Source organism: Gemella taiwanensis, from assembly GCF_054054385.1.
Genome location: NZ_JBSMTL010000001.1, coordinates 230685 through 346027, shown reverse-complemented (window position 1 = coordinate 346027; position 115343 = coordinate 230685). Strand labels below are relative to the sequence as shown.

Genomic DNA, 115343 nt, shown 5'->3' with positions numbered 1-115343 from the left:
AATCATTAAATCTTCGTTTCCTGCGATTGATTTAACCGCTACAATCTTACCTGTTTTCTTAGTAACTTTCGCTACTTTAACACCTTTTCCTCCACGGTTAATTACATTGAATTCCGTAGATTTAGAAATTTTACCAATACCATTTTCTGTTACTGTTAAAATTTTCTTAGACTCATCAACAACTTCCATACCTACTACATAGTCATCTGGAGAAAGTGTAATACCTTTAACACCACGACTTACACGTCCCATTGTACGGACTTTTTCAGCATTAATTCTAATTGCTTGTCCATTTGCTGTAACAATCATAATATCTTGATCATCAGTAATTCTTTGAACATCAATTAGTGAGTCGTCTTCATCAAGTTTAAGAGCAATCTTACCTTTCTTAAGGATACTTGCGTAATCTCCTAATTTAGATTTCTTAATGATACCATATTTAGTTGAGAAGATTAAGCTTGTTCCTTCTTCTTGAAGATCAGATATTGCAATAATAGAGTTTACTTTCTCTTCTTTTTCAATTTCTAATAAGTTAATGATAGGTATTCCTTTAGATTGTCTACTCATTTGGTTAATTTCATAACCTTTAAGAGTATAAACCTTACCTTTATCTGTAAAGAATAGAATATGATCGTGAGTTGAACAACTTAGCATATAAGCTACATTATCCTCATCGTTTGTAGTCATACCATTTACTCCGCGTCCACCACGACCTTGAGATTTATAAGTACTTGCAGCAAGACGTTTAATGTATTGGTTATGGGATAGAGTAATTATAATTTGTTCTTTTTCGATTAAATCTTCATTTTCGATTTGATCTACTTGTCCTTCGATAATTACACTACGACGTTTATCTCCGAATTTTTCTTTAACTTCTAATAATTCATCTTTAACTATTTGAATTACACGTTCTGGTTTAGCTAGAATATCTTCTAAATCAGCGATAAGTTCCATAAGTTTACTGTACTCTTCTTCAATCTTATCGCGTTCTAAACCTGTAAGTCTTTGAAGACGCATATCTAGGATAGCTTGAGCTTGAATTTCAGTTAATCCGAATTGATCTATTAAGCCAGCTTTTGCTTCTTCAGCAGTTTGTGATCCACGAATTAAGCTAATAATTCTATCTATATTGTCTAAAGCAATTCTTAAACCTTCTAATATGTGAGCACGCGCCTGAGCTTTTTTAAGATCGAATTTAGTTCTTCTAACTACTACTTCTTTTTGGTGTTCTAGATAGTAGTAAAGTACTTCTTTAAGATTTAATAACTTAGGTACTCCATTTACAAGAGCAATCATATTAACACCAAATGAACTTTGTAATGGCGTTAATTTGTATAAATTATTTAAAATTACGTTACTATTAACATCACGACGTAATTCTATTACAATTCTTATACCTTTTAGGTTACTTTCATCACGAAGGTCTGTAACACCTTCTATTTTTTTATCACGAGCTAATTCAGCAATTTTTTCTACTAATTTAGCTTTGTTTACTTGGTAAGGAATTTCTGTAATAACAATTCTTTCTTTACCATTTTTCATTTGTTCAATTTCAGTTTTACCACGCATTATTACAGAACCACGTCCTGTTGTGTAGGCTTTAACTATTCCACTACGACCTAATAAGAATGATCCTGTTGGGAAGTCTGGTCCTTTTATCTTAGACATAAGTTCAGCAATAGTTATTTCAGAGTTATCTGCTAATGCGATTACTCCATCGATAACTTCCCCTAAGTTGTGTGGCGGAATGTTAGTCGCCATACCAACTGCAATACCACTACTTCCGTTAACTAATAAGTTAGGTATTCTTGCTGGTAATACTTTTGGTTCTTGTTTAGTACCATCATAGTTATCTTGCATATCAACTGTATCTTTGTTGATATCACGAAGTAACTCAGAAGCAATCTTACTCATTCTTGCTTCTGTATAACGCATCGCAGCAGCTCCATCTCCATCGATAGAACCAAAGTTCCCTTGTCCATCTACTAAAGGATATCTACTGTTGAAATCTTGCGCTAAACGTACAATTGTACCGTATGTTGCAGAGTCACCATGTGGGTGATACTTCGCCATTACTTCCCCTACAACGAAGGCACTTTTTTTGTAAGGTTTATCATATGTTAACCCTAAGTCATTAAAAGCATAAAGTATTCTTCTATGAACTGGTTTTAACCCGTCACGTACGTCCGGTAAGGCACGTGATACAATAACACTCATTGAATAATCTAAGAATGAATTTTCAATTTCAGTCGTTATGTTTCTTAAGGTAATATTATTTTTATTATCTTCCATGTTCTATCCTTTCTTTCTAAATGTCTAAGTTTATAACATTTAGAGCATTATCTTCGATGAATTTACGTCTTGGTTCTACTTTTTCACCCATTAACGTATCAAATGCTGCATCCGCTCTTTGAGCATCATCAATACTTACTTGATACATTAAACGATGTTCTGGATCCATTGTAGTATCCCATAGTTCTTCTGCATTCATCTCTCCAAGACCTTTGTATCGTTGAACAGTGTACTTTTTATCTCCAGCATGTTCTTCAATATTTTGTTTAAGCTCTTCTTCTGTATGACAGTAGAATTCTTTTTTACCTACTTTTAGACCGTATAGAGGCGGTCTAGCGATATATACATATCCTGCATCGATAAGTTCTCTCATATATCTGAAGAAGAATGTTAATAATAATGTTCTAATGTGACTTCCATCGACATCGGCATCAGTCATGATAACAATTTTATGATAACGAAGTTTATCAATATTTAATGTTTCTCCAATTCCCATACCAATAGCTGTAATTAATGAACGTACTTCGTCATTAGCTAATACTTTATCTATTCTTACTTTCTCTACGTTCAGAATTTTACCTTTTAATGGTAAAATGGCTTGGAATTTACTATTACGTCCAAGTTTTGCACTTCCTCCCGCAGAGTCCCCTTCGACTAGGAATAGTTCACATTCAGCTGCATCTTTACTCGAACAGTCAGCTAGTTTCCCAGGAAGGTTTGTAAATTCTAAAGCATTTTTACGACGTGTAGATTCACGAGCTTTTTTAGCTGCAATTCTAGCACGTGATGCTTGAAGTCCTTTTTCAACTATTATTTTTGCTATTTTTGGATTTTCTAGTAAGAATCTATCTAATTCTTCAGAGAATAACTTATTAGTAATTGTACTCATCTCTGAGTTACCTAGTTTAGTTTTTGTTTGTCCTTCGAACTGTGGATTTGGGTGTTTAATTGAGATAATCGCAACAAGTCCTTCACGAACGTCATCACCTGTTAATGACTCTTTGTCTTTAATAAGTTTATTCTTTTTACCATACGAGTTGATGATTCTTGTAAGTGCTGTTTTAAATCCACTTTCGTGAGTTCCACCCTCATGTGTATTAATGTTATTAGCATAACTTAATACATTGCTAGAATATCCTGTGTTATATTGCATTGAGATTTCAACTTCTTTTCCATCCATCTCACCATGCACATAAATTGCTTCGTGTAAAGCATCTTTATTTTCATTTAACATTTCTACATATTCTAATAATCCACCTTCATAGTAGAAAGTCTCTTCTTTTTCTTGTCCTTCTCTTTCATCTTTAAGTATAATTGTTATACCTTTATTTAAGAAAGCAAGTTCTCTAATACGTGTTCTTAAAATATCGTATTCATATACTGTTGTTTCTTGGAAAATTTCTGGATCTGCTTTAAAACGAATAGTCGTTCCAGTTCTATCAGTATTTCCTACTACTGTAATTCCTTGAACTACATCTCCTCGTTCAAACTTCATTGTATGGATTTTCCCATCACGATGAACTGAAGCTTCTAGATTCGTAGATAAAGCATTTACTACACTGGCACCTACCCCGTGAAGACCACCTGATACTTTATATCCGCCTCCACCGAATTTACCTCCGGCGTGAAGTACTGTAAGAATTACTTCAAGCGCTGGTTTTCCAGTTTGTTCTTGAATATCTACTGGAATACCACGTCCATTATCTTCTACTCTTATCCAATTTCCTTTTTCAATTGCAACTGTTATTGTGTCACAATATCCGGCTAAGGCTTCATCTATAGAGTTATCTACAATTTCCCAAACAAGGTGGTGTAGACCTTTACTAGATGTAGAACCGATATACATACCTGGTCTTACCCTAACGGCTTCAAGTCCTTCAAGAACCTGAATCTGATCGGCATTATATTCTTGTATTTGTTTTTTTTCTACCATGATTTTTCCTTTCATTTTAGTAAATTTATAAAATAAATTTTCTAGATTAATTCACTAATATTTCCATTTTCTATTTTGAAAACTTTAGCTTTTTTTAATAAATCTTCTTTAATATCTGATATCGAAGGTGTTGTAATGAATGTTTGTACATTTTCATTAATTGCATCTAATAATTTTAGTTGTCTATTTTTATCTAATTCACTTAGTACATCATCTAAAAGTAAAACTGGATAAGTACCTGTTTTCGATTTTAGATAATTTATCTCAGCTAATTTAAGTGATAATACGATGCTTCGTTGTTGTCCTTGTGATGCATACATTTTTGCATCAAGATCATTTATATAGAATTCAAGGTCATCTTGATGCGGTCCTATTTTAGTACTACCGCGCATTATATCATCAAAGAATTTTTTCATCATAACTTTAGTTAAATTCTCTTCAGTAAATCCTTCATCTGTTATATCAGCTATATTTAAGGATTCTAGAACTGAACTTTTGTATCTGATTTTTAGTGATTCTTGACCATTAGATATATTCATCATATTTTTATAGGTCAATTCTGAAATATCTTGAACAAACGATACTCTTTCTTTTGTTATATATATAGCCACTTTAGCTAATTGAGAAGTAAGCGTCTCTAAATACGCAAGAGACATCTCATCCTTTGGATTTTTCTTCATATCTTTTAAATAAGAATTTCTCTGTTTTAATAAATGTTGGTACATTAAATAATACTTATGATAAATACGTGAGAACTGATAAAATTCTCTGTTTATAAACTCTCTTCTGAGTGACGGAGATCCTTTTACTAATTGTAAATCTTCTGGAGAAAATAATACTACATTAAGCTCTCCTACAAAATCTGTTAGTTTACTTTTCTTTACTCCTGCAATTTTAGCACTTTTTCCTTTATTACTTATACCTAACATAATATCGAGATTTTTGTCATTTTTATTAACTACACATGACATCGCAGTGGCAGTTTCGCCAAACATTATGCATTCACTATCACTTTTTGTTCGGTAACTACGTCCAAGCGCTAAACAAAAAATAGATTCTATAATATTAGTTTTTCCATTCGCATTGTTTCCTACTAAAACATTAAGCGAGGGATGTACATCTATATTCATTGATAAATAATTTCGAAAGTACAGTAATTTTAAACTCTTAATTCTCATTAATAATTATGAATTCATTTCCTTCTAATTTAATAATATCGTTTGAATATAACTTTTTCCCTCGTCTATTTTCTAGTTCTCCGTTTAACTCAACTTCTACATCTTGTAAAAAGTACTTAGCCTCTCCTCCAGAACCTATGAAACCTTCTAACTTTAAAAATTGTGCTAACGTGATATATTCACTATTAATAAAAACTTCTTTCATTTTACACCTCCTAAGTATTTAAAAATGAAACTCTATGTATATAAATATATTTTATATACTTTAATTATACCAAATTTCTACGTTTTTTTCAACAATACTCCATTTATTTTATTATTATGTAATTCAAAAATAACTATATATATCAGCTATTCTCACAGTTTAGAAACTATAATAGTTCACATAAATAACATCATAAAAATTTATGAATATAAATTACTATTTTTTGAAAGTTATTATAAAATAAATAGTATTTTAATACAAAAGTTTATTTTTCTTAATGAATATATTGAAATCGTTTTTCTTTCATATTTATTACCTATATTGTATAATAAAAGTGAAAAGTATATTAAATTTCTGAAATAAAGGAGGATTATTTTATGTATAGTAAAGAGAAATTAGAAAAAATACTAAATGAAAAAGTATTTTCTATCGAAGAAACAAGCTATGGAATTACAAATAATAATTATATTGTTACTACTGATAAAAATAAATACTTCTATAGAACATCGAAAGATTCAACAAAAATAGTTAATAAAGAAAATGAAAAAGAGGCACTAAAGTTATTATCGAATGAACCCTATTTTTTAAAACCAGTCTATATTAATAACGATAATTTAATAACTGTGTTTCAACCAAATCCTAAAACTTTTATTTCACAAAGAAGTTTATCAAATATTGTAAGAATAGGAAAGCTTTTAAAAGAGTTTCATTCAAATAAATTTCAAGCTGAAAATACTTTTGATCCAATTGATCAATTCAATACATATTTCAATCAAATTGACGAAGTTCCACATGTCTTAGATAAATATATGTATATAATTGATGAATTTAAAAAAGTATATAAAGCTGATAGACTATGCCATAACGATTTAGTAGAAGGTAATTTCCTATTCTCTAAAGATGCTTTATACTTAATCGATTTTGAATATGCTGGATATAATGATTACTACTTTGATATTGCAAGTTTCATCTCTGAAAATGATTTAAGCTATGAAGAAACAATAACGTTCTTAAAATCATATTTTACTGATGAAGAATGTAATTATAATAAATTAAAAGTCTTCTTAAATTTTTGTGATTTACTTTGGTATACATGGGCTACACTGTTATATGAAAAAAGAAATGAAGAAATATATAATGAAATAGCTAAAGATAAGCTTCATAGATTAAAGAATCCAAGAAAAATAGTCTACTAACTAATAAATATGACAAAAACTCAAGATAAGAATTATTTTCTTAACTTGAGTTTCATTATATCTTAAATTTATCCTAAGAAAAAAGGTTACTTACAAAATTATGTAAGTAACCTTTTAATTAATTTTTATTATTTAGCTAAAGCTGCTTTAGCTTGTTCACAAATACTTGCGAATCCAGCTGCGTCGTGGATAGCGATTTCTGATAACATTTTTCTGTTAATATCGATTCCAGCAACTTTAAGTCCGTTCATTAGACGGCTGTAAGATAATCCGTTTAATCTTGCAGCTGCATTAATACGAACGATCCATAATCTTCTGAAGTTACGTTTTGTTTGACGACGGTCTCTGAAAGCATACATTCCTGATTTCATTACTTGTTGCTTAGCAACTTTGAATAATGTATGTTTTGAACCAAAATATCCTTTAGCTAGTTTTAAAACTTTTTTACGGCGACGACGAGTCACAGTTCCACCTTTAACACGTGGCATATCTAATTCCTCCTTATGTATAACTTAAATAAGTATTTACGCTATAATTAATCTTCTTTAATATTATTTAACTAATAAAGTTCTAATACGTTTGTAATCACCACGAGATACTAATGAAGCTTTACGTAAGTGACGTTTTTGTTTAGTAGTTTTTCTTGAAAACCAGTGAGAAGTATAAGCACGGCTACGTTTTAATTTACCGCTAGCTGTTTTTTTCACACGTTTTGCTAAACCACGGTGAGATTTCATTTTTGGCATTATCAAATTCCTCCTATATTAAACCTTTATTTCTCTTTTTTTGGTGCTAGAACTAAGAACATACTGCGACCTTCCATTTTAGGTTTTTGTTCGACAGTAGCTATATCGCTAGCTTCGTTAGAAAAGTTTTCTAAAACTTTCTGTCCAATTTCTTTGTGGGTGATTGCTCTCCCTTTAAAACGAATAGAAACTTTAACTTTGTCTTCTTTTGCTAAGAATTTACGTGCATTTTTCAACTTAGTTTCAAAATCGTGCTTTTCAATTGTTGGAGATAATCTTATCTCTTTTGTTGTTACGATTTTTTGTTTCTTACGTGCTTCTTTTTCTTTCTTCTGCTGTTCAAATTTGAACTTACCGTAGTTCATAATTTTTGCAACTGGTGTTTTAGCATTTGGAGCTACTAGAACAACATCTAGGTTCATACGCTCTGCAATTTGCATAGCTTCTGCCTTAGTTTTAACTCCTAATTGTTCTCCATTTTGGCTAATTAAAAGAAACTCTTTCGCTTTAATACCTTCATTTACTTGTGCAGTATCTTTACTAATGATCAGCACCTCCTATTTATAAATTCATTAAATACTAAAAGCATTAAAAAAAAACTGAGTGCAAAACACCCAGCATAAAATTCTACATTTCATCTACATTAACCTGTACAATCAAAATTGGCAGGTGAGAAACGGGTGCTTCTACTTTTGTATTCAACATTATTTATTTTACATATTTTTTCTAGATTTGTCAATAGGAATATAATATTTTTTTTTATATTCCTATTAACTTTTATCTATTTTTTATTAAATAGAACCTAATTCTTCGTGTAATTCTTCTTCAATTGGTCTACTTAATTCATTATTAACTTCAGTTTCTAATGATTTTTCTGCTTTAATATCAACATCATTGTATCTTGGCATTCCTGTTCCTGCTGGAATTAGCTTACCAATAATAACGTTCTCTTTAAGTCCCATAAGTTTATCAACTTTTCCTTTAACAGCTGCATCTGTAAGAACACGAGTTGTTTCTTGGAATGAGGCTGCAGATAAGAAACTTTCTGTTTCTAATGAAGCTTTAGTGATACCTAGGATAACAGGTTTAGCTGTCGCCATGTTACCTCTTGCTTCAAGAATTTTTTTGTTTTCATCTGTAAATTTGTGAATATCAACTAATGAACCTGGAAGTAAATCAGTATCTCCAGCATTGATTACACGTACTTTTCTTAACATTTGACGTACCATAACCTCAACGTGTTTATCACTGATTTCTACCCCTTGCATACGGTAAACTTTTTGTACCTCAGTTAATAGATAGCTTTGAACAGCTTCTAACCCTGCAATTGATAGCAATTCTTTTGGTTCAATAGAACCTTCTGTTAAAGCTTGACCACGTTTAACTTTGTCATCTTCTTTAACTAACATACGGCTTGCACCATAGTCTTGATATTCTCTTTCTTCACCGATTTCACTTAATACGTAAATTCTACGTACGTGGTTATTATCGATTTCTACTTTTGTAACTGTTCCATCAACTTCTGAGATTAATGCCTTACCTTTAGGATTACGTGCTTCAAATAACTCTTGAATACGAGGTAAACCTTGTGTGATATCGGCACCGGCAACCCCACCTGTGTGGAACGTACGCATTGTAAGCTGTGTACCAGGTTCTCCGATAGATTGAGCGGCAATTGTACCAACTGCTTCCCCAACTTCTACTTTTTCACCTGTTGCTAAGTTTTTACCGTAACATTTCTCACAAACACCGTGACGTGAGTTACATGTAAATGCTGATCTAATAACAACACTTTCGATTCCAGCTGCTTCAATTTCTTTAGCTGTATCTAATGTAATTAATTGACCATCTTCAACGATAACTTTTCCAGTCTCTGGGTGAACAACAGTTTCTTTACTGTATCTACCTTCAAGACGTTCTTGTAAGCTTTCGATTTCATCTGTTCCATTTTTAAGTGCTGCAACTCTTAATCCACGAGATGTACCACAGTCGTTTTCGCGAACGATAACATCTTGTGCAACGTCAACAAGACGACGAGTTAAGTAACCTGAATCGGCTGTTTTAAGGGCTGTATCGGCAAGACCTTTACGCGCACCGTGAGAGGAAATGAAGAACTCTAATACTGTTAATCCTTCTTTAAATGATGAACGTACTGGCATCTCCATAATACGTCCTGATGGAGAAGCCATCAGACCACGCATTCCGGCTAACTGAGTAAAGTTTGACGCGTTACCACGGGCTCCAGAGTCACTCATCATATAAATTGGGTTAGTAGCTGGAAGAGAGTCCATAAGTTGATCTTGGATAATATCTTTTGCTTTTGCCCATTGAGCAATAACGTTTTGATATCTTTCTTCTTCTGTTAATAGACCACGTCTATATAATGTTGTAATCTTATCAACATTAGCTTGTGAGTCTGCTAAGATTTCATATTTGTTAGGTAGGACGAATACGTCACTTACCCCAACTGTAATACCAGCTCTTGAAGAGTATTTGAATCCTAAGTCTTTCATTCTGTCTAACATCATAGATGTTTCTGTGATGTGGAATCTATTGAAGATTTCAGAAATGATTTTTGATAAGAATCCTTTTTTAAATGGTGTCGCTGGTTCTTGTTCAGCTATATAAGCTTTTAATCCACCTTCTGTTAAGTCAGATGGTGCTACGAAATATTTATCAGGAGTCGCTGTTTCTAAGTTTTCCTTAGTAGGTTCATTTAAGAATGGGAATCCTTCTGGTAATATATCGTTGAAAATTACTTTACCAATTGTAGTAACAAGTAATTTTTTGTTTTGTTCTTCTGTAAACGTTGGGTTTTCAAAAGATTTAGCTGCAATACCTACACGAGTGTGAAGGTGAATATATCCATTTTGGTATGCAATTCTTGCTTCATCAGCATCTTTGAAAATCATACCTTCCCCTACTGCTCCAGGTCTTTCTAGTGTTAGGTAGTAGTTACCTAATACCATATCCTGAGACGGTGTAACTACTGGTTTACCATCTTTAGGGTTAAGGATGTTTTGTGCAGCTAACATTAGCATACGTGCTTCTGCTTGAGCTTCTTTTGATAAAGGAACGTGAACGGCCATTTGGTCACCATCGAAGTCGGCGTTAAATGCTGTTGTTACAAGAGGGTGAAGTCGAATAGCACGTCCTTCAACTAAGATTGGTTCGAATGCTTGGATACCAAGTCTGTGAAGAGTCGGGGCACGGTTAAGTAATACTGGGTGCTCACGAATAATATCTTCTAAGATATCCCAAACATGATCTTCCATTCTTTCGATTTGGTTTTTAGCATTTTTAATGTTATTAGCTAATTCACGTTTAACTAATTCACGCATAACAAATGGTTTGAATAATTCAAGAGCCATTTCTTTAGGTAATCCACATTGGTACATTTTTAGGTTTGGACCAACTACGATTACTGAACGTCCAGAATAGTCAACACGTTTACCTAATAAGTTTTGACGGAAACGACCGTGTTTACCTTTTAACATATTAGATAATGATTTTAATGTTCTGTTACCTGGACCTGTTACAGGACGGCCACGACGTCCGTTATCGATTAATGCATCAACTGCTTCTTGTAACATACGTTTTTCGTTTTGTACGATTAGCCCTGGTGCTTTAAGTTCGATAAGCTTTTTCAGACGGTTGTTACGGTTAATTACACGTCTGTATAAATCGTTTAAGTCACTTGTTGCAAAACGTCCACCATCTAATTGAACCATTGGTCTTAATTCTGGTGGGATAACTGGTAATACAGTCATAATCATCCATTCTGGTTTATTTCCAGAGTGTTTAAACGCTTCGAATACTTCAACACGTTTGATAATTTTTACAACTTTTTGACCTGATTTATAGTTACTTTCACTTAATTCTTTAAGTTCATTTTTAAGGTCTTTAAGTTCTTTTTCAATGTCTAACTCAGCTAAAAGGTCACGAATAGCTTCAGCACCCATTTTAGCTACGAAAGAATTTGCTCCAAATGTGCTACGTGCTTCACGTACTTCACGTTCAGAAACGATTTGTTTTTTCATGAAGTCAGTTTCACCTGGATCGATAACAATATAAGAAGCAAAGTAAATTACTTCTTCTAATTGTCTTGGACTAAGGTCAAGTAGAAGACCCATTCTACTTGGAATACCTTTGAAATACCAAATGTGGCTGACTGGGGCAGCTAATTCTAAGTGCCCCATTCTTTCACGACGAACTTTAGCTAAAGTTACATCAACTCCACATTTATCACATTTTATGTTTTTATATCTTACTCGTTTGTACTTTCCACAAGCACATTCCCAGTCTTTAGTTGGACCAAAGATTCTTTCACAGAATAGTCCATCATTTTCTGGTTTTAAAGTTCTATAGTTAATAGTTTCAGGTTTTTTAACCTCTCCATAAGACCAACTTCTGATTTTTTCAGGAGAAGCTAAACTAATTTTCATATATGCAAAATTATTTACGTCTATCAAGGAGCATACCTCCTTTATTTTTTTGTATAAATGCCTTGAATAGTTCTTTGTGATTGATTGTCAAATTTTTATTATTCTTCATCTGTATCGTCTTCTACATCTTCATACTCATCTGTATCTGACATTAAAAGACTTGCTAAAGCTTGATATCCTGAAGTTTCTTCTTCAGCTTCTTCTTCTACATCTTCATATTCATCTGTATCAGATAGAAGTAAGTTTGCTAAACCTTGATATCCTTCTTCAGTACTTTGTTCAGAAGCTTCTTTTGTTTCTTTAGCTTCTTCTGAATTTTCTTCGTTGTGATCATGGTTATGTGATTCGTGGAAGTCAATTGTATCTCCTAAATCGATATCACCCATATCTACTTCGTTATCTTCATTATCCATTACTCTAAAGTCCATACCTAAAGCTTGAAGTTCTTTCATAAGCACTCGGAATGATTCAGGTACACCTGGACGTGGAATGTTTTCACCTTTAACGATAGCTTCGTAAGTTTTAACACGACCATTAGTATCATCTGATTTGTATGTCAAGATTTCTTGAAGAGTATATGCAGCACCATAAGCTTCAAGTGCCCATACCTCCATCTCACCAAATCTTTGTCCACCGAACTGAGCTTTACCTCCAAGTGGTTGTTGAGTTACTAATGAGTATGGTCCAATTGAACGTGCATGAAGTTTATCATCAACCATGTGTGCAAGTTTAATCATATACATTACCCCTACAGATACACGGCTATCGAATGGTTCACCTGTACGTCCATCATAAAGAACTGTTTTAGCATCTTTAGCCATTCCAGCCTCAGCAACTGTAGACCAAACATCTTCATCAGTAGCTCCATCGAATACTGGTGTAGCAACGTGGATTCCTAATTGTTTAGCAGCCATACCTAAGTGTAGCTCTAATACTTGTCCGATGTTCATACGAGATGGAACCCCAAGTGGGTTTAACATTACGTCAACTGGTGTACCGTCTGGTAGGTAAGGCATATCTTCTTCTGGTAAGATATTTGAGATAACCCCTTTATTACCGTGACGACCGGCCATTTTATCCCCTACGCGGATTTTACGTTTTTGTACGATGAATACACGTACAAGTTCATTTACACCGTTAGGTAATTCTGCACCATCTTCACGTTTAAAGATTTTAACATCAGCAACTACTCCATCTGCACCGTGAGGTACACGTAATGATGTATCACGTACTTCTTTAGATTTAGCTCCAAAGATAGCATATAATAATTTTTCTTCTGGAGTTTGTTCAGTTAATCCTTTCGGTGTAACTTTACCTACTAAGATATCTCCATCTTTAACTTCAGCCCCGATTCTAATAATTCCTCGTGCATCTAAGTTTCTAAGTGCATTTTCACCTACGTTAGGAATTTCACGAGTAATTTCTTCAGGCCCTAGTTTAGTATCACGAGCATCAGTTTCGTATTCTTCTACGTGAATAGAAGTATAAACATCATCTTTTACAAGACGCTCACTCATGATAACAGCATCCTCATAGTTATAACCATCCCAGTTAACGAATGCTACTACAAGGTTTTTACCTAAAGCTAACTCTCCTTTATCCATTGATGGACCATCCGCAAGGATATCTTTAGGTTCTACTCTATCTCCAACTTTAACGATTGGTTTTTGGTTATAAGCTGTAGAGTGGTTAGAACGTACGAATTTATGAATTACATATGTATCTAAGTCACCTTTAATCTCTTTACCTTCTAGAGTTTCAATTCGACGTACTTTAATTTTCGCTCCGTCTACGTATTCTACGATACCTGGATATTTAGCGATAACAGCCGCTCCTGAGTCACGTGCTGCAAGGTGCTCCATACCAGTACCAACGAATGGCGCTTCTGTAATCATTAGAGGTACTGCTTGACGTTGCATGTTCGCTCCCATAAGTGCACGGTTAGAGTCGTCATTCTCTAAGAACGGAATACATGCAGTGGCAGCAGATACTACTTGCTTAGGTGATACGTCCATGAAGTTCATCATTTCACGAGGTTTAACTGTATTATCTCCTCTAAAACGACATACTACTTCATCATCAACGAAGTAACCTTTTTCATCAACATTCGCAGTTGATTGCGCTACTACGTATTTATCTTCTTGATCAGCAGTTAAGTATTGTACATTTTCAGTTACGTATGGACGTCCTTCCGCATCAAACTCAACTTTTCTGTATGGAGTCATAATGAATCCAAACTCATTTATACGGGCAAATGATGAAAGTGAGTTAATAAGACCGATGTTTGGTCCCTCTGGTGTTTCAATCGGACACATACGACCATAGTGTGAATAGTGAACGTCACGAACTTCCATCCCTGCACGTTCTCTTGTTAAACCACCAGGTCCAAGTGCAGATAAACGACGTTTGTGAGTAAGCTCACTTAGTGGGTTTACTTGGTCCATGAATTGTGAAAGTTGTGAACTTCCGAAGAACTCTTTAATAATTGCTGTAACTGGTCTTACGTTAATAAGTTGTTGTGGCGTGATTTCATTAGTATCTTGGATACTCATACGTTCACGTACAACACGCTCCATACGAGAAATACCTACACGAATTTGGTTTTGTAATAATTCACCAATACAACGTAGACGACGGTTACCAAGGTGGTCAATATCATCTACACGACCGATTAATTCAAATTCAAATCCATCGTTATTTCTACGGTTTTTAATTAATAATAGGTAGTAGTTAATACTTGCTACGATATCAGCAATTGTTAATGTAAGAACATCTTTATTAGGTGCTCCATTACCAATTACGTGTAATACTTGATCATCAGTTAATTCATCGATATCGAAGTCATTACCTACTTTAACTTGATTTACAACTTTGAATAATTGTAATTTAAGGCTATCACTTCCATCAAGACTTTCATTCATATCGAATTCAACTACGTTAGCTGTAGTTCCTAATTCTTCATAAATTCCATCAATGATTTCTCGTGTTAACTTAGTACCTTTTTCTACTAAGATTTCTCCTGTTTCTGTATCAACGATTGGCTCAACTAAAATTTGATTTTCTAGGCGTTCACCAACGTGAAGTTTGTTATTTAATTTGTAACGTCCTACTTTAGCTAGGTCATATCTTCTTGGATCGAAGAATCTTCCGTGTAAAGTAGCTTTAGCAGTTTCTACGTTAGCTGGTTCACCAGGACGTAATTTATCATAAATTACTTTTAACGCAGTTCCTGTGTCTAAGTTTTCATCTTTTTCTAATGTATTTAATAGTTCTGCATCTTCACCGAATAATTTAATAATTGATTCATCAGATTCAAAACCTAACGCTCTAATAAGCGTTGTTAAAGGAATTTTTCTAGTTCTATCGATACGAGCGTAAACTAATCCTTTAATATCTTTTTCAAATTCCAACCAAGCTCCTCTGTTAGGAATAACAGTTGTTTTATAGGCATTTGGGATATTTTTAACTTTAAGTTTGTCATCTTCTGTAAAATATACAGAAGGCGAACGTACTAATTGAGATACAATTACACGCTCTGCACCATTGATAATAAACGTTCCAGTTTCAGTCATCAACGGTAATTCACCCATAAATACTTCTTGTTCTTTAATTTCGTCACGTTCTTTATTGATTAAACGTACGCGCACTCTTAAAGGTGCTGAATATGTAGCATCTCGTTCTTTAGATTCATCTACATCATACTTAGGTGTTCCTAATTTATAGTCGATAAATTCTAAACTTAATTTATCATTATTACCTTCAATTGGTGATACATCTTTAAAAACATCTTTTAGACCAGTTTCTAAAAATTTATCATAAGATAACGTTTGAATTTCAATTAAGTCCGGTAAATCAATTACCTCTGATATTCTAGCATAGCTACGTCTTTGTCTGTGCTTACCAAATTTAACTTTTTGCAACTGTGTCACCTCTCAGCTTTTCTCTTAAAAACTAAAAAGAAAATATATACATTTTCTCTTACTTACTTATATAATTTAGGTAATTCCATCTAAAAGAAAATAGAATTACTTGCAATATATCATTTTATCATAGTCATAGCAAGTTGTCAATTATTTTACGGCTTTCAGTATATAGTAACCTTTATTTTTAGTAACTACTTCTACCATAGAAAAAGTCTCTTCTAATAATTTTTTACAACTAGCCATTCCTTGTTTTTTTTGTATAACCACCCAAAGCTCCCCCGAAGCATTTAGATGTTCATAACTATCTGTCATTATTTTATGTACGATTTTTTTCCCAGCTCTTATCGGTGGGTTTGTTAATACTATATCAAAGTTCCCTTCGACATTATCAAAGGAACTACTTTCTAGTACTTCTACTTCATTATTTATGTTATTAAGTTCAATATTTTTTTTAGATAGTTCTAAAACTCTATTATTTACATCTACCATAGTAAACTTAAACGTCGGATATTTTTTTGCTAAAAATATAGATATGACTCCATAACCACATCCAATATCAGCAACTTTAGCATTTTCCTTTTCTGTACTAAAACTTTCTAACATTGTTTTAGTTCCAAAATCAACACTTTCTTTTGAAAATACCCCGTTATCTGTATAGAACTTCAAATTCTCATTTGCTATTGTTGAGTTAATAATTTTTTCACGACTTTCTGTTGTCGGATTATTTGTATAATAATGTTCCATAATAAAGACACCTCTTAAAATGAAAGAAAATAGTATATCCCACAGTTAGACACTTGAGATATACTATTTTTGTTATTATCATCGTATCAAATATTCTCAAATAGAATATTATTGTTTATTTACATCTATCTTTTTATCTACTTAGATTAGAAATTATTTAACTTCTACAGTTGCTCCAACTTCTTCTAATTTAGCTTTGATTTCTTCAGCTTCTTCTTTAGAAACTCCTTCTTTAAGTGTTGCTGGCGCACCATCAACTTTTTCTTTAGCTTCTTTTAGTCCGTCTCCAGTGATTTCACGAACAACTTTGATTACTTTAATTTTTGAGTCTCCAGCGTTAGCTAAAACTACGTCAAATTCAGTTTTTTCTTCAGCAGCTCCAGCAGCAGCTCCACCAACTACAGCTACAGGTGCAGCAGCAGTTACTCCGAATTCTTCTTCAATTGCTTTTACTAAGTCGTTTAATTCTAAAACTGACATTTCTTTGATAGCGTCTAAAATTTGTTCTTTAGTCATTATAAATTTCCTCCGATTTTTAAATTATATATTTTTAATATTGTTGTTTATTAAGCTTCTTGTTCAGCTTTTTGGTCTGCAACAGCTTTAACAGCTAAAGCAGTATTGCGCATTGGCGCTGTTAATACAGATAGTAACATTGAAAGTAATCCTTCGCGACTTGGTAATGTAGCGATAGCTTTAATTTCAGCTTGATCTGCAACTTTTCCTTCTATAACACCAGCTTTTAGTTCTAAGTTTTCGTGTTCTTTAGCGAAATCGTTTAAAACTCTAGCAGGAGCTACAGCATCGTCTGTTGAGAAAGCAAAAGCATTTGGTCCAGTTAGAACTTCGTCTAATCCTTCAATTCCTGCTTGCTCCATCGCACGACGAACTAATGAGTTTTTATAAACTTTAAAAGTTAAACCTTCGTTACGCATGTTGTTACGTAATTCTGTTACTTCCGCAACGTTTAATCCACGGTAGTCAGCGATAACAACTGAAGAACTTGCTTTAATTTCTTCTGCGATTTGATTTACTAACTCTTGTTTTCTCTCAATAGCTTTTGACATTGAACTTCCTCCTAAGTAGATTTATCAATTTCAGTACCATTAAAAAAACCTTCTTGCATGCGAGAACATACAAAAAGGCACATAAGTTTCTTTTCGAATTTTGTCCTCGGTAGGTTAATTAAGGATTTCTCCCCCTACTGTCTACGGTACATTTTCAACTGACTTAGTTATTTTAATATATATAGTTTTATTTGTCAATAGTTTTTTTAATTTTTTTTTTTTGAAAAACTCTTTTTAGCATTTTTTTATGTTCTTATTTATTTAATCTGTCACTGCAGTACTTTTCTATTGCTTTAGATGTATACTCTGCTACACCTTCACCAAACTTATCTATATTTTTTTTAAACTCTGGATTATGAACATATCCTTTTCCTATATAAGAAAAAACTTCTATACTACAATCAAAAGCATATTCATTCATATTATTATATAAATCTTCTACCTTAGATTGTACTTCTTTCTCTGCTACATCTACATTTTCATCTTTGAATTTCGCCATTGAACGAAATACTTCATTAAATTCCTCGGTTACTATTTCCTCTCTTCCACTTTGACGCTTTTTAGATTCTTCAATTGTATCTTTACCATATTTTTCTACTGCTTGATTTTCATACTTATTTAAATCCTCTTTTTTAAATCCATTAAATTTTTCTTCTATTGTCATTGTTTGTTCTCCTTTATAATTTCTAATCGTTTTTTCTATATTATGTAAAATCACTTCAAACTTTTCTTTTTCTCTTAAAATTAATTCACGTTGTTGTTCAAGTATTTTTAAATTATCAAAATCACCTTCCAATAATTCTCTTATATCATTTAACTTAAACTTAAGAAATCTATAAAACAATATTTTTTGTAATTTCTCTAAATTTTCCTCAGAATAATCTCTATAACCATTATCTAACTTTTGAGGAATTAGTAAACCAATTTCATCATAATATTGTAATGTTCTTGCACTTACTCCAGTAATTTTCACAACTTCATTTATCCTCATAATCATTCCTCTATAATTTATAATATTTCACTAGTGATATTCTTATTATATACTATAACGTTACGTGAGAGTCAATAATTTATAATAAAAAAATCGCTAGGAGTTTTCCTAACGATTCTATATAAATATTATTCGAATACTTTTTTTAGATCAATCGCTTTGTTTAATGCTTCAGTAATAACAATACCGATAACCATAACGATTACTTGTGATAATAGAAGTGATCCGTAGATAGCTGTAAATGCACCAAACTCGAATGGTACTCTAGCTGAATTATCACCACTAAAAATAGTAATTTCATATGCAATAATTGGCATACAAATAACTAGGTATAAAATAATATTAATGATGTGTCTAGCAATTCTATTTTTTACAAATTTAAAAACAAAAATACTGATTGCTAAAGCTAATCCTGTTCCTAAAGTTCCAAAGAACACATCTACTATACCAAGTGGACTAAAGATATTAGCAATTGCCACTCCTAAAGTAATTGGAAACCAATATTTTTTACTAAACACTACTAATTGTGAAAGTGATTCACTTATACGAAATTGGATAGCACCGTATGAGAATGGTGCGATAGCTAATGTTAATACAACATAAATAGCTGCGATTAACGCTTGAATAGTTAAAACTTTAACTGTATTATTTCTCATTATATCTCCTTATCTTGTTCAAGAGAAAATAAAAAAGTACTGATTTGAGAAACCAGTACTTCAGGTTTTTTTTATAGATGGATCTCTCAAACATCTTTTATTATAATAAAGTCAGAAGACAAATAACCTTACCTATGTAAAATTAAATATCAACGTCATATATACTAACATAAATTATAGTCATTAGTCAACCAAAATATAAAAAATTCTAAAAAATAACTTATAGCAAAAAAAGTATAAAAATATCTTGCATTTACAATTTTAATATGTTAAAATGAGGTAGTTGTATCTAACAACACTTAATTCATTGTAATTAAGAATATTAATTAATATTTCTTAGTAATAAAAATAAGGACCAGGAGGTGAATCGAATGCCAAACATTAAATCATCAGTATTAAGCGTAAGAAAAGATGCTAAAACAAACGCTGCTAACACAGCTAAAAAATCTGAAATGCGTACAGCTATTAAAAAAGCTAAAGTAGCTAAATCTGAAGGTGCTGCTAACGCTGCAGAGTTAGTAAACCTTGCTTACAAAAAAATCGATAAAGCTGCTAAAACTAATTTAATCCACAAAAACGCAGCTGCTAGATATAAATCAAACCTAGCTAAATAATTTAAAGACTACTCAGACTTCTGAGTAGTTTTTTTTATTTCCTCAAAAAAAGAAGAATATAGACATGTTGTCTACATCCTTCTTTAAAATTAATACTATCTATTACAATTTTTTATGATTCTTTCAACAGCTTCTTGTATATTTTCTGGACTAGTAGCAAGATTAATCCTTACATAACTATTATACCCTTTTCCAAACCAATGTCCAAAGTCAATTGCTAGTCCACATTCATCTTGAATGAATTGTTTCGTGCTTTTTCCATTTAAAACATTCTCAAGGTTTAAAAATACTAAATATGTTCCTTCCAATGGATAAACTTTAATTTCTGGTACTTTTTGAGCTAATGTATCATGAATTAAATTATAATTGTGTAAAATTGTCGCTTTTAATCCTTCTACCCAATCTTTTCCATCTCTATAACCAGCTTCAAGAGCTATTTGTCCTAATAAACTTGGCTCCGCTCCTAAATTTTCTTTACTAAATTTATCAAATTGTTCACGAACATTACTATCCGGTATTAAAAGTGTCGCATGTACTAGTGAAGCAAGGTTAAAAGTTTTTGATCCTGAATTAGCTACTATTAAACGATTGTTATATCTACCACCTTCTAATGCTAATGCTGAAATTTGTTTATGGTTTCCATATGTGAAATCTTGGTGGATTTCATCAGATAATACAAGAACATCGTGTTTTTCGCAAATTTCAAATACTCTTTTCTGCTCTTCGAACGTCCACACTCTTCCGACTGGATTATGAGGTGAACAATGAATATATAATTTAACATCATTTTCTCGAATCTCTTTTTCGAAAGTTTCAAAATCTATCTTGAATTTACCGTCTTCTTCTAGTAATGGAGATTCCACTAACTTTCTACCACTATTTCTTATAGAATTAGCAAAAGGATAGTATACTGGTGGCATTATAATAACTGCATCTTCTTTTCTAGTATACGCTTTAATCACCCATAATATAGCTTGAACTATACCAGGAGCAAATCTTATCCATTGTTTATCTACTTCGAAATCGTATTTTTCTTTATGCCAGTTTTTATATTCATAATAGTAACTTTCTGGTAATTTAGTATAACCAAACACTCCATGAGCAACACGTTTACTCAACGCTTCTCTAATACTTTCGGGAGTTTTGAATTCCATATCAGCTACCCATAAAGCTAGTAATTCAGGATCACCAAATCGTTCTTCCAAAGCATCCCATTTTAAACTATTTGTATTTCTTCTTTCAACATAGTATTTTTTTACAAATTCTTCTACTATAGTCATTTTTTCTCCCCCCTATGCTTCTAATGCTCTTAGAAAATCTTCAACTAAATCTTCAGCATCTTCTACACCTACAGAAATTCTTAGTAAATCTGGAGTAAGTCCATAAGATAAACGTAGTTCTTCTGGTATATCAAAATGAGTTTGAGTAGTAGGATAAGTTACTAATGTTTCCACACCACCTAAACTTTCAGCAAAAGTAGCAACTCTTAATGAACGTAAAAATTTATCAATTTTAGTAGCATCATTTAATTTGAAACTTAGCATAGCTCCTTTTTTAGGATATAATACTTCTTTCACTTCAGGATGTTTCGCTAATTCTTCTGCTAATATTTTAGCATTTTTTTCTTGTTGATTAAAACGAAGTGGTAATGTTTTTAAACTTCTAACAAATAACCAGCTATCGAATGCCGATAAGACTGCTCCAGTCGTATTAGAAATCCACGCTAATCTTTCTCCAATTTGTTCATCATTTGTAATAGCAGCACCAGCAAGTATATCGTTGTGACCTGTTAAATATTTAGTTGCTGAATGAACTACAATATCAGCCCCCAAAGCTAATGGTTTTTGTCTTAATGGTGTTAATAATGTATTGTCGACTATTAACAACGCATTTTTTGATTTAGAAATCTGTGCAACCTTCTCTATATCAACTTCCTGCATTAATGGATTAGTTGGTGTTTCTATAAATACTGCTTTAGTATTATCTGTGATTTTATCTTCAAGATCTTTTTCATCTGTAAAATAAATAAATTTTTGTGCACCTTTACGTTCTAACTCATCAAAATATCTAAAACTTCCTCCATATAAGTCTCTAGACACTAAGAATTCACTATTTAAATCAAATAGTTCAAAAACTAGTTGAATAGCACTCATCCCTGAACTAGTCGCTATCGCACGACACCCTTCTTCAAGTTCACATAAACCTTCTTCTAAAATTGTACGAGTTGGATTTTTAGTTCTCGTATAATCATATCCTGTACTTTCTCCTAATCCAGGGTGAGCATAAGCTGTCGATAAATATATCGGTGTCACTATTGCTCCAGTCACCTTATCTTTTCTGTTTCCTAATTGAGCTAATTTAGTTTCTATTTTCTTCATTAAACAATACCTCATTTTATTTTTCTATTTTAACATTATTATTATATCACTATATCAAATTATAATAAATAAATTTATCTGAATTTTTTGTTTTTTTCGAAATATTTTTTTATTAATCACCAATCAATTATCTGAATAAAAAATAAATGATTATCTGAACTTGTTTCAAATAACCATTTATTATGTAAATTTAGATATCGATAAACCATTTAAAAAATTTAAAATATTCAGGGTAACTAGTACTCCAAGAATTTATTTTTATTTTAATTCATCTATCAATTTATTAATATAAAGATCTAATATTATGTATTTATCCATATATGAAGATTTCAATAATTTATCATAATCAGCTGATAATATTAATGTTTTTATAATTTTATCGACACTATAATTTCTGATCCCTTGTGCTGCTAACTGCACTCTATACGGATGGACAGCTAACTCCTTCGCTATGTCTTTTTGTGAATAATGTTCATTTAGAAGTACTTTCACCTTATAATACATTCTTAATTGACCGCTAATTAAAGATAGCAAGAATATTGGTTCTTCTTTTTTTAATACTAATGAATTATATACAACTCTCAATTTAGCATAATTCTTCCCAAACAATTCATTGGTTAAGCTAAAAACATCATATTCTAAACTTCTAGTTGCTAATAATTCTATATCATCTCGAGTTATTATCTTCTTCTCATCACAATATAAAAGTAGTTTTTCCAATTCTTTTTTTATATTTGCAAAATCCAAACGAGTGTAATTCACTAGAAATTCCGCATCTACTTTAGAAATTTTCATATCATGCACTGCCACTGTTTTCACGATGTACTCTGAAATCTCCTTCTCATTAAAGTTAGAAAATTCTTTAACTTCTCCCGCTTCTTTAATCTTCTTTATTATTTTCTTTCTACTATCAATCTTATCCGGTATTTTTAAAATTAGCACAACCTCTTCATTAATATTCTCTAAATAATTCATCAATGCATCAACGTTATGTTCTACTTTAATTTTTTTAGGTTTCGCTAATAAGAAATTACAATTTTCGGCAACAACAACTTTTTCATTCCCAAATAATCCACTACTTCTACATTCATAGACTAATGTTTCTATTGTATTTTCATGCATATTAATTTTTACATAATTAAATTCATCTAGTTCTTTAAGATATTTTTTCGCTAAACTTTTCTCGTAATCATTAATAGCTTCAAAATTTTCTCCATATATCACATAGATATTTTTCATCAATCATCTACCTCAATCTCAAATTCTCTATACTGATTTTTCACCTTTACTTTTTTATCATAATAATAAACAGAAGTATTACCCAATTTCATCTCAGTTCCATTATTCAAAACGATATAATCTGTTTTCTTATATTGAGTTATATCTTTTAATTCTAATAATTTTCTATTCACACTATCTACTACAACAATCTTATTTACTAAGCCATCTGTTAATAAATTTGTCACATATTCACTTTTATTTTTCTTGGCTGAAGTAAGTAGTAAGTAATTGAATCTATCCTTACCTTCATAGTTCAAGAGTGAATCATATTCATTCATTATATCATAATCTCTATCTTTTTTTCTGTAATCTGTATAAAAATTTTTCATATTACTTGATGTATTTATTATCATATTATTTCTATTTTCTCTAATATAATAAACATTCTCTTTTCCTATTTTTAGCTCCTCTATATAATTTCTAGGAATATAACTTGTAATAAGTAATATTATAGTGACTGTCATAACTCCAGTTGCAGCTCTTAAATATTTAGATCTATTTAATTCTACCATAATATATACAATTACTATAAAAATAACAATTATTACAAATATACTTTGCTTTCCAATTCTTAACGGTTTTACATATAAGAATACTTCTTGAAGTTTATCGAAAATAGTAAAGGTAAAATTCAATAACGGTTTACACAAAATATTGAATATAGGAATACTTATTAAAAATATAATATAACTTATTAATACTAACAGGAACAATACTATACTGAATATTGGAACTAAAACTATATTACTTAGTACAGAAATATAAACTATAGTATAAAAATTATAAAGTAATATCGGCACACTTGCCAATGTAGAAATAATACTAATCCTCAAAGACATATGTAGTTTATTTCTAGAAGTTTTAATATAACTTTCTGACATCAATAAACTAAATGTTATAAAAAAGGATAATTGAAAACCAATATTAAAAGCATATAACGGATTGTAGAATAATAAGATTAAAAATGTAAGAAGTAAACTATCCAATTTATCAATACTTTTTATTCTGAAAATTATATATAATATAATCATAAAACCCGCTCTAAGAACAGATGCACTAACCCCACTTAATAGCATATATAACGGAATTATAATTAAGATTATTTTTTCGATATGATCAACACTCACTTTAAGTTTCAATAAAATAAAATATATTAGTGATATAAGTACCCCAATATGTAAGCCAGAAATTGCTAATAAATGACTAGTACCTAGGTTTTTAAAAGAATTAATTTCATCTCTCAACAAATATCCTTTATCACCAAATATCAAAGCTTGAAAATATCCACTTTTATCAAAGATAAGATCTCTATCTATCTTCAAACTCATTCTATTCCTAAAAGTTGTGAATTTAAAAAGTAGCGAATTTACATTCTTAACCTCAGTTATTTCATTAATAGAAACTTTTTTAAAGATTCCTCTGTTTTCATTATACTTTTTATAATCAAAAGAATAAAAATTAGTTTTACTTGGAACATCTTCAATATTGGCAACTACAGATAATTTTCCGCCCCAAAATTTTTCTTTAAAAAAACTCTTCTCTTTTTCACTCTTAATTTTATAATTAATTAGTACATGCTCTCCTCCAATACGCCCAATTCCCGACATATAATCCCCATTAACACTGAATCTGTCAGAAATCACTAGTTCTAGATTATTATTTTCAACATTATTTAAATGAGAAATATTAGTTTTTTGTTCATATGCTCCCCGAATAAAAAAAGCTAAGAAGACTATTAAACAAATAATAGTTTCCCTAGCATTAAGATTTTTATTTTTCCAAGTTATTAGTAGAAAAATAACAATACATAGCATAGATATCATTAAATCGTAATTTAATAATATCGCCCCTAATGCTAGTAAAGAAAGTTGTAAGTAAATCATTACTATTTATCTAGTAACCTTTCTACTACATTATTTACGTCGTAATCTATTTTTCTTACGACAACTCCTGATTTTTCTAATAACTCTCGAGCATATTCATTATTTCTATAGTCATTTGCATAGCAAATTTCCTTTATCCCTGCTTGAATGATAGATTTTGTACAATTCAAACATGGAAAGTGTGTAACATAAATTGTTGCACCTTCAGTTCCAACACCAAATTTAGAACATTGTAAAATAGCATTTATTTCGGCATGAATCGTTCTAACACAATGCCCTTCCACTACTTTGCAACCAACATCTATACAATGTTCATCACCTTTAATTGAACCATTATAACCACCTGAAACTATTCGTTTATCTTTAACTATTGTCGCTCCAACAGATAACCTACTGCAAGTCGATCTAAGAGAAAGCAGGTGACTTTGAGCCATAAAGTACTCATCCCAACTAATTCTTTGCATAACTATACCTCTATTTTATCTTTAATTTTCTCAAAAGTAGCTTTTCCTATTCCTTTTACTTTTGTTATATCTTCTTTCTTTTTGAAATCCCCATTTTTTTCTCTATATGAAATAATTGCTTCAGCTTTAGTCTTTCCAACTCCTGAAATTTTCATAAGTTGTTCTTTATTGGCAGTATTTATGTTAATCACATCTCCACTAGATGAACTAGTAACACCATCGGATATTTGTTTTGGTTTTTCACCGTGTTTAAGAACATAAATAACCATCTGATCTTTAACTTTTTGACTTAAATTTAAAGTAGAAGTATCGGCATCTTCTAATAAACCACCAGCTTCTTCAATTAAATCTTTTACCCTTTTATCCTTCGTTGTTTCAAATACTCCAGGGTGTTTAACCGCACCTTTTACATCAACAAAAATTTTGGAATCTTGTTCTTCTTTTTTGTCATCCTTACTTACTTCTGAATTTTGAGAATTAGAAAAGGTTACATCATTATAATCCTCTGTTTTATCATGGTTAAAATACAAAAGTCCTCCAATTATAACAAGTAAACTACAGAGTAATGCCAAAACAATCGTCTTAACATTTTGTTTAAAAAATAAAACAACGTCTTCTTTATTAATTTTCATATTTCTCCCCCCCTAGTACTAATATTATATCATTAAATTTATTATAATAATACTGAAAACTTAACCTTCTTATTATTTATAATTTATGCTATACTAAGGTAAAAATAAACATTATCATACAATAGATAGGAGAGTTACTATGGCTAACGAAATGAATTTATTAAATTGGACATTCTTCAGAGAAGTTGCTATTCCACAAGATATTGCAAACTTATTGATAAACGGCGAACAACCAGTTGCTGCATTTGCAACAATAAGAGATGTTGCAGTATTTACAGATAAAAGACTTATTGTAAAAGATGCCCAAGGATTAACAGGGAAAAAAGTAGAAATCTATTCTCTACCGTACTCTTCTATATTAATGTGGTCAACTGAAAATGCAGGTAAAATCTTCGACCTAAATGCTGAAGTAGAACTTTGGACTAAAGTTGGAAAAATAAAAATTAATCTAAAAAAAGATATCGATATTCGAAGATTTGATACTTTACTCGCTCAATATATACTATAATTTTACTACTTAGAATTAAATAACTAAAAATTCTAAAAGTTAGAGATTTCCTCTAACTTTTAGGATTTTATTAATTATTAAAGTTGAAGTTTTTTTCCGTCTTTATATACTTCGTCAATAATTGCTCCACCTAAACATACATCACCATCATAGAAAACAACCGCTTGTCCTGGAGTAACAGCACGCACTGGCTCTTTATAAACAACTTTTACTTTGTTATCTTCTAATACTTCTACTTCAACTTCAGTATCTGGTTGACGATATCTGAATTTTGCAGTACATGTAAATTTATTAGGTTGTGGATTTTTCGTTGTGAATGATAGTGAACTTGCTAGTAAGCTATCTGAATATAGTTTTTCATTGTGGAATCCTTGGCAAACATACAGTACATTATTTTCAAGGTCTTTACCACATGCAAACCATGCTTCACCTTCAGTATCTTTAGTTCCACCAATACCTAATCCATGACGTTGACCGATTGTATAGTGCATTAAACCGATGTGTTCTCCACGGATATTACCATCTAAGTCAACCATTTTGCCACCTTGAGCTGGTAGGTATTGAGATAAAAATTCTCTAAAGTTTTTCTCACCGATAAAACAAATACCCGTTGAGTCTTTTTTCTTCGCTGTAGCAAGACCCGCTTCTTCAGCAATTTTACGAACATCTTTTTTCTCAAGTTCTCCTACAGGGAATAAAATATTTTTAATTTGGTGTTGTTTTAATTGAGATAAGAAGTAAGTTTGATCTTTATTATTATCAACACCACGTAACATTAAACGTTCTCCATCCACATCTTTTACTCGTGCATAATGTCCAGTCGCCACGTAGTCTGCACCTAAGTCTTCAGCATATTCTAAGAAAACTTTAAATTTAATTTCTTTATTACACATAATATCTGGATTTGGTGTACGACCTTTTTTATATTCATCTAAGAAGTAAGTAAATACTTTATCCCAGTATTCTTTTTCAAAGTTAATAGAGTAATAAGGAATATCTAATTGTTCACATACTTTAATTACATCTTCGTAATCTTTTTCTGCAAGACAAACTCCTCTATCATCTTTTTCTTCCCAGTTTTTCATAAAAACACCGATAACATCATAACCTTGTTGTTTCAAAAGATATGCTGTTACAGATGAATCTACTCCACCACTCATTCCAACTACTACTTTTTTGTTGCTATTCATTATTAGTTCCTTTCTTTTATTCTTTTCTCTAAAGTTACAATCTTTTCAATAACTTCATCAATTAATTCTCTGCTAGTATCAAATCCTACACTAATTCTAACAGAATGTGCAGCACGTTCAATATCATACATTTCTGTAATTATACGACTTCCTTTAATGTTCCCTGAACTACAAGCTGATCCACCAGAAATATAAATGTCACGAGCATCTAGATACGTAATAAGTCGTTGTGCTTCAATATTTTTAAAGTATATATTCAATATATTCGGCAATGAATTCTCTATAGATCCGTTTACTTCAAATTCAACTCCATTTTTTTCAAGTTCTGAAATAAAGTAGTTCTTCAGTTCTCTAAGAGCTGGAATTGAATTTAATGTCTCTGACAAACAGTCCTTAAGAACTAATATACCTAATAAATCGGTCGTCCCGGAACGAAGACCATTTTCCTGACCTCCACCTAATAATAATGGTTCAACGTCTCCATCTTTTGCATATAAAAATCCAAAGTTATTAAGTGAACCTAATTTATGCGCTGACGCAGAGGCAAAATCCAATCCTAATTCTTTCACATTAATTTCAACTTTTCCTAATGCTTGAACAATATCACTATGTAATAGTATATTTTTATCTACAATAAGTTCTGAAACCTCTTTTATAGGATTTAATACCCCTGTTTCATTATTTGCTAACATAATTGAAATTAACACCGTCTTGGAATTAATCTTATCTTTTAATTCCTCTAGTGATATAGCACCACTTTTATCTACTGATAATTCATGAACCTTAAATCCAAATCTTTCAAGTCTCTTAGCACTAGCTTTAACAGATGGATGTTCTATAGATGAAATTATTATTTCTCCTGTTTCAAATCTAGTTAATACATGATTAAATACTGTATTATTACTTTCAGTACCCCCAGAATTAAAAATTATTTCATTACTACTTGCATTTAGAGTTTTAGCTATTTTCTCGCGGCCTTCACGAGCTAGCCTATCATTTTTCTTTCCTAGAGTATGGCTACTACTTGGATTAGCATAGATTTCTTTTAGTATATTCATATTCTTTTCTATAATATCAAAATGTTTCCTTGATGTTGCTGCGTAATCTAAATAAATATTCGCCATATCATCGCCTCCTAATATTAATCATATTATATTTTAACATAAATAATGGTCAAATAAAATCAAAACCACTTTGTAATATAAATTTATTAGTTATAAAAATTATCACTCCCTTTCTTATCAATATAGAAAGGGAGTAGTATTAATTTTATTTAGTTATTTCTCTAAGTTTACTTATGACTATTATTAAGATTGCTAATACTCCTGAAACATACAACAATATATTTTGTTCCTCTAAAATAGGAGTATTAATCACTCGTGGTTGAGTGTATGCTAAATAACAAAACGTCATTGGATAAAATAGAAGTTTTGCAGATCTTGTATCATTAATTTTCTCTAATACTCTAACACTACTTACAATCAGAACAGTTATCAGAATATACATCCAATCAATTGGTAGTTTTCTGAAAAAGTAGGCAGGTATAATACAAATAAAACTTATGAAAGCTATTATTTTAAAGATTATTATGTATACTTTATACATAAAATCCGCAGAATTTTTTAATTTGAATAAACCATTAACAATAATTAAAATTAAAATATAAGTACTTATAGTAAGTTTAATTTCATTACTAATATTGTAGTTAGATCCTTGTGTAATAAATGTTGAAATATTCATATATATGTACATTATTATAATCGGAATATATGTCCAAACATACGCTAGGAATTTACTATTTTCAAAATATGGTACTTCCCATTCCCAGATGTACTGTCTATCAATTACTTCAAGAACAAGGGCATTTAAAAATGTTCCTGCTATTAAATTAAAAAGAACCTCTTCAAAATTTCCACGAGCTAACATTAACATTATAAAATTAACAATTACAAACAATCCGACTCCCAAGAAACCTGCAAAATATATCACCATCATTGCTGGTGAATTTTTAGAAGCACTCTGCCCGTATTTATTAAGATATTCTGTATTTTCTACTACTAAATAATTATATATATTTGAAATATTTGAATTATCTTGTTTATTTTTTAATATACCAGCCAACAAAGATCTTACAGGGAAAAATTCAATTTTTGTAAAATCTATATTACATATTTCTGTCCAAAAATCATCATTCATTTCTGAATCCTTAGAAACTATTTTTGACAGTTCTCTCATACTTTTTAAATCATTAACGTTATCTTTCAACTTATCAACTAAAAGTAATGCTTGTCTACGACTTTCTTCTAGTTTTTCTTCACTAATTCTATTCACTCTTAAACTCTCCTATTCCTTAATAGTTATTTAAAAAAATAATTTTCAACATCTTCTAACATTTTTAATCCTAACTCCTCAAATTCTTTATCTTTAACACGTTTGGTATAGTTTAAAATACCTAATGCCGAGATAAAAATCATGCAGTACTCTAGTTCCTCAGAAAGCACTTCCTCATTTGAATGTTCATAATAATGTTTTAAAAAAAGCTCTTTTTTTAATTTATCATTATCTAAATCTTGATAAAAATATTTAATGAAATCTAAATAATAACTAGCATATTTAACTCTTTCGAAATCTATTAATACTAAATTATCATCTTTTCTCATAATATTTCTAAGACCAAAATCTCCATGAATTAAAACTAATGTTTTTTCATACTCTTCATCTAATTTACTAATATTTTTTAGAAACTTAGAATGAAACTCACTTATTTTAGTATACTCTTTTCTATCAGCTAATCTATATACATTTTTTTCTAGAACTTTTTCCAATGAAATTTCTTTGTCATTTTCAATTGAGAGCCAATTTCCTCTATGAAAATCAGATATTAGCTCTGCTATTTTTATTATATCTTCATCATTTATGCTTTCCTTATTTAGTGGGGTAAAGTCTTCATATTTCAATACTAGTGCAAAATACTCAGGAAAATTTAGTAAAAAATTACTTTTATTTCTTAAAAACTTATACTCTGGTCTATATTTCAATGGATCTTTAAAAATTTTAACGAATACTCGTTGTCCTAATCTTTTAGAAAATCCTATAAAATGCTTATTTTCAGAAATATGATTTATTTGTTGCAAATTAGTATCTAATAATTCTTCAAGTTGTCTTTTCATAATTACACCAAAACAGTTATAAAAAGGGAGTGACTCAAAAATCATGCTTTTGAAAAAATCAATTTTGTCGAGTCAGTTCCCTTCTAATGTTTATCCTCTAACTTCTTCTAAATCTAATGTTGACTTCGCATTTAGCGTTAATGGATTTGCAAATATATTATTTTTATAATAATAATATCCCGCCGCTCCCATCATCGCCGCATTATCACTACAATAACTCATTTTTGGAATAAGTACTTCTACCCCTAATTGTTGTTCTAGCTCTATGACTTGCTTACGAAGTTCGCTATTACCTGCAACCCCACCTGCTAAAATCAACTGTTTAACACCTAGATTCGCAATAGCTTTTTTAGTTTTTGCGATTAAAACTTCTACTACCGCCGTTTGGAAACTGCAAGCTAAATCTTCAGGTACAATCTCTTCACCACGTTGTTTTGCATTATGTACAAAATTAATCACCGCTGATTTCATACCTGAAAAACTAAAATTATAATCATCACTATCAATCATTGCACGCGGGAATTTATACTTATCTTCACCCAACTTGGCTAGTTTGTCTACTTTAGGACCACCAGGATACTCAAGGTTTAACTGTCTCGCGACCTTATCGTACGCTTCACCTACAGCATCATCGTGAGTAGAACCGATTATTTCAAAATCAAGTTCATCTTTTAAATAAACTAGTTCTGTATGTCCCCCACTTACAACAAGAGCTAATGATGGATAAACTATATCATTGTCTATATTACTAGCATAAATATGTCCTGCAATATGATGTGCACCTATTAATGGTTTATCTAAAGCATAACTTAATGTTTTCGCAACATTAACACCAACTAGTAATGAACCTATCAATCCAGGTCCTTGTGTTACACAAATTGCGTCTACATCACTCAGAGCAGTTTGCGCTTCTTCCAAAGCTTCTTCAACTATTTGCATTACTACTTCTATATGTTGTCTACTTGCTATTTCAGGAACAACTCCTCCAAATTGCTTATGAGTTTCAATTTGACTACTTACGATATTCGAAAGCACTTCTTTTCCATTTTTAACTACCGCTACACTTGTCTCATCACAACTTGTTTCTATAGCTAAGATAGTTACATTATCTAAATTTTTAAATTCTTTCATTACTAAAATCCCTTACCATTACAAAAGCATTTTCGCCATTGTTTTTGTAATAATTTTTTCTCATATCAACTGTTGTGAAGCCAGATTTTTCATAAACAGTTATCGCAGGCATGTTACTTACACGAACTTCAACGATCGCTTTTTTTACACCTTTTAATTTTAAAAGTTGCATTACATAAGTGAAGAAAATTTGTCCTAATTTTTTATTTTGATGCGGTTTATCAACAACTATCTTATTAACCTGATATTCATCAGCAACAAGCCAACCACCACAGAATCCAATGATTTCACCATCATTAAATAATCCGTAATACTCTGCGTTCTCATGTTCCAGCTCAGACTTAAACATTTCTTTTGTCCATGCATCTTCAAAATTATCTACATCTATTCTCGATAATACATCTAAATCATTAACATCAACTTTATTTATTTTTATCATTTTCAAGTTCCCTTTCTGCTTCAGTTTTTCTTAAGTATTGTGGTTTCATATTATAACAATCCACATCTTCTAATGAATCATAAATTTTTAAAACATTAGCTGCACGAACCATATCATTATTTTTTGAACCTTCTAAAAGAAGATCATTTAACTTTTCTATATCTTTACTAATATAGACAAATTCATCACTTTGAGATGATAAAAAGTTATTAATTTCTTCAAGAGAGTAGTATCCTTCTTTCAGTATCTCTACTAATTTTCCTTCTTCATTTTTATATACAGCTCCAAAAACATTACCACGACGAGCATCGATAAATGGAACTAATAATTTGTTACTATCAAACTCTAATAAAGCCTGTAATTTTAAAGAAGATACTTTCTTCAAATTAATCTTCAGTGTGTAAGCTAAAGTCTTACAAACAGCTGCGACTACACGAATTGCTGTATACGATCCTGGTCCTTCACTTGATATAATTTCAGTTAAATCCGTTTTTTTCTTATCCGCTTCTTTTAAACAATTATCGATTTCTTCTAAAATTACTGCTGATAAATTATTACTACATACAATGTTTTTTTCTGCCAATACTGTTTCATTATCAAAGCATGCTATTGAACATACTCCATTAGAAGCCTCTACTATTAAACTTACCAATTTTCACGAATCCTTTCTTCAATTTTTTTATATTCACCACTAGAAATAATTTCAACTTCTCTGTAATCTTCTACTAAGCGAATATTGAAAATTAATCTTTCATTTGGTAAGAATTCTTCAATAAATTTTCCCCATTCAATAATACTAACATTATCTTCAAAGAAAATATCTTCAAATCCTAAGTCCTCATCACTATCCTCTAAACGATAAGCATCAATATGATATAATTTTCCATTAGGATACTTATACTCTTTCATTATATTAAAAGTTGGTGAATTAACTACACTTCTTACTCCTAAATATTCTGCTAAATATTTCGTAAATGTTGTTTTACCTGCGGCTAGATCACCATTTAATAAAAGTACTAATCTACCTTTTATACCTTCACTAACAATTTTCGCTAAACGTTTAGTATCTTCTAAATCTCTTATAACTATTTTTAACATTGTTAAACCTTCTAAATTTTTAATTTATTTACCATCTACTATAATACCATATTTACCAGTATATTCCAACAACTAACAGCGTAATTAGTAACGTAAAAAAATGGGAGTGACTCATAAAACGTGATTTCTTTGAAATCAATTTTGTAGAGTCACTCCCACACAGTTTATTAGATATCTAAAAAGCTTTTGCAAAGCGAATTTAGATATCAATAAACCACTGCGTCTATGAGTTTTCATGTAAACTATTTTTAAAATCTAGTACTTTTGAGTAAGCACTGTTATTATTACTCATTTAATCTGTTGTTAAATTAAATATTATTTTACTACTCTTACTCTTGAAGTTCTTTCAATTGGTGCAACTTCTTGTAATTTTTCACCAAATGGCATTTGAGCACGTAGTACTAAGTTAGCTGGAATATCCCATTCTGCAGCAACTTTTTCATCAATTACTGGGTTATAGTGTTGAATGTTAGCTCCAACTCCAGCTTCTGCTAATGCATTCCAAACTGCAAATGATGCAATCCCTGTTGATTGTTCTGACCAAATTGGGAAGTTATCAGCATATGATGGGAATTGTTCTTGAAGACCTTTCACTACATCGTGATCTTCGAAGAATAAAATTGTTCCGTAAGCTGCTGCGAAACTTTCAATTTTACCTTTTGTAGCTGCTTTAGCTTCTTCATTTGGTAAGAATTTTTCTAATTCTCCAAAAGTAATATCCCAAAGTTTTTGGTGATTTTCTCCTAATAATACTACAGCGTGTGCAGTTTGTGAGTTAAAAGCACTTGGTGAATGCTTAACCGCATTATCAATAATTTCTAATGCTTCTTGTTCTGAAATTGGTAAGTTCTTACCTAACGCATATACACTTCTTCTATTTTGATATAAATTTTTTGCTTCTGTCATTATTATGTCCTCCATTTTTTAGCTATTGCTAAACTTTATTATTTGTTTTATAATTGTTATATATATTATTATAATATTTACCAAAAAAATAACAAGTACGTTTTTTTATAATAGTAAGTATCTTTATAGATAGAATTGTATAATATCAACGGAATTTTAAGGAGATTTTTTTATGGAACAACAAGAACCTTTTGGAAAATGCCCTTTTTTTACAACTCAAAAAATATTATCTGGAAAATGGACAATCCTTATTCTTCATCTTCTAGAAGATAAAAGTGTTAGATTTAATGAGTTACAAAGATCACTAGGGACAATTACCCAAGCTACATTAACAAAACAATTAAAGCAATTAGAACAAGATGGATTAATAAACCGTAAAGTTTATGCTCAAATTCCACCTAAAGTTGAATACAGTCTGACAGATATTGGAAAAAAATTCCAATCAGTACTTAATGAATTAGAAATCTGGGGAAATGACTACATTAATTACTTAAAAGAAAATAGAGAAGCAGTATAATACTATGGATAAACTAAATGAAATCAAATCAAAACTTCATTTTCTTTCAAGTGAACAATTAGATATTATTCATAGACTTATTTCTTCTTGGAATATTAAGGACAATAAAATTCAAACAGATGAAAATCTAGTTAAGAAAGTTTACGAAAGTACAATATCGCCTATAGAAGATCCACTAAAGAATTATTCAAAAGAAGAACTCTTAGAAGAGTATGGAGTATTATTTTACAATCAACAAGACGCTGTTGATTCTAATTTCGGAGAAGTTTCTATTGAATATAATTATGATAATGGTGATGAAATAACCCCACAATCTATTAATAAGGCTATTCAAACTAAGGAATTTAATATTGAAGAATATGCCAATAATGATATTAAGATAGATAATTTGATTTCTAAGTCTTCTGATACTGTTTTAAAGACTACCTCTTCAAACACTGAACTTGATGATTTCGATCCTTTATTTCCAGATACTGATTTCGATTCATTAACTGGTCTAAACAAAAGTAAATACGATGATTTAGACTTTTCAGCTTTAATATCGAAGAAACCTAAATAAAATAATTCTTTATACAGTTATATTTCTAAGAACACATCGCTTCCAATTTATTTAATAATATATTATTACAAAAAGATATCAACAGCTCTATATAGCCCTTGATATCTTTTCTGTTTACTTTAAGATTTTATTTTCTAAATAATTACAATATTTCATCTCTATATTCTGAACATATAAATTTGGTGCTTTATTTTTTAATTTTCTAGCTTCTTCAATTAGGATCATAGCTTTTTCATCATCAAATTTTATTCCCCATTCATAAGTCGCGAGTATATTCTTTGTCTGTGGATTTTTTTGTTTAAGTCGAACTTTCAAACTTTTATCATTCATTAGTTCTTCCAATAATTCATCTTCAGGATTTACCAAGCTTATTAATTTCACTAACAATGCCATTAGTTCTACTTTATAAACCGGTAACAAATCCTCTCTTTCAATATATAATTTTCTTGATTCGTTATATAAAGCCTCAAACTCAAAGAAATATTCTAAACCATCTAATTTTATAAATTCTAATGAGTCAGTTAGATAATTTGTATTAGTTATTTCTAATGAATTTATTTTCTCCACTACTTCTGTTTTTTCTATTAATAAATTCTTACCAATACTTTGATAATATACGTATTCTAATTGTAAGTATAGAACAAATCTAGTAGTTTCATCTTTACTAGCGTGGTAGAACGTCATACCATCATTAAATCCCATCGGAATCAGGTTTAGAAAAGCTAATGTAAATCCTATTAAAGCAAATAATAATGTATAATAACTTGGTAGGATTAGCCAAGAAACAATAGAAAATACAATATTAAATATTACACCACCTAGAAGATATAATTTATACTTAAACTTTCCTTCAACATATTCAGGTGCTCTCATCAGACACTGACCACCAGTACCTGGTAATCTTTCATATCTAATTTTAAGTTTTCCATTTTCATCTTTTATTATTTTGAAATCAAATACTCTAAAACTTATAAATTTATATCCCGATAGCAATCCAAAAACTAAATGCCCCGCTTCATGAACTATAACTTGTAAAATAAAAGCTATTACTCCTGCTATTAATAACAATATTATATTTGGAGCACCAACTCTTGAAAGTGAGTCTCCAGCAATCTTACCGACAGAATATCCTATTATAGCCCCAACAATCATAATTCCTAAAATTTGTAAAAGACCACTAATAAATTTATTTTTCACAAATAATCCTCCTATTCATATTTTTCGTGAATATAATTCATCATATCACTGATGTTTTCAATATTTTCATCTACCAATATATACATCCATTCTCCCATAGCTGTTGCAAAAACCGCTGGCACTCTATCTACTAAGCGAATTTCTTTTGAGTATTTATTATAAATATCCTCATTCGTATACTTATATATATATTTATCTCGTCTTGACAGAGCTATTCCATTATAATTATTTTGGACTTTCTTCGGTTCATTTCCTACGACAACATCCGCATACATTTCAAACAAATCACACTCATATGTATGATTATATAAATCTATTGTATATCCTCCAGCTATACGATTATTATATTCTAAAGCAATATAATCGTTACTAGGTAATTTGAAAAATTCGATATGGAAGAACCTTTCCTTCATTCCAAATTCTTTAACAATTTTTCTTCCATATTCTTTTAGTTTAGGATCAATTTCTTTTGGAATAATATTTCCATAATCTAGGCTATCGTTCAATAAATCTAATGTAGGTTTTGTGTAATAGAAACTAGTTTCAAAAACAACTTTTCCTTTAGAGTCAATTAGTCCATCATACGTACAAAGAATCCCATTGTCTACATAACTTTCAATAAAGTATACAACTTCTTGAGTCCATTGTTTTTTAAAGTTTTCTACATCTTTTTTTGATAAAAGTTTATAAGTATTATTTGCTCCTACTCCATTATCTGGTTTAGCAATTACTGGTAATTTTATCTCTTTAATTGCTTTTTCAAGTTCTCTAATATTTTTTACAGCACGCCCCTTAGCAACTGGAACATTAGCTTTTATAAATCTTTCTTTCATTTTCGATTTATATTTTGTAAAATCTAGTTTTTTCGGTTTCACACCAGTTATATTAAACTGTTCTCTAATTATTGAATCTAAAAATAACCAATGCTCATTATTAGACTCCACTCTATCTATAACTCCATGTTTATAGATTAAAAATGCTACTCCTCTTAAAACTTCCCCATAGTTTTCTAAATCATTTACTTTATAATATTCAGTTAAAGCATCTTTTAAAACACTAGAAAGACTATCGTAACTCTCACTCCCTATTCCTAATACTTTAACTCCTTTTTCTACTAACTTTCTTGCAAAATTTTCCTGTGAACTTGGAAAATTTGGTGATACTAATAAATAATTCATAACAGTCCCTTCCTTCCTAATATTATTCATTAGTTTATCATAAAGTTCACTAAATTTCCAATAAAAACATAAAAAAAATATGAACCACTTTCTAAATGTTCGGAAAATGATTCATATTATATTCTATTCTTTTACATTTACTGTTAAATTCTGTAGATAAGTCTTAAATGTCGAGTTAACCTCTTCACTTAATCCTTTTGTCGCATTTAAGTCTACAGTAATTTCTACTTTCTCGTTATATGTTTGCGTCATAATAATATTACTTAATACACAAATATTAGAAACTAAACCACAAAATTCCACTTCTTTATAGTCACTACGTGAGATATAATGTGCTAAATCGATACTACCAAAAGATGTTTTATTAAATACTCTTTTCGCATAACTTTCATAATTAGCAACATCTCCATATAAATTATGACCTTCACTATCAATAATACAATGCTCAATTGGTAAATATTTACCTTCACGAGTTGAAAGATAGTTTGTGTAATGAGTATCTTTAGTAAATATTACATCTTGTCCAGCTTTTAAATATTCATCAATTTTATTAGCAATGACTTTATCTAATTGATCAGCAGTTTCAAACCCTAATGCACCATCAACAAAATCTTTTTGATAATCAACAACTACAAGTAATTTCTCAGATGTATCATGTTTTAAAGTTACTCTTAGATATAGTAAAAATGCTACAAATGCTAAAAATCCTAAGCAATAAAATATAATATCAGATTTTAATTTAGGGTGTGCTCTTTCATCTAATACTACAAATTTAATTAGTACCGCAGCCTCTACAATAAGCAGTACCACTAGATATTTAAATCGTTTTTTAAAGAAGATCGCAAAATCTTTTGCACCTAATTTTTTAAAGATTAAGTAGATAAACAACGCAGCTATACCAATAATGAACAACATTGTTCCATATTTATGTAATAATTTAAATGCATGTGGAGCACTTGGTCCTAATACATATCCTAAAGTAATAAATACTACTACCCAGAAAATCCCTCCGATTGTTGAATATAGATGGAATCTTTTGGCATCAATTCGTGAAATACCTGAGAAATATCCAAGTATATGTCTAACTCCTGGTAAGAAGTATGCAATTACTATTACTATGTTGCCGAATTTATTGAAAAATTCAGCCGCTTTCGTCATTCTATACGGCGTCAGTCCAATATATGAACCATATTTATCAACTGCTCTAGTTCCCAATCTTCTACCAACTTCATAAGAAAATTGCATCCCTATTACAGTTCCTAACGCACTTGCAATAATCATCCCTATATAACTACCATGATTATTATATGCCATTATTCCAGCTACAACCATCATAGTTTCACCTGGTAAAGGTAAAGCTGCAAATTCTAAAATAAGTGACACAAATAATATTAAATATACATGTTCAGCTAATAGTTTAAATAACATATCCATATATAAACTATTCTCCTTTTTATTTATTTTCTAATAAATTATATCATATTTTACTTTTAGTTAAAAGCTAAAAAGATAAATTCTATATGATATAAATAATATTGAAAATTATCTTATCATATAAAACTTACAACTAGTTTAAATAATATGTCCTATAATTCTAATAAAACAACTTTTATAAAAAACTAGAGTCATACTTAAAGTAAAACTCTAGCTCTTATTTATATTATTTTCTTTCTTCAATAACTCTTACTAAGTCTTTGATTTTTACAATGTTTTCTGCATCTTCATCTGAAAATTCAAAACCATATTTTTCTTCAATATCCATTACTACATCTGCAACATCAATTGAATCAGCATCTAGATCTTCGTTTAATCTTGATTCTAATGTAATTTTATCTGCATCAACTTTAATATATTTAGTAATAATTTCTTTTACTTCTTCGAAAATTGCCATTGCTTTTATTCTCCTTTTTCCATCGTTTCTATCATTATATCATAAAGTTTTGTTTTGTGTATTTGTTTTGCTTGTTGAACTGCATAATATAATGCATTTTCATCAGATGAACCATGAACTTTTATACTTGGTTTCTTAATCCCTAGTAGGAATGCTCCACCATATTCACTATAATCAAATTTCTTTTTAAATTTTGTAATTCCACTTTTTACAAGTAATGCTGAAATTTTAGTTTTAATGTTTTCCATAAAGATTCCTTTAATCATAGAACCTAATGTACTAGCAACACCTTCTATAGTTTTTAATAACACATTTCCTGCAAAACCATCAGAAATAACTATATCATATTTATGCTCAAGAATCTCTCTAGCTTCAATATTTCCTTTGAAGTTATTAATATCTTCTTTAAGTAACTTATGAGCTTCTTTATATACTTTGTTTCCTTTTGATTCTTCAACACCCACATTTAGTAATGCTACAGATGGTGTTTCTATATTATAAATATATTTCATATATAATTGACCTAGTTTAGCATAATTTACTAAATCATCAGGTTTAGCTTCTACATTAGCTCCTAAATCTGTAAGTAAAAACTTATGTTCGCTTTTTGTAGGTAATAGTGACGCTAATCCTGGTTTCGAAATTCCCTCTATGCGACCTAACATAAATAGTGAACTCGCCATGAAAGCTCCAGTACTTCCACCAGAAATTGCTACGTCAATAACATCATTATTCAAATCAGATAACATTCTGATCATTGAGGCATCTTTTTTCTTTCTGTGAACACGTGCTGCATCATCAGACATTAACACCTCTTCAGTACAAACATTCTTAATAATATTTTCTGTTTTAGTTATTTGATTTAAGTTTTCTTCAAGTCCATAAACATAAAGTTCTACTTCTTCATCTTTATAACTATTTACAAAGTTAACAATTCTACTAGGTTCATCAACACCTAATATATCAATACCTATTTTCATAATATTATGCACTTTCCTCTCCTATTAATTTTGCTTCGACTACAAATCTACTTTCCCATACACCTGTTTGCGGATTGAAATTATCACATGTAAATAATTTTAATATCTTCGGTTCATTTTCATGCTGTTCTAAAATTTCCACTTGTGTTGGCACTACATCATAAAGTTTATTTACTTCATATGTACGTAATTTATCTTTTGAAATAATTTGAATCTTAGCTCCATTTTTTATTTTGTTTAAGTTATTAAATCTTATACCAACACCTTGCACACTGTGACCTGCGATAACTACGTTTTGCGCATCTAAAGTTGATGGTTCTTGTGATGTTGCTACCCCATTAATTAAGTTAATTTCAGTAACATCTTGGAAAATTGGTTCTTCTATTTGTACACTATCAATTTTTAAAATTCCTAACATTGAGTCTGTCAGTTTAATTTTTGATTCATTATCTGTAAACATTTTTTGCCACCATGGTATGTCTACTTCACCTTTACCATTTTTATAAGCTGTTATTATCTTATCGTTAGCATTTCCTGTTAAATATTCTCTAATTTGATTTTTGAATATAAGTACTACCGATGTACATAACAATACTACGATAAGAATATTTAGTAATGTATTTTTTAATTTTTTATTCATCTAATCCTCCTAAATAATTGTCTCTTCTAATCCTACATATTGTAATAGCCGTTGCTTATTATCTGTTACTTCTATAATTTTCACAGCCAATTTTTTGGCTAAATACATTAAATCTACATCATTAATTAAATCAGCAACTTTAAAACTAGGTACACCACTTTGTTTCGTACCAAAAAAATCACCAGGTCCTCGTTGTTTTAAGTCAAATTCCGCAATTTTAAAACCATCATTTTCTAAACACATAATATCAATACGCTCACTCTTAGAATCAGTTACTAAGATACAGTACGATTGATACTTACTTCTTCCTACACGTCCTCTAAGTTGATGTAATGTAGCAAGCCCAAATCTATGAGCATCCACAATTATCATAAATGTAGCATTAGGTACATTTACACCAACTTCTATAACAGTTGTAGAGATTAATATGTGTATTTCTTTAGCTAAAAATTTTTCAACAATTGCATCTTTTTCCTTATTACTCATTTTACCATGAAGTATTGCAATTTTATAGTCATCTGGTAGATAATTCTTAATATTTTCATAGGTTTCTTCTACATTTTGAAGATCCATCTTCTCAGATTCTTCAATCAATGGACAAACCACATAACCTTGTCTACCATTATCAAGTTCCATCCGAATATTATCAAGTACTTTATAAAAACTCTTATTATTTGCTTTATAAGTTTGAACTTTTTTTCTACCCGCTGGCAACTCGTCTATTGTTGATACCTTAATATCTGTGATTAAAGTGATTGCTAAACTTCTTGGTATTGGCGTTGCTGTCATCATTAATGAATTAACAGCTTCACCTTTATTACTTAATAATTGACGTTGTCTTACTCCGAAACGATGTTGTTCGTCTGTAATTACATATTTCAAATTATTAAACTTTACATCTTCTTGTATTAAAGAATGTGTTCCAATTAATAATTCTATCTCACCTACTTCAAGTAGACTTAAAATAGTATTCCTTTCTTTTTTGGGAGTACTACTTGTCAGCAACGCTACAGAGATATTCAAATCTTTAAAAAACTCAAAGAATGTTTCAAAGTGTTGATTTGCTAGAATCTCTGTTGGCGCCATAATTGCAGTTTGATAACCTGCTTTAATAGTTGCATATAAAGTTGCAGCTGCAACGGCAGTTTTACCACTTCCAACATCACCTTGAAGTAATCTGTCCATCTTATAAGGATCATTTAAGTCTGTTACTATTTCATCTATAACTCTACTTTGCGCACCCGTTAGCGTGAAAGGTAAACTATCTTTAAATACTTTAATATCTTTATTATTCGCTCCTACAGTATATCTAGTATCTTCAATTCTGCTATTTATATTTTGAAGTTGTAGTTTTAGCTGATAATTAAACAATTCGTGAAATGCAAACATCTTTCTTGCCTTATCAAACTCTTCTGAATTTTTTGGATAATGTAAAGTGTAAAGTATTCTTTCTAACTTCCAAATCCCTTTAAAATTTTCAGGAACCAAATCTAATATTACATTTTCACCATCTATCATTTTAAATGATTCTTCAACAAGTTTTATAAACTTTTTTTGTGTAATTCCTTGTTTCAGATGATAAAAAACTTCGATAGTATCACCTTTAGGTTTTTCTTCAGTTGTATTGAAACTTACGCTTGAAGCAGTAATTGTGTTATTAGCAGCATTATATGTACCTTTAACTACTACATCTCTACCTTCAACAAGATTTTTCTTTAAATAATGTTGATTAAAAAATACTATTTTAATACTTCCCGATGAAGTTGATAATGTAAAAAAAGATCTACTTCTTCTATTTCCATAAAACTGTGTGCTTACTCTAGTTTCTACTTTTCCTGTAGTTATTACCTTTTCATTATCCTTTACAGAAGAAGAAAAATCAGTAGAACTAGATACTCTGTAAGGAATATTGTACAGAATATCACGAATTGTATATATTTCTAATTCATTTAATGTCTGTAAATATTTCTTTCCAACACCTTTTATAGTTCCTACCGATTTTTCTAAAATATTAATCATTACCGAATAATAAACTCCTATATTTTTCTCCAGTTTTTGTGATTGCTAAACCACCCTTAGCAGTTTCTTTTAATGTAGTAGACATTTCAAGTCCTATCTTATACATTGCTTCTAACACCTCGTCAGCTGGAATACGACTTTTTATTCCTGCTAGAGCTAAATCTGCTGCCATCAAAGCTGTAGAAGCTCCAGCCGCATTTCTTTTTACACAAGGTACCTCTACTAATCCTGCTACTGGATCACAAACAAGTCCTAACATATTTTTTAAAGCAATGGCAAATGCATGAGCACTCATCTCGGCATCTCCTCCCATGGCTTCTACTATAGCTGCCGCTGCCATTGCACTTGCTGAACCAATTTCAGCTTGGCATCCACCTTCTGCTCCTGAACATGAAGCATTATTAGCTACTACGAATCCAAAAGCTCCAGCTGTAAATAACATTCTTAACTGCGTTTCTTCATTAATATTGAATTTTTCCTTTAACGCATGAATACAACCTGGAAGTACTCCAGCCGATCCAGCAGTCGGAGTTGCACAAATTAATCCTAAAGATGCATTAACTTCATTTGTTGCAATTGCTGCTGCAACTCCGTTTAAAAAATCACTACCAGTAATTGATTTACCACTATTGATATACTCTTGTAGTTTTTTAGCGTCTCCACCTGTAAGTCCTGTTTTTGAACTTACTCCTGCTAATCCTTCTTCAACAGCTTGCATCATGACAGCTAAATTTCTTTTCATCAATTTTTCTACTGCAGCACGAGTTACACCATTCACTTCAATTTCTTGTTCTATCATCAATTCAGAAACAGGTTTTTGTTCTGATTTTGATTTTTCTACGATTTCTTCTAAACTAGTAAACATTTCTGTACCCTCTACAATTTATCTGCAAATTTTACTTCATTAACAAATTCTAGTTCAGTTATTTTTTGAATGCTTTCTTCATTTAATTTCTCTAGAGACTCAACTACAAGTAAATTAGTTCCTTCTAAAATAGAACTAGAATATTTCTCACTTACTTTTTTATCACCAAACAATTCTTCAATTTTAAGTGATAATTCTTCTTTATTTTTATCATTAAACTTATAAAAAATGAAATAAGTGGGGAAGTCACCTGATAAATTCACATCAAAGCCTAGCAGTTCAAAGATAACCATCTTTCCTCCTCCTATTGACTTCCCAATAAGATCGAGGCTATGTCGACCAGCTTGAACTTCTATTTTTGCTGTATTTGGATGAATATGTTCAATTCCACTCTCTATGAACTCAAACTCCATCCCTGCTGCTTTTGCATTTTCCATACTAGTTCTTATACGCTTATCAGACGTATTATACCCTAATAATCCACCGATAAGAGCAATGTCTGTTCCGTGTCCTTTATAAGTTTCTTTGAACGAACCATATAATGTTATTTTTACATCTTCTGGTTGCATTCCAAAAATATATCTTGTAAAAAGACCGATACGAACTGCTCCTGCTGTATGTGAACTTGACGGTCCTACCATTACCGGACCTATAATATCAAATACACTTCTGTATTTCATATTTACACCTCCAATATTGTTGGTAAAATAACAGGCTTTCTTCCTATTTCACTTTCTAAAAATTCCCCTAAAGATTCTAAAATTTGTTGTCTAACTTGATATACTCCGCACTCCTCATTTGATAGTACAGATAAAACAGCATCTTTAACAACTGCTTTAGATTGTCCGAATAATTCTGTTGATTCATTTACATTAACGAATCCACGACTTATTATATCGGGATTATTCATTAATTTTTTGTTTTCAAAGTCAATTGCAATTGAAACTACGATAACACCTTCTTCAGATAGTTCTTTTCTATCTTTAATTACAACACTACCGATATCTCCAATTCCAAGTCCATCTACATAGACATCTGATGCATCAAACTTACCAGCAATTCTTGCACTATCGCTAGTTAATGCTAATACCTCACCATTTTCCATAATAAATGAATTTTCTAGTGGAATGTCACATTCTACTGCTGTTTGAGCATGAATAACCTGCATTCTATATTCGCCGTGAATAGGCATGAAATATTTAGGTTTGATTAATCTAAACATTAGTTTTTGTTCTTCTTTCGAACCGTGCCCAGATGTATGAACATTATTAACACTAGAAGTAATAACATTTGCTCCAAGTTTTGATAATAAATCTATATTTTTATTAATAGACAGAGTGTTCCCTGGAATTGCCGAACTAGCAAAAATTACAGTATCCGTTGGCATTATTGTAATTTTCTTATGTGTTCCATTTGCTATTCTACTTAACGCTGCTAATTCTTCTCCTTGAGTTCCAGTACATAAAATAAGTAGTTTATTAGGATCTACTTGATTTAAGTACTTACTATTTACAAATGTTTCCTTAGGTGCTTTAATATACCCTAATTCTGTACCAATTTTAATAGCTTTCTCCATAGAACGGCCGAATACAACAATCTTTCTACCATGTTCAATACAAGCCTCTACAACTTGTTTTACACGATATACGTTTGAAGCGAAAGTTGCAAATATTACTCTATGTTTCTCTTTACGAAGAATATTAGAAATAGTTTTACCTACTTCTTTTTCACTTTGAGTAAATTCTGTTCTTTCTGAGTTTGTTGAATCAGAAAGTAAACACAATACTCCTTTTTCTCCTATTGCTGCCATTTTGTGTAAATTTGATCCTTGACCTACTGGAGTAAAGTCAAATTTAAAATCACCTGTATGAACAATATTCCCTTGTGGAGTATTTACAATAACTCCAAATGAATCTGGAATAGAGTGAGTTGTGTTATGGAATGATACTTTTAAATATTTAAAACTTAACACTGTATCTTCATCTATAACATTAAGCTCAGCTTTAGCCAGTAAGTTGTGTTCTTCTAATTTTGATCTAATCAATCCAATTGCTAATGGTCCACCATATATTGGTAAATTAACTTTTCTAAGTAAGAATGGTAATCCACCAATATGATCTTCGTGACCATGAGTAATAATCAACGCTTTGATTTTATCAATATTTTTTTCAATATATGAGTAATCAGGTATTACATAGTCAATTCCCAGAATATTATCTCCAGGGAACTTAACTCCAGCGTCGATTATTATAATCTCATCGCGGTATTGAATAGCATAGGTGTTTTTACCGATTTCTCCTAAACCACCAATAGCAGCTACTCCTACTTCATTTTTTTTAATGATTTTATCCATTAACTTTCTCCACTTTAAAGTCTTCAGATTGTTTTTCAAACTCTAAATATGCTTCGCTTAATTCTTGAACAAGTTCTACATTATAGTTTCTGTCATCTAAATACTTTCTTACTGCTGGTACTCCATCAGCTTCTACATATAACACTTGTGTGTTTTCTCTTACTGGAATTTCCTTTGAATTTTCTTGGTAAAATACTTTAAATACTGCCATTAATAATCTCCTATCATTTCTTTTAATATATTTAATGTGTAATCTAATTCATTTTTTGTTGTATTAATATTTATAAATGAAAACTGAATAATATTTCTTTCTTGAAGATATGAACTCTTATAATGAATAAAAATATTATTTATTGCAAGTGAAGCTCCAATGTTAAGTGAACTAATGTTTTCAGGCAATTCTACAGTTACAATCACCGGTGAAACTTCTTTTTCTTTTATTTTCATTATTGGAAGACCCAATTCTTTAAGTCCTGCCTTCATATATGAATATTTTTCCTGAACCTTTTCATATCTTTCATCTGTTTTAAAGGCGTCTAAAGCTGTATTTAGTGCTTCCATTAAAATAGATGGTTGAGTGAAAGGTATCGATGTCATTTTATTAGCATAGTGTAAATCTAGATATAGTGGCGTGCTTTCCAATGGAACTAACTCACAATTAGTACCTACAATTGCTAATCCAGCTACAGAACAAAAGGCTTTACCTGATGAACAAGCTACATAATCAACATCTTTATAACTATATTTAATAGCACCTACTGCAGAAACTGCGTCAACTGCAAGTACTAAATTATTTTGTTTAACGATTTTTGTAATTTCTTCTAAATCATTCAATATTCCAACACTAGTTTCGTTATGAACTAAATAAACAAAATCATAATTTCCTGATTTTAATTTTTCAGCTACAACTTCTAAGTCAAAGCTTTCTCCAAAACCTACAGAATAACATTCGATATTTAAGCCGTGACGTTTTGTTTCACGAACTAATCTATTTCCGAATTCACCATTTGCTAAAACAAGACCATTGTTAAGATTTCTACCTTTCAATTGCGCCATTATAGCTTCATTGGCTAATGTAGCTGATCCATGTAAAATAGTCGCTGTTTCTACATCTAAAATTCTCTCTATTTTTGAAAGTGTATTTTTAGTTAAACTAACGAATTCATTACTTCTATGTGAGTACAATTGCTTAGATAATTTATCAATAACATCTTGAGATAAGTCTACTGGTCCCGGTAAAAAGTTAATTCTTTGAGCTTTTGCCATTCTATCAAGAACCTTATTTTCACTCTTAAGTGAAAGATACATAGGCATATATTCAGCATCTTTAGTTCCTACGTTCTCATGGAATTTTGTAAAGCCTATATGCTTGTATAGTTTTTCTTGTCTAGTTGTTCCTGATATAAACACAATATCATAGGCATTCTGAATAATATAATTAAATGTTCTTTGCAATAATTCTGTAAAAACTTTAGTTTTTCTGTATTTTTCTTTTATAGATAATAATCTTATTTCTACAGGTTTTTTATAACTACCTTTGTAATATTTGTCTATATCATTAAGTTTTAAGTCTAAAGAAAACGGACGCTGATCTGATAATGCAATCATACCAACTACATCGTTTTTCTTTTTAGCTATTATATATATGTTTTTATCATGAAATTTATCTTTTAATTTTTTAGTTTCATTTTTTTCATGTTGAGGAATTTCTTCGACAAATGTTTCATAGTTCAACTTGAAAATTTGTTCATATTCTTCCGCTGTATTTGCTATTTTATATATCATAATTTTTCCCCATAACTTTATTTGGTTAAATTTTCTCTACACTATATCTTACCATAATTACAACTTTTTTTCAAATTAACATGGCTAAAAATACTATAATTAGAAAAAATTTAATACTAAATTAACTTTATCTTTTAAATAATATTCAAAAATAAAAAGACCCAAAATTAATTGGGCCTTCTTAAATAATTTTTATTATAATTGTATTAAAGAATACGTTGGTTTTTTAGTGCAGTAACGAAGTCTGTTAATTCATAAATTGCTTTAGCTTCGATAATTTTTTTAAGTTTAGCTGCTTTGAATCCTTTAGCTTTTTTACCACCCATAACATCAGCAATACCATCTTTGTGACCTAATGAACATACAACACCACGGTTGATGTATTTGAAGTCTCCAACTTGTTTTCCGCTAATTCTAGCTCCTACATATGCTCCCATTTGGTTAGCGATTTGAGCTGTTGTTGGATAAGGTCTTTCTTGACCAGTTTCGATGAATGCAGCACAGTCACCTACGATGTAAATCTCATCGTGTCCAGGTACTGTTAATTGTTGTGTAGTTACAAGACGACCACGTTTAGCAAGTTCTGGGAATGCTTCGTCCATAAGTTTGTTACCACGAACACCAGCAGTCCATACTAGTGTAGAAGCATATAAATCTTTTCTTTCTCCATCAACTTCGATAGTGAAGCTATCTTTAGTAGCCCCTTTAATACCAGCACCTAAGATAATTTCGATTCCATTGTCTTCTAAGTATTTTCTTGCGTAGTCACTGTACTCTTTAGTAAACATTGGTAATAATGTTGGAGCAGCATCTAATCCGTAAATTTTAACTAATTTTTCATCAATTCCGTATTTAGAGCATAATTCTTTTTTACGGTGAACTAATTCCCCTAAGAATTCCATACCAGCTAATCCAGTTCCACCTACGATAACTGAAATATCTTTTACATCTTTTTCTTCACTTGTAGCATATTTTCTGAAGTTGTCTTCTAATGTAGCAGCTATTTTTTCTGCAGCATTAACATTGGCGATTGGTAATGCATTTTCAGCCATACCTTCAATTCCAAATGTTTCAGGTTGGAATCCTAATCCAACAACTAGTACATCATAGTCAAGCTCATGTTTTTTAGTTAATACTAATTTTTTCTCAACATCAATTTTAATTACTTCGTCTTGAACAAATTCTACACCTGGTGATACTAAATCTTTAATATCGATACAAATATCTTTTGCTGGGATATTCCCTGCAGAAACTTCGTGTAAGTTTACTGTATCATAGTGATAAGAATTTTTGTTTACTAAAGTAACTTTTACCTCTCCAGCTTTAGCAGCTTTTTTTAATCCTTTTAAAGTCGTAAGTCCTGCATACCCAGCACCTAAAATAACTACGTTTTTCATAGTATCAATTTCTCCTTTTATCTGTTATTTTGTATTTTAACCGCAGCAGCAGCCGTTTCCACAGCAACCGCCATCTTCATCATCATAGATTTCAATCATATTTGGATTGTGTAGTGTAAACTCACTACCGTATTCATCTTGAACATAATCTATTTCAAGACCTTTTAAAAGAAGCTCATCTTCTTCATTAACAAGAACTTTAAGATCACCAAAGTTAAGTACTTTATCACCATCTTCTAATTCGTCCTTAATATCAATAGCGTAATGCATTTGTGTTCCTTCTAAAGCGATAGAAATTTTCAAGTAACTATCACGTTTATCAGCATCAAATAACATTTCTTGGAATTTACCAACCGCTACATCTGTTATCAAAATTAATTGATTATCTGTATTAGCCATAAAATGTATCCCTCTTTATTTTTTATTTTCTATTTAATATTATAACTGTTTTTCTAACAAAATAACAGTATCTTGCTTATATTTTATAAAATAATTTGTGAATATTTTATGAATTATTTAAAAGCGTTTAAATTTACATAATATTTTTTTATAAGTATAGTTGCTTATATAATTTTAAAGGCTTCTATTAATATTAATCTCGAAACACTATAATGTTAATAAAATTTACATGTGTAAACATTTTTTGAAAAATTATTTTGATTTAAGCAAATGTTTAAATATTTATTTTTGTCGTTGATTTTCCTTCTAATTTTATTATATATTCTATCTATAAACAATTCTCCTTCGTCCTATTTAATAAAACTTTATCTTTATTTAATATTTATATGTAAACTATTTTAAATTACTTACAATATCAAATATTTATGTCTTCTTGCTTTATTGACTTTTCTTTTGCCGAACAGTATAATATTTTATAGAGAGGTGGATTCGTTTTGAATAAAGAGTATTATGAAACTGTTGATAAAATTAAATTTGAGTTAGAAAAAATACGCCCTAAACTTATTAAAGATGGTGGAAACATAGAATTTATTAATTTTAAAAATGGGATTTTAAAAATTAGATTTTTAGGTGAATGTGCACATTGTGAACTATCACATATCACATTAAAATATGCAATTGAAAAAACTATTGTTGAAAAAATACCAGAAGTGAATAAAGTAATAGAAGTAAAAATGAGCGTTGTTTAGACGTTCTTTTTTTTATTTTCATTATCTATAAAAATAAAAAAAGAGTAGATTTTCATCTACTCTAAGTGACGTCCCAGAAGGGATTCGAACCCCTGACCGACGGCTTAGAAGGCCGTTGCTCTATCCTGCTGAGCTACTGAGACATATTATATAATTACCTCTCTCTGAAGTACTTTAATAGTATATCAATTTTTCAATATTATGTCAATACTTTTTTGATATAAATATAAATATTTGTTATATTTGTAATTTTCTAAGAATATTATGTTTTATAATCATATTAAAAATATATAAAAAACTTGAGAGGAAATATCATTACTCTTCTGTTACATTCATAGAAAAAGGAAAGCCGAAGTGTCTCAAACGGCTTTCCTATAAGTATTTTAAAAATTATCTTCTTAATCCTAGAGCTTTAATTAATTCACGGTATCTTTGGATATCTTTTTTAATTAAGTAGTCTAGTAAGTGACGACGACGGAAAACTTTTTTAAGTAATCCACGACGACCTGCGTGATCTTTTTTGTGAGTGTTTAAGTGCTCAGTTAAAGCATCGATTTCTGCAGTTAATACTGCGATTTGTACTTCTGGAGAACCAGTATCTGATTCGTGAGTACGGAATTTAGCGATAATTTCTTGTTTTCTTTCTTGACTAATTGCTGCCATTGCAATTTCCTCCATATAATTATATTTTTGCGACCTTAATCCTAGTGTAGAACCTGGAGGGTTTCTATACCACGAATAAGGAACATAAGTAATTGTACACTATTTTTTATAATAATTCAAGAGATAACCTCTAAAATCAGTATATAAATATGATTTTAATAATCTTTTTCTTCAGAGGTTTTTTTATCCAATTTAAGTTGTTCTTTTAGGTGATCAAAGCTCTCGAATTTTTGTTCTTTTCTTAAAAATTCATAAAAGAAAATTTCTATTTTTTCACCATAAATATCTTCATCAAAATCTAAAATATGCGTTTCTATAAATTTCTTATTTTTTTCAGTTGAAACAGTTGGATTATAACCTATATTTGTAATTGATTTGTATATTTCACCGTGAACTTTTAATTTCGTAATATAAACCCCATTAGTTTCTGGTAAAAGATATTTTTCTGATAATTGAAGGTTAGCAGTTGGAAAATTAATAGTTCGTCCTAACTGCCTTCCCTTTACTACAAGACCAGAAATTGAATAAAATCTTCCTGAATATTCTCTATACTTTTGGAACTCTCCATCTCGAACAAATTTCTTCAAAACTGTCGTAGATATTTTTTCTCCATCTATAGTTTGTTCATTTTGAACACTAATTTCTATGCCATTTTCTTCAATCAATTTTGGAGTTCCTAAACCTTTATTTCCAAATCTATAATCGAATCCACAAAATACTTTTTCTATATTTAGTTTTTTCAAAATATTATCTATAAAATCATCAGCAGATAAATTCTGTAATTTTTCATTAAATTCTAAATAATAGACTTCATCTACAGATAAACTTTCTAATAGTTCATTTTTTTTATTTATCGGTGTTAATAACTCTTCACTAGTTTTACCAAAGTACTCCTTCGGGCTCTTATCAAGTGTTATTACAATAGACTTAACGCCCTCAGTAGCTACACTCACTGCATCACCTATTATTTTTTGATGAGCATTGTGAATACCATCGAAAAAACCTAATGCAGCCACTCTTTTAGTATTATCTTTTTTTATTTCACTAATATCTGAAATATTAAATATTTCCATCTTCATTTACCTACTCTATTATTTTTGGAAATGTAGTTTTTACAGATAACAATTCATCCTCTTCATCTTTCAAATAATATATTGCTATTGCTTCATTTTCATAAGTAAAAACTATTCCATCTGTAAAATCGTGATCTGGAAATTGATTTTTCCTAAATCTCAAACCATTCATCACTTGTTTTGCTCTAAATTTTGGTATTTCTACAAATTTGTATTCTTCTAGAGCATATTCTTTTCTTAGAAGTTTTCCTTCTAATGTTTCATCTTTTAGATGTTGTTCTATCTCAGAGAGCGTTAAACAACTATCTAATGTTATTTCACCACTTCTAGTTCTCGTTAATTTACTCATCGTACTTGGTAAATTTAATTCTTTTCCGATACTTGTAGCTATAGTTCGAACATATGTTCCTTTCCCACAATTTATATCTATAGAAAAATAAAATTTATCATCTTTATAATATTCACTATTTTCTATAAATGTAATATCATAAATATTTACTTTTCTAGTCGGAATTTCCACATCAAATTGGCCGCGTCTAGCATACTCATACAATTTTCTACCATTAACTTTAATAGCTGAATATATAGGTGGCTTTTGTTCTATTTCACCAATCATAGATTTCAGAATTTCTTTAATTTTATCTACACTAATGTCTGAAACATTACATTCTTCAACAACTTCTCCTGTAAGATCTTCTGTAGTTGTCTTTATCCCTAAACAAACTTCAGCTCTATAACTTTTACCTAAATCCATTGCATATTCACTAACTTTAGTCGCTCCTCCTAATAAGAGAAGTAACACTCCATCTACCTCAGGATCTAATGTACCAGAATGACCTATTTTTTTCATTTGAAGAATTCTTCTAGCTCTGAATACAACATCATGACTAGTAATTCCACGTTCTTTATAAATCGGCAAAATACCTTCAAACATTATTTATTATCCTCTTTTTTCAAACAATCTGGGCATAAACCATAAACCTCAAATTTATGACCATCTATTCGATAGCCTTTCAATTCTTCAATTTCTAAATCATCACATACGTGTACATGTATTATTTTTGCTTTTCCACATTTTAAGCATATGTGATGGTGATGGTGATGATCTGTTTCCAAACATCCAATTTTAAAATATTTTTCCCCTTTAATTTCTGTAGTTTCCAAAATACCTATTTCTTCATAAGTACTTAGATTTCTATAAATAGTATCAAAACTTAGTCCAGGATACATTTTACCTACTGTTTCGGATACATATTTTGCATTAATATATCTATCTTCTTTTACTAAAAGTTCAACCATAGCTTTTCTTTTATCAGTATATTTATACCCTTTTTCCTTTAGAAGTTTCATTATTCTATCAACTTTTTCTTCTGATATTTTCATAAGTACCTCCTACATAGTCTATTTTTTAAAGTCCACAAATGTCTTGTTTCTTAACATTTCAATTTCATCTTTATAAGGTGATATATCTTTCTTTTCTCCATACCAAGGAGTCTCTAAAATTTTAGGAATATTTGCGAATTCATCTAAATGAACAATTCTATTTATCGTATCGAATCCAATGCCACCATATCCGATATTTTCATGGCGATCTTTATGTGCACCTAATGTATTTTTACTATCATTAATATGAAGCACTTGAATCCTATCTAATCCCACAATCTTGTCAAATTCTGTAAGGACACCATCTAAATCATTAACAATATCATATCCACCTTCAAATACGTGACAAGTATCAAAAGTTACCGTTAATTTTTCGTTTAAAGTAACTCCATCAATAATTTGTGCAATTTCATCAAAAGTTTTTCCACATTCACTACCTTTACCAGCCATAACTTCCAAAGCAATATTAGGTTTCATATCTTTTGTTAGCACCTCGTTTAACCCTTTAACGATACTTGCAATCCCAACATCAGCACCTGCCTTAACGTGTGAACCAGGGTGAAGAACAATATTCTTAGCACCAATTTTTTCAGTTCTTTCAATTTCTAATCTTAAGAAATCAACTGCAAGCTGATAGATTTCCGATTTTACTGTATTTGCTAAATTAATAATATAAGGTGCATGCACTACTATATCACTAATATTTTTATCTTTCATTAATTTATGTGCTTCTTCGATTCTCAATTCTTCAATAGGTTTTCTTCTTGTATTTTGAGGAGCACCTGTATAAATCATAAATGTATCACTATTATAACTAGCCGCTTCTTTTACAGAACCTAGCATCATTTCTTTTCCTGACATTGATACATGAGATCCAATTTTTAAGTTCTTCATTACTTACCTCTGTTTGCCTTATTACTACGTTTAGCAAATTTTCTTCTTTCTTTTTGTTTAAGTTTATCCATTTTATATTTATATTTTTTCTTATATCCTGGTTTAACTTTTTTAGAAACTTTTACTTTTGATTTCAGTTTTTCAGTTAGGTTATGGTCAGCTACGACTTTCTTTCTACTTTGACGTTTATTTCTGTCTTTAGCTTCAACGAACTCACCATTTCTAATATCTTGGTGATTAAATTCAATACCACGTTTTTCTAAATCTTGTAATTTTTCTTCATCTTTATTGTTATAAATTGTAATACAGTCACCGCTTAATCCAGCACGTCCTGTACGTCCTGCTCTGTGAATAAAGAAGTCTAAATCATTAGGAATATTAAAGTTAATTACATGACTTACTCCTTCAATATCAATTCCACGACTCATTAAATCACTAGCTACAACATAAGTGAAATCTAAATTATTAATTCTTCTTTGCATTTGCTTACGTTCACGTGGTGTTAAATCTCCGTGAAGTACACCTACATTTAATCCTTTAGAGATTAAATAGCTACTTACTTCCTCTACCTCAGTTTTCTTATTAGCAAAGATAAGTGCTAAATAAGGATTAATAACTGTAGTAATTTCGTGTAATTTTTCTAAACGAGACGAACTTTTCTCTGGAATTAAAATATATTCAATTTTACCGAATTTCGCATTATCAACTTCGATATATTGAGCATTTTTTAGATATTTTTTCAAGAAGTGATTCATTTGCGCTGGTATCGTTGCAGAGAATACTAAGAATTGACAATTTTCTGCTGCTCTCTTAGAAATTTTATCAACATCTTCCATGAATCCTAAATCTATCATCATATCACATTCATCGATTACAAGACTCTCTACTTCTTTAATTGCTAAAGCACTTGCTCTATCTAACTCTAATACACGTGTTGGAGTACCGATAATAATATGTGGTGCATTAGATACTCTTTCAATATCCCTATTTAAATCTTGTCCACCAATACATAATGTTATTTTAATGTCTTCTTCAGAAAAACTAGCAATATGCAATGCCATATCATACAATTGTCTTGAAAGTTCTCTTGTTGGAGCTAGAATAATACTTTGTGTTTTTTTCTTAGCTACATCTAATTTACTAAAAATTGGTAATAAGAAAGAATGACTTTTCCCACTTCCTGTTTGTGATTTAGCTACTATATTTTTTCCTTTTAATACTGGTGAGAATACCCTCTCTTGAATTTTTGTCGGATTATCAAATCCTAAATCTATTACTGCCTTATTTACAAATTCATTAAATTTATATTGTTCAAATGACTTTGGTAACATTTAAAATCTCCTTTATGATTTTTCTATCTAAATATATGGGAGTTTTCCCCATCTTCAATTTCCACGTGAAATGATTGAAAATAACTTTTTATATTTCACGTCATAATAAACCATCCTTTATTATACTATAAATACATAGATTTAGCTATAAAAAACACCGTATTATTACCTATTATTCGTTTTCTATACATATTTTCCTCCTGAAAATAAAAAAGTGATTCAGAAAATATTTTACAATCTTCTGAATCACTTAATAATATTATTTTACTATCTCAATTCCTGAGCTTGTTCCTAATCTTTCAGCTCCTAAGTCAACATATTTTTGAGCAGTTTTTTTATCTCTAACTCCACCACTCGCCTTAACTTTAGCATTATCTCCGACTACTGATTTCATTAATTTTACATCTTCATAAGTTGCACCACCAGTTCCAAATCCTGTTGATGTTTTAACAAAATCAGCTTTGGCAACTAGCGATAATTCACAGGCTTTAACTTTTTCTTCATCAGTTAAATAACATGTTTCGATAATAACTTTCAAGACATTATCACCAATCGCTTCTTTAATTAGGCGAATTTCATTCTCTACATAATCGAATTCACCATCTTTTAATTTTGCAACATTAATAACCATATCTATTTCACTTGCACCATTTTCGATTGCTTCTTTTGCTTCAAAAACTTTTGATGCTGTTGTCATTGCTCCTAATGGAAATCCAACAACTGCTGCTACTTTAACATCAGTACCTTGTAAAAGATGCTTAGCATCAGCAACATAACAACCATTAACACAAACACTATAAAATTCATGTTCAATAGCTTCTTCACATAATTTTTGGACATCGGTACTACTTGCCGTAGCTTTTAAGATTGTATGATCAATATATTTATTTAATCCCATTTTTTACCTCTATTCTATAATTTCTAATATATTTTTAATATTTTCTATTTTTTCATTTCCGATAACATAAGCATCTAATAGCATATTTTTACTAGACTCTACATTCTTATCATCATTGTAATAAATTTCAGCGATAAGATCACCTTTTTCTACCTTATCTCCTACTTTTTTCTTAAGCTCTATTCCTACAGCATGATCTACTTCATCTTCTTTTGTTGCACGACCTGCACCTATTACCATAGCAGCTTTACCTACTTCTTCAGCTTTAATCTTAGTAACATATCCATCTTCTTGCGCAAATACTTCTAATACTGATTTCGGTGTTGGTAATAACTCATAATTATTTACGACTTCACCGTCTCCACCACTAAGTTCTATAAACTGTTTTAATAATTCTAAAGCACGACCATTATTAATAACTTCATCTATTTTTTCACTAGCTTCTTCGAATGTCTCAACTTCACCTTTATGTTTTAACGCTAGATAAACAATTTCATATACAACTTCCTTAAGATCACTTGACCAATTTCCTTTTAAAGCCTCGATACCTTCAATTATTTCATTAGCATTACCAATATTATATCCTAAAGGTTCTTCCATGTTGGTTAGTACTGCTATTGTTTTTCTTCCAACACTATTACCGATTTCTACCATTCGACGTGATAGTTCTCTTGCATCTTCAATAGTCTTCATGAAAGCACCATCTCCTACTTTAACATCAAGAATAATTAAATCTGATTGAATAGCTAATTTTTTACTCATAATACTACTAGCGATTAGTGGAATACTATCAACTGTTGCAGTAACATCGCGTAAGGCATAGATTTTTTTATCTAATGGAACAATATTATCACTATAACCCATTAATCCAACTCCAGTTTTACTTGCAACTTCTACTAGCTCTTCTTTCGTTGTACTAAATTTAAAGTTTCTAATAGACTCAAATTTATCTATTGTCCCTCCTGTATGACCTAGACCTTTTCCTGAAAGCTTAGTTGTAGCCATTCCTACAGCTGATAAAATTGGTCCTAAAACAACTGTTACTTTATCTCCAACACCACCAGTAGAATGCTTATCAACTAAATAATGATCTAAATCATCAAAGAAAATAGTATCTCCTGAATCTCTCATTGTTAATGTGAAGTTTGTAAGCTCATCTTTAGTCATATTATTAAAATATACTGACATTAAAAATGAACTCATCTGATAATCTGGAACTTTACCTGAAAGATATCCTTCCAGTAAAAACTCTATTTCGGCTTTCGTTAGCTCATTATTTTTTTTCTTTTTATCTATGATATCAACAACTCTCATAGCTAATCTCCTTATTTTTTATTAATTGAATTAGATAATATAATTACTTGATTCATCTAAAAATCATTACAATAAAAATTTGTCATTCTATATTTTTCGTTTTCAATATATATGTTATTAGAGATTTCTAATATCTGCAAACTTTTCTTATCTTTCAATATTTTATATAATTCTTTTTGATCTTTTTTACTATATACTATTTTATCACGAATCAAGTACATTTTGTAGCCTAATAATATTAATGTATAATTTTTGTACTTAAATAGCATGCAAAATAATAAATAAAAGATAAATACAAGTATGACTATTTTAAAAATTAATTGTACTTTTTGATTTATAATTAAGAATGTAATAATTATCATTAAAACTAAATAATAGTAATCTATTCCTTTTTGTTTAGAGAGTTCTTTCTTGCTGCAAACAAAGATATTTGTAGGTTTACTACTATTTTGAATAATTAAAGAAAAAATAGAAATTATTATTAATAGTGTAGTCAATAATATATCGTCCAAATCTTGTTTTACAAAGGTATAAATAAGTAAAACAAAATAAAGAGGCATAAATGAATAGATACAATAACTAATATAGTTAAATGATTTTTTCATCTTATACCTCCTATTTATTATCTTTTACTCTTTGGTTTAGACAAAATTTCAGAAAAAATTATATCATTAACAACTTTTTCTTTATTAAAAGTTAAAGAATTTGAAAATATTTCTTTTTCTCTATCTACTATAGCTCTTTGTTTTTTCTCAAAAGATTTACGAGTTAGAGTTTGCTGATTTATTACAGGACTTTCTTTTTGCTGTTGAGCTTTAGACATGGTATTTTTTACCTTTGTCTTACTCTTCTTAACTTTCTTAATAGGCTCCTTTTTTATTTTATTATTTTCTCTTACTTTATCAATAATAAATGAAACTAATAGAAAGATTAACGGGATGTATAAACTACTCATCTTCCCCTCCTAGAATTCCTATTAAGATACTCGTTAGCAATCAATCCACGAACTATATTTTCTTGTGTAAACTCTAATTTTTTTGAATTATCTTGAACAACATTAGTATTATCGAAATTTCTCTGCATTGAAAATTTATTTTTACCTCTATTATAATTTTCATTATAATATTGTTGATATTTATTTATAGATGTACTATCAACTTGTTGTTCATAAATATCTTCTTCGTATACTTGCTGATTACTTAATGAACTTTGTCTATTTCTTAAAGCATCAGAGTCTTTATCAGTAGCTTCTTTAATTCTTTTCATCTCTTCAACAGCCTTTAAAGCCTGTGCTCGAGCATTGTCTAATTCCATTTGTTTTGAATTATCTAAATTTTTTCTGTATCTTTTACTGTCAGAAGCAAAAACAATTACGAAAATAGCAAAAATTATGATAAATGTTATTGGTGCTGCGAAAATTAAAAATGACATTTCACATCCTCCTTTTTATCTAATTATTTACCTGCTCCTGTTTCAGGTTGTGACATACGTTTAATTGAATCTCTCATACCTGTATCAGCTTCTATATTTTTATAATTCATATAATCCATAATACCTAGATTACCTTGTTGGAAAGCTTTAGCCATAGCAAGTGGTAGTTCCGCTTCTGCTTCTACTACTTTTGCACGCATCTCTTGGATTCTTGCTTTCATTTCTTGTTCAGCTGCAACTGCCATTGCACGACGTTGTTCTGCTTTAGCTTGAGCGATGTTTTTATCAGCAATAGCTTGCTCAGTTTGTAAGTTAGCTCCGATATTTTGACCGATGTCAACATCCAAAATATCAATCGATAAAATTTCAAATGCAGTACCTGCATCTAAACCTTTATCTAAGATTGTTTTAGAAATACGATCAGGATTTTCTAAAACTACTGTATGTGATTCTGAAGAACCGATTGTTGAAACGATACCTTCACCTACACGGGCGATAACTGTTTCTTCTCCAGCTCCCCCTACTAAACGTTCAATGTTTGCACGAACAGTAATTCTAGCTTTCGCTTTAACTTCGATACCGTTAATTGCAACCCCAGCAATATATGGAGTTTCAATAACTTTCGGGTTAACACTCATTTGAACAGCTTGAAGAACATCACGTCCTGCTAAATCAATAGCTGCACAACGTTCAAAAGTTAAACTTACAATATTAGCTCTGTGAGCTGCGATTAGAGCATTAATTACTCTATCCACATTCCCCCCTGCTAAATAGTGACTTTCCAATTGATTAATAGTAACAGCTAACCCAGCTTTGTGAGCTTTAATCATTGGATTTATTACTCTACTTGGTATTACACGTCTTAATCTCATACCAACAAGTGTGAAGATACTTACCTTAACACCTGCGGCAATCGCACTAATCCAAAGACCAAGTGGAAAGAAAGTAAAGAATATTGATAGTACAATAAGTACTACTATCACGATAATACCTGAGAAAATTAATTCTGGCATAATACTACCTCCTTAAAATATTTATATTTTTTTAACTACTATACGCATTCCTTCAACACGTATAATTTCTATTTCATTACCTTTTTCTATAAAGTCTCCATCAGTTACTACATCCAATTTTTCATCGCCAAATACAGCGACGCCTGCCGGACGTAAATCTGTATATGCTTGAAGTTTCTTACCTACAAGTTCTAATCTACTTTCACTTGCTACATAGCCACCTTCTGTTGAGATAGCATCAGTTAATACAAGTCTATCTAGAAAAACCAACTTTTTATGGAAAACACTTCTATTTACATAATACAGTATAACTGCAAGTATTAGAGAAACTATTAAGATAAATGCAATATAATATGTTGATTTATTTACATAAATTATTGCATATACTACGGTAATGATACCTACAGTGCCCACTATTCCTCCTGGGACAAACATTTCAAGTCCTATTAAACAAAGTCCACCAATGAACAGCAATAGAACAAAAATACTAAGTCCTGTAGAATAAGAATGCAAGGCAATGTATGTCGCTAAACTAACTATTGACAATATTCCAAATAAATTAAATTTTCTTGAGAATAATTGCTGGCAGAAAGTTAATGACATAGTAATTAAAAGAATCCAATCGAGAGACATCATTAAATTCATATGTAATCACCTCATTTTTGTATATTCTTTTTCTAGATATTCTAGCAATTCCTCCCTTGTAAATATGTTTCCATGACCAGGAAGTGCATATTCAAAATCAAGAATTGATATTCTATCTATATAATCACGGAGCTTCTGCTTATTATATGCCATCGGTTTAGTATAATAGTTTTTAGCATGACTATCTCCTAAAAACAATAGTTTTTCCTCTGGAATATAAATTAAAAATGCATCATTAGAATGTGAGTTATCATTATATATACAATTTATTTTAACTCCACCAAGATTCAAATTGAAATCAGCCATTTTTGGCATATCTGGTATTCTAATTTTTATTTCATTATTTTCATAAACTCTTTTTATTACATCCGCACTATATTTTATTTCAGTTCCATCTTTTACCCTTTGATACAGACTCTCATCATCCCATTTAAGTTGTGATAACTCAATTAAAGAGTCTCTAGCTCTATCTGTAGAAATTACAGGAATATCTAGATAGGCCGCTCCAAAGCTATGATCCCAGTGATGATGGGTCAATATTACATAACTTGGCATCGGTAAATCATTTTCTTTTAATTCATTAAGAAAATTCTCTACTTGAATAGGACCATTCCCTGAATCTAACATTACAGAAAAATATTCACCTTTTAAATAACCAAGTGTCGGTTCTAAATACATATATCGTTGTTTTGTATAATAAAATCTATCTGAAAATTTAATTAGCATCCTTTTTACTTCCTTTTGATTATAGTTACATTATAGCATACCTAATAACTATTTACAAACCAACATTACTAAATAAACAGCTACAACTAAAACCTTTATAAATTTTAGTTACAGCTGTTTTTAAAAAAATTTTTTTTACTAAAATAGAGCTAATCCAACGAGATACAAATAATAGAAAATAAATCCTATTCCTACAATTAATGCTATTATATACAATAACCAAGTTACCAGGTAAAATGTATATCCTAGTGCTTTAACGATATTAGTTAATCCTAACCATAAATGTCTACCTATCGCTAAAAGAATAGAAATTACTCCACCTTCATAAACCTCATCTTGATTATCTAAATTAGTAAATTTAAACATTGATAATAATTTCATCATAATCACCTCCCCCTTTTGGTAATTTACTATTATCTCTATATTAATATTATAATATATATATATTTCAAGCGATTACAATTAGATTTTTGTAATAAAATTTGTCGAATTAACATATTATTAAGATATACAAAAAAGGAGACTCATAAATCTTTATTTTAAAGATCTTGAGTCTCGTTGACACAGTTTCTAACTACGTATTTTTTATTTGAGATTAATCTCAATAGAATGGAGATGGCGGGATTTGAACCCGCGTCCAAAAATACCTCCCCTTAGCTTCTACATGTTTAGTTTACCTATTGAATTTAATTTTCCACTTAAGCCGATAAACAGGCAATGAAAAACGAGTTTGATTAATCTCTTATTTTTTTCTACAAACGGAAGAAAAAAATCGTAGACTGCTAAGAATGAACCGATTTGCTTTGTCACAGTCAAACAAAGTAATCAGCCTTTAGCTTATTAAGCTGCTAAAGCGTAATTTGTTTTTTCGCCAGTTATATTTAACTGATGTGTTGTTAAAGGAGACAACCCTCCTACATGCCACCAAGAAGACTAGCATCCCTGTCGAATCCTAAACATCCCCTAATTGTGATTATTATATTTTACCATAAAATTGATATTATGTAAAATTTTATTATTTTCTAATACAACACGACTTCCAATTAAACTTACTAACAACAACCAATTCAATTATGATATAATTTATATTATAAAATAAAAACTAAGGAGGTACCATGGAAACACTTATCAATAAATTACGACCTAATAAAATTAGTGATATTATTGGTCAACATCATTTAATTGGAGATGGGAAAGTTCTCACTAAAATAGTAGAAAGCAAAAAAATGTTCTCGTTTATTTTATATGGTCCCCCTGGAACAGGAAAAACTTCAATCGCTAATGCATTAGCTAATGAACTAGACTATAAATTTAAAATATTAAATGCTGTAAATTGTACGAAGAAAGATTTAACTGCAGTAATAGAAGAATCTAAAAGGTTTAAAAAAGTAATTTTACTACTTGATGAATTTCATAGACTAACTAAACCTATGCAAGATATTCTACTTCCTGAAATCGAATTTGATAATATATACGTTATTGGATGCACAACAAATAACCCATATCATACTGTAAATCCTGCGATTAGATCACGTTTAATTATTTTCGAATTACAACAAGTTTCTAACGATGATATTTATGAATATCTAAAAAAAATATCAAACAATAAAGAAATATTCCCTAAAGAGTTGAATATAGAAGATGATGTATTTAAAACAATCGCTTTAAACTCTTCTGGTGATTTGAGATTTTCTTTAAATACTTTTGAAATTTTATATAATTTATCAAATGAAGGTGAAATTATCACAAAAGAGAAGCTATTAAACTTATCTCTAGGGAAATTCAAAGCCTATGATAAAGATGGTGATGCTTTTTATGATATTATTAGCGCTTTTCAAAAGTCTATACGTGGAAGTGATGTTGATGCTTCACTATACTATTTAGCACTACTGATAGATAGTGGCGATTTAGACACTATATATAGAAGAATGAGTGTTATAGCTTATGAAGACATCGGTCTTGCTAATCCAAATATCGGACCTTTTGTTCACGCCGCTATAGAAAGTGCGAAAATGCTTGGGTTACCTGAAGCAAGAATACCTTTAGCTAATGCGGTTATCCAACTAGCTCTATCATTAAAATCTAATAGTGCTTATATGGCAATCGACAATGCACTACATGAAACTAAAACAAATCCAAAATTTATTATTCCTGATCATCTAAGAGATGCACATTATTATGGTGCCGATAAACTTAATCGTGGTGTCGGCTATCAATATCCACATAGCCATCCTACAGGCTATATCAAGCAACAATATCTTCCTGATAACTTAGTAGGAAAAACATTTTACACACCAAAAATAAATAATAAAAATGAACAAAATCTCGCACAATATAAAAAATTTATAGATAATATGAAATAAAAAAAGGGCTAATCCAGCCCTGAAATTTAACAAAGTTCATATGTGAACTCATAGACGCAGTGGTTTATTGATATCTAAATTCGCTTTATAAAAGCTTTTTAGATATCTAATAAACTGTGCGAGGGTGACTTGACAAAATCGATTTCTCCGAAATCACTATTTTTGAGTCACTCCTTTTTTATTCACCTAATATTTTAACTTCACATTCAAGTTCAACACCAGAGTCTTCTAATACTTTTTGTTGAACTTCTTTAATTAAGTTTTTATAATCTTCACAAGTTGCCGAATCTATATTAACCATAAATCCTGCGTGTTTTTTCGAAACTTGGGCTCCACCTACAGTTAATCCTTGTAATCCTGCATCTTGAATTAATTTTCCTGCAAAGTAACCTTCTGGTCGTTTAAATACAGATCCACATGAAGGGTATTCTAAAGGTTGTTTATCTGAGCGCATTTTATTTAATTCTTCTACTTTAGAAATAATTTCTTCTTTATTTCCTTTTTTCATTTGGAAATACACTCTAGAAATGATTTCTTTAGTTTCTTGAATTAAAGAATGTCTATATGAAAATTCCATTTGTTCATTAGTATATATTTTCTTTTCACCATCTCTAGTGAAAACTTCAACTTTTTGAACAACTTCCTTCATCTCACCACCATATGCTCCAGCATTCATGAAGATTGCTCCACCAACACTTCCTGGAATACCACATGAAAACTCAAGATTAGTTAAGCTATTTTCAATACAAAAATCTGTAAGTTCTTTTAACGTTAATCCTGCATAACAAGAAATAACATCACCGTCTAATAATTCAATCTTATTCATATCACTAGTAATTGCTACAATTCCTGCAATACCATTATCAGAAATTAATACGTTTGAACCATTTCCTAAAATAGTTAGTTCTATGTTATTTTCATTACTATATTTAATAATATTTTGTAAATCTTGTTCATTTGTTATTTTTACTAAAACTTCTGCGTTCCCACCAGTTTTCGTAAAACTATATTTTCTTAGAGGTTCATTATATAGTACTTCGCTATTTTGAAGAATCTCCTCAATATTGTTTATTTTAATCATTATTTTCAATCCTTTTTAACATATCATTTATAAATATTACTTTTTTCGTTGAATAATCTTTAAACGAAAGTTCTTTATTACTATTTTTAAATGAATTATATTCATTTTTTAAAACTTCATCATTAAAAATTTCTTTAGTTTTTATAAAATCTTTATGTATTTCCGTATCACGTTGCACTACATTTAATACAACATCATAGCTCATGGTTAGATAATTGGTAATTCTAGCATATTTTATTACACCTTTTGTTCCATTATGAGCTATTCTATGATAACCGATATTATTTAATCTTTTCTCATCAAATGTTGTTATCTCATGTAAATTTTCTACAACAACAAGTATATCAACAATCTTTTCCCCAAGCACCTGCTTAGTACTTGTAGCTCCTATATGCAAAAACTCACATTTAGGCATCTTGGGAATTTCTTGTATTTTTTTTACTTCTTCTAAAAATATTTCGACAAAAATTTTATTGTCTGTTATTTCTTCAATTTTAATAGTTCTCTTATCCATTTATAAAATCCAATCTTAAAATTAAACATACTTATATATTATAGACGGTATTTTCTATAAAGTAAAGTTATATCTAAATTAGACAAGTTAACTTATCAATTACAATATTCAAAATACCTATTTAATCAAATTTATTAACAACATTCTCTATAGCAAAAACATCCTTTTTCATGATCGTTTATCATTCCAATAGCCTGCATGTAACTATAAATTATCGTACTTCCTACAAAACTAAACCCTCTTTTTTTCATATCTTTACTTATTTTTATAGATAGTTCTGTTTCGCTCGGTGCATCTTTGTAGCTTTCTAATTTGTTATTGATTTTTTTATAATCTGTAAAACTCCAGATATATTTGTCAAAACTTCCAAATTCTTTTTGAACCTTAAGAAATGCTACAGCATTTTTTCTAACAGAATATATTTTCAATTTATTTCTAATTATACTAGCATCTTGTCTTAACGATTCTAGGTATTCATCAGTATAATTAGCACAAATACTATAATCAAAATTATCAAAAGCACGTTTGAAATTTTCTCGTTTCTTAAGTATTAATGACCAACTTAATCCAGCTTGCATTCCTTCTAGTATTAGATATTCAAATAACATTTGATCGTTATGAGTTTCTCTTCCCCATTCATTGTCATGATATTCAATATCTAATGGATCTTTCGCCCAAGGGCATCTATTTTTATTCATGTTCCCCCTCCAGATTATTGTTTACTAAAGCCAGCATTTCTCTTATGCGTCTAATACTATATCTTTCTTTTTTATCTATTTCAAGAAAGAATCCATCTTTTGCAACTATACGTGTATCCTTATGCGGCGTTAAAGCTGTAAATAGTTCTTTTCCTTTAAGACTGTTCATAATGTCTTTATCAAAAGTTACAACTACTTTATTGGCTAACTCTTTAATGCTAGTCACCATAGTATTTTTCGCCATAACTTTCAAATAACATATATCTATTAAGTTATTAACTTCTTCTCCAAAATCAGAGAATCTATCAATTAAATCTTCAACAATGCTATCTATCTCCTCATCACTAACTACATTATTTAATCTCTTATAGAAATCTATTTTATCTGCATCACTAGTAATATACTCTTTTGGAATAAAGGCATCAACATTAAGTTTAATTTCTAGATCATCTGTCTTGACTTCAAAAATATCTTTCTTAATTTTCGGAGCAGCTTCTTTAATTATATTCTCATAGTAACTAACATCTTGTGTTCGATCTTGTTCTAATAATGGTTCTAAAATTCCTTTTTTCTCTTGAATTTCTTGTTCTAACATTTGAGAATACAATGTATAACCTACTGAATCAATGAAACCATGCTGTCTTCCCCCAAGTACATCACCTGCACCTCTAATAGATAAATCTTGCATAGCAATTTTAAAACCACTACCTAAAGATGTAAAGTTTTTAATTGCAGATAATCTCTTCTCTGAATTTTCAGTTAACGACTTAAACGGTTCATACATCAAGTATGCATAAGCTTCTCTACTACTACGTCCAACACGACCACGAAGTTGATACAATTGACTTAATCCAAAACGATCTGCATCTTCAACTATTAAAGTATTTACGTTTGAAATATCAATACCTGTTTCAATAATTGTCGTCGATATTAACATATCATATTTTCTATCTATAACGTCAGACATAATATTTTCAAGTTCTCTTTGACTCATTCTACCATGTGCATATGCTATGTTTATATCAGGCAATAATCGTTTTAGCTCTAGATATTTTTCATCAATAGTTTCTACTCTATTATAAACATAAAACACCTGCCCTCCACGATTAATCTCATTCATAACCGCTTCTTTTATAACCATTTTATTTTGGGCTGTTACAAAAGTTTGAATTGGTTGACGTTCTCTTGGAGGTGTCTCAATCACCGATAAATCTCTAATACCAATTAAACTCATATGTAATGTTCTAGGAATTGGCGTTGCACTAAGGGTAAGAACATCTACTGTATTTTTAAGGTGTTTAATTTTTTCTTTATGTTTAACTCCAAAACGTTGCTCTTCATCTATAATTAATAAACCTAAATCTTTGTATTTAAATTTGTCATTTAATAGTTTATGAGTTCCAACAATTATATCAATTTTACCTTCTTCAAGTTTTTTACAAATTTCAGTAATATCTTTTGCAGATTTAAATCTACTTACTACTTCTATATTTACTGGGAAATTCGCAAATCTACTTACAAAGTTATCATAGTGTTGTTCAGCAAGTAGCGTTGTCGGAACTAATACTGCAACTTGCTTATTATCAGTAACTGCTTTAAACGCAACCCTCATCGCTACCTCTGTTTTACCGAAACCAACATCACCACATAGGAGTCTATCCATCGGACGTTGTTTTTCCATATCCCTTTTAATTTCTTCAGTAGCTTTAACCTGATCATCCGTTGGTGTATATGCAAAATCAGCTTCAAATTCAGACTGCATACTTCCATCTAAGCTATACGCATAACCTGAACTTAATTCTCGTTTAATATATAACTTAATAAGATCTTCCGATATGTCCTCGATTTCTTTACGGACTCTACTTTTAGTCTTCTGCCAGTTTTTTGTACCAAGTTTATTTAATGCTGGTTTTCTATTATCGGTAGAAGCGGTATATTTTTGGATGTAGTTCATATTATTTATATCTACATATATTATATCACCACCATCATAGACAATCTTCAAGAAGTCTTTATATACTCCACCAACTTCAACATTCTCTATACCTTCGTATAGTCCTATCCCGTGACTAACATGAACGATATAATCACCAACATTTAGTTCTTGGTAATTTCTAATTTTTTCTGAGTTTGTGTATTTAAATTTTACGCGACGTTTTTTTCTTTCTTCTTCAGTAAAAAGTTCACGTGGGGTAAGTAAAAATATTTTATTCTTCCTATCCTCTAATCCTTTTAGATGATACTTGTTCACATCAATGAAGATTTTCCCTTCTTTAACACCATAATAAATATCATCATAGAAATAATTATCAAATAGTACCTTTTCTACATAATCTTTTTGTTTTTGAGTGTTTAACGAAATAATTACCTTATAATTATCCATTAATTTTTCACGTATTTCCTTAGCTAAATATTCTTCACTTGAGTAATAAGCCAAATCAATTATATCTAAATTATAGTTTTTTTCTATAATTTTATCATTAAGCTTTAAGGTAGATAAATAGAATTTTCTTACATCTAAGTTTTGAATTTTTTCAAAAGCTACATTATCTATTACATCTTGATATATATAATTTCTATTCATCTCTTGAAGACTTGTTAAAAAGTATTCTCGTAGTCCTTCTATTTTTTCTAAGATTTTATGATAATTGTCATAGAAAATTATAGTATCATCTGTTAAATAGTCGGCAATACTATATGTATTTTCATAAACTAAATTCGAAAAACTTTCTAAATCACTATAATCATCAGTTGCTTTATAAATTTCAATTTTTTCTTGAAGATAGGTACTAATCTCTTGGTAATTTTCTTCTTCTCTTAATTTTGTATCGTTTAACTTAGTAAGTATTCTCTCAACAACTACATCTTTTTCTTCAGATGTAAGGAAAAAATCACTTGTAGGATAAATAACAGTACTATCTATTTTTTCTAATGACCTTTGTGTAATTTCATCAAAAGTTCTCATACTATCAAGTTCATCATCAAAAAAATCTAACCTAATAGGCTTCTCACTTAGAGGGCTAAAAATATCAACTATACTCCCCCCTTTTTGAAAACTCTCCCACTACATCGACAGTTTCAACACGACGATACCCCATATTAACTAGTTTTTTCTGTAATTCATCAAAACTAATAACAGTTTCTTCATGAATCTCAAAGCTATTATTTTTAAAATCACTAGGATTTTTTACAGTTCTATAGATAGCTTCAATCGGTACAATTACAATACTTTGAATATTATGTACAAGATTTTCAAGAACTTTAATAGAGTTCTGCACTAAATCATTACTTTTAGAAGTGTGACGTTTTAATATATCAATTTCTGGATAAATATATGTTTCACCTTCAAAATCATTTAAAATAGCGAACAATTCTTCAGCTTCTGCTTTGCTTTGTGATAACACTACAATTGTCTTACCACTATTTTTATATTCGTTATATATTTCTAAAGCACGTGTTGTTAAATTTTGTCCATATACACCTATATTTTTATTCTTTTTATCAAATTGCAAATTAACAATTTCCAAAAGACTATCTTTTATCATATACGCTCCTTTCTACAACAAATAGCAGCAAAATGGGAGTGACTCAAAAATCACGATTTCAGAAAAATCGATTTTATTGAGACTCCACTTAGGTTATTAGTTATCCAACATACTTTTTTGAAGAATATTTAGATATCTATAGTCCACTTCGTCTATAAATTCACATATAAACTTTTTGAAACATAGTGCTTCTGGGACGGTACCTTTTGCTGCGATTATTTTTAATTATATTTATTCATTAAATCTACGAAACTCATTTTTGAGAAATCTTCAATACAGTTTACACTCTTAGAATAAATTTTTTCAATTTCACTCATTTCGTCTTTTGAGAATCTTCCTAAGACATAATCAACTACCTTCATCGGCGGTGTTGGTCTATCTATTCCAATTTTCAATCTATTGAATTTCTCTGTTCCTAAGTGGCTTATAATACTCTTAATACCATTATGGCCACCACTACTTCCCTTAGCTTTTAATTTAAAATTTGCAGTTTTTGTATCTAAATCGTCATAAATTATTAATATATCTTCAATATCGATTTCAAAATAATCGTAAAACTTGCCTACCGCTTCTCCTGAAAGGTTCATATAAGTTGTTGGCTTTACTAATAAATATTTAATCCCACCGTGATATGCTATAGCATATTCAGCGTTAAATTTTGTTTTATCAAAACTTACATTCCAAGATTTAGCTAGTTCATCAAGTACCATAAATCCGATATTATGTCTTGTATTTTCATATTGTTTACCTGGATTTCCTAATCCAACTATTAATTTCATAAATTATCCTCACTTTACTTTTTTCACTATCGAATATACGACTTAAAGAAGGCAACGGACACCGCTGCCTTCTTTAAAGATTAATTTAATTAATTATTATTCAAAAAGAACACTTACAGGTTCGTTATTGTGGATTTTGTAAATTGCTTTAGCAATTAAATCACCTACACATAACGGTACCATTTTATCTAATTTTTTCTCTTCTGGTATATCAATTGTGTTAGCATATACTAGTTCTTTAATTGGAGAATTTTCAATTCTATCTAATGCTTGTCCACTAAGTACAGCATGTGAGCAACTTGCATAAACTTCTTTTGCTCCTCTATCTTTAAGTGCTTGAGCTCCTAAAGTAATTGTTCCTGCTGTATCAATAATATCATCTATTAGGATACAAGTTTTCCCTTCAATGTTACCTACGATATTCATAACTTCAGCAACATTTGGTTTTGGTCTTCTCTTGTCGATAATTGCGATTGGTGTATTTAAAGCGTCTGCTAGTTTTCTAGCACGTGTTACACCACCGTGATCTGGTGATACGACAACAACCTCTTCCATATCTGGAAGTTTTTCTTTGAAATATTTCGCAATAATTGGTACACACATAAGGTGATCAACTGGAATATCAAAGAATCCTTGAATTTGAAGTGCATGAAGATCTAATGCAATTATACGATCTGCTCCTGCTACTTCTAATAAGTTAGCTACTAATTTTGCTGTGATTGGTTCACGACTTCTTGCTTTTCTGTCTTGACGTGCATATCCATAATAAGGGATTACAACGTTAATAGTGTCCACTGACGCACGTTTAAGTGCATCTATCATAATTAATAAAGTCATTAAATTGTCATTTACAGGACCACTAGTTGATTGTAGTACAAAAACTTCACTACCACGTACACTTTCCTCTATATTAATTGAAACCTCTCCGTCACTGAATTTTTTTACACTACATTTACTTAATTCTACTCCTAGTGACTTCGCTACTTGTTTTGCTAATGGAATGTTAGCATTTAATGAAAACAGCTTTAATGGTTTATCTACAAGCATATTAAACTTTTCTCCTTAAAATTTGGTTCGATAGTAATACAGATGTATTCCGTTAATTATTATAGCATAAATATTTGATAATTTCTACTGTTATCAAGTATAGACCAATTAAAATTCACTAAATTTTTTACTATTTACATATGTTCCTCTTTCTATAGAACTATACTATTATATATTTTATTCATATCCCCTTTCAATCTTTTAAATAATTCACAATCTGTACTAGTGATTTTAATTTTTTTACTTATTTTACATATAATGTTCGCATTTTTACATCATCAATTAAATTTTTTAATAATTTTGACTATTTTTTCCATTTTCTAGTTTATTTATTTTTGATACTATGCTATTATTATAAGACAAAGAATAACAACTAATTTATAAATATTTATTTTTAAAAACTAGAACTATTTTTTAGTTAACATAGTTTCTAATAAACATACATTTATTTATAAGTTTATATTTATAAAATTATAAATCTCAGTTATTCTAAAAAAATATAAAACAAGGAGCATCATTATGGATAAAATTTTTGAATTAATTGAAAAAGAACAACATAGACAAGATACTAATATTGAGCTTATTGCTAGTGAAAACTTTGTTTCTAAAGATATACTAAAAGCTACTGGGAGTATTTTAACAAACAAATATGCTGAAGGATACCCTGGAAAAAGGTATTATGATGGTTGCGAGGTAGTTGATGAAATCGAAACACTTGCAATTGAGCGACTTAAAGAACTTTACGATGCTAAATTCGTGAATGTTCAAGCACACTCAGGATCAAGTGCAAATATTGCTGTATATCTATCTCTACTTACACCAGGAGATACTGTTTTAGGAATGAGTATGGATGCTGGTGGACACTTGACTCATGGTAGTAAAGTAAACTTCTCTGGAAAATTATTTAATGCTGTTTCATATGGTGTAACTAAAGACACTCACTTAATAGATTATGATGAAGTACTACGTATCGCAAAAGAACATAAGCCTAAAATGATTATTGCTGGTTCAAGTGCATACTCTCGTATCATTGACTTTGCAAAATTTAGAGAAATCGCTGATGAGGTTGGTGCTTATTTATTAGTTGATATGGCTCACATCGCCGGTCTTGTTGCTGCTGGATTACATCCTAATCCAGTGCCTTATGCTGATGTAGTTACATCTACTACACACAAAACACTAAGAGGTCCACGTGGGGGAATTATTCTTACTAATAATGAGGAAATCGCAGTAAAAATAAATAAAATGATTTTCCCAGGTGCACAAGGTGGCCCATTAGAACACGTTGTTGCTGCAAAAGCAATTTGTTTTGCTGAAGCTCTTAAACCTGAATTCAAAGTATATCAACAACAAGTAGTTAAAAATATGAAGGCTATGGTTGAAGCATTTAAAGCTAACAATATTCCAGTAGTTTCAAATGGTAGTGATAACCACCTATGTCTAGTTGATACATATTCTACTTATAATGTAACTGGTCATGATGCAAGTGATTTATTAAGTAAAGCACACATTACATGTAATAAAAATGGTATTCCATTTGATACATTACCTCCGATGAAAACTAGTGGTTTACGTCTAGGTGCTGCAGCAATGACTACTAAAGGATACGTAGAAGAAGATTTTGTTGAAATTACAAATACTATTTGCGATTTACTAAAAAATGGAGAAAGCTATTTAGAAAGAGCTCAAGAAAGAGTAAATACATTAGTTTCTAAAGAAAGAAAAGAATTTAGATAATAATACAATATAATAAATTTTAAAACGACGAAGAAAACACTCTTCGTCGTTTTTTTACGAACTTTACCATTTAATAAAACTATTTATCGTTCGTTTATTTTAAATTAATTTTATAATATTATATTTTTTTGTTGACAACGTTCGTTTTCTATGATATATTTATAAAAATTCTTTAGGAGAAATTAAAATTATGAATAACAAAAAAATAATCAAAGCGTCTATTTTCCATAGTCCTAAATATGGAGAAATCGAGTTTTTAAAACAGGCGATAATATTTATTACAGATAATGGAATCATTTCTAAAATTGTTAGACAAGAAGATGAAAACTATCAACAAATTTTAAATCAGTACTCACATGAAAGTAACTTTTTTGATTTTGAAGATAAAATTCTTTTTCCTGGATTTATTGATTTACATATACATGCACCTCAATGGCCACAAGCTGGTCTCGCATTAGATGATGAATTAAGCTATTGGTTAAATAATTTCACGTTTCCTTTAGAATCTAAATATAAAGATATCAATTATGCTAGAGAAGTATATACCGATTTGGTCAAAACATTATTAGCGAATGGTACTACTTCTGCAATGTATTTTGGAACTATTCATAATGAATCTACTTTTGAATTAGCAAAAATCTGTGCTAATTTAGGTCAAAGAGGCTTCGTAGGAAAAGTCGTTATGGATGATATAAATATGAATCCTGACTTTTACCGTGATAATAGTACAAAAGAAGCAATTGAAAATACCGAGAAATTTATTGTTGATGTACAAGCACTTGCTAAAAATGTACCACAGGGGGTATATCCAGTAATCACTCCACGTTTTGTTCCTAGTTGCACTGATGATGCACTATTAGAATTAGGGAAATTAGCAAAAAAATATAATTGCTATATTCAAAGTCATTGTAGTGAAAGTGATTGGGAACACAATTTTGTTCTCGAACGATTTGGAAAAAGGGATAGTGTGGTTTTAGATCAATTCGGTCTATTAACTGACAAATCAATAATGGCTCACGGCAACTTTGTTAATTCTGATGACGTAAAGATCTTTAACAATAGAAAATCATCAGTTTGCCATTGTCCAATCTCTAATTCTTATTTCGCTAATGCAGTGTTACCTGTTAACAAACTAAAAAAAGAAGGCTTAAATATCTGCTTAGGTACTGATATTTCTGGAGGATTCTCCCCTAGTCTTTATGACAATATAAAGCATACAGTCATGGTTAGTAGAATGCTAAATGACGGAGTAGATAATAAGCTAAAAGCCGACAACCGTGGTACTCATGATTCGAAAGTTAGTGTATTTGAAGCATTTTATCTTGCTACTACAGGTGGTGGAGAAGCATTGAAATTACCACTTGGTCTTTTTAAAGAAGGTTACATTTGTGATTTTCAAGTCATTGATATCAATACACCTACCAATAAACTTCCAAATTATTTAGATAATGAAGAAGATAAACATCTTCTTCAAAAGATATTATATCTTTCTACTTCAGAAAATATTCGTGAAGTTTGGGTTCAGGGTAAACAAATTCTTAAAAAATAGTAAAATTAAATTTAACATAAGGAGAAAAAAGTTTTTATGTCAAAAAATAAAAATCATTTAACAATAGGAGTTGAAGAAAATATTCCATTTTCACAATCCCTAATTTTAGGTTTACAGCACGTTCTAGCTATGGATGTCTACGTGCCACCTTTTATTTTAGCAACAGCTATCGCATTATCACCTGGTGATGCTACTGGTTTAATTCAGTCTACTTTCTTAGGAGCTGGGATTGCCTCATTAATTCAAGTTTTATTCTACTTAAAATTACCTGTATGTCAAGGGCCATCATTCATTCCTCTAGGTGCTATTATTGGCATTTATATGGGAACTAAAAACCTTGGTACTGTTCTAGGAGCAAGTATTGTTGGTGCGATTTTAGTTATCTTACTTGGATATTCTGGTATTTATAAATATATAGTAAAAAATTACATACCTTCTATCGTTAGTGGAACAATAATTATGATTGTTGGTTTAACTTTACTTCCTTCTGCATTTGTAAGTAACATCTACATCGAAGGTAACGGTCTTACTATGAAACAAAATGTATTATTAGCATTTATTACAGCCGCTTCTTTAATTCTATTTTCTACATTAGGAAATTACGTTAATAAATTCAAAAGAATTTTCCAAATTTCTTCTGTAATTATCGCCTTAGCTATCGGAACTTTTTCTGCATATTTAATGGGTGGTTTTAATACTCAAGGAATTAAGGATGCTAGCTTCTTCTCAATGCCAAAACTATTATTTTTAAATTATAGTATACATTTTGAAATCTCTGCTATTATCACAATGATTATTATTTACATGGTGCTTCTAGCTGAAACTACAGGTACTTGGTATGCTGTAAGTTCAGTTATTAACAAACCTTTAAGCGATACTCAAGTTAACAAAGGTGTAATCGGAGAAGGAATCGGATGTTTAGCTGCTGCTTTAGTCGGAGCAACTCCTGTTACTGGTTACTCTACTAATGCTGGTATTATTTCTATAACTGGTGTAGCTAGTAGAAAAGTATTCGTTATGGCTTCATTCTGGTTTATTGGATTATCATTCTTAGGTAAACTTTCTGCAGTTATTAATTCAATCCCTTCTGCAGTTATTGGTGGTGTATTCTCTGTAGTTTGTATCATCATCCTACTAAACGGATTCAGAGTTGTTAAAAATCTTGACTTCTCTGAAAGAGAATTGTACATTATCGGAGTACCGCTAATGTTTACAATTGGATTTTTATTCATTCCAGCTGAATTAAAATCTAGTGCTCCACAATTACTACAATATCTAATAGGTTCTCCTATCGCTGTTGGTTCAATTGTAGCGATTATTATGAATAAACTTATTCCTTTAAAAAAATAATACTAAAATGGGGGGACTTAAAATCACTATTTTTAAGTCTCTCCATTTCTTATTAATTTTATATTCATCAAAAATATAGTATAATTATAACTGCTAATAAAATTAATGAAATGGAGAAAGATAGATGACTGAAAAGAAAATGAATGTTGAAAGTTTCAACCTAGATCACACTAAAGTTGTTGCACCTTATATTAGATTAGTTGGTGTTTATTCTGGAGATAATGGAGACAAAATTTATAAATATGATATTAGATTCTGTCAACCAAACAAGGAACATCTAGAAATGCCAAACCTTCACTCTTTAGAACATTTAATCGCTGAATTAATCAGAAATCACCTTGATAATGTACTAGACTTCGGACCAATGGGATGCCAAACTGGATTCTACTTATCAGTAATTAACAACAATAGCTATGAAGAAGTTGAAGAAGCTCTAGCAAAAACATTAGAAGATGTTCTTGTTGCTACTGAAGTACCAGCATGTAATGAAGTACAATGTGGTTGGGCTACATCTCACTCTTTAGAAGGTGCTCAAATGGAAGCTAAAAAATTCTTAGAAAAACGTTCAGAATGGAAAAACGTTTTTAGTAAATAATTTAAAATAAAAAATCAAACTGATATTTTTTACCAGTTTGATTTTTATTTTTTATCTGTTGTATTTTCTAATACCTAGAACTCCTATAATTAAACCTAACCCAGTTGCAATAGGAATTGTGTTTGAAGAATTTTCACCAGTTTTTGGAAGTATAGAACTTTGTTTGAAATTATTATTCGAAGATTCAAGTTTATAAACTTTAAAATTACTTCTAGAGTTTTCTCGGTTATTTCTTACAATATATTTTTCCTCAACAACCTGTGTTACTTCTTTTGGTTTAGAATTTAAGTATTTACTAAATGTAGTTATATTTTCTTGTTCATTTATTTTATTTGTAGTGCTCATCTCTTTCTTAGCATCTAATGAAATTTCTTTTGGTTTGGAATTTAAGTCTTTACTATTTATAGTTGTATTTTCTTGCTTATTTATTTTATTCGTAGCGCTTGTCTCTTTCTTAACATCTAATGAAATTTCTTTTGATTTATCCTTTTCATCACTTGGTGCAGTTTTACTAAAATCAACAATTGCGAATAAACTAAAATGGTTTATATTAAACTGGACTATTCCATTTTTAACTTCTGATGGAATTAATGTTAAACTTCCATTTTTTTCAACATGATAAATCTTTATCTCACTACTTTCATTTTCTAATAAAGCTATGCGAACTATTCTATCATTCTTAAGTTTGACTTCGTTATTATCTTTAGATAATTTTAAGTCTAATACCCTAATTTTATCTTTTTCTACAGATAATTCTTTACTAATCCTTTCTATTTGACTGCTATTTTCAATTTTTTTAACATTCAATGAAATATTATTGATATTAGATAACAACTCGACTTCCACACCAAGTTTTGAACTTTTTAGTAATTCAAGAGTGGCTTTAGGATTCTCCTCTCGTACTAGAGGCTCGCCTTTTTCTTCATGATATTCAGGTAACTCAGGTTGAACTAACGATTCACCTTTTTCACTTATCACTCGTTCTGAGTTCTCTTCTTGCACTAATGGCTCACCTTTCTCACTTATCACTAATTCTGGATTCTCTTCTTGTACCAGTGGTTCACCTTTTTCACTTATTACTAGCTCTGGATTCTCTTCTTGCACTAGTGGTTCGCCTTTTTCTTCATGATATTCAGGTAACTCAGGTTGAACTAACGATTCACCTTTTTCACTTATTACTAGCTCTGGGTTCTCCTCTTGTACTAATGGTTCGCCCTTCTCGCTTATTACTAGCTCTGGATTCTCCTCTTGTACTAATGGTTCGCCCTTTTCACTTATCACTAGCTCTGGATTCTCTTCTTGTACTAGTGGCTCGCCTTTTTCGCTTATTACTAGCTCTGGACTCTCTTCTTGTACTAGTGGCTCGCCTTTAGAATCTGTATAAACTCTAATAGGTACATTAACTATATCATTTGAACCATCAGAATATGTTACTCTTACCCTTGCATTGACATCTCCCAATTCTCCAAAATCTGTAGAATTTAGTATTTCATAATTTATATTTTGTGGAAGATTTTCTTTAACAATTTTATTAAATACATCATTTGTATTCAAACTACTTCCTTGATGTAATAATAATTTTTCATCATTTAAAAGCTTAGGTTCATATTTTCCTGCTTCTGTTAATTCTAAGGCAGTACGTGAATTTATAACACTCATTCCCAGTCCTGCTAGTTCTTTAGTAATATTATTAATAGTTAGCTGTGGGGAAAGTACATTCGAAATAGTAGCTTCCGCTTCTTTTAATTTTTCTGTTAAACTTAATTTTGCTAAATTATACTTTTCAGCTGTTATTTTAGTCTTATCAGATAAATCTACAACTGTTTCAACTAATTTTTGAGCAGCATTAACTACAGATATCAATTCTTTCTTATCCGCCTCGTTTACTGATATAGGAACATTAATATCATTACTACTATTATCGTCTAAATACTCAATTCTTACTGTAGCACGCTTCATACCCAAAGATGTCAATTCATCTTTATAGACTAATGATAACTTAGTATTAACTGGTAATAAATTTCTATTAACTTTATTAATTATGTCCTTATCTTTAAGTCTATCTCCTATCATAATAGATACAGGTCTATCATCAACTAAAGTTGGTAAAAATGTCTTACTCAATGTTCCCTTTTCTGGATCAATTACGCTTAGCTTGTTAATATTTTCATCTCTATACCCTACACCATCCATTCCTTGACGTTTTCCAAAATTAAAATCAGGATTTGTATTAACTCTGTTTTCAAAATATGATGTTGATGAATGAGCTCCTGCACTTTTACCTATACTAATTTTACTATCAGGCTGAAGATTCCCAGGGATTATATTATCATTATCAGTATAATAATTTTTTATCTTCCCACTCTTTGCAAGTAACTCAGTAATCTTTACATCATCCTTAGAAACTCCCCATAACCAACCACTCTTAACTTTTGGAGCGTTAAACGTATAAGTTTGTTTATACTTACCAAATTTTTCCTTTTCAGCCGTTGCTGTAGCTCTTAATGATAAATATCCACCTAGTGAATGTCCAGTGATATATAAATTAGTAATTGTACTATCATTTTTTATTTTTTTCATTAATTGAATAGCAGCTTCACTTTGGTTTGACTCATTTCCAAAGAATAATGCTAAATCTGCTTTCAAATCCCCTGCTTGTTTAACGTTTGTCCCTGCAAAAGCAAGAACTTGGATCTTATCTCCTTTTAAAAATGGAAAGTTATTAGTTGTTTCGAAAAGTACTGCGTCAAGACCATTATCTTGATGATATGTCTCTTTTACTTTCCAATATGGTCCAAGTTCATTAAAAGTCATCTTTTGGATATTATTTGAAAGTTTTTCTATTGGAGCTTGTTTATTAAGTATATCGTCTATTTTTTTATCATTTTCGTAAACTAAATTGATAAACATGGCCATATCCCTAGCAGATACATTCCATACTAGTTTATCTTTATCTACTTTATCGTTTAATCCATCTCCATCAGTATCAGCAAGTCTTGGATGAATATCATATCCAAGATATGTACGACCATCTTTTTTATAAATATATAATTCATCCTTATTTGCTATACCATCCCCATCATCATCACCATCTGGATCTAGTATTGCCTTTTTATAGATCAAACTATCATATTTACCACCTTCTAACCCAATATAACCTTTTGCTATGTCTTCAGCATATTTGCTAGTCAGTCTAGAAATTATTTTTGTTCCTTTTTCTACAGGTTCTACAGTATTTTCTACTTCTTCAGTTGTAACTTTATTTTCTTCTACATTTTTATTAATTATCTTAGTTAATAAATCAGCAATATTACTACTATCATCTACTCGTTTGTCAATAACATTTAAATTACTATTTTGAGAATCTGAGCTTATTTCAACCTTTTTTTTATCTGTTTTCCCTATAAATTCAGTAGTTAAAGTTGAATCCGTAGCTATATTTTTATCTTCTGTATTTTTTTCACTTACTAAAGTTGTCGTACTATCATTAGAAATATTTTTAATCTCTTTAGCACTTTTATTTTCAATATTATCAGCTGTAGAAGTTGACTCTACATTTTTAGGAGTTTCCTGCACTATTGAATTATTATTATTATTATTATTTACACTACTTTCCTCATGTGCACTTGCTGTTCCACCTAAAAATACTAATGTACCAATAGCTACTGATGCTATACCAAAACTAAGTTTCTTTATTCCATATTTTACTATTTTTTTATCAATATTATTTTTAAACATATTCCCTCCAAGATACCATCTTAAATATATGTATTTAGAATTTAATTAACATTATTTTTAGTTAACTATATATCCTACATTGTTTAAGTATACACGAAAACATCAAATATAGCAAACTTAAATATTTATTTATTTTTATATTTATAGGTTTCGATAATGAAAGATATTTCTTACGTATCTAATTTATTTATTACACTATTTATTTAATTAGTAACTTTTACTTCTAATATCACCTTATTATAATGAAATCCGAAATTCCATAAATTATAATATTTCAAAATTATTAATATACTATGTACTTAACTTAACCCCTACTATTTAATAAAATTTTTTCAAAAAATAAGCGGATTATTAATATAATCCGCTTAAATATTTATTATTTTGCAACCAAGCTACGAATAGCATTACGATCTATTTCGATTTCTACTTTTGGTGCAATTCTTACTTTTACTGTTACTGTCCCTACTTCAACGATATCCCCGTAAATTCCAGCGAAAGTTACGATTCTATCTCCTTCTTTTAATGAATCTTGTAGAAGTTTCAATTCTTTATTTCTTTTAGATTGTGGTCTAATAATCATGAAGTACATGAATCCAAAAAGAAATACTATCATAATAATATTAATATATGAACCTTGCATGTTTTACCTCCGTTTATTTATAATATATGTTTATTCTACTATATACTTAGTAAAAAATAAACCTTTTCTATTCTTTTTTTATTAAATTGCTAGAAATTCTTAGGATTTTCTTGGTTTAATCCATATTTTTCAAAGAATTCTTCTTTGAAATCTAGTAATCTATCTTCTCTAATAGCTTGTCTAATATCTTTCATCATATTAATTAAGAAATGGATATTGTGTGTTGTTGCTAATCTCGCTCCAAAAATTTCATCAGCTTTAAATAAATGACGAAGATATGCTTTTGTATAATTTTTACAGCAGTAGCATGAACATTCTGGATCAAGTGGTGTAAAGTCCTCTGCATACTTAGCATTTTTCACTACAACACGTCCAGCAGATGTCATACATGTTCCATTACGTGCAATACGCGTAGGTAGCACACAGTCAAACATATCTACTCCTCTTAGTACTCCTTCAAATAGAGCATCAGGAGATCCTACTCCCATTAAATATCTAGCCTTATTAGCTGGTAATAAAGGTGTAACATGTTCTAAAACTCTATACATTTCATGTTTTGGTTCACCTACCGATAAACCTCCAATGGCATATCCTGGAAAATCCATACTTACTAGATCCTTAGCACTTTGTTCACGAAGATCATTGAACCCTGCACCTTGAACTATACCAAAAATACTTTGAGTTTTTGGATTTTTATGTGCTGCTAAACATCTTTCTGCCCAACGACTAGTTCTTTCCACTGATTGACGGATATATTTATAGTCGTGATTATAATCAGGACATTCATCGAAAGCCATCATTATGTCTGAACCTAAAGCATTTTGAATATGCATTGCTTTTTCAGGTGATAAGAATAATTTTTCTCCTGACAGGTGGTTTTTAAAATGAACTCCTTCTTCCTCGATTTTTCTCATTTCACTAAGAGAAAATACTTGGAATCCTCCTGAATCTGTTAGGATACTTCCATCCCAATTCATAAATTTGTGAAGTCCACCTGCTTTTTCAACAATTTCTTCACCAGGACGTAACCAAAGGTGATATGTATTTGATAAAATAATATCAGCCCCCATACCTTTTACTTCTTCTGGTGACATTGCTTTTACTGTAGCTTGTGTCCCAACCGGCATAAATACTGGTGTTTCGAAGCTACCGTGTGGTGTATGAACAATACCTAATCTTGCCCCAGACTGTTTACATGTTTTTATATGTTCATACCAAACTGCATTTTCTTTTACATCTCTCATATAAAAATTTCCTTTCAATAATTATATTATTATCATAGCATCCCCAAAACTGAAGAAACGATATTTATTTTCAACTGCTATATTATATAATTCAATAACTTTTTCTCTATCATAAAATGCACTTACAAGCATTATTAATGATGATTTCGGTAAATGGAAGTTAGTAATTAATCCATCAACACATTTAAATTCAAATCCCGGATAGATAAAAATATTTGTCCAACCTGAGGCTGCAACAATTTTTCCATTATTGTCTCGAGCAATTGTTTCTAATGTTCTTGTTGTAGTAGTACCTACAGAAAATACTCTTCCCTCATTTTCTTTTGTTTTATTAATAAGTTCCGCTGTTTTTTCATCTAGTGTATAATATTCTGAGTGCATATCATGATCTTCAATATTTTCTACAGCAACAGGTCTAAATGTACCTAGTCCAACATGAAGAGTTAAATATGCTATATTCACACCTTTTTCTTTTATTCTATCTAATAGTTCATTTGTAAAGTGAAGACCGGCAGTTGGAGCAGCCGAACTTCCCACTTCTTTAGAATAAACTGTTTGATATCTTTCTTTATCAGTTAATCGTTCTTTAATATATGGTGGTAAAGGCATTGTACCAAGTTCATTTAATCTTTCCTGGAATATTCCTTCATATACAAATTCAAAATGTCTAAATCCATCATCAAGAACTTTAGTACACACAGCTTCCATAATACCATCACCAAATGATACAATACTTCCCTCTTTTATTCTTTTTGCTGGTTTTACTAGACATTCCCAATCATTATGTCCTAGATTTTTTAATAATAATACTTCTATTGCAGCTCCAGTGTCCTTTTTAGCACCATATAAACGAGCTGGCATAACCCTAGTATTATTTAATACCAAAGTATCTCCAGGATTAAAATAATCTTTAATATCTGAAAAAACTTTATGTTCATGTGTATTGTTTTTTCTATCTACACATAGTAATTTACTAGTATCTCTTTTTAAAAGAGGAGTTTGTGCAATAAGTTCCTCTGGTAAATAAAAATCAAATTGTTCTAATTTCATCTATAATCTCCTTTAAAAGTTACCTTTACTATTATAGCTTGATTAGCTTAAGTTAGCAAGTATCATCATAATAAATTGTAATTTTTTCAATTTCTAGCAATACTAAAATTTAATAAATAAAAATTCGAATCAATACTATAAAATAATATCAATTCGAATTTCCATTTTATTTTTTGTTACTTCTTAAATATTTAACATGAGCCAAGATATTAGTAGCTATTCCTAATCCTATACTTAATACAAGAATTGAACTACCACCATTACTTATAAATGGTAATGGGACTCCAGTCATCGGGATAGAGGCCGTAACTCCACCAATATTAACTACTCCCTGTACTACTAGTAGACTTGCGAATCCTAATGAGTACATCGCTGAAAAAGTATTTCTTGATTTTGTACCAGAAAATATTACTTTACCAATGATTATTAATAATAAAGTTACTACGAATAAAACACCTATAAAACCTAACTCCTCAGCTATAATAGCAAGTATAAAGTCTGTATGTGCTTCTGGTAAATAACCTAGTTTTTGAATAGAATTTCCTAATCCTCTACCAAATAATCCTCCATTACCAAATGCAACATATGAATTTATTACCTGATCGGCTGCAGCTGTCAAATCCTCAGAAAATGGATTTAAAAATACTTTTAGACGATTTGTTCTATATGAAGTTCCACTACTGAATAATGCACTTTTCAACATAAACAACATTAATACTACCACACCTGCTACTATCGCTAGTGATAATATTTTTTTTATATTTTGCGAATGCATATTAGAGCATAAAGTCATAATACCCATAACCGACAACGTGATAAGTATCATTCCAGTATCATTTTGTAGTGCTATTATAGTAACCAATCCTAAAGGTATACCGAACATTTTCAGTAATTCTGAACTCGTACAAATTTGTCTTAATTTTACTTTTCTAGTTTCTAATATATATGCCATATACATAATGATAAATAACTGTGCTAAAGTTGATGGCTGAAAACTGAACGCACCTATTCTTATCCAAGATCTAGCACCATTGATTGATGGCATAAACAAAGGTAAAAATAGTAGAAACGCTATTACTAGATATCCATTCATTAAAAAGCTTTTATTTTTAAAAACTTCAAAAGGTATTGCAACTGAGAATACTAAAAACGCTATATAAGCGAGTACTACCCACATTGCCTGCCTTTGCAAGAAGTATGTTTCACTTACTGGAATACCTGATGTGAAAGTCCCATACTTATTACCAATCATACTAGCACTATAAACCATCATACAACTTAAGACTAACAATACAAGAAGTGTTAATGCCACTACCCAATCTAATCTCACATGTCTACGTTCATGCTTAATTGATCTATGTATTCTTCTTACAAAATTCATATTAGTTTGCTTTACTTTCTTCTGCTAAATTAGAGTACATTTCGCTAGCTTTATTTTCTAAATCAGCTAGAATTATGCGCCCAGCTTCTTGTGAAATGCAACCTATTTCTACTGCTAAGTTTATTTCTTTAGTAAGACCATAGATTTGAGTATCAATAACATCTTGATAAAGCGGACATTTTCTCTGACCTTTTACCGATACACAAGCATTAATCATTTCTTCAATCTTCACAACATCTTCTTCTATTCTTCTACGAACCTTAATAAATATTAGGTTATTTTCCATTTCTTATCACCTATCCTTTTGATAATTCATAATTAACTTCATGTCTAATTATAGCAATTGCTCTTATAAAATCTTCTTTTGAAATTAATTCTAAACGTCTTAATTCTCTCACTTCATATTCTACCATACTTAATGTATGTTTTCTATCCTTCATATATATAATTATACCAAATGATTTCAAAAATTGTTGCAAATCATAAAAATTTTTCATTAATATCACCTTAAAAATTACTCAATTCATCAACTAGATTTTTATTAGCTTCTCTTCCGTCTAATTCATAAGCTCTTTCTGCATACTCTTTTGCTTTCGAATAATTACCTTCTTGGCGTTCAATTATTGCTAAATTATAATAAAGCGGTGCAAAAGAATCATCAAAATTTATTCCCTCAAGAAAAACTTTCTTAGCATCTTGTTTTGTAGCTGTAGTCATCTTAACCATACCTAACTCATAATAAGTTAAAGCGGATTTATTTTTAGAGTTTAATTCTTTTTCTAAATTGAATATATCTTCATCATTGTATGTTTTTAATAACCTACTATCAACTCTCGAAACTCTAAATCGATTAATTGTACCTTTCGTATTAACACCTGCGATTAACAATGTTTCACCAAGGAGACAAAAGACTACCATACAAATTAGTGCTATATAAACTCTTTTCTTAACTAAAAATAGTTCTATAAATACTCCTAATACAAAAGAAAAAATATATAAAACTATAGAAGTATCAAATAATATTGAAACCAAGGCCAGATAAACAATTGATATTGCACTAGAATACATGAATTTCAAATTATCATTCTTTTTACTAAGCTGTCCCATAAAAATAGAACCTAAAAGCGCAATATTTGAAACCAAGGCAATATCTAGCATCCCTGAATATCCAAATATCAACAGGAAATTGAACACTAAGGAAACTATTAATAATATTCCAAGGCTTTTCAATATATTAAGAGACTTATTAAATAGAATTGAACTAACCCCGATTGTTGCCAATATTACCAACAATTTCATAGAGTTATCTACTGTAAAAACACTAGTAAATACTCTATAAAATTGACCGCTTATAATTTTCTGATAGCTATACTCGATATATTGATATGCAGAACTATTTCTATTCGATAAATAAATTATAAAATAATTTATTAAGAATAAAATTAAATAAAGACCTGATAATATATTATATTTTACATTAAATACATTTCTATCTAATGTTTGCCTTTTATATAATTCAACCACCCTATTTTTATATCTTAAAGTGTCAGGCGTTCCTTCTATAAAACTCTTATCTTTTTCTTTTAAAAACAGCTTACTATTTTTCTCATTATATAAAATACGTTCGATAATTATGCTATTTGATATTCTATACTTTTTGTAATCTTCTATAATATCATCAAATTCAGGAGAAACATAAAGGATTTTCATTTTTAAACTATTCAGTTTAAACATTTTTTTCAGTCTAACTTCATTTCTAATAACATTAGAAACAATGCTGTCGATTTCTGTTGATTTAAAACTATCTCCGTATATAAATCTTATTAATTCATTATCTTCATTAATAAGCCATACATCTTTTTTTTCTGGACGATAATATAATATACTGTAATTATATTTCGTTATATACAGGTATATAATCTTCCAAAATTTTTTATCATTCATAAATTCGTTACTAATAGTAAAACTTAAATAGACCTAGGTCTATTTAAGTTTTACTTTTGCTACTTCTTGTGAGAAATCAACAGTTTCATTTAATTTTAATACTTCGATATTTGCTACTGCATCCATGTTTGTAATTACACAAGGAGTAATAATATCCTTAGCTTTTTCTTTAACTAACTCTAAGTCATAAGTTAATAAAGTTTGACCTACTTCAACTCTATCTCCTGCAGATACTGCTACATCGAAACCTTCACCTTTCATAGCAACTGTTTCTAATCCAACGTGAATAAGAATTTCTACATCTCCTGATTTAATTCCAAAAGCATGTTTTGTTGGGAATACTTGGATAATTTCTCCAGCTACTGGTGAAATAAGTTTCCCTTCTTCAGGAATAATAGCAAATCCATCTCCCATCATTTTTTGAGCAAATACTGGGTCCGGTACTTCTGTAATATCTACTACTTTACCTTTCATATATGAGCTTAAAACAACCTCATTTACTTGCTCTTCTTTTTTTCCGAATAATTTAGATAAAAATCCCATCTTAATCCTCCATATATATTTACCTTCTTAATATATATATTATATACTTTTATTACAATTTTTTCAATTAATTTTCGGAAATAATTTCAAATTTAATACTAAAATATTTCTATTTAATTATTGATTTTAAAATAATACAAAAAAGAGAGATTTTCCAAATATGATTTCGTAAATCCAATTTATGAAAAATCTCACTTAAATATTTATTAAAACTTCAAATTTTAAAAAATTTTATAACTTTATAGTATTTTTAAGTTTATAAATTGAACTATATCAACATTGCTATTCTGCTTCTGATTGTTCTTCAGTTTTATCAGAGTTTTCTTGATAAAATAGTCCATAAATATATTGTTCAGGATCAAATACTTCTAAATCATCGATATTTTCCCCTAAACCTACAAGTTTAACTGGAATACCTAGTTCTTTCTTAATGGCGATGACTATACCACCTTTAGCTGTTCCATCAAGTTTAGTAAGAATAACACCTGTTACATCACTTACTTCTTTAAATGTTTTCGCTTGTAGTATACCGTTTTGACCTGTTGTCGCATCTATTGTTAAAAGTACTTCATGTGGCCCTTCTGGAACTTCTTTTTTAATTACACGGACAATTTTTTCAAGCTCTTTCATAAGATGATCTTTGTTTTGCAATCGACCCGCAGTATCACAAAGTAATACATCATAACCTTTTGCTTTAGCAGATTGAATAGCATCAAAGATAATCGCTGCTGAATCAGCTCCCTCATGTGATTTTACAATGTCTGCACCACTACGTTTTGCCCAAACATCAAGTTGATCAATAGCTCCTGCTCTAAATGTATCTCCAGCAGCTATAAGTACTTTTTTTCCTTCTTTCTTAAGGTTATGAGCTAATTTACCGATAGATGTAGTTTTCCCTACTCCATTAACCCCTACGAATAAGAACACTGAAAGTTCTTTTTCTGGTGCATAGTTTAATTCAGATTTTACTGTTCCTTCCATGTAAACATCTACCAACTTCTCAATGATCATACTTTGAAGCTCACTTGGTTCTTTTAGATTTTGTCTTTGTGACTCAACTTTTAGATAATCAACTAATTCTAATACAGTGTTATAACTAACATCTGATTGAATAAGTAATTCCTCTAATTCTTCAAAAAATTCTTCGTTAATTTCTCTATATGAACTAATTAAGTTATTAAGTGCATTAGAGAAATTATCACGTGATTTTTTTAGTCCTTTTTTAAATTTTTCAGTTACAAACTGACTCTCGACGAACTCTTCATATTCATCAAGCGAAATCAGTTCTTCATTTAATTCTTCCTTAGCAGAAAATTTTTCTTTTAATTTTTCAAAAAAGCTTGCCATTTGATACTCCTTATATTTCTTTTTTATTTTTAATTATTTCCATTTTCTTTTTTAGATAATTAATTTTGGTTTTTATGTAACTATCTTCTGTTTCATCATTCATTTTATCATTTATATAATTAAGAAAACCACTGTAAATCTCATTATTTATTCAATGAAAAACTAAAAATTTATTATTTGCAGTTCTTATCTTCTTTTATGTTTGTATTATACCATTTTGTATTATATAAATCAACACACCGTATTATATAGAACTTATTACTTCTATGTTTGTCTATAATTTACTATTTATAATAAATATCAAACTAAATTTTACTTTCTAAATTGAATTTCAAAATATATTTGATATAATATAAGAAAGGAGTTGATTATAGTGAGTAATAATCAAAAAGAAATTTTTTCAAAAAACTTAAAAAGATTAGTTTCTAATAGTAATTTATCTCAACGTGAAATTGCTATTAGCATTAACATATCTCCTCAAACTTTTAATACTTGGATAAACGGTATAGCAATACCTCGAATGACAAGTATTCAATTATTAGCCGACTACTTTAATGTAGAAAAGTCTGATCTAATTGAAGATGAAAATAGTTTAAAAACAGAACATCATGATATTTCATTAATAATAAACCAGTTAACTAATATTCTGAGAAGTACACAAAAGGTAATGTACAATGGTGTACCTATGGATGAATTAACTAAAGAATTGGTTTATTCTTCAATAGAACAAGCAGCCCGTATTGCAGATGTTAATAACAAAAAATCAAAGATTAATAAAATGTAATATTTATAAACAAATATTAACTTAATAAATTTAATTAAATAGAATATTATTCTAGTAAGATAGAAAATTGAAAGGAATTATTATATTATGGAAAAATTTACAGAACAACTCAAAGCACTTTCTGAGAGAACATTAAATTTAAAGGACACTCTGAATACTGAAGAAGCTACTAAGACAGCGTTGGTTATGCCATTTTTTCAATTATTAGGGTACGACGTCTTTAATCCACTAGAGTTTTCTCCAGAGTTCACTGCAGATGTTGGAATTAAAAAAGGTGAGAAAGTAGACTACGCAATTTTAGAAGAAAATGAACCCGTTATATTAATTGAATGCAAATCAGTTAACGAAAAACTAGATAATCATGATTCTCAATTATTCAGATATTTCGGAACTACAACATCTAAGTTTGGAATACTAACTAATGGAGTTGAATATAGATTCTATACTGATTTAGATGAACAAAATAAAATGGATAGTTCCCCATTTCTTAGATTCAATCTGTGTGAATTAAAAGATAATCATATTGTTGAAATTTTTAAGTTTACAAAAGAAAATTTTGAAGTTTCAAAAATTTCTAAAACGGCTTATGAACTGAAATATGTAAATTCTTTAAAAGAATATTTAAATCAACAATGGACTGAACCATCAGAAGATTTTATAAAATATTTATTAAATGAAATTTATGATGGAGTAAAGACCAAGCAAGTAGTGGAAAAATTCACACCAATTATTAAAAAAACTTTCCGTATATTTATAACTGATCAAGTTAATAGTAAGTTAAGCGCTGCACTTAATACGTCTGTTAATACTAAACACGATGAACCTGAAGAAGATTTGGAGAATACAACTACGGAAGCTGCAATTATTACAACTCCCGAAGAATTAGAATCATACGCAATAACTAAAGTTTTATTAAATGATATCGTTGATTCTAATAGAATTTTTTATCGAGATAATCAATCTTATTTCAATATATTATTGGACGATAATATTAGAAAATGGATAATTCGAGTTTACATGAACAGAACTAAAAAATATGTTTTATTAAACAATGGGAATAGAACCAAAATCGAAATTTCTACACCTATGGATATAACGAAATTAAAGAATGAATTAGAGAATGTACTAAAACAATTCTTATAATATAGAAACTCGGAAGTATATAATCTATAATTATCATATAAATCAAAATATTAATATAACTAAAAAGAACTAACTTTAAATTAAAAGCTAGTTCTTTCTTTTTTTATAAGTTTGCCTTTTTTTTTGCCCTTTTTTATTAGATACCCTCTATGAACCTTGATAAATCTACAACGGTTTACTTGTGCTTCATGTATGGGAATAACAGTACGTCACGGATTGAAGCTGAGTTAGTTAATAACATAACTAATCTATCAATTCCGATTCCTAATCCACCTGTTGGCGGCATACCGTATTCTAATGCTTCTACGAAGTCTTCATCCATTTCATAAACTTCTTCGTTACCAGCATCTTTTTCATCCATTTGAGCTAAGAATCTTTCTTTTTGATCGATTGGATCGTTTAACTCACTAAATGCATTAGCATGTTCACGTCTAACGATGAATAATTCGAAACGATCAGTAAATCTTGTGTCTTCTGCATTAGTTTTTGCTAATGGAGATACTTCTACTGGGTGACCGTAAACAAATGTTGGTTGAACTAATGTTTCTTCTACAAATGTTTCGAAGAATTCATTAATAATGTGTCCAACTTTCATATCTTTTCTAACTGGAACATTGTGTTCTTTAGCTAATGCGTGAGCCTCTGCATCAGTCATTTCTGGCCAAAAATCAACTCCAGTTACTTCTTTAATAGCATCTACCATGTGTACACGACGCCATTTTGGAGTTAAATCAATTTCATCTTCACCATACATAATTTTTGTGGTACCGTGAATTTCATTACAGATGTAAGCAATCATAGATTCTGTTAAATCCATAATATCATTGTAATCTGCATAAGCTTCATATAATTCAATCATTGTGAATTCTGGGTTATGTCTTGTTGATACACCTTCATTACGGAATGCACGACCAATTTCATATACTTTTTCTAATCCACCGACGATTAAACGTTTTAAAGGTAATTCAAGTGCAATACGCATGAATAATTGCATATCTAGTGCATTGTGGTGAGTTACGAATGGACGAGCAGCAGCTCCACCAGCAACTGAGTGCATCATAGGAGTTTCTACTTCTAAGTATCCACGTTCATTTAAGTAGCTACGCATAATTTGAATAATTTTAGAACGTAATATAAATGTTTCTTTACTGTCTTCATTCATAATTAAGTCTACGTATCTTCTTCTGTAACGCTCTTCAACATCTTTAAGTCCGTGGAATTTGTCTGGTAGTGGACGTAGTGCTTTTGTTAAAATTTCAAATTTATCAGCTTTAACAGATAATTCACCTACGTTAGTTTTGAATAGTACCCCAGTTACACCTACAATATCCCCAAGGTCAAGAGTTTTGAAGTATTCATATGAATCTCCTACTCTATCTTGACGAACGTAAATTTGAACTTGACCACCTAAATCTTGAACGTGAGCAAATCCAGCTTTACCTTTACCACGTTTAGTCATAATACGTCCTGCAATTGTTACAGAAATATTTTTTTCTTCTAATTCTTCTTTACTAAATTTATCATATTCTGCTACGATTTGATCTGAAAGATGTGTTCTTTCAAATTTAGTTCCAAATGGATCTAAACCACTTTCTCTCATAGCTTCCATTTTTTCACGACGAACAAGCATTTGATCATTTAAATCTTGTACATCTACTTTAATTTCTTCTGTCATGTTAAATTCCTTTCTAGTATAATCTAGTAATTTTATTCAGATACTCCTTATTATAACACATTTTCATCCGTTTTGTTAAATCTTTAGGAAGAATTTTTCTAAATTTTTTAACATTTAATCTTTGTACTATTAATTGAAATATTCTAATTTCAATCTTTTATTTAACATAATCTCATAAATAAATATATTGTGAAATTTTCTAACATAATTTGTTAAATTTTTCTTCTGAAACTATTGTTTAGATATAAAAAATAAGATATAATAAGTACGCCTAGAAATTAATAAGAAAAACAACCATAAAAATTTTAAAAAATAAATATTATTAAAAAATATTCCATATTATATAAAGGGGGGATTCTTTTGGAAAATTTAAGAAAAGAAATTGGATTTTTTGGAGCTTTTTCTACAGTAGTTGGAGTAGTAATTGGTTCAGGGGTATTTTTTAAAGCGGCAGTTATATATAAAACTACAGGAAACGTCAGCCTTGGTCTACTAGCTTGGATTCTTGCTGGAATTATAAGTATTTGTGCGGGATTAACTACTGCTGAGCTTGCTGCCGCTATACCGGAAACCGGGGGTATGATAGTTTGGGTTGAAAAGGCTTATGGAAAAACAATATCATACTTACTTGGTTGGGCTCAGGCTGTAATATATTATCCTGCTAGTATAGCTGCAGCCGCCGCTATTTTTTCAACACAATTTCTAAATCTTTTTGGTGTTGACAAGAAATATTCAATACTTGTAGGAGCATGTGCCGCTACTACGGTAACAGGTTTAAACTTACTTGGTAGTAAGGCGAGTGGTCATATTCAAACTATTGCTACTGTTTGTAAACTTATACCAATTGTAGCAATTATTGTTTTCGGATTATTACAACCTAATCCTACGTCAATTGAACTTTTTCCTAGTAGTTCATCATCAACTAGTTCTACACCTCTAGCTGCTCTTGGTGCTGCAATGTTAGCCGCCATGTATGGTTATGACGGATGGAGTAATGTTGGAACTATTGCTGGTGAAATGAAAAATCCGAAAAAAGATTTACCACGCGCAATTTTATATGGTTTACTAGTAATAACAACAATTTATCTACTAATAAATGTAGCGTATCTACTTACTATGCCTATGGAACAAATAGCAGGTAACGGTAATGTTCCTAATGATGTAGCTACTAAGTTATTTGGACCAAATGGTGGTAAAATAATAACCATTGGTATTATGATTAGTGTTTACGGAACTATGAATGGTTTTACTATGACAGCTATTCGCGTTCCTTATGCAATGGCAATGAAAGATCAGATTCCATTTAAAAACTTCTGGATCAAACTGAATAGATTCTCAATTCCATATTTCTCAGCTTTAGTAACTTTAGTTTTAACTATTGCGATGATGTTTACAGGAGAATTTGATACTCTTACAGATTTTCTTTTATTTACAATTTGGATTTTCTTCATAGCGACATTTTTCGCTGTATTTGTCCTTAGAAAAAGAGAACCTGATATGCCACGCCCATATAAAGTTCCATTTTACCCTATAGTCCCTTGGATTTCTATCATAGGTGGAGCTTACATAGTACTCGCTGCTATTATTACTCAATTTACATTAGCTATAAGTGGTGTTATTATTACATTACTTGGTTTAGTATTTTACACAGAAACTCATAAAAAATTCAAAAAATAACTATTTAATTAAATTATATAAATTCAAATACTCAACTAAAAAATGGATCTTAAAATTCTTTCTTTAATAATGAATGACTTTTAAGGTCCATTCATTTTATTGATATTCAATTTTTTTTTTGATAAAATATGATTATAACTTCTTTCATTTTGTAAAGAGGATTGAAGTTATCCCCCTAGCATTTTGCTATGGATAACTTCAATATTTTTTGTAAAATCATGTGAGGTAAAATGTAAATAAGGAGGAAGTTTTTGTGTTAAAATTTATTTTAAAAAAAGAAACTATACTTACAACTTTATACACAATTTCATTGTCTTTATTAATAAGTAAATTCTCAATAGACTATTTATATATGGATAAGTCAATATATGGATTCATTCATTTTATACTACTTTTTACAATTTTCTTTAATAGTTGGTTAATAGAAGTAGTTCATTTAAATAGATATGGTAAAGATAGTTTTCTAAATTATTTCTTTTTAATTTTTCAAACACTTGTTGTCTTAAATTTATTAATAAGAAATACATTTGATATTAAATTCATTCTTGCAACATTAGTGCTCCTATCAGTTATATTAAGTGTTCAACATATTACAGAGTACATTCTCATAGATAATAAACAATTAATGATAAAAAAATTAACGGAACCGTTTAGTTATATTCACACTGGTCGAACATTAGCTCTCTTTTTAGGTTTTTTATTTATTGATTATTGTTATTGGTTTATATTTTTTGCTTTTATGATAAGTCAACTATTCCCAAGTTTCATATCTAGAAGTATTCATGTGAAAGATATTAATTTTAATCATTTAACTAATCATTTATTTATTATGACAAATTTTATTACTCTTTCTCTGATATTAAGTGATTTAAATCTTAATATCCCTGTGGATAGATATTGGTTAATTAGTATTATTTTTATTATTTTACTAAGTATCTATAATAGAATTTTCAAAACTATCGATCGAACTTTAACTAAGCAATCTGGTAATACATACATAATCGGAATATATTTTACAATATTTAGTATAACTTTTGTTAATCAATTTATTATTTCAGAATTCAATTTGATATATATACTTCTAGCTATTTTAACAATATATATAAGTAAACTATCTTTTAAACAATATATATAAGTAAACTATCTTTTAAACAATATAAAAAACAAATCCGATGATAATCTTTCATATTTAGAAAGTTTATCATCGGATTCTTCTTATCTTGCTTCTTCGTAATCTAACACTTCCGACACTTTACTAGCAATATACTTTGCTAATTTTTCATGATTTTTTTCATCTAAGTGAATACAATCAATTAATGAAGTCTCTGCTACACGCCCCGCATTTAAAAAGTCTACTTCATATTTATCACTAACTTCTTTAAATGTTTGAGCTAAGAATTTTGATTGTTTTAAACTGTTTTCATCAAATTCTCCAAATAAGCTTTGTCTTTCTACTATTTCATCACGTAATGGAACAGGTGAAACAACAAGAATCTTCGGAATTTTATATCCAGCGATTAAATGAGGATTTCTTATATATTTAATATATTCTTCAATCCCTCTAGCAATATGTTTCGCACTCGGATTAAATTGTTTTTTCAAATCATTAGTCCCTAACATAATTATTACTAAATCTACAGGTACGTGACTTAACATTAAAATTGGTAGTGTATCAATACCACATCTAACCGGTACAATCGTATCTTTTGCAGTAACTGTTCTTCCACAAAGAGCTTCTTCTATAATAGTGTCATTAGAACGAAATTCTGCTAGTAATTTAGTCCAACGTTTATCAGTTCTTACTCCATCCTCACCTGGAACATATCCCCAAGTGTTACTATCCCCAATACATAAAATACGCATAATTTTCTCCACCTTTTTTCATCTAAATTCTTCTTAATTTTATCAAACTAATATAAAAAAAGCAATAGAGCCAGATGATAAAAGTACTAATAATTGTTATCAGTGCAGTATTTTTGTAAAGTTCTACTTCATGATTTATAATAACAATATTATAAATTAAGGAGGATAAAATGATACAAAAAAATTTTCATCATAAAAAACATTATAAAATTCAATCATATTCAAAAAAAGTACTTTATACAACATTCATTTTAACAATAAGTTTTGCATTATTAGAATATATCGGGGGGCTTCTTTCTAATTCATTAGCGTTATTAGGTGACTCATTCCATATGTTCTCTGATGTTATCGCATTAGGTTTTAGTTTAATTGCTTTGATATTCAGTTCAAAAAAGCCAAATAAAAAATACACTTTTGGTTTTGTGAGATTAGAAGTATTAGCTGCCTTTATTAACGGTTTAATGCTAATTGGTATTTCTATTTATTTAATTTTTGAAGGATTTATGAGATTTTTCAATCCTAAAGACATTGATTTCAAATCAATGCTTATAATATCGACAATAGGATTAATCTTCAATATTGTAGTAACAATAATTTTAACAAAAAGTTTAAAAGAAGAAGATAATCTTAATATTCAAAGTGCTTTATGGCATTTCCTTGGTGATTTAATTAGTTCAATTGGAATTATAATTTCTTCAACAATTATTTACTTTACAAACTATCAAATTGTTGACGTTATTATGAGTATTATTATCAGTATAATATTATTTAAAGGCGGATATAAAATTACTAAATCGTCATTTGTAATTTTAATGGAAGCTACTACTCTAGATACTAAAGAAGTTTACAATAAGATTAAAAAAATAGAAGGCATCGTAGATATTCATGAATTTCACATTTGGCACACTGATACAAATGAAATCAACGCAGCAATGCACATTCTTTTAAATGAGTATAATACAGCTAAAGATTACACAATAGTAGAAAATGTAAAAATACTTCTTAAAGAAGAATATAATATTGAACATTGCTTTATCGCGCTAGAAAATATTAAATACAACGATCATAGTTTATAAAAAAAGGAGTCTAAGTTGATATTTTTTCAACTTAGACTCCTTTTTATAATTCCAATAAATCTATCGTCTTCTCAATTTTATACGTAGGTACTAGCTCTGGATTTGAGATTTTATGAATATCTACTAAACAACTATCAATCCCTGCATTATTAGCACCTAATATATCCGATGTAAGAGTATCTCCTATCATTAAAACTTCATCCTTATTTTCAACACAGATTTCTTTTAAAATAATATCAAAAAATTCTTTATCTGGCTTTTTACTTCCAATTTCTTCGGAAATAAAAATCTTCTCAAAGTATTTATTAAGATTATTATTTTTTAATCTTGTTTGTTGAGTAACACCTATTCCATTAGAAGCTACATATATTTTATGAGTTGTTGTTAGTTTCTCTAACATCTCAATTATTCCATCAAAAAGTTGATTTCCTTCAGCAAGATACCCTCTATATCTTTTATCTACTTCACTACCATCAACTTTTCTATCAAACAACTTAAAAAATCTTATAAATCTTTCACTAGTGACTTCTTTATTCGATATTTCTCCACGTTCAAAACTTCTCCATAAAGATTTATTTATCGTTTCATATTTTTCAAACAACTCATCATTATACTCAATATTTTCATCTTTCAATAATTTTTTAAAAGCTAAAACTTGTGCTTTACCGAAATCTAATAAAGTATCATCTAAATCAAATAATAAATATTTATACTTATCTAAAATCATCTGTACTCTCCATCTTTTTATTGTCTATTTATTATAACATAGAGTATGTTTTTTTAGAAAAAATAGCTTTACTTGAATTAGAAATTGTATTTCAATTACTTATTTATTTTTAAAATATTCACGAACTCGTGGAGCTACTTCTTCTCCAAATAGTTTTATAGCTTTCATTATATCTTCATGTGGCATAGAGCCAAGTGGTAAATGTAGCATAAATCTATCTAGTCCTAAAGTTTCTATCATATCGATAAGTTTATTTGCAACTATTTCTGGACTACCTACTAACATAGATCCATCTGGCCCTACGCTATTTAAATATTGTTCGAAAGTAAGAGGTCTCCAAAACGGTCTATCTTTCGAAATTGCATCAACAACCTGTTTTGTAGGATGGAAATATTTTTTAATCGCTTCTTCATCCGTTTCAGCTACAAATCCCCAAGAATGTGAAGCAACTTTTAATCTATCTTCACTATGACCTGCATTACGTCCTATAGCTCTATAATAATCTATTAAACCTTTGAAAGCTTTGTATTGACCTCCAATTATAGCATATGCTATCGGTAATCCTTTTTGAGCAATTTTTATAGTAGACTCTGTATTTCCACCTGTCGCTACCCAAATTGGAAAGTCTTCTTGAACACTTCTTGGATATACTCCCTTATTTTCTACCTTTTGTGTATGTTTTCCTTCCCATGTTAACATTTCATTAGCTTTAATTTTCTCTAACATTGCTAATTTTTCATCGAATAGTTCTTCATAATCGCCTAAATCATAACCGAACAACGGAAATGATTCTGTAAATGATCCACGACCTACCATTACTTCTGCTCTACCATTAGATATTGCATCAATAGTTGCATATTGTTGATAAACTCTTACTGGGTCTGATGATGATAATACTGTTACCGCTGAACTTAATTTTATATTCTTAGTAACAGCTGCGCCAGCTGCAAGTAATATCTCAGGTGCTGATACTGCAAAATCTTCTCTATGATGCTCACCGATTGCATAAAGATCTAAACCAACTTCATCAGCAAGTTTCATTTCCTCAATCATATTTCTAATACGTTCATCATGTGCAGGTGTTATTCCTGTACCTTCAATTTCTGTAGTTTCACCAAATGTACTAATTCCTAACTCTATCATTTTATATCCTCCTATATTATCTCAATTTCAAGATATTTATTTATTAAAAAAGGCGTAAGCCTCTAGTTTATTTTTTTTAAGATTTCTTTTAATATTACTAACTCTTTGTCATTTATTTTTTCAAAAATTCTCTTAGTATTTTTTTTATGAATTGGAAAAATATCATCGATTAATTTCATTCCTTCTTCAGTCAACCTTATATAAGTTACTCTTTTATCCTTTTGGCAAACTTTTCTAATAACATATTCTTTTTTTTCAAGACTATCAACAACATAAGTTGCACTTCCACTAGCAAGCAATATTCTATCTCGTATTTCTTGAATACACTTCTCACCTTTACTATATAAAAATTCCATAACAGCAAATTCAGTCGCATTAATTGGATAATTCTTTAAAGTTTTCTTTAAATCATCTACTAATAAATTGCTTGCTCTCATTATTCCGATAACGGCTTTAAACTCATTATTCATAAGGATTCTCCTGTTTTTACTATAAATATTTCTTTTAACAATTATCTCGAATATGAGATAATTATACTTTATTAGCTTTATATTGTCAAAAAAATAACATTAAAAGACATCTAGAGATAATTCTCTAAATGTCTTTCTTAATTATTCTGCAAATTGACTTTGATATAATTCTGAATAGAAGCCTTTTTGTTCTAATAACTCATCATGGTTTCCTTGTTCGATAATATCCCCATCTTTTAACACAAGAATCTTATCTGCATTTCTAATTGTTGATAAACGGTGAGCAATAACGAATGTTGTACGACCTTCCATAAGTTTATTCATAGCTTTTTGAATCAATACTTCTGTACGTGTATCTACACTTGATGTCGCTTCATCAAGAATTAATATAGGCTTATCAGCAAGTATCGCACGAGCAATTGTTAATAATTGTTTCTGTCCTTGCGATATATTTGATGCATCTTCATTCAATTCCATATCATATCCACCTGGTAATGTTTTTATAAAGTGGTGAATATGTGCTGCTTTTGCCGCTTCTATTACTTCTTCGTCAGTCGCATCTAATCGACCATAGCGAATGTTTTCCATTATCGTTCCTTTAAATAACCATGTATCTTGTAGTACCATTGTGAAGTAAGAACGAAGCTCAGCTCTATCTAATTTAGAAATATCTTTTCCATCAATAAAGATATTTCCACCATTAATATCATAGAATCTCATAAGTAGTTTAACCATTGTAGTCTTTCCAGCACCTGTAGGACCAACTATAGCGATCATCTCACCTTTTTTAACATCACTTGTGAAGTTTTTAATAATTATTTGATCTTCTACATAGCCGAATTTAACTTTGTCGAATACTACATTACCTTCTTTGTTAGTAACTGTTTCTAAGACTTCTACATCTTCTTCATCTTTAGCATCTAAGAACTCAAAAACTCTTTCTCCAGCCGCAGCCATTTTTTGAATTTCTGACATAGACTGTGCTATTTGACCAATTGGCTGAGTGAAGTTTCTTATATATTGGATAAATGCTTGAATATCACCTACACCGATAGTTCCTTTAGAAACTAATAATCCACCTGAGAATACAATACCAACATAACCAAGGTTACCAACAAAGTTAATCACAGGGAACATTAATCCTGAGAAAAAGTTTGCTTTCCAAGATGATGTATATAATTGCTCATTTTTATCATTAAATTCTTTAACACTTTTTTCTTTATAGTTGAATGCTGCAATAATATTTTGACCTGAGAAACTTTCTTCTACTTGCCCATTCACATCAGAAAGCATTTTTTGTTGACTTCTAAAATACTTCTGACTCCATTTTGTTATAGCACCTAATAATATCCCCGAAACTGGAATTAAAGCTAACGCAATTAATGTCATTAGAGGACTTATTGTAAACATCATTACGAGAACACCTAATACAGTCGCCGTATTAGAAATAATTTGTGTAAAACTTTGGTTTAGCGATTGACCTAACGTATCTACGTCGTTTGTTACACGTGATAAAGTTTCACCTACTGTACGTTGTTCAAAGTATCCAACAGGTAAAGTATTTATTTTCTTACTAATATCTTTACGAATGTCATAAGTCATTTGTTGAGAAATATTACTCATTAACCAACCTTGAATAAACATAAATAATGATGAAAGTATATATAAACCTAATACAGTAAGCAATATTCCAGCTATTTTCTCAAAGTTAATACTACCTTCATTACTAATCTTAGCTACTAATCCTTCAAAAAGTTCTGTAGTTGCTTTCCCCATAATCTTAGGTCCTACTATACCAAATACAGTACTAGCTAATGCAAAGAATACTATCAATATACTTGAGAATTTATACTGTGTAAACATCAATTTGATAATTCTTTTTAATGTTCCAGAAAAATTAGTTGCTTTTTCGATTTTTGTATCTCTATCCATGATGTTTACCTCCTTTTTTTAATTCTTCTTCACTAAGTTGACTTTCTGCAATTTCTAAATACGTTGGACAACTTTCTAGAAGTTCTTGGTGTTTTCCAATTCCTACAATCTTACCTTCATTCATTACGATAATCTTATCAGCATTTAGAATTGTTGCGATACGTTGAGCTACTATAATAGTAGTTACCCCAGCCATTTCTTCTCTTAAAGTTTTTCTTAATTTAAAATCTGTTTTGTAATCTAATGCTGAAAAACTATCATCGAAAAGAAGTATCTTTGGATTTTTCGCTATTGCACGAGCAATAGAAAGACGTTGTTTTTGTCCTCCTGAGACATTTGATCCACCTTGTGAAATTTCACTATTAAATTTATCTTCTTTTTCATTAATAAATTCTATCGCTTGAGCAATTTCAGCAGCTTTTTTCATTTGTTCATCTGAAATATTTTCATCAGCAAATTTAATATTTGATTCAATATTACCACTGAATAATACACCTTTTTGAGGAACAAATCCTAAAATATCTCTTAATTTACTTAAGCTTATATCTCTGATATTAACTCCATCAATCGAAATTTCACCTTCACTAGCATCAAAGTATCTTGGAATTAAATGGAGTAATGTAGATTTACCACTACCAGTACTTCCTATAATTGCTGTAGTTTTTCCTTCTTCTGCTTCAAAACTAATATTACTTAACACTGGACTATCAGCACCATCAAATGTGAAGCTAACATTGTCAAATTTAAGATTTCCTTTCACATCTTGTAGTTTACTATCATCGATATTTTCACCGTCAACAACAGTTACATCAGTAGCCAATACTTCATTGATACGACCAGCAGCAACTTCAGCACGAGGTAGTTGCATCATTAAGAATGTGAAAAACAAGAATGACATTACTATCTGCATTGTATACGTTATAAATGCCATCATATCTCCAACTTGAATACTACCAGCATCTATATTCTTTCCACCAACCCAAATTATTAATAATGCAATTCCATTCATTATTAACATAATCATCGGCATAAGTGCTGACAATGTTCTGTTGATGAAAAGTTGTTCATTTTTAAGAACAATATTTTCTTTATCAAATCTTTCTTCTTCATATTTTTCACGACCGAAAACACGAATTACAGATATACCAGTTAATGCTTCACGAGTTACTAAGTTAACTCTATCAATTAACTTTTGCATAATTTTGAATTTAGGCATTACTAAGAATGAGATTATTCCTAATGTTAAACCTAGGATACCTACACCTAACGCAATTATCCATGTCATACCTGTATCTGTTTGTGTAACTTTGTATACTCCGTATACTGCCATCATCGGAGCATAAATTGCAATAAATAACATCATATTTAAAGCATTCTGAATTTGTTGAATATCATTCGTACTTCTTGTGATTAATGAAGCAGTTGAAAACTTATCAATATCTTGTTTAGAAAATGATAATACCTTATTATACAGTTTTTCACGTAAATTATAAGCTATCTTCGAAGAAATTCTACTCGCTATAAAATTCGAAATAATACTTCCAATTCCAGAAATAAATGTCACAATTATCATCATAATACCTACTTCTTTAAGGTAATTTTTTCTAATTTCATTAGTATCAATACCAACATTATTTCTATATTCTTCTTTAACATAACGAATTCCAGCTTGTTTTGTAATCATATCAGCTGAACTTCCTAGATCACTTATTGATTTATTTTTTTGTTCAATTAAGCTAGCCTTTTTAACTAAACCTAGTTTTACGCCTTCTTCGACCTTAGCTAAGTCTAGATTTTCAGATTTTGCACCAGATACTACAGTCATAGTATTTTTTAATATATCATTTAATTCACTACGTTCTTTATCATTTATAGTATCCAGTTTATAAACATCACCGTCTTTTGTATATTTAGATGAAACTTTTTTAATTTCATCATCAGTCATAAATAATTGCAATTCTCTAAATGATTTTTCACTTATTTTTTCCGGAACGGCATCTTCAATACCACTTTGTTGAATACCTTTATCGACAATATTACTTGTGTAAGTTGGAAGCGCAAGCTCTGCAACAACACGAACCCCCAATATTGCAACTAGAAAGATCATCGGCACTAAGAAACCCTTTAAATATTTAATTAGTTTCATTGTTATCCTCCTTATCTTGTATTTCTTCTCGTAATACTAGATTTGTTTTTGTTAATAGTATATTAAAAGCTTCCTTTTCTCTAGCATCAAATTTATCCCACATAGATTTGAACCATGCTTCATAAGCTTTTTTATGTGATTCAAGATATTCGATTCCTCTTTCAGATAACTTTATATATTTTTTCCTTTTATCTTTTTCATCTATACTTTGAACTACAAAATCTTTTTCTAATAGCTCACTTACTAGAGCTGTTACCCTAGGCTTTGTCACACATAATTCTTCACCCAATTCTTGCATTGTAATTTTTTCTTTATATGATAAAAATAACATTGCTTGAAACTCTGGTTTTCTAATAGGAGCATTATTTTTTTTATGAATTCTTTTCATTATTTGTCTGAATTCTTCCATCATATCGATTGCCTGATGATATGATATTTCACTCTTGCTCATTTTCTACCTCCTTTATTAAATATAATAGTTCACAATATTAACTAATTAGTTAATCATGTTAACTATTATATTTTATTTTACACTTTTAGTCAATAGAAATTTTGATTTTAATAAAAAAAGATTAACCTAGAGATTATCTAAGTTAATCTATATTTTTATTTACTAAACACCCATGCTTGAGCAATATTATTTTTTAGATCATTTTCTGTAAATCCATTATAACTTGTAAGTTTTACATCATCATCATTTGGATCATTTATATAGAATTTATCATCTTCAAAGCCTCTAATAACTTTGTACGTTACTCTATCACCGAATACACCAGATTTTAATCTAACAAGAACTGGCTTATTGTCTTTTATAGCACTCTCTATATTTTCAATTAATTTGTCCATCTCAACTCTTTCAACCTTAAGATTATACTTATCTGCGAAAGCTGGGACAATTGTAGGTTGTGTTCCTTGATTTTTAATATAGTATTTATTTCCTGCCCAAGACGCAAGTTCTTCTACTGTTGCTTCATCTTTACCTATGTACTTTGCAATCATAGCAAGTGAAATAATAGCATCTCCATTAGTCTCGATTGTTTTCTTACTATCTAATCCATATGAAATATTTTTATATGCATCTTGTTTCATATAATACATAGGAACAGAAAGACCTTTTTGAGGTAAGTTTAGTAGCTGTTCTTTTCTCTTAGCATTATAATTATCTACATTTATTAGATAATATAGGTAACCCTCGATTCCCTCTTTTAATGAATCTATATACTGCTTATTCACAGTTTCATTATTCAATAGGTCTACATCAACTTTTTTATCTAAATTTGCTGATATAACTTTTACTTGTGGTAATTTATCACTAAGTTGAGAAAAATTCCCTTGTTTTTCAGAAGACGATACTTTTGATAAATAGTGATCTGAAAGATTTTTCTCGATGCTTCTCGCTACTATTGCAGACTGTTGAGTTCCGTAGTATATTTTTACTCCGAAACTATCTTTATTGCTAGTATTTATAGTATCTATGTCCATTAACAATTCTATTGAATTTTCTGCGGCAATTTTTGTTATTTCTTCTTTTGTAGGAGAAACGTCATCATTGTCCCTAGTTAAAATCACTTTTATACCATCTTTTTCTAATAATTCTTTTAACTGTTTAGCGACTTTTAGATTATAAGACTTAGCGTGTACTCCTTTATAATCAACACCTTCATCTTGTTTTGTTACTGGATTTAATAATATTGAATAAGATTTTAGCTTTTCTTTATTTTGATCTTCAGGGCTCTTCTGTCCACTTCCCAAAATGCTCCATCCTGGTACCCATCCAACAAAACTATCATTTGTCTTAATCTCATACCAAGTATCCGACTTACTTAGCATTTCAACATTATCCCCAGCAGTTACTTTTTTTAATACTGGATATGTATCATCCGGACCTGTTCTCAGCTCTATTTCTTTAGAAATAGTAATATTATTCTGAGCACCAGCCGAAGGATTCATTTTTTCTCCAATGAAGTTTATAAGCCCTCCTATTACTAATAATAATAGTAGTGCAAATATTACTAATAATACTCCATTTCCATTTCTTCTTTTTATTCTCATATTAATTTCCTGCTAATAGTTTTTCGTAAACAATAGTTACTGGACCATCATTAACAATATTCACTTCCATCATTGTTTGAAAAATTCCAGTCTCTACCTTTACACCTTCTTCTCTTAGATATTCATTAAATTTTTCATATAATTCATTAGCTTTTTCTGCACCTGCAGCACTCGTAAAACTAGGTCTATTACCTTTCTTAGTATCGGCATATAAAGTAAATTGTGAAACTGATAATATACTACCACCTACATCTTTTAGACTTAGATTAATTTTATCATTTTCATCTTCAAATAAACGAGCTTGAGCTATTTTCTTAGCTAAATATCTAGCATCTTCTTCTGTTGATTCTTTATGGACTCCAACTAAAAGACAGTATCCTTTATCGATATTTCCCACTATTTTATTATCTACACTTACACTAGCTTTTTTAACCTTTTGCAATACAATTTTCATATTTCCACCTATTTAACTATTCTTTCTACACTATAAACATCTGGAATTTGTCTAAGTTTTTTAATCATGAATTCACATTCACTAACATTTTTCACATATATTCCAATAGTTATTACGCAAGTTTTATCAACTTTAGATTCAGAATTTAATTTTTTTATTTCTACTCTGCTCTCACTTAATGTTAATAGTACATTTTGTAATAATAAATCTCTATCAAAAGCGTGTATTTGCAATGTAACACTATAACGACGAGCATTTAAGCTTTCTACCCATTCAACTTCAAGTAGTCTGGCTTTGTCCTCTTCTGTTAAATTAGGACAGTTATGTCTATGAACAGTAACACCACGTCCTTTAGTAATAAATCCTACAATTTCATCTCCAGGTATAGGCTGACAACATTTTGATAATCTAACAAGAATATTATCAACACCTTTTACATAAACACCTGTTTCAGTCACTATTTTTTTAGTTTCTTCTGCATTGAAAAGTTTCTCAATTTTTTCTTGAGTCATCTTTTCTTTTCTGATTTTCTCTGTCAACCTAGCAAAAATCTTATTAGCTGTTATACCACCATAACCAATAGCAACATACATTTCTTCAAGATTAGCAAATTTATATTTATTAAGTGCAACTGCAATATTTTCTTCCGTTAACACTTCATCAACATCAAAGTTATTTGCTTTAATCTCATCTTTTAATAATATTTCACCTTTAACTAAGTTTTCTTCGCGAGCAGCTTTTTTGAAAAATGCTTTAATTTTTGATTTAGTTTGTGATGATCTCGCAATTTCTAACCAAGAACGTTTTGGCCCTGTAGAGTTTTTACTAGTACGAATATCACAAATTTCACCAGTAGAAAGTACATAATCAAATGGTTCTATTTTATCATTTACTGTTGCCCCTACCATTTTATTACCTACTTCCGAGTGAATCGCATAGGCAAAGTCCACAATACATGATCCTTTTGGTAATTCTATAATATCACTATTTGGTGTGAATACATAGATTTTATCACTTAGTAAATCTACTTTTAATGATTCCATAAAGCTTTCTGCTGTCGCTTCAGTTTCATCATTTTCAGCGATTTTTTGGAACCAATTTAATTTTTCATAGAAGTTATTATTTTTATTTACTTTCTTACCTTCTTTATAAGCCCAGTGAGCGGCAATCCCTTTTTCTGCAATCTCATGCATTTCATAAGTTCTAATTTGAACTTCTAGAGTTTGTCCATCTGGTGCTATCACCGTAGTATGTAATGATTGATACATATTAGGTTTTGGCATAGCAATATAATCTTTTATTCGACCTGGAATAGGAACCCAAAGATTATTCACTAGACCTAAAGTAGCATAACAATCCGCTACACTATCAACTAATACACGAACAGCTAATAGATCATAAATTTGGTCAAAAGTTTTATTTTGTTTAACCATTTTTTTATAAATACTATAAATATGTTTTGGTCTACCAGTAACTTGGGCTTTAATATTGTTTTCCGCTAAAATCGAGGTAATACTTGAACATGCATCTTTTATGCTTTCTTCCCTAGCACTTCTTTTCTGTTTCATCATTCCTACTATTGAGAAATATTGAGATGGATGTAAATACCTAAGTGAAGTATCTTCTAGCTCCCATTTTACCGAACTTATCCCTAGTCTATGAGCTAAAGGTGCATAAATCTCAAGTGTTTCACTAGAGATTTCACGTTGTTTTTCCTCTCTCATATATTTCATAGTTCTCATATTATGTAGCCTATCTGCTAACTTAACGAAAATTACACGCAAGTCCTTTGCTATAGATACAAATAGTTTTCTATGATTTTCTGCTTGTGATTGTTTTTTAGAGCGGAATTTTACTTTATCTAATTTTGTAACACCATCAACTATTACAGCTATATCTTCACCAAATGTTTCTTTAATATCATCAAATGTATACTTAGTATCTTCCACTACATCATGTAAAAATCCTGCACAAATTGTTGCATAATCTAATTTAAGCTCAGTTAAAATTCCTGCAACTTGAACTGGGTGTAATATGTATGGTTCCCCTGATTTTCTAAATTGTCCTTCATGAGCAACTTTTGCAAATTCATAAGCTTTTCTTATTGTTTTTATTTGCTCTTCTGGTAAATATTTACTCGCCATATCTTCTACATTTTCATAACTATATGGATATTCAAGATTCACAGAAATTCCTCCTCTATCAAAATTTAATCTATCCTTTATAATACCACAAATCAAGGAAAATTTCCCGTGATTTAACTAAAAATATTACAATTTTATAGTATTTTCATAATTTATTTAATTAGTTATTAAAAACTATATTAATGATTCAATTGATAGAAATTCTCGACAATAAAATTATAATGTATCTTTTTACTTTATAAACAAAAAAAATTCTAGTTCAACACGAACTAGAACTTTTTTATTTATTATTTAGTATCTACATCTTGTGATAAATCTACTTTATCTAAAGGTATCACTTTTGTTTTATATCTAATTTTGTGATATAGATAGAAGAATAAGAAAATCGGAACTCCCATATATGTTGTTAACATTCCGCTCCAATTTACAACACCTTTAGTAATAAGCTCTGTATCTTGACCGATAATAACAATAATACATAATACTAAAGCGATAATTGGACCCGCTGGGAACCATTTTGCTCTATATTTAAGATCATTTAAATCTTTACCTTGAGCAATATAAGCTCTTCTAAATCTGTAGTGACTTAATGCAATACCTAACCAAGCGATAAATCCAGTTAATCCACTAGCCGCAACGATATAAGTATACGCATTAGCACTTGTAAGTTGGATTAAGAAGATTAAGAATACTACTACAGCTGTTGCGATTAATGAGATAACCGGTGTTCCATATTTTGTAACACGTCCAAAAATTGGATACGCAAGTTTTTCTTTACTCATTGCATAAAGCATTCTTGTTGAGGCATACATACCTGAGTTACCAGCTGATAAAATTGATGTTAAGATTACTGCATTCATAACACTTGCCGCTAGAGCAAATCCTGCATTTTTGAAGACGATTGTAAATGGTGATTTAGCAATTTCTTCTGCACTTGCAGCACCTAATAAATCTGGTGAAGTATAAGGAATTAATAATCCGATAACTAAGATAGCTAGTACGTAGAAAATTAAAATTCTCCAGAATACTTGTTTTACTGCTTTTGGAATACTTTTCTCTGGATTTTCACTTTCTCCAGCTGTAATACCGATTAACTCAGTACCTTGGAATGAATATCCAGCGATTAAGAATACTCCAAGAGTTGCAAGAATTTGTCCTGATAATGAAGAATCTTCTCCAACGAATGGTGCATCACCAATTGTTAAGTTTTTGAATCCAATGTATTCTCCACCTAAAATCCCGAAGATAGTTAAACATCCAACTACTAGGAAAATGATTACTACTACTACTTTAATAAGTGCAAACCAGTATTCACTTTCACCATAAACTTTAACACTAAGTGAGTTTAAAGCGATAATAATAACTAGGAATAATAAGCTCCAAGCCCAGTGAGGAAGTACTCGCATAGGCTCCCAATAACTAATTGCTAATGCAGATAGCTCTACGTCAGCTGCTACTGTAATTACCCAGTTAAACCAATAGTTCCATCCTAAAGCAAATCCTAATGAAGGATCCACATAACGTGTTGCATATGTACTAAATGACCCTGATGTAGGAAGATATGTTGCCATTTCTCCTAATGATGTCATTAAGAAATACACCATAAGCCCGATACATAGATAAGCTACAATAGCTCCCCCAGGTCCGGCACTTTGAATTGCTTGACCACTTGTCATGAACAACCCACTACCGATACATCCACCGATAGCAATCATACTAATATGACGTGATCGTAAATTTCTTTTTACTTCTGTTGCATTATTGTTATTGCTGTTGTTTGTCATAATAAAAACCTCCTTGATAAAATAAAAAAGCATAACTTCTACCATATTTGCACGGAGTTATACTTCACATTATCTCTCCAAAACAAGATATTAGTAGCGCAACATAGCCTCACGACTATGACAGTCCTATACTTAGTTCAATATAGGCCCAACAATATTAACATAGGATTAATATCATTTCGGCGACGTTTCCTTTCAAGTAATCTCATCAAGCCCTACACTTTCAATTACTCTACTGATAAAAATCGCAACCTCTACCTCACTTATTTTGTGAGGTACATATTCAATTAACTAAAAATTAGTATAATATAATTTGCTTATATTGTCAATAAAAAATTTTATTTTTTTAATATTTCCAATCAAATACATAGTATACCTCACTAAAAATAGGAAAGTCCCAAAATCTTCTATTTAGATATTTTCGATTATTTTTATAAATACAATTAAAAGGAGATTAGAACCTCCTTTTAATTAACTTATCTCTCACAAATCGTACCTTGTCTATACTCCTCTAATAGAATTTTCAATAATTCAATTTGTTTAAGTATCTTAACACCACTATCAGTATCAATCACTTTTTTTCTACATAATTTGTCTACTACTCTCTTAGTTGAAATTATATCTGTCTCATTTTTGATTGATTCTTCTTTACTTTGGAATATATCATGACTCATTATTTGTAAACCATAAGAGTTATAAGTTAAAGTATATCCGCCGTGCCCTGTTGTTTTATGATATGCCCTAGACATTCCTCCATCGATAACTATCGTTCTACCATTAGCTTTTATCGGATTTTCTCCTTTTGTTTCCTTAACTGGAGTGTGTCCATTTATAATGTGACCCTCACTAGTTAAACCAAACTCATTTAATAACTTAATACAAAACTCTTCATTATCTCTAAGTTTGTAATAAGCATTTTTTACTTCCTCATGAGTGGTCTTATCCTCGATAAAATATCTCTCAAAAGTTGTCATATCACATTTACCAAATAACGGAGAAAATTGTCCTTGCCAAAGATAAAAGAACAAGCCATTATCTTCTCTACGATCACAATAAAATATGCTGCGAATTTTCTTATCAAAAAAGTCTAGTAATCTTTTTCCAGAATACTTATATCCTTCAAAAGAAAATTCCTGGAAGTTACCTTTCTCATCTACTGGCATACAACCATGTAACAGCAGGTTTCCATTATAGCAACAATACATACCGCCTTTGTTAATAAATAATTCAACATGTTTTTTCAACTTTTCACTCGTTATAAATGATTCTTTTAATCTATTAATAATCTTCTCTTCTTCTTCTGTTAATTGATAAGGATTTTTTTCATCTACTGTCGGGAAATTACATGAAGTTAATGGATATTCTTTACCGTTAATTTTTACTGTTTGTTTTTTAAAGTTTATCTTATCTAGTAATGCTCGTCTTTGCAATTTAAATTCTGGGTGTTTGTCGATAATTTGTTTTTCTAGTTTAAATTGAATTATCGCCATAGCTTTATGCATTCTTGCTATTTGCATAATCTCATGTTCACTATATTTTAACTCATCATTTTTAGATAGTTTTGGTAAAAACTCTTTACAATTATCATCTTTATAATATGTTTCACTAAAATTTAATAAGTTTCTAAGTGGAATTCCATATCTATCTTCTATAATGTCCAAATTATCATATCTTGCACATATTCTTATAACGTTTGCTAATGATATTCTATCTCCGAGATAAGCCCCTATCCATAGCATATCATGATTTCCCCATTGAATATCAAGTGAATGATAATTCAGCAATCTATCCATTATTTTATCAGGAAATGGACCTCTATCATAAATATCACCTACAATATGTAAATGGTCTATTATTAACTTATGAATACTTAATGATAATTCGATAATGAACTTATCCCCTGCACCTAATTCAATTATATTTTCTAGAATTCTATCATAGTAGTCATTTTTATCACTACTTTGCATTTTGTAAAGCAATTCTTCAATAATATACTTAAAATCTTTTGGTAAAATTTTTCTTACTTTAGATCTTGTATACTTTCTTGCAGCTACCTGAGTTACCTCTAATAAACGAAGAAGAATTATTTTTTGGAATTCTTTATAGTCACACACATCGAATTCTTTTCTTAAGAGATTTAATTTTTCTTCTGGGTAATAAATTACAGTAGCCAGTATATTCAAATCTTTTTTAGGTAATCTGTTTCCAAACACTTCTTTAAGTTTTTCTTTAATAATACCTGAACCATTTCTCAAAATGTGATCAAAGGCCTCGTATTCTCCATGTATATCACTTAAAAAGTGTTCTGTTCCTTTTGGCAATGTTAATATTGCTTCTAAATTTATTATCTCCTTAGTTGTCTCATCAATATTTTTAAAATTTTGAGATAGTAATTCTAAATGTTCCCTAGAAATGTTCATGTTATTCTCCTTTTTAAGTTTTTTCAGTTAAAGCTTAACATACTTCTAACTATAATTCAAGTATTATTACACATTATTCTAAAAAATAAAGGGTATTAATGTATATTAATAGATTCATTATACAAAAAACATAGAAATCAACTTTAAGTTAATTTCTATGTTACATATTTTATTCTACTTTAACTTTCCTACAAATCTTTCCATTTCTTTCATTTCTTCAAGAGTATCAGCTACAAGAACATACATCGTGTTTCCTTGAAGTTCAGCGAAAGCTTCTGGCATTCTTAGAACAGCTTTCAGTTTATCTTGATATTTTTCTCTAATTTCTTCATCAGAATAAACATAATCTTTATAGTCACGTCTCGTTGACGCTAATCCATATTTTTCATCAACATTTAATCCATTAAATGTTCCATTAGCCACCTCAGCATATACTCTGAAATAATCTGTTGAATGTGCAAAGTTATAAACATCCACAGCAAACGCTCCTGCAGGACGGTTATTGTACTCTATTGCTATATAATCATCTTTAGTTTTAAAGAATTCAATATGGAAGAAACGTTCTTTCATTCCAAATGCCTTAACAGCATTCTTACCGTATTCTACTAATTTCGGATCTAAATCTTTATCAATGTAATAAACCCAATCTAGAGTATTGTTATTCAATAAATCTAATGGTGTGTGATAATATACAATGCTTGTATAAAATACGATATTTCCTTTAGCATCAACTAATCCATCAAAAGTCACGATGTCAGAATTATCAACGAAAGGTTCTAAGAAGTAGTGCGTAGTTCCATCCCATTCTTTTTTGAAATTTTCTACATCTTTCTTATCTTTAAGTTTGTAAGTTGCCGCTGCTCCTACTCCATTATCAGGCTTAGCAATTAATGGAAGTTTTAATTTTTTCACACCTTTTTCGATGTCTCCTTCTTTTTTCACTAAGAAACCTGGTACAACAGGAACTCCAGCTTTTTCAAAGTATTTTTTCATCTCTGATTTGTGTTTTGTTTTCTTAAGATCATGTTCTTTTAAACCAAATACATTAAACTGAGTACGTAAAGCAGCATCAAGCTCCATCCAGTGCTCATTTTGAGATTCAATTCGATCAATATGACCATGTTTATGATATAAAAATGCAACTGCACGTTTAACTTCATCAACATCATCTAAACTATTAACTCTGAAATATTCAGTAAGAGCTTCTTTAAGTCTTTGATCAAGTTGTTCGTATGGTTCTTCTCCAATTCCCAATACATTAATTCCTTGATTTTTTAATTCAATTGAAAATTTTTGAAAATTGTGTGGGTAATATGGTGATATAACTATGTAATTCATAAATACTTTCTCCTCTTCTTAATTATTATAAATTTAATTTATCTAAAAAGTATGGCATTTGGATTCTCCACCAAGGCCAGTCGTGTGCAACATCGTCGCCCCATACATCAAACCATGCTGGAATATTTTTTTCTTCAAATGCTTTTTTCAAACTGTAAAATGATGGTAGACCATCTTGTTCCCATGGTCCTAAACCAGTACAAACTATAATATCTGCATTTCTGTAGTGATCTATAAACCATCCATCATTTTGATTCCAAATATTATCACTAGGTGAATTTCTGTAGATTAACTCATCATTACCATACTCACCTACGAAAAATCTAGCATCATAAACTCCACTTAGAGCAATGACTTTTCCAAAAACATCCGGGTGTTGTAAGAAGATATTAAACGAGTG

General features: G+C 29.9%; 106 protein-coding genes, 1 tRNA gene, 1 other RNA gene, 1 riboswitch and 1 other annotated feature (2 of these 110 cut by a window edge). Of the genes, 16 read left to right on the top strand and 92 right to left on the bottom strand.

The window, feature by feature from the left end:
• The 4 genes in view from gyrA to yaaA are tightly spaced (at most 41 nt apart) and all read right to left on the bottom strand, a layout consistent with a single transcriptional unit that may run on beyond the window.
• Positions 1–2292 carry the 5' portion of a DNA gyrase subunit A gene (gene gyrA, locus ACWOA3_RS01665; RefSeq protein WP_003146321.1) on the bottom strand. It extends 156 nt beyond the left edge of the window, so only the first 2292 of its 2448 coding nucleotides appear in the window; the start codon lies at positions 2290–2292; the stop codon falls past the left edge of the window.
• 16 nt (positions 2293–2308) lie between these two features.
• Positions 2309–4225: a DNA topoisomerase (ATP-hydrolyzing) subunit B gene (gene gyrB, locus ACWOA3_RS01660; protein ID WP_456883866.1), complete on the bottom strand. Its 1917-nt coding sequence runs from the start codon at positions 4223–4225 to the stop codon at positions 2309–2311.
• Positions 4226–4266: 41 nt separating this feature from the next.
• Entirely contained in the window at positions 4267–5355 is a 1089-nt protein-coding gene (gene recF, locus ACWOA3_RS01655; protein ID WP_456883865.1) for a DNA replication/repair protein RecF, read from the bottom strand.
• Between the two features lie 37 nt (positions 5356–5392).
• Positions 5393–5608 (bottom strand): S4 domain-containing protein YaaA, encoded by a 216-nt coding sequence (gene yaaA / locus ACWOA3_RS01650; protein ID WP_003146324.1) that lies wholly within the window; start codon positions 5606–5608, stop codon positions 5393–5395.
• Between the two features lie 377 nt (positions 5609–5985).
• On the opposite strand from yaaA, the gene ACWOA3_RS01645 reads away from it, so the two are divergent.
• Positions 5986–6804 carry a phosphotransferase gene (locus tag ACWOA3_RS01645; protein WP_456883864.1) on the top strand — a complete coding sequence of 273 codons (819 nt, stop codon included), beginning with the start codon at positions 5986–5988 and terminating at the stop codon, positions 6802–6804.
• A 128-nt stretch (positions 6805–6932) separates the two neighbouring features.
• Here ACWOA3_RS01645 and rplT read toward each other — a convergent pair whose 3' ends face one another.
• The 10 genes from rplT to ACWOA3_RS01595 all read right to left on the bottom strand — a co-directional run bounded on the left by rplT (position 6933) and on the right by ACWOA3_RS01595 (position 19376).
• Entirely contained in the window at positions 6933–7292 is a 360-nt protein-coding gene (gene rplT / locus ACWOA3_RS01640; RefSeq protein WP_003146326.1) for a 50S ribosomal protein L20, read from the bottom strand.
• Between the two features lie 63 nt (positions 7293–7355).
• Entirely contained in the window at positions 7356–7550 is a 195-nt protein-coding gene (rpmI, locus tag ACWOA3_RS01635) for a 50S ribosomal protein L35 (protein WP_003145690.1), read from the bottom strand.
• A gap of 26 nt (positions 7551–7576) precedes the next feature.
• Entirely contained in the window at positions 7577–8104 is a 528-nt protein-coding gene (gene infC, locus ACWOA3_RS01630) for a translation initiation factor IF-3 (protein WP_003145601.1), read from the bottom strand.
• 237 nt (positions 8105–8341) lie between these two features.
• Positions 8342–12022 carry a DNA-directed RNA polymerase subunit beta' gene (gene rpoC / locus ACWOA3_RS01625; RefSeq protein WP_003146327.1) on the bottom strand — a complete coding sequence of 1227 codons (3681 nt, stop codon included), beginning with the start codon at positions 12020–12022 and terminating at the stop codon, positions 8342–8344.
• 71 nt (positions 12023–12093) lie between these two features.
• Positions 12094–15915, bottom strand: a complete 3822-nt coding sequence (gene rpoB / locus ACWOA3_RS01620) for a DNA-directed RNA polymerase subunit beta (protein WP_442565724.1) — start codon at positions 15913–15915, stop codon at positions 12094–12096.
• Positions 15916–16065: 150 nt separating this feature from the next.
• Complete coding sequence (locus ACWOA3_RS01615; RefSeq protein ID WP_442565723.1) at positions 16066–16662, bottom strand: methyltransferase; 597 nt, start codon at positions 16660–16662, stop codon at positions 16066–16068.
• 153 nt (positions 16663–16815) lie between these two features.
• The gene (rplL, locus tag ACWOA3_RS01610) at positions 16816–17178 is read right to left on the bottom strand and encodes a 50S ribosomal protein L7/L12 (protein ID WP_003146330.1); all 363 of its coding nucleotides are present in this window, start codon (positions 17176–17178) and stop codon (positions 16816–16818) included.
• Positions 17179–17228: 50 nt separating this feature from the next.
• Complete coding sequence (gene rplJ, locus ACWOA3_RS01605) at positions 17229–17729, bottom strand: 50S ribosomal protein L10 (RefSeq protein ID WP_003146331.1); 501 nt, start codon at positions 17727–17729, stop codon at positions 17229–17231.
• Positions 17730–17761: 32 nt separating this feature from the next.
• Positions 17762–17894 (bottom strand) — a sequence feature (ribosomal protein L10 leader region).
• Positions 17895–17982: 88 nt separating this feature from the next.
• On the bottom strand, positions 17983–18720 hold the full coding sequence (locus ACWOA3_RS01600; RefSeq protein ID WP_003146332.1) for a MerR family transcriptional regulator: 738 nt from the start codon (positions 18718–18720) through the stop codon (positions 17983–17985).
• 128 nt (positions 18721–18848) lie between these two features.
• Entirely contained in the window at positions 18849–19376 is a 528-nt protein-coding gene (locus tag ACWOA3_RS01595) for a QueT transporter family protein (protein WP_003146333.1), read from the bottom strand.
• 371 nt (positions 19377–19747) lie between these two features.
• On the opposite strand from ACWOA3_RS01595, the gene rpsT reads away from it, so the two are divergent.
• Positions 19748–19990, top strand: coding sequence for a 30S ribosomal protein S20 (gene rpsT, locus ACWOA3_RS01590; protein WP_003145397.1), 243 nt, complete (start codon positions 19748–19750; stop codon positions 19988–19990).
• 95 nt (positions 19991–20085) lie between these two features.
• On the opposite strand, the gene ACWOA3_RS01585 is transcribed toward rpsT, so the two are convergent.
• From ACWOA3_RS01585 to ACWOA3_RS01560, 6 genes are all read right to left on the bottom strand, one after another.
• Positions 20086–21270 (bottom strand): MalY/PatB family protein, encoded by a 1185-nt coding sequence (locus tag ACWOA3_RS01585; protein ID WP_456883863.1) that lies wholly within the window; start codon positions 21268–21270, stop codon positions 20086–20088.
• A 12-nt stretch (positions 21271–21282) separates the two neighbouring features.
• Positions 21283–22368 (bottom strand): PLP-dependent transferase, encoded by a 1086-nt coding sequence (locus ACWOA3_RS01580; RefSeq protein WP_456883862.1) that lies wholly within the window; start codon positions 22366–22368, stop codon positions 21283–21285.
• 258 nt (positions 22369–22626) lie between these two features.
• Complete coding sequence (holA, locus tag ACWOA3_RS01575; protein WP_456883861.1) at positions 22627–23607, bottom strand: DNA polymerase III subunit delta; 981 nt, start codon at positions 23605–23607, stop codon at positions 22627–22629.
• Positions 23607–25532 carry a ComEC/Rec2 family competence protein gene (locus ACWOA3_RS01570; RefSeq protein WP_456883860.1) on the bottom strand — a complete coding sequence of 642 codons (1926 nt, stop codon included), beginning with the start codon at positions 25530–25532 and terminating at the stop codon, positions 23607–23609. Before ACWOA3_RS01570 ends, holA begins: the two co-directional genes overlap by 1 nt.
• 2 nt (positions 25533–25534) lie before the next feature.
• On the bottom strand, positions 25535–25996 hold the full coding sequence (locus ACWOA3_RS01565; protein ID WP_003146342.1) for a ComE operon protein 2: 462 nt from the start codon (positions 25994–25996) through the stop codon (positions 25535–25537).
• Positions 25997–25998: 2 nt separating this feature from the next.
• On the bottom strand, positions 25999–26628 hold the full coding sequence (locus ACWOA3_RS01560; protein WP_442566720.1) for a helix-hairpin-helix domain-containing protein: 630 nt from the start codon (positions 26626–26628) through the stop codon (positions 25999–26001).
• 139 nt (positions 26629–26767) lie between these two features.
• Here ACWOA3_RS01560 and ACWOA3_RS01555 point away from each other — a divergent pair, with 139 nt between their 5' ends.
• Positions 26768–27136, top strand: coding sequence for a PH domain-containing protein (locus ACWOA3_RS01555; RefSeq protein WP_003146345.1), 369 nt, complete (start codon positions 26768–26770; stop codon positions 27134–27136).
• A 77-nt stretch (positions 27137–27213) separates the two neighbouring features.
• On the opposite strand, the gene mnmA is transcribed toward ACWOA3_RS01555, so the two are convergent.
• From mnmA to ACWOA3_RS01510, 9 genes are all read right to left on the bottom strand, one after another.
• Entirely contained in the window at positions 27214–28326 is a 1113-nt protein-coding gene (gene mnmA, locus ACWOA3_RS01550; RefSeq protein WP_003146347.1) for a tRNA 2-thiouridine(34) synthase MnmA, read from the bottom strand.
• Between the two features lie 2 nt (positions 28327–28328).
• On the bottom strand, positions 28329–29450 hold the full coding sequence (locus ACWOA3_RS01545; protein WP_003146349.1) for a cysteine desulfurase family protein: 1122 nt from the start codon (positions 29448–29450) through the stop codon (positions 28329–28331).
• A 145-nt stretch (positions 29451–29595) separates the two neighbouring features.
• The gene (locus tag ACWOA3_RS01540; protein ID WP_456883859.1) at positions 29596–30657 is read right to left on the bottom strand and encodes a hypothetical protein; all 1062 of its coding nucleotides are present in this window, start codon (positions 30655–30657) and stop codon (positions 29596–29598) included.
• Positions 30658–30683: 26 nt separating this feature from the next.
• Complete coding sequence (locus tag ACWOA3_RS01535) at positions 30684–31496, bottom strand: phosphotransferase family protein (protein WP_155801189.1); 813 nt, start codon at positions 31494–31496, stop codon at positions 30684–30686.
• Between the two features lie 90 nt (positions 31497–31586).
• The gene (gene tsaD / locus ACWOA3_RS01530) at positions 31587–32627 is read right to left on the bottom strand and encodes a tRNA (adenosine(37)-N6)-threonylcarbamoyltransferase complex transferase subunit TsaD (RefSeq protein ID WP_003146353.1); all 1041 of its coding nucleotides are present in this window, start codon (positions 32625–32627) and stop codon (positions 31587–31589) included.
• The gene (rimI, locus tag ACWOA3_RS01525; protein ID WP_003146355.1) at positions 32614–33066 is read right to left on the bottom strand and encodes a ribosomal protein S18-alanine N-acetyltransferase; all 453 of its coding nucleotides are present in this window, start codon (positions 33064–33066) and stop codon (positions 32614–32616) included. The genes tsaD and rimI overlap by 14 nt, the downstream gene beginning before the upstream one ends.
• The gene (tsaB, locus tag ACWOA3_RS01520; protein WP_456883858.1) at positions 33050–33718 is read right to left on the bottom strand and encodes a tRNA (adenosine(37)-N6)-threonylcarbamoyltransferase complex dimerization subunit type 1 TsaB; all 669 of its coding nucleotides are present in this window, start codon (positions 33716–33718) and stop codon (positions 33050–33052) included. Before tsaB ends, rimI begins: the two co-directional genes overlap by 17 nt.
• Positions 33712–34164 carry a tRNA (adenosine(37)-N6)-threonylcarbamoyltransferase complex ATPase subunit type 1 TsaE gene (gene tsaE / locus ACWOA3_RS01515; RefSeq protein WP_003146358.1) on the bottom strand — a complete coding sequence of 151 codons (453 nt, stop codon included), beginning with the start codon at positions 34162–34164 and terminating at the stop codon, positions 33712–33714. Before tsaE ends, tsaB begins: the two co-directional genes overlap by 7 nt.
• 315 nt (positions 34165–34479) lie before the next feature.
• Entirely contained in the window at positions 34480–35070 is a 591-nt protein-coding gene (locus tag ACWOA3_RS01510; RefSeq protein WP_456883857.1) for a nitroreductase family protein, read from the bottom strand.
• Between the two features lie 172 nt (positions 35071–35242).
• Here ACWOA3_RS01510 and ACWOA3_RS01505 point away from each other — a divergent pair, with 172 nt between their 5' ends.
• Positions 35243–35587 (top strand): winged helix-turn-helix transcriptional regulator, encoded by a 345-nt coding sequence (locus ACWOA3_RS01505; protein ID WP_003146362.1) that lies wholly within the window; start codon positions 35243–35245, stop codon positions 35585–35587.
• A gap of 4 nt (positions 35588–35591) precedes the next feature.
• Entirely contained in the window at positions 35592–36146 is a 555-nt protein-coding gene (locus tag ACWOA3_RS01500) for a hypothetical protein (RefSeq protein ID WP_003146363.1), read from the top strand.
• A gap of 114 nt (positions 36147–36260) precedes the next feature.
• Here the strand turns inward: ACWOA3_RS01500 and ACWOA3_RS01495 are convergent, their stop codons facing one another.
• The 14 genes from ACWOA3_RS01495 to ACWOA3_RS01430 all read right to left on the bottom strand — a co-directional run bounded on the left by ACWOA3_RS01495 (position 36261) and on the right by ACWOA3_RS01430 (position 50850).
• Positions 36261–37343 carry a zinc metalloprotease gene (locus ACWOA3_RS01495; RefSeq protein ID WP_003146365.1) on the bottom strand — a complete coding sequence of 361 codons (1083 nt, stop codon included), beginning with the start codon at positions 37341–37343 and terminating at the stop codon, positions 36261–36263.
• 11 nt (positions 37344–37354) lie between these two features.
• Complete coding sequence (locus ACWOA3_RS01490; RefSeq protein WP_003146367.1) at positions 37355–38521, bottom strand: ATP-grasp domain-containing protein; 1167 nt, start codon at positions 38519–38521, stop codon at positions 37355–37357.
• Positions 38522–38644: 123 nt separating this feature from the next.
• Positions 38645–39955 (bottom strand): isochorismatase family protein, encoded by a 1311-nt coding sequence (locus ACWOA3_RS01485; RefSeq protein ID WP_456883856.1) that lies wholly within the window; start codon positions 39953–39955, stop codon positions 38645–38647.
• Positions 39956–40181: 226 nt separating this feature from the next.
• On the bottom strand, positions 40182–40412 hold the full coding sequence (locus ACWOA3_RS01480; RefSeq protein WP_442566709.1) for an acyl carrier protein: 231 nt from the start codon (positions 40410–40412) through the stop codon (positions 40182–40184).
• A gap of 5 nt (positions 40413–40417) precedes the next feature.
• On the bottom strand, positions 40418–41404 hold the full coding sequence (gene plsX / locus ACWOA3_RS01475; RefSeq protein WP_456883855.1) for a phosphate acyltransferase PlsX: 987 nt from the start codon (positions 41402–41404) through the stop codon (positions 40418–40420).
• The gene (locus tag ACWOA3_RS01470; protein ID WP_003146373.1) at positions 41397–42032 is read right to left on the bottom strand and encodes a class A sortase; all 636 of its coding nucleotides are present in this window, start codon (positions 42030–42032) and stop codon (positions 41397–41399) included. Before ACWOA3_RS01470 ends, plsX begins: the two co-directional genes overlap by 8 nt.
• 9 nt (positions 42033–42041) lie before the next feature.
• A complete protein-coding gene (gene recG, locus ACWOA3_RS01465; RefSeq protein WP_456883854.1) occupies positions 42042–44051 on the bottom strand; it encodes an ATP-dependent DNA helicase RecG in 2010 nt (669 codons plus the stop codon).
• Positions 44044–44916, bottom strand: a complete 873-nt coding sequence (sdaAA, locus tag ACWOA3_RS01460) for an L-serine ammonia-lyase, iron-sulfur-dependent, subunit alpha (protein WP_456883853.1) — start codon at positions 44914–44916, stop codon at positions 44044–44046. Before sdaAA ends, recG begins: the two co-directional genes overlap by 8 nt.
• Before the next feature lie 11 nt (positions 44917–44927).
• Positions 44928–45596, bottom strand: a complete 669-nt coding sequence (sdaAB, locus tag ACWOA3_RS01455) for an L-serine ammonia-lyase, iron-sulfur-dependent subunit beta (RefSeq protein ID WP_456883852.1) — start codon at positions 45594–45596, stop codon at positions 44928–44930.
• A 2-nt stretch (positions 45597–45598) separates the two neighbouring features.
• A complete protein-coding gene (rnjA, locus tag ACWOA3_RS01450; RefSeq protein ID WP_456883851.1) occupies positions 45599–47269 on the bottom strand; it encodes a ribonuclease J1 in 1671 nt (556 codons plus the stop codon).
• Entirely contained in the window at positions 47262–47480 is a 219-nt protein-coding gene (locus ACWOA3_RS01445) for a DNA-dependent RNA polymerase subunit epsilon (RefSeq protein WP_003144942.1), read from the bottom strand. Before ACWOA3_RS01445 ends, rnjA begins: the two co-directional genes overlap by 8 nt.
• Complete coding sequence (locus tag ACWOA3_RS01440) at positions 47480–49054, bottom strand: aminotransferase class V-fold PLP-dependent enzyme (RefSeq protein ID WP_456883850.1); 1575 nt, start codon at positions 49052–49054, stop codon at positions 47480–47482. Before ACWOA3_RS01440 ends, ACWOA3_RS01445 begins: the two co-directional genes overlap by 1 nt.
• Before the next feature lie 206 nt (positions 49055–49260).
• Positions 49261–50451: an NAD(P)/FAD-dependent oxidoreductase gene (locus ACWOA3_RS01435; RefSeq protein WP_003146381.1), complete on the bottom strand. Its 1191-nt coding sequence runs from the start codon at positions 50449–50451 to the stop codon at positions 49261–49263.
• A gap of 36 nt (positions 50452–50487) precedes the next feature.
• A complete protein-coding gene (locus ACWOA3_RS01430) occupies positions 50488–50850 on the bottom strand; it encodes a HesB/IscA family protein (protein WP_003146382.1) in 363 nt (120 codons plus the stop codon).
• 494 nt (positions 50851–51344) lie between these two features.
• Between ACWOA3_RS01430 and ACWOA3_RS01425 the strand changes: the two genes are divergently transcribed.
• A complete protein-coding gene (locus ACWOA3_RS01425; protein WP_003146384.1) occupies positions 51345–51599 on the top strand; it encodes a NifU family protein in 255 nt (84 codons plus the stop codon).
• 69 nt (positions 51600–51668) lie between these two features.
• On the opposite strand, the gene ACWOA3_RS01420 is transcribed toward ACWOA3_RS01425, so the two are convergent.
• The 17 genes from ACWOA3_RS01420 to ssrA form a co-directional block, all read right to left on the bottom strand.
• Positions 51669–51742: transfer RNA gene (locus tag ACWOA3_RS01420), tRNA-Arg, on the bottom strand.
• A 247-nt stretch (positions 51743–51989) separates the two neighbouring features.
• Positions 51990–52262 carry a 30S ribosomal protein S15 gene (gene rpsO, locus ACWOA3_RS01415; protein ID WP_003146386.1) on the bottom strand — a complete coding sequence of 91 codons (273 nt, stop codon included), beginning with the start codon at positions 52260–52262 and terminating at the stop codon, positions 51990–51992.
• 155 nt (positions 52263–52417) lie between these two features.
• On the bottom strand, positions 52418–53335 hold the full coding sequence (locus tag ACWOA3_RS01410) for a bifunctional riboflavin kinase/FAD synthetase (RefSeq protein WP_442566764.1): 918 nt from the start codon (positions 53333–53335) through the stop codon (positions 52418–52420).
• Between the two features lie 10 nt (positions 53336–53345).
• Complete coding sequence (gene truB, locus ACWOA3_RS01405; RefSeq protein WP_456883849.1) at positions 53346–54269, bottom strand: tRNA pseudouridine(55) synthase TruB; 924 nt, start codon at positions 54267–54269, stop codon at positions 53346–53348.
• Positions 54269–54718 carry a Fur family transcriptional regulator gene (locus ACWOA3_RS01400; protein ID WP_003146392.1) on the bottom strand — a complete coding sequence of 150 codons (450 nt, stop codon included), beginning with the start codon at positions 54716–54718 and terminating at the stop codon, positions 54269–54271. Before ACWOA3_RS01400 ends, truB begins: the two co-directional genes overlap by 1 nt.
• Positions 54719–54736: 18 nt before the next feature.
• The gene (locus ACWOA3_RS01395; RefSeq protein WP_456883848.1) at positions 54737–55612 is read right to left on the bottom strand and encodes a deoxyribonuclease IV; all 876 of its coding nucleotides are present in this window, start codon (positions 55610–55612) and stop codon (positions 54737–54739) included.
• Positions 55612–56943, bottom strand: a complete 1332-nt coding sequence (locus ACWOA3_RS01390; protein WP_003146394.1) for a DEAD/DEAH box helicase — start codon at positions 56941–56943, stop codon at positions 55612–55614. The genes ACWOA3_RS01395 and ACWOA3_RS01390 overlap by 1 nt, the downstream gene beginning before the upstream one ends.
• Positions 56944–57202: 259 nt before the next feature.
• Positions 57203–57841, bottom strand: a complete 639-nt coding sequence (gene deoC / locus ACWOA3_RS01385) for a deoxyribose-phosphate aldolase (RefSeq protein ID WP_456883847.1) — start codon at positions 57839–57841, stop codon at positions 57203–57205.
• Between the two features lie 9 nt (positions 57842–57850).
• Complete coding sequence (locus tag ACWOA3_RS01380; RefSeq protein WP_442566768.1) at positions 57851–59155, bottom strand: thymidine phosphorylase; 1305 nt, start codon at positions 59153–59155, stop codon at positions 57851–57853.
• Between the two features lie 56 nt (positions 59156–59211).
• A complete protein-coding gene (locus tag ACWOA3_RS01375; protein WP_456883846.1) occupies positions 59212–59760 on the bottom strand; it encodes a hypothetical protein in 549 nt (182 codons plus the stop codon).
• Positions 59761–59777: 17 nt separating this feature from the next.
• Positions 59778–60110: a hypothetical protein gene (locus tag ACWOA3_RS01370; protein ID WP_456883845.1), complete on the bottom strand. Its 333-nt coding sequence runs from the start codon at positions 60108–60110 to the stop codon at positions 59778–59780.
• Positions 60107–60586: a crotonobetainyl-CoA--carnitine CoA-transferase gene (locus ACWOA3_RS01365; RefSeq protein WP_003146402.1), complete on the bottom strand. Its 480-nt coding sequence runs from the start codon at positions 60584–60586 to the stop codon at positions 60107–60109. The genes ACWOA3_RS01370 and ACWOA3_RS01365 overlap by 4 nt, the downstream gene beginning before the upstream one ends.
• Positions 60587–60609: 23 nt before the next feature.
• Complete coding sequence (gene floA / locus ACWOA3_RS01360) at positions 60610–61599, bottom strand: flotillin-like protein FloA (RefSeq protein ID WP_442566770.1); 990 nt, start codon at positions 61597–61599, stop codon at positions 60610–60612.
• A gap of 21 nt (positions 61600–61620) precedes the next feature.
• Entirely contained in the window at positions 61621–62244 is a 624-nt protein-coding gene (locus tag ACWOA3_RS01355) for an NfeD family protein (RefSeq protein ID WP_003146404.1), read from the bottom strand.
• Between the two features lie 6 nt (positions 62245–62250).
• Entirely contained in the window at positions 62251–62970 is a 720-nt protein-coding gene (locus ACWOA3_RS01350) for an MBL fold metallo-hydrolase (protein WP_003146406.1), read from the bottom strand.
• 138 nt (positions 62971–63108) lie between these two features.
• Positions 63109–63354 carry a hypothetical protein gene (locus ACWOA3_RS01345; protein ID WP_003146408.1) on the bottom strand — a complete coding sequence of 82 codons (246 nt, stop codon included), beginning with the start codon at positions 63352–63354 and terminating at the stop codon, positions 63109–63111.
• Positions 63355–63577: 223 nt separating this feature from the next.
• Positions 63578–63934: a transfer-messenger RNA gene (gene ssrA, locus ACWOA3_RS01340) on the bottom strand.
• A 151-nt stretch (positions 63935–64085) separates the two neighbouring features.
• Between ssrA and ACWOA3_RS01335 the strand changes: the two genes are divergently transcribed.
• On the top strand, positions 64086–65333 hold the full coding sequence (locus ACWOA3_RS01335; protein WP_003146409.1) for a replication-associated recombination protein A: 1248 nt from the start codon (positions 64086–64088) through the stop codon (positions 65331–65333).
• A gap of 178 nt (positions 65334–65511) precedes the next feature.
• On the opposite strand, the gene murB is transcribed toward ACWOA3_RS01335, so the two are convergent.
• The 7 genes from murB to ACWOA3_RS01300 all read right to left on the bottom strand — a co-directional run bounded on the left by murB (position 65512) and on the right by ACWOA3_RS01300 (position 72997).
• Positions 65512–66414 (bottom strand): UDP-N-acetylmuramate dehydrogenase, encoded by a 903-nt coding sequence (gene murB, locus ACWOA3_RS01330; protein WP_003146410.1) that lies wholly within the window; start codon positions 66412–66414, stop codon positions 65512–65514.
• Complete coding sequence (locus tag ACWOA3_RS01325; RefSeq protein ID WP_003146412.1) at positions 66407–66928, bottom strand: GrpB family protein; 522 nt, start codon at positions 66926–66928, stop codon at positions 66407–66409. The genes murB and ACWOA3_RS01325 overlap by 8 nt, the downstream gene beginning before the upstream one ends.
• 134 nt (positions 66929–67062) lie before the next feature.
• Positions 67063–67626 carry a DNA-3-methyladenine glycosylase I gene (locus tag ACWOA3_RS01320; protein WP_003146414.1) on the bottom strand — a complete coding sequence of 188 codons (564 nt, stop codon included), beginning with the start codon at positions 67624–67626 and terminating at the stop codon, positions 67063–67065.
• Positions 67619–70627 carry a transcription-repair coupling factor gene (gene mfd / locus ACWOA3_RS01315; protein ID WP_456883918.1) on the bottom strand — a complete coding sequence of 1003 codons (3009 nt, stop codon included), beginning with the start codon at positions 70625–70627 and terminating at the stop codon, positions 67619–67621. Before mfd ends, ACWOA3_RS01320 begins: the two co-directional genes overlap by 8 nt.
• Positions 70628–70655: 28 nt before the next feature.
• Entirely contained in the window at positions 70656–71171 is a 516-nt protein-coding gene (locus ACWOA3_RS01310; protein WP_456883844.1) for a hypothetical protein, read from the bottom strand.
• Positions 71172–71392: 221 nt separating this feature from the next.
• Positions 71393–71950, bottom strand: coding sequence for an aminoacyl-tRNA hydrolase (gene pth / locus ACWOA3_RS01305; protein WP_456883843.1), 558 nt, complete (start codon positions 71948–71950; stop codon positions 71393–71395).
• A 96-nt stretch (positions 71951–72046) separates the two neighbouring features.
• Entirely contained in the window at positions 72047–72997 is a 951-nt protein-coding gene (locus ACWOA3_RS01300) for a ribose-phosphate diphosphokinase (protein WP_294682505.1), read from the bottom strand.
• Positions 72998–73516: 519 nt separating this feature from the next.
• On the opposite strand from ACWOA3_RS01300, the gene glyA reads away from it, so the two are divergent.
• From glyA to ACWOA3_RS01280, 4 genes are all read left to right on the top strand, one after another.
• A complete protein-coding gene (gene glyA / locus ACWOA3_RS01295; protein ID WP_456883842.1) occupies positions 73517–74734 on the top strand; it encodes a serine hydroxymethyltransferase in 1218 nt (405 codons plus the stop codon).
• 190 nt (positions 74735–74924) lie between these two features.
• Positions 74925–76283 carry a guanine deaminase gene (gene guaD / locus ACWOA3_RS01290; protein WP_456883841.1) on the top strand — a complete coding sequence of 453 codons (1359 nt, stop codon included), beginning with the start codon at positions 74925–74927 and terminating at the stop codon, positions 76281–76283.
• A gap of 36 nt (positions 76284–76319) precedes the next feature.
• Entirely contained in the window at positions 76320–77633 is a 1314-nt protein-coding gene (locus tag ACWOA3_RS01285; protein WP_456883840.1) for a uracil-xanthine permease family protein, read from the top strand.
• Positions 77634–77757: 124 nt separating this feature from the next.
• Positions 77758–78228: an S-ribosylhomocysteine lyase gene (locus ACWOA3_RS01280; RefSeq protein ID WP_456883839.1), complete on the top strand. Its 471-nt coding sequence runs from the start codon at positions 77758–77760 to the stop codon at positions 78226–78228.
• 51 nt (positions 78229–78279) lie between these two features.
• Here the strand turns inward: ACWOA3_RS01280 and ACWOA3_RS01275 are convergent, their stop codons facing one another.
• The 10 genes from ACWOA3_RS01275 to ftsY form a co-directional block, all read right to left on the bottom strand.
• Positions 78280–81966: a Rib/alpha-like domain-containing protein gene (locus tag ACWOA3_RS01275; RefSeq protein ID WP_456883838.1), complete on the bottom strand. Its 3687-nt coding sequence runs from the start codon at positions 81964–81966 to the stop codon at positions 78280–78282.
• 376 nt (positions 81967–82342) lie between these two features.
• A complete protein-coding gene (gene yajC, locus ACWOA3_RS01270; RefSeq protein WP_003146429.1) occupies positions 82343–82606 on the bottom strand; it encodes a preprotein translocase subunit YajC in 264 nt (87 codons plus the stop codon).
• An 89-nt stretch (positions 82607–82695) separates the two neighbouring features.
• Positions 82696–83850: a tRNA guanosine(34) transglycosylase Tgt gene (tgt, locus tag ACWOA3_RS01265; protein WP_003146431.1), complete on the bottom strand. Its 1155-nt coding sequence runs from the start codon at positions 83848–83850 to the stop codon at positions 82696–82698.
• 21 nt (positions 83851–83871) lie between these two features.
• Positions 83872–84900 (bottom strand): tRNA preQ1(34) S-adenosylmethionine ribosyltransferase-isomerase QueA, encoded by a 1029-nt coding sequence (queA, locus tag ACWOA3_RS01260; RefSeq protein WP_456883837.1) that lies wholly within the window; start codon positions 84898–84900, stop codon positions 83872–83874.
• Positions 84901–85066: 166 nt separating this feature from the next.
• Positions 85067–86281 (bottom strand): FtsW/RodA/SpoVE family cell cycle protein, encoded by a 1215-nt coding sequence (locus ACWOA3_RS01255; protein ID WP_456883836.1) that lies wholly within the window; start codon positions 86279–86281, stop codon positions 85067–85069.
• Between the two features lies 1 nt (position 86282).
• Complete coding sequence (locus ACWOA3_RS01250) at positions 86283–86567, bottom strand: DUF1507 family protein (RefSeq protein WP_003146436.1); 285 nt, start codon at positions 86565–86567, stop codon at positions 86283–86285.
• Positions 86568–86577: 10 nt separating this feature from the next.
• Positions 86578–86778 (bottom strand): YqgQ family protein, encoded by a 201-nt coding sequence (locus tag ACWOA3_RS01245; protein ID WP_003146438.1) that lies wholly within the window; start codon positions 86776–86778, stop codon positions 86578–86580.
• 10 nt (positions 86779–86788) lie between these two features.
• A complete protein-coding gene (locus ACWOA3_RS01240) occupies positions 86789–88225 on the bottom strand; it encodes a tetratricopeptide repeat protein (protein ID WP_456883835.1) in 1437 nt (478 codons plus the stop codon).
• A 39-nt stretch (positions 88226–88264) separates the two neighbouring features.
• Positions 88265–88768 carry a PTS sugar transporter subunit IIA gene (locus ACWOA3_RS01235; protein ID WP_003146441.1) on the bottom strand — a complete coding sequence of 168 codons (504 nt, stop codon included), beginning with the start codon at positions 88766–88768 and terminating at the stop codon, positions 88265–88267.
• A gap of 282 nt (positions 88769–89050) precedes the next feature.
• Positions 89051–90115 carry a signal recognition particle-docking protein FtsY gene (gene ftsY / locus ACWOA3_RS01230; RefSeq protein ID WP_456883834.1) on the bottom strand — a complete coding sequence of 355 codons (1065 nt, stop codon included), beginning with the start codon at positions 90113–90115 and terminating at the stop codon, positions 89051–89053.
• A gap of 373 nt (positions 90116–90488) precedes the next feature.
• Between ftsY and ACWOA3_RS01225 the strand changes: the two genes are divergently transcribed.
• Positions 90489–90899, top strand: a complete 411-nt coding sequence (locus ACWOA3_RS01225; protein ID WP_456883833.1) for a helix-turn-helix domain-containing protein — start codon at positions 90489–90491, stop codon at positions 90897–90899.
• An 87-nt stretch (positions 90900–90986) separates the two neighbouring features.
• Entirely contained in the window at positions 90987–92042 is a 1056-nt protein-coding gene (locus ACWOA3_RS01220) for a type I restriction endonuclease (RefSeq protein ID WP_456883832.1), read from the top strand.
• 175 nt (positions 92043–92217) lie between these two features.
• On the opposite strand, the gene lysS is transcribed toward ACWOA3_RS01220, so the two are convergent.
• A complete protein-coding gene (lysS, locus tag ACWOA3_RS01215; protein WP_003146443.1) occupies positions 92218–93717 on the bottom strand; it encodes a lysine--tRNA ligase in 1500 nt (499 codons plus the stop codon).
• Positions 93718–94077: 360 nt separating this feature from the next.
• Here lysS and ACWOA3_RS01210 point away from each other — a divergent pair, with 360 nt between their 5' ends.
• Positions 94078–95394, top strand: coding sequence for an APC family permease (locus ACWOA3_RS01210; protein WP_456883831.1), 1317 nt, complete (start codon positions 94078–94080; stop codon positions 95392–95394).
• Between the two features lie 253 nt (positions 95395–95647).
• A complete protein-coding gene (locus ACWOA3_RS01205; RefSeq protein WP_456883830.1) occupies positions 95648–96529 on the top strand; it encodes a hypothetical protein in 882 nt (293 codons plus the stop codon).
• An 80-nt stretch (positions 96530–96609) separates the two neighbouring features.
• On the opposite strand, the gene ACWOA3_RS01200 is transcribed toward ACWOA3_RS01205, so the two are convergent.
• Complete coding sequence (locus ACWOA3_RS01200) at positions 96610–97257, bottom strand: GDSL-type esterase/lipase family protein (RefSeq protein ID WP_003146446.1); 648 nt, start codon at positions 97255–97257, stop codon at positions 96610–96612.
• 170 nt (positions 97258–97427) lie between these two features.
• Here ACWOA3_RS01200 and ACWOA3_RS01195 point away from each other — a divergent pair, with 170 nt between their 5' ends.
• Positions 97428–98333 (top strand): cation diffusion facilitator family transporter, encoded by a 906-nt coding sequence (locus tag ACWOA3_RS01195; protein ID WP_456883829.1) that lies wholly within the window; start codon positions 97428–97430, stop codon positions 98331–98333.
• 43 nt (positions 98334–98376) lie between these two features.
• On the opposite strand, the gene ACWOA3_RS01190 is transcribed toward ACWOA3_RS01195, so the two are convergent.
• The 13 genes from ACWOA3_RS01190 to ACWOA3_RS01130 form a co-directional block, all read right to left on the bottom strand.
• A complete protein-coding gene (locus tag ACWOA3_RS01190; RefSeq protein ID WP_456883828.1) occupies positions 98377–99060 on the bottom strand; it encodes a YjjG family noncanonical pyrimidine nucleotidase in 684 nt (227 codons plus the stop codon).
• A gap of 99 nt (positions 99061–99159) precedes the next feature.
• Positions 99160–100203 carry an LLM class flavin-dependent oxidoreductase gene (locus ACWOA3_RS01185; RefSeq protein WP_456883827.1) on the bottom strand — a complete coding sequence of 348 codons (1044 nt, stop codon included), beginning with the start codon at positions 100201–100203 and terminating at the stop codon, positions 99160–99162.
• Positions 100204–100265: 62 nt separating this feature from the next.
• On the bottom strand, positions 100266–100673 hold the full coding sequence (locus ACWOA3_RS01180; protein WP_456883826.1) for a MarR family winged helix-turn-helix transcriptional regulator: 408 nt from the start codon (positions 100671–100673) through the stop codon (positions 100266–100268).
• Positions 100674–100814: 141 nt separating this feature from the next.
• Positions 100815–102605 carry an ABC transporter ATP-binding protein gene (locus ACWOA3_RS01175; protein ID WP_456883825.1) on the bottom strand — a complete coding sequence of 597 codons (1791 nt, stop codon included), beginning with the start codon at positions 102603–102605 and terminating at the stop codon, positions 100815–100817.
• A complete protein-coding gene (locus tag ACWOA3_RS01170) occupies positions 102598–104751 on the bottom strand; it encodes an ABC transporter ATP-binding protein (protein WP_456883824.1) in 2154 nt (717 codons plus the stop codon). The genes ACWOA3_RS01175 and ACWOA3_RS01170 overlap by 8 nt, the downstream gene beginning before the upstream one ends.
• Positions 104738–105202, bottom strand: a complete 465-nt coding sequence (locus tag ACWOA3_RS01165) for a MarR family winged helix-turn-helix transcriptional regulator (RefSeq protein ID WP_456883823.1) — start codon at positions 105200–105202, stop codon at positions 104738–104740. Before ACWOA3_RS01165 ends, ACWOA3_RS01170 begins: the two co-directional genes overlap by 14 nt.
• A 155-nt stretch (positions 105203–105357) precedes the next feature.
• Positions 105358–106803, bottom strand: a complete 1446-nt coding sequence (locus tag ACWOA3_RS01160; protein ID WP_456883822.1) for an N-acetylmuramoyl-L-alanine amidase — start codon at positions 106801–106803, stop codon at positions 105358–105360.
• A gap of 1 nt (position 106804) precedes the next feature.
• Complete coding sequence (gene dtd / locus ACWOA3_RS01155; RefSeq protein WP_003146463.1) at positions 106805–107257, bottom strand: D-aminoacyl-tRNA deacylase; 453 nt, start codon at positions 107255–107257, stop codon at positions 106805–106807.
• Between the two features lie 8 nt (positions 107258–107265).
• On the bottom strand, positions 107266–109443 hold the full coding sequence (locus ACWOA3_RS01150; RefSeq protein ID WP_003146465.1) for a RelA/SpoT family protein: 2178 nt from the start codon (positions 109441–109443) through the stop codon (positions 107266–107268).
• 245 nt (positions 109444–109688) lie between these two features.
• Complete coding sequence (locus tag ACWOA3_RS01145) at positions 109689–111185, bottom strand: amino acid permease (protein ID WP_003146466.1); 1497 nt, start codon at positions 111183–111185, stop codon at positions 109689–109691.
• A gap of 86 nt (positions 111186–111271) precedes the next feature.
• A riboswitch (Lysine riboswitch) is annotated at positions 111272–111450 on the bottom strand.
• 211 nt (positions 111451–111661) lie between these two features.
• On the bottom strand, positions 111662–113605 hold the full coding sequence (locus ACWOA3_RS01140) for a fructose-bisphosphatase class III (protein ID WP_456883821.1): 1944 nt from the start codon (positions 113603–113605) through the stop codon (positions 111662–111664).
• Positions 113606–113779: 174 nt separating this feature from the next.
• Positions 113780–114943 carry an ATP-grasp domain-containing protein gene (locus ACWOA3_RS01135; RefSeq protein ID WP_442565890.1) on the bottom strand — a complete coding sequence of 388 codons (1164 nt, stop codon included), beginning with the start codon at positions 114941–114943 and terminating at the stop codon, positions 113780–113782.
• 25 nt (positions 114944–114968) lie between these two features.
• On the bottom strand, positions 114969–115343 hold the 3' portion of the coding sequence (locus ACWOA3_RS01130; RefSeq protein WP_048803431.1) for an esterase family protein. 366 nt of this gene lie beyond the right edge of the window; only the last 375 of its 741 coding nucleotides appear in the window; the start codon falls outside the window, past its right edge — the gene reads right to left on this strand; it ends in the stop codon at positions 114969–114971.

Coding starts and splice junctions, on each gene's coding strand:
- gyrB (WP_456883866.1), bottom strand. CDS start 4,225: ATGGTAGAAAAAAAACAAATACAAGAATATAATGCCGATCAGATTCAG.
- recF (WP_456883865.1), bottom strand. CDS start 5,355: ATGAATATAGATGTACATCCCTCGCTTAATGTTTTAGTAGGAAACAAT.
- yaaA (WP_003146324.1), bottom strand. CDS start 5,608: ATGAAAGAAGTTTTTATTAATAGTGAATATATCACGTTAGCACAATTT.
- ACWOA3_RS01645 (WP_456883864.1), top strand. CDS start 5,986: ATGTATAGTAAAGAGAAATTAGAAAAAATACTAAATGAAAAAGTATTT.
- rplT (WP_003146326.1), bottom strand. CDS start 7,292: ATGCCACGTGTTAAAGGTGGAACTGTGACTCGTCGTCGCCGTAAAAAA.
- rpmI (WP_003145690.1), bottom strand. CDS start 7,550: ATGCCAAAAATGAAATCTCACCGTGGTTTAGCAAAACGTGTGAAAAAA.
- ACWOA3_RS01615 (WP_442565723.1), bottom strand. CDS start 16,662: ATGGAACATTATTATACAAATAATCCGACAACAGAAAGTCGTGAAAAA.
- rplL (WP_003146330.1), bottom strand. CDS start 17,178: ATGACTAAAGAACAAATTTTAGACGCTATCAAAGAAATGTCAGTTTTA.
- rplJ (WP_003146331.1), bottom strand. CDS start 17,729: ATGTCAAAAGCTATTGAGAGAAAACAAGAGTTAGTAAATCAAATCGCA.
- ACWOA3_RS01600 (WP_003146332.1), bottom strand. CDS start 18,720: ATGAGGATAAATGAAGTTGTGAAAATTACTGGAGTAAGTGCAAGAACA.
- ACWOA3_RS01595 (WP_003146333.1), bottom strand. CDS start 19,376: ATGAGAAATAATACAGTTAAAGTTTTAACTATTCAAGCGTTAATCGCA.
- rpsT (WP_003145397.1), top strand. CDS start 19,748: ATGCCAAACATTAAATCATCAGTATTAAGCGTAAGAAAAGATGCTAAA.
- ACWOA3_RS01585 (WP_456883863.1), bottom strand. CDS start 21,270: ATGACTATAGTAGAAGAATTTGTAAAAAAATACTATGTTGAAAGAAGA.
- ACWOA3_RS01580 (WP_456883862.1), bottom strand. CDS start 22,368: ATGAAGAAAATAGAAACTAAATTAGCTCAATTAGGAAACAGAAAAGAT.
- holA (WP_456883861.1), bottom strand. CDS start 23,607: ATGAAAAATATCTATGTGATATATGGAGAAAATTTTGAAGCTATTAAT.
- ACWOA3_RS01570 (WP_456883860.1), bottom strand. CDS start 25,532: ATGATTTACTTACAACTTTCTTTACTAGCATTAGGGGCGATATTATTA.
- ACWOA3_RS01565 (WP_003146342.1), bottom strand. CDS start 25,996: ATGCAAAGAATTAGTTGGGATGAGTACTTTATGGCTCAAAGTCACCTG.
- ACWOA3_RS01560 (WP_442566720.1), bottom strand. CDS start 26,628: ATGAAAATTAATAAAGAAGACGTTGTTTTATTTTTTAAACAAAATGTT.
- ACWOA3_RS01555 (WP_003146345.1), top strand. CDS start 26,768: ATGGCTAACGAAATGAATTTATTAAATTGGACATTCTTCAGAGAAGTT.
- mnmA (WP_003146347.1), bottom strand. CDS start 28,326: ATGAATAGCAACAAAAAAGTAGTAGTTGGAATGAGTGGTGGAGTAGAT.
- ACWOA3_RS01545 (WP_003146349.1), bottom strand. CDS start 29,450: ATGGCGAATATTTATTTAGATTACGCAGCAACATCAAGGAAACATTTT.
- ACWOA3_RS01535 (WP_155801189.1), bottom strand. CDS start 31,496: ATGAAAAGACAACTTGAAGAATTATTAGATACTAATTTGCAACAAATA.
- tsaD (WP_003146353.1), bottom strand. CDS start 32,627: ATGAAAGAATTTAAAAATTTAGATAATGTAACTATCTTAGCTATAGAA.
- rimI (WP_003146355.1), bottom strand. CDS start 33,066: ATGATAAAAATAAATAAAGTTGATGTTAATGATTTAGATGTATTATCG.
- tsaE (WP_003146358.1), bottom strand. CDS start 34,164: ATGTTAAAAATAGTTATAAGAGATTTAGAAGATACTAAACGTTTAGCG.
- ACWOA3_RS01510 (WP_456883857.1), bottom strand. CDS start 35,070: ATGACAGAAGCAAAAAATTTATATCAAAATAGAAGAAGTGTATATGCG.
- ACWOA3_RS01505 (WP_003146362.1), top strand. CDS start 35,243: ATGGAACAACAAGAACCTTTTGGAAAATGCCCTTTTTTTACAACTCAA.
- ACWOA3_RS01500 (WP_003146363.1), top strand. CDS start 35,592: ATGGATAAACTAAATGAAATCAAATCAAAACTTCATTTTCTTTCAAGT.
- ACWOA3_RS01490 (WP_003146367.1), bottom strand. CDS start 38,521: ATGAATTATTTATTAGTATCACCAAATTTTCCAAGTTCACAGGAAAAT.
- ACWOA3_RS01485 (WP_456883856.1), bottom strand. CDS start 39,955: ATGGATATGTTATTTAAACTATTAGCTGAACATGTATATTTAATATTA.
- ACWOA3_RS01480 (WP_442566709.1), bottom strand. CDS start 40,412: ATGGCAATTTTCGAAGAAGTAAAAGAAATTATTACTAAATATATTAAA.
- ACWOA3_RS01470 (WP_003146373.1), bottom strand. CDS start 42,032: ATGAATAAAAAATTAAAAAATACATTACTAAATATTCTTATCGTAGTA.
- recG (WP_456883854.1), bottom strand. CDS start 44,051: ATGATTAATATTTTAGAAAAATCGGTAGGAACTATAAAAGGTGTTGGA.
- sdaAA (WP_456883853.1), bottom strand. CDS start 44,916: ATGTTTACTAGTTTAGAAGAAATCGTAGAAAAATCAAAATCAGAACAA.
- sdaAB (WP_456883852.1), bottom strand. CDS start 45,596: ATGAAATACAGAAGTGTATTTGATATTATAGGTCCGGTAATGGTAGGA.
- rnjA (WP_456883851.1), bottom strand. CDS start 47,269: ATGGATAAAATCATTAAAAAAAATGAAGTAGGAGTAGCTGCTATTGGT.
- ACWOA3_RS01445 (WP_003144942.1), bottom strand. CDS start 47,480: ATGGCAGTATTTAAAGTATTTTACCAAGAAAATTCAAAGGAAATTCCA.
- ACWOA3_RS01440 (WP_456883850.1), bottom strand. CDS start 49,054: ATGATATATAAAATAGCAAATACAGCGGAAGAATATGAACAAATTTTC.
- ACWOA3_RS01435 (WP_003146381.1), bottom strand. CDS start 50,451: ATGAAAAACGTAGTTATTTTAGGTGCTGGGTATGCAGGACTTACGACT.
- ACWOA3_RS01430 (WP_003146382.1), bottom strand. CDS start 50,850: ATGGCTAATACAGATAATCAATTAATTTTGATAACAGATGTAGCGGTT.
- rpsO (WP_003146386.1), bottom strand. CDS start 52,262: ATGGCAGCAATTAGTCAAGAAAGAAAACAAGAAATTATCGCTAAATTC.
- ACWOA3_RS01410 (WP_442566764.1), bottom strand. CDS start 53,335: ATGGAAATATTTAATATTTCAGATATTAGTGAAATAAAAAAAGATAAT.
- truB (WP_456883849.1), bottom strand. CDS start 54,269: ATGTTTGAAGGTATTTTGCCGATTTATAAAGAACGTGGAATTACTAGT.
- ACWOA3_RS01400 (WP_003146392.1), bottom strand. CDS start 54,718: ATGAAAATATCAGAAGAAAAAGTTGATAGAATAATGAAACTTCTAAAG.
- ACWOA3_RS01395 (WP_456883848.1), bottom strand. CDS start 55,612: ATGAAGAACTTAAAAATTGGATCTCATGTATCAATGTCAGGAAAAGAA.
- ACWOA3_RS01390 (WP_003146394.1), bottom strand. CDS start 56,943: ATGTTACCAAAGTCATTTGAACAATATAAATTTAATGAATTTGTAAAT.
- deoC (WP_456883847.1), bottom strand. CDS start 57,841: ATGGGATTAAATAAATATATTGATCATACAATCTTAAAAGCTACGGCA.
- ACWOA3_RS01380 (WP_442566768.1), bottom strand. CDS start 59,155: ATGAGAGTTGTTGATATCATAGATAAAAAGAAAAAAAATAATGAGCTA.
- ACWOA3_RS01375 (WP_456883846.1), bottom strand. CDS start 59,760: ATGAAAAAATCATTTAACTATATTAGTTATTGTATCTATTCATTTATG.
- ACWOA3_RS01370 (WP_456883845.1), bottom strand. CDS start 60,110: ATGAGTAGTTTATACATCCCGTTAATCTTTCTATTAGTTTCATTTATT.
- ACWOA3_RS01365 (WP_003146402.1), bottom strand. CDS start 60,586: ATGTCATTTTTAATTTTCGCAGCACCAATAACATTTATCATAATTTTT.
- floA (WP_442566770.1), bottom strand. CDS start 61,599: ATGCCAGAATTAATTTTCTCAGGTATTATCGTGATAGTAGTACTTATT.
- ACWOA3_RS01355 (WP_003146404.1), bottom strand. CDS start 62,244: ATGAATTTAATGATGTCTCTCGATTGGATTCTTTTAATTACTATGTCA.
- ACWOA3_RS01350 (WP_003146406.1), bottom strand. CDS start 62,970: ATGCTAATTAAATTTTCAGATAGATTTTATTATACAAAACAACGATAT.
- ACWOA3_RS01345 (WP_003146408.1), bottom strand. CDS start 63,354: ATGATGAAATTATTATCAATGTTTAAATTTACTAATTTAGATAATCAA.
- ACWOA3_RS01335 (WP_003146409.1), top strand. CDS start 64,086: ATGGAAACACTTATCAATAAATTACGACCTAATAAAATTAGTGATATT.
- murB (WP_003146410.1), bottom strand. CDS start 66,414: ATGATTAAAATAAACAATATTGAGGAGATTCTTCAAAATAGCGAAGTA.
- ACWOA3_RS01325 (WP_003146412.1), bottom strand. CDS start 66,928: ATGGATAAGAGAACTATTAAAATTGAAGAAATAACAGACAATAAAATT.
- ACWOA3_RS01320 (WP_003146414.1), bottom strand. CDS start 67,626: ATGAATAAAAATAGATGCCCTTGGGCGAAAGATCCATTAGATATTGAA.
- ACWOA3_RS01310 (WP_456883844.1), bottom strand. CDS start 71,171: ATGATAAAAGATAGTCTTTTGGAAATTGTTAATTTGCAATTTGATAAA.
- pth (WP_456883843.1), bottom strand. CDS start 71,950: ATGAAATTAATAGTTGGATTAGGAAATCCAGGTAAACAATATGAAAAT.
- ACWOA3_RS01300 (WP_294682505.1), bottom strand. CDS start 72,997: ATGCTTGTAGATAAACCATTAAAGCTGTTTTCATTAAATGCTAACATT.
- glyA (WP_456883842.1), top strand. CDS start 73,517: ATGGATAAAATTTTTGAATTAATTGAAAAAGAACAACATAGACAAGAT.
- guaD (WP_456883841.1), top strand. CDS start 74,925: ATGAATAACAAAAAAATAATCAAAGCGTCTATTTTCCATAGTCCTAAA.
- ACWOA3_RS01285 (WP_456883840.1), top strand. CDS start 76,320: ATGTCAAAAAATAAAAATCATTTAACAATAGGAGTTGAAGAAAATATT.
- ACWOA3_RS01280 (WP_456883839.1), top strand. CDS start 77,758: ATGACTGAAAAGAAAATGAATGTTGAAAGTTTCAACCTAGATCACACT.
- ACWOA3_RS01275 (WP_456883838.1), bottom strand. CDS start 81,966: ATGTTTAAAAATAATATTGATAAAAAAATAGTAAAATATGGAATAAAG.
- yajC (WP_003146429.1), bottom strand. CDS start 82,606: ATGCAAGGTTCATATATTAATATTATTATGATAGTATTTCTTTTTGGA.
- tgt (WP_003146431.1), bottom strand. CDS start 83,850: ATGAGAGATGTAAAAGAAAATGCAGTTTGGTATGAACATATAAAAACA.
- queA (WP_456883837.1), bottom strand. CDS start 84,900: ATGAAATTAGAACAATTTGATTTTTATTTACCAGAGGAACTTATTGCA.
- ACWOA3_RS01255 (WP_456883836.1), bottom strand. CDS start 86,281: ATGAATTTTGTAAGAAGAATACATAGATCAATTAAGCATGAACGTAGA.
- ACWOA3_RS01250 (WP_003146436.1), bottom strand. CDS start 86,567: ATGGAAAATAACCTAATATTTATTAAGGTTCGTAGAAGAATAGAAGAA.
- ACWOA3_RS01245 (WP_003146438.1), bottom strand. CDS start 86,778: ATGAAAAATTTTTATGATTTGCAACAATTTTTGAAATCATTTGGTATA.
- ACWOA3_RS01240 (WP_456883835.1), bottom strand. CDS start 88,225: ATGAATGATAAAAAATTTTGGAAGATTATATACCTGTATATAACGAAA.
- ACWOA3_RS01235 (WP_003146441.1), bottom strand. CDS start 88,768: ATGGGATTTTTATCTAAATTATTCGGAAAAAAAGAAGAGCAAGTAAAT.
- ftsY (WP_456883834.1), bottom strand. CDS start 90,115: ATGGCAAGCTTTTTTGAAAAATTAAAAGAAAAATTTTCTGCTAAGGAA.
- ACWOA3_RS01220 (WP_456883832.1), top strand. CDS start 90,987: ATGGAAAAATTTACAGAACAACTCAAAGCACTTTCTGAGAGAACATTA.
- lysS (WP_003146443.1), bottom strand. CDS start 93,717: ATGACAGAAGAAATTAAAGTAGATGTACAAGATTTAAATGATCAAATG.
- ACWOA3_RS01200 (WP_003146446.1), bottom strand. CDS start 97,257: ATGCGTATTTTATGTATTGGGGATAGTAACACTTGGGGATATGTTCCA.
- ACWOA3_RS01195 (WP_456883829.1), top strand. CDS start 97,428: ATGATACAAAAAAATTTTCATCATAAAAAACATTATAAAATTCAATCA.
- ACWOA3_RS01190 (WP_456883828.1), bottom strand. CDS start 99,060: ATGATTTTAGATAAGTATAAATATTTATTATTTGATTTAGATGATACT.
- ACWOA3_RS01185 (WP_456883827.1), bottom strand. CDS start 100,203: ATGATAGAGTTAGGAATTAGTACATTTGGTGAAACTACAGAAATTGAA.
- ACWOA3_RS01180 (WP_456883826.1), bottom strand. CDS start 100,673: ATGAATAATGAGTTTAAAGCCGTTATCGGAATAATGAGAGCAAGCAAT.
- ACWOA3_RS01175 (WP_456883825.1), bottom strand. CDS start 102,605: ATGGATAGAGATACAAAAATCGAAAAAGCAACTAATTTTTCTGGAACA.
- ACWOA3_RS01170 (WP_456883824.1), bottom strand. CDS start 104,751: ATGAAACTAATTAAATATTTAAAGGGTTTCTTAGTGCCGATGATCTTT.
- ACWOA3_RS01165 (WP_456883823.1), bottom strand. CDS start 105,202: ATGAGCAAGAGTGAAATATCATATCATCAGGCAATCGATATGATGGAA.
- ACWOA3_RS01160 (WP_456883822.1), bottom strand. CDS start 106,803: ATGAGAATAAAAAGAAGAAATGGAAATGGAGTATTATTAGTAATATTT.
- dtd (WP_003146463.1), bottom strand. CDS start 107,257: ATGAAAATTGTATTGCAAAAGGTTAAAAAAGCTAGTGTAAGTGTAGAT.
- ACWOA3_RS01145 (WP_003146466.1), bottom strand. CDS start 111,185: ATGACAAACAACAGCAATAACAATAATGCAACAGAAGTAAAAAGAAAT.
- ACWOA3_RS01140 (WP_456883821.1), bottom strand. CDS start 113,605: ATGAACATTTCTAGGGAACATTTAGAATTACTATCTCAAAATTTTAAA.
- ACWOA3_RS01135 (WP_442565890.1), bottom strand. CDS start 114,943: ATGAATTACATAGTTATATCACCATATTACCCACACAATTTTCAAAAA.